Annotated in this window: 100 protein-coding genes, 1 tRNA gene, 1 other RNA gene and 1 pseudogene (1 of these 103 running past the window's edge); 40 read left to right on the plus strand and 63 right to left on the minus strand. The window is 62.1% G+C overall.

Annotated elements, in window-relative coordinates:
- Positions 1–248 (minus strand): GatB/YqeY domain-containing protein (locus AC1DWA_RS09420; protein ID WP_477916624.1); only part of this gene is annotated, 248 nt, incomplete at its 3' end.
- Positions 249–380: 132 nt separating this feature from the next.
- On the opposite strand from AC1DWA_RS09420, the gene AC1DWA_RS09425 reads away from it, so the two are divergent.
- The 4 genes from AC1DWA_RS09425 to AC1DWA_RS09440 all read left to right on the plus strand — a co-directional run bounded on the left by AC1DWA_RS09425 (position 381) and on the right by AC1DWA_RS09440 (position 2,305).
- On the plus strand, positions 381–1,349 hold the full coding sequence (locus AC1DWA_RS09425) for a metallophosphoesterase (protein WP_003943461.1): 969 nt from the start codon (positions 381–383) through the stop codon (positions 1,347–1,349).
- 54 nt (positions 1,350–1,403) lie between these two features.
- Positions 1,404–1,477, plus strand: a tRNA-Pro gene (locus tag AC1DWA_RS09430).
- Positions 1,478–1,551: 74 nt separating this feature from the next.
- Positions 1,552–1,875, plus strand: a complete 324-nt coding sequence (locus AC1DWA_RS09435; RefSeq protein WP_069147148.1) for a hypothetical protein — start codon at positions 1,552–1,554, stop codon at positions 1,873–1,875.
- A 76-nt stretch (positions 1,876–1,951) separates the two neighbouring features.
- Complete coding sequence (locus AC1DWA_RS09440) at positions 1,952–2,305, plus strand: VOC family protein (RefSeq protein WP_477846644.1); 354 nt, start codon at positions 1,952–1,954, stop codon at positions 2,303–2,305.
- A 1-nt stretch (position 2,306) separates the two neighbouring features.
- Here AC1DWA_RS09440 and AC1DWA_RS09445 read toward each other — a convergent pair whose 3' ends face one another.
- On the minus strand, positions 2,307–3,863 hold the full coding sequence (locus tag AC1DWA_RS09445) for an acyl-CoA synthetase (protein ID WP_195791602.1): 1,557 nt from the start codon (positions 3,861–3,863) through the stop codon (positions 2,307–2,309).
- A gap of 189 nt (positions 3,864–4,052) precedes the next feature.
- Here AC1DWA_RS09445 and AC1DWA_RS09450 point away from each other — a divergent pair, with 189 nt between their 5' ends.
- Positions 4,053–5,084, plus strand: a complete 1,032-nt coding sequence (locus tag AC1DWA_RS09450) for an ABC transporter substrate-binding protein (protein ID WP_019746600.1) — start codon at positions 4,053–4,055, stop codon at positions 5,082–5,084.
- A 55-nt stretch (positions 5,085–5,139) separates the two neighbouring features.
- On the opposite strand, the gene AC1DWA_RS09455 is transcribed toward AC1DWA_RS09450, so the two are convergent.
- Positions 5,140–5,616, minus strand: a complete 477-nt coding sequence (locus tag AC1DWA_RS09455; protein WP_020968249.1) for a MarR family winged helix-turn-helix transcriptional regulator — start codon at positions 5,614–5,616, stop codon at positions 5,140–5,142.
- Positions 5,617–5,735: 119 nt separating this feature from the next.
- Here AC1DWA_RS09455 and AC1DWA_RS09460 point away from each other — a divergent pair, with 119 nt between their 5' ends.
- Together AC1DWA_RS09460 and AC1DWA_RS09465 are read left to right on the plus strand one after the other, a co-directional pair.
- Positions 5,736–7,349, plus strand: a complete 1,614-nt coding sequence (locus AC1DWA_RS09460) for a DHA2 family efflux MFS transporter permease subunit (protein WP_477846645.1) — start codon at positions 5,736–5,738, stop codon at positions 7,347–7,349.
- 92 nt (positions 7,350–7,441) lie between these two features.
- A complete protein-coding gene (locus AC1DWA_RS09465; RefSeq protein ID WP_477846646.1) occupies positions 7,442–8,110 on the plus strand; it encodes a DUF6891 domain-containing protein in 669 nt (222 codons plus the stop codon).
- A gap of 5 nt (positions 8,111–8,115) precedes the next feature.
- Here the strand turns inward: AC1DWA_RS09465 and AC1DWA_RS09470 are convergent, their stop codons facing one another.
- The 3 genes from AC1DWA_RS09470 to AC1DWA_RS09480 form a co-directional block, all read right to left on the minus strand.
- Positions 8,116–9,882 (minus strand): cholesterol oxidase substrate-binding domain-containing protein, encoded by a 1,767-nt coding sequence (locus tag AC1DWA_RS09470; protein ID WP_477846647.1) that lies wholly within the window; start codon positions 9,880–9,882, stop codon positions 8,116–8,118.
- A gap of 96 nt (positions 9,883–9,978) precedes the next feature.
- Complete coding sequence (locus tag AC1DWA_RS09475) at positions 9,979–10,782, minus strand: metal-dependent hydrolase (RefSeq protein ID WP_007732353.1); 804 nt, start codon at positions 10,780–10,782, stop codon at positions 9,979–9,981.
- A gap of 220 nt (positions 10,783–11,002) precedes the next feature.
- A complete protein-coding gene (locus AC1DWA_RS09480; protein WP_019746594.1) occupies positions 11,003–11,467 on the minus strand; it encodes a hypothetical protein in 465 nt (154 codons plus the stop codon).
- 167 nt (positions 11,468–11,634) lie between these two features.
- On the opposite strand from AC1DWA_RS09480, the gene AC1DWA_RS09485 reads away from it, so the two are divergent.
- Together AC1DWA_RS09485 and AC1DWA_RS09490 are read left to right on the plus strand one after the other, a co-directional pair.
- A complete protein-coding gene (locus AC1DWA_RS09485) occupies positions 11,635–12,339 on the plus strand; it encodes a response regulator transcription factor (protein ID WP_003943475.1) in 705 nt (234 codons plus the stop codon).
- Positions 12,336–13,715 carry a sensor histidine kinase gene (locus AC1DWA_RS09490; protein WP_020968245.1) on the plus strand — a complete coding sequence of 460 codons (1,380 nt, stop codon included), beginning with the start codon at positions 12,336–12,338 and terminating at the stop codon, positions 13,713–13,715. Before AC1DWA_RS09485 ends, AC1DWA_RS09490 begins: the two co-directional genes overlap by 4 nt.
- Here AC1DWA_RS09490 and AC1DWA_RS09495 read toward each other — a convergent pair.
- From AC1DWA_RS09495 to AC1DWA_RS09525, 7 genes are all read right to left on the minus strand, one after another.
- Complete coding sequence (locus AC1DWA_RS09495) at positions 13,612–14,601, minus strand: LLM class F420-dependent oxidoreductase (protein WP_020723628.1); 990 nt, start codon at positions 14,599–14,601, stop codon at positions 13,612–13,614. The two genes, AC1DWA_RS09490 and AC1DWA_RS09495, sit on opposite strands and share 104 nt — an antisense overlap.
- A 6-nt stretch (positions 14,602–14,607) precedes the next feature.
- A complete protein-coding gene (locus AC1DWA_RS09500) occupies positions 14,608–15,294 on the minus strand; it encodes an HAD family hydrolase (protein ID WP_020905950.1) in 687 nt (228 codons plus the stop codon).
- Between the two features lie 269 nt (positions 15,295–15,563).
- Entirely contained in the window at positions 15,564–17,015 is a 1,452-nt protein-coding gene (locus AC1DWA_RS09505) for a catalase (protein WP_019746589.1), read from the minus strand.
- A gap of 31 nt (positions 17,016–17,046) precedes the next feature.
- Positions 17,047–17,601: a Fur family transcriptional regulator gene (locus AC1DWA_RS09510; RefSeq protein ID WP_019746588.1), complete on the minus strand. Its 555-nt coding sequence runs from the start codon at positions 17,599–17,601 to the stop codon at positions 17,047–17,049.
- A gap of 112 nt (positions 17,602–17,713) precedes the next feature.
- Entirely contained in the window at positions 17,714–18,442 is a 729-nt protein-coding gene (locus tag AC1DWA_RS09515; protein ID WP_029254317.1) for a helix-turn-helix domain-containing protein, read from the minus strand.
- Positions 18,411–20,030 (minus strand): AMP-binding protein, encoded by a 1,620-nt coding sequence (locus tag AC1DWA_RS09520; protein ID WP_020905947.1) that lies wholly within the window; start codon positions 20,028–20,030, stop codon positions 18,411–18,413. The genes AC1DWA_RS09515 and AC1DWA_RS09520 overlap by 32 nt, the downstream gene beginning before the upstream one ends.
- Positions 20,024–21,994, minus strand: a complete 1,971-nt coding sequence (locus tag AC1DWA_RS09525) for an alpha-ketoacid dehydrogenase subunit alpha/beta (protein ID WP_029254315.1) — start codon at positions 21,992–21,994, stop codon at positions 20,024–20,026. Before AC1DWA_RS09525 ends, AC1DWA_RS09520 begins: the two co-directional genes overlap by 7 nt.
- A gap of 279 nt (positions 21,995–22,273) precedes the next feature.
- On the opposite strand from AC1DWA_RS09525, the gene AC1DWA_RS09530 reads away from it, so the two are divergent.
- The 7 genes from AC1DWA_RS09530 (at position 22,274) to AC1DWA_RS09560 (ending at position 29,192) form a co-directional block, all read left to right on the plus strand.
- A complete protein-coding gene (locus AC1DWA_RS09530; RefSeq protein ID WP_020905944.1) occupies positions 22,274–23,191 on the plus strand; it encodes an alpha/beta hydrolase in 918 nt (305 codons plus the stop codon).
- Between the two features lie 73 nt (positions 23,192–23,264).
- Complete coding sequence (locus AC1DWA_RS09535) at positions 23,265–24,563, plus strand: sugar ABC transporter substrate-binding protein (RefSeq protein WP_127159959.1); 1,299 nt, start codon at positions 23,265–23,267, stop codon at positions 24,561–24,563.
- A gap of 17 nt (positions 24,564–24,580) precedes the next feature.
- Complete coding sequence (locus AC1DWA_RS09540) at positions 24,581–26,110, plus strand: sugar ABC transporter ATP-binding protein (protein ID WP_024488271.1); 1,530 nt, start codon at positions 24,581–24,583, stop codon at positions 26,108–26,110.
- 8 nt (positions 26,111–26,118) lie between these two features.
- Positions 26,119–27,132 carry an ABC transporter permease gene (locus AC1DWA_RS09545; protein WP_169801348.1) on the plus strand — a complete coding sequence of 338 codons (1,014 nt, stop codon included), beginning with the start codon at positions 26,119–26,121 and terminating at the stop codon, positions 27,130–27,132.
- Positions 27,129–27,980 carry a mycofactocin-coupled SDR family oxidoreductase gene (locus AC1DWA_RS09550; protein WP_020905940.1) on the plus strand — a complete coding sequence of 284 codons (852 nt, stop codon included), beginning with the start codon at positions 27,129–27,131 and terminating at the stop codon, positions 27,978–27,980. Before AC1DWA_RS09545 ends, AC1DWA_RS09550 begins: the two co-directional genes overlap by 4 nt.
- Positions 27,981–28,029: 49 nt before the next feature.
- On the plus strand, positions 28,030–28,863 hold the full coding sequence (locus tag AC1DWA_RS09555) for a mycofactocin-coupled SDR family oxidoreductase (protein ID WP_020905939.1): 834 nt from the start codon (positions 28,030–28,032) through the stop codon (positions 28,861–28,863).
- 26 nt (positions 28,864–28,889) lie between these two features.
- Positions 28,890–29,192 (plus strand): hypothetical protein, encoded by a 303-nt coding sequence (locus AC1DWA_RS09560; RefSeq protein WP_042950475.1) that lies wholly within the window; start codon positions 28,890–28,892, stop codon positions 29,190–29,192.
- Positions 29,193–29,456: 264 nt separating this feature from the next.
- On the opposite strand, the gene AC1DWA_RS09565 is transcribed toward AC1DWA_RS09560, so the two are convergent.
- Genes AC1DWA_RS09565 through AC1DWA_RS09580 form a run of 4 tightly spaced genes read right to left on the minus strand, consistent with a single transcriptional unit; the run spans position 29,457 to position 33,805 of the window.
- Positions 29,457–30,104, minus strand: coding sequence for an acetoacetate decarboxylase family protein (locus tag AC1DWA_RS09565; RefSeq protein WP_042950474.1), 648 nt, complete (start codon positions 30,102–30,104; stop codon positions 29,457–29,459).
- A complete protein-coding gene (locus tag AC1DWA_RS09570; protein ID WP_477846648.1) occupies positions 30,088–31,803 on the minus strand; it encodes a GMC oxidoreductase in 1,716 nt (571 codons plus the stop codon). The genes AC1DWA_RS09565 and AC1DWA_RS09570 overlap by 17 nt, the downstream gene beginning before the upstream one ends.
- Positions 31,800–33,284 carry a flavin-containing monooxygenase gene (locus AC1DWA_RS09575; RefSeq protein WP_020905936.1) on the minus strand — a complete coding sequence of 495 codons (1,485 nt, stop codon included), beginning with the start codon at positions 33,282–33,284 and terminating at the stop codon, positions 31,800–31,802. The genes AC1DWA_RS09570 and AC1DWA_RS09575 overlap by 4 nt, the downstream gene beginning before the upstream one ends.
- On the minus strand, positions 33,281–33,805 hold the full coding sequence (locus tag AC1DWA_RS09580) for a TetR/AcrR family transcriptional regulator (protein ID WP_020968240.1): 525 nt from the start codon (positions 33,803–33,805) through the stop codon (positions 33,281–33,283). The genes AC1DWA_RS09575 and AC1DWA_RS09580 overlap by 4 nt, the downstream gene beginning before the upstream one ends.
- Before the next feature lie 183 nt (positions 33,806–33,988).
- Between AC1DWA_RS09580 and AC1DWA_RS09585 the strand changes: the two genes are divergently transcribed.
- The 5 genes from AC1DWA_RS09585 (at position 33,989) to AC1DWA_RS09605 (ending at position 37,772) form a co-directional block, all read left to right on the plus strand.
- Positions 33,989–34,693, plus strand: a complete 705-nt coding sequence (locus AC1DWA_RS09585) for a response regulator transcription factor (protein WP_019746583.1) — start codon at positions 33,989–33,991, stop codon at positions 34,691–34,693.
- A 190-nt stretch (positions 34,694–34,883) separates the two neighbouring features.
- Positions 34,884–35,126 carry a LuxR C-terminal-related transcriptional regulator gene (locus AC1DWA_RS09590; RefSeq protein WP_042950493.1) on the plus strand — a complete coding sequence of 81 codons (243 nt, stop codon included), beginning with the start codon at positions 34,884–34,886 and terminating at the stop codon, positions 35,124–35,126.
- Entirely contained in the window at positions 35,069–36,325 is a 1,257-nt protein-coding gene (locus AC1DWA_RS09595; RefSeq protein WP_257209846.1) for a sensor histidine kinase, read from the plus strand. Before AC1DWA_RS09590 ends, AC1DWA_RS09595 begins: the two co-directional genes overlap by 58 nt.
- The gene (locus tag AC1DWA_RS09600; RefSeq protein WP_046377828.1) at positions 36,322–37,419 is read left to right on the plus strand and encodes a hypothetical protein; all 1,098 of its coding nucleotides are present in this window, start codon (positions 36,322–36,324) and stop codon (positions 37,417–37,419) included. Before AC1DWA_RS09595 ends, AC1DWA_RS09600 begins: the two co-directional genes overlap by 4 nt.
- 47 nt (positions 37,420–37,466) lie before the next feature.
- Positions 37,467–37,772, plus strand: coding sequence for a hypothetical protein (locus tag AC1DWA_RS09605; RefSeq protein ID WP_019746579.1), 306 nt, complete (start codon positions 37,467–37,469; stop codon positions 37,770–37,772).
- A 6-nt stretch (positions 37,773–37,778) separates the two neighbouring features.
- Here the strand turns inward: AC1DWA_RS09605 and AC1DWA_RS09610 are convergent, their stop codons facing one another.
- The 4 genes from AC1DWA_RS09610 to AC1DWA_RS09625 are packed head-to-tail and all read right to left on the minus strand — an operon-like array spanning position 37,779 to position 42,605.
- Positions 37,779–38,690 (minus strand): hydroxymethylglutaryl-CoA lyase, encoded by a 912-nt coding sequence (locus AC1DWA_RS09610; protein ID WP_019746578.1) that lies wholly within the window; start codon positions 38,688–38,690, stop codon positions 37,779–37,781.
- A gap of 1 nt (position 38,691) precedes the next feature.
- Positions 38,692–39,906: a CaiB/BaiF CoA transferase family protein gene (locus tag AC1DWA_RS09615; protein WP_477846649.1), complete on the minus strand. Its 1,215-nt coding sequence runs from the start codon at positions 39,904–39,906 to the stop codon at positions 38,692–38,694.
- Between the two features lie 36 nt (positions 39,907–39,942).
- Complete coding sequence (locus AC1DWA_RS09620; protein ID WP_020905930.1) at positions 39,943–41,709, minus strand: multicopper oxidase family protein; 1,767 nt, start codon at positions 41,707–41,709, stop codon at positions 39,943–39,945.
- 56 nt (positions 41,710–41,765) lie between these two features.
- Positions 41,766–42,605, minus strand: coding sequence for an alpha/beta fold hydrolase (locus tag AC1DWA_RS09625; protein ID WP_046377827.1), 840 nt, complete (start codon positions 42,603–42,605; stop codon positions 41,766–41,768).
- Positions 42,606–42,670: 65 nt separating this feature from the next.
- Between AC1DWA_RS09625 and AC1DWA_RS09630 the strand changes: the two genes are divergently transcribed.
- The gene (locus AC1DWA_RS09630) at positions 42,671–43,447 is read left to right on the plus strand and encodes a TetR/AcrR family transcriptional regulator (protein ID WP_355335713.1); all 777 of its coding nucleotides are present in this window, start codon (positions 42,671–42,673) and stop codon (positions 43,445–43,447) included.
- A 49-nt stretch (positions 43,448–43,496) separates the two neighbouring features.
- Positions 43,497–44,801: an HNH endonuclease signature motif containing protein gene (locus AC1DWA_RS09635; RefSeq protein ID WP_477846650.1), complete on the plus strand. Its 1,305-nt coding sequence runs from the start codon at positions 43,497–43,499 to the stop codon at positions 44,799–44,801.
- A gap of 84 nt (positions 44,802–44,885) precedes the next feature.
- Here the strand turns inward: AC1DWA_RS09635 and AC1DWA_RS09640 are convergent, their stop codons facing one another.
- Both AC1DWA_RS09640 and AC1DWA_RS09645 read right to left on the minus strand, forming a co-directional pair.
- The gene (locus tag AC1DWA_RS09640; RefSeq protein ID WP_019746572.1) at positions 44,886–45,818 is read right to left on the minus strand and encodes an oxygenase MpaB family protein; all 933 of its coding nucleotides are present in this window, start codon (positions 45,816–45,818) and stop codon (positions 44,886–44,888) included.
- Position 45,819: 1 nt separating this feature from the next.
- Positions 45,820–47,601, minus strand: a complete 1,782-nt coding sequence (locus AC1DWA_RS09645) for an acyl-CoA dehydrogenase family protein (RefSeq protein WP_029254305.1) — start codon at positions 47,599–47,601, stop codon at positions 45,820–45,822.
- Positions 47,602–47,760: 159 nt separating this feature from the next.
- Here AC1DWA_RS09645 and AC1DWA_RS09650 point away from each other — a divergent pair, with 159 nt between their 5' ends.
- Together AC1DWA_RS09650 and AC1DWA_RS09655 are read left to right on the plus strand one after the other, a co-directional pair.
- Positions 47,761–48,402 carry a TetR/AcrR family transcriptional regulator gene (locus tag AC1DWA_RS09650; RefSeq protein ID WP_020905924.1) on the plus strand — a complete coding sequence of 214 codons (642 nt, stop codon included), beginning with the start codon at positions 47,761–47,763 and terminating at the stop codon, positions 48,400–48,402.
- 43 nt (positions 48,403–48,445) lie between these two features.
- Positions 48,446–48,787: an Imm51 family immunity protein gene (locus AC1DWA_RS09655; protein ID WP_021332919.1), complete on the plus strand. Its 342-nt coding sequence runs from the start codon at positions 48,446–48,448 to the stop codon at positions 48,785–48,787.
- 62 nt (positions 48,788–48,849) lie between these two features.
- On the opposite strand, the gene AC1DWA_RS09660 is transcribed toward AC1DWA_RS09655, so the two are convergent.
- The 4 genes from AC1DWA_RS09660 to AC1DWA_RS09675 are packed head-to-tail and all read right to left on the minus strand — an operon-like array spanning position 48,850 to position 52,524.
- Positions 48,850–49,884, minus strand: coding sequence for an aspartate-semialdehyde dehydrogenase (locus tag AC1DWA_RS09660; RefSeq protein WP_019746568.1), 1,035 nt, complete (start codon positions 49,882–49,884; stop codon positions 48,850–48,852).
- Between the two features lie 6 nt (positions 49,885–49,890).
- Positions 49,891–51,156 (minus strand): aspartate kinase, encoded by a 1,266-nt coding sequence (locus tag AC1DWA_RS09665; RefSeq protein ID WP_019746567.1) that lies wholly within the window; start codon positions 51,154–51,156, stop codon positions 49,891–49,893.
- Positions 51,157–51,205: 49 nt separating this feature from the next.
- Entirely contained in the window at positions 51,206–52,159 is a 954-nt protein-coding gene (locus AC1DWA_RS09670; RefSeq protein ID WP_477846651.1) for a hypothetical protein, read from the minus strand.
- Positions 52,159–52,524: a DUF8021 domain-containing protein gene (locus AC1DWA_RS09675; RefSeq protein WP_003943492.1), complete on the minus strand. Its 366-nt coding sequence runs from the start codon at positions 52,522–52,524 to the stop codon at positions 52,159–52,161. The genes AC1DWA_RS09670 and AC1DWA_RS09675 overlap by 1 nt, the downstream gene beginning before the upstream one ends.
- 270 nt (positions 52,525–52,794) lie before the next feature.
- Here AC1DWA_RS09675 and leuA point away from each other — a divergent pair, with 270 nt between their 5' ends.
- Together leuA and AC1DWA_RS09685 are read left to right on the plus strand one after the other, a co-directional pair.
- A complete protein-coding gene (leuA, locus tag AC1DWA_RS09680) occupies positions 52,795–54,603 on the plus strand; it encodes a 2-isopropylmalate synthase (RefSeq protein WP_019746565.1) in 1,809 nt (602 codons plus the stop codon).
- 248 nt (positions 54,604–54,851) lie between these two features.
- A complete protein-coding gene (locus AC1DWA_RS09685) occupies positions 54,852–55,229 on the plus strand; it encodes a PLDc N-terminal domain-containing protein (RefSeq protein WP_020968226.1) in 378 nt (125 codons plus the stop codon).
- A gap of 113 nt (positions 55,230–55,342) precedes the next feature.
- Here the strand turns inward: AC1DWA_RS09685 and AC1DWA_RS09690 are convergent, their stop codons facing one another.
- Positions 55,343–56,236 carry a LysR family transcriptional regulator gene (locus AC1DWA_RS09690; RefSeq protein WP_069147130.1) on the minus strand — a complete coding sequence of 298 codons (894 nt, stop codon included), beginning with the start codon at positions 56,234–56,236 and terminating at the stop codon, positions 55,343–55,345.
- Between the two features lie 90 nt (positions 56,237–56,326).
- Here AC1DWA_RS09690 and AC1DWA_RS09695 point away from each other — a divergent pair, with 90 nt between their 5' ends.
- Genes AC1DWA_RS09695 through AC1DWA_RS09710 form a run of 4 tightly spaced genes read left to right on the plus strand, consistent with a single transcriptional unit; the run spans position 56,327 to position 61,029 of the window.
- On the plus strand, positions 56,327–57,268 hold the full coding sequence (locus tag AC1DWA_RS09695; RefSeq protein WP_058038234.1) for an EamA family transporter: 942 nt from the start codon (positions 56,327–56,329) through the stop codon (positions 57,266–57,268).
- Positions 57,269–57,293: 25 nt separating this feature from the next.
- Complete coding sequence (locus AC1DWA_RS09700) at positions 57,294–58,547, plus strand: MurT ligase domain-containing protein (protein WP_283310271.1); 1,254 nt, start codon at positions 57,294–57,296, stop codon at positions 58,545–58,547.
- On the plus strand, positions 58,540–59,253 hold the full coding sequence (locus AC1DWA_RS09705) for a type 1 glutamine amidotransferase (RefSeq protein WP_019746560.1): 714 nt from the start codon (positions 58,540–58,542) through the stop codon (positions 59,251–59,253). Before AC1DWA_RS09700 ends, AC1DWA_RS09705 begins: the two co-directional genes overlap by 8 nt.
- Positions 59,254–59,310: 57 nt before the next feature.
- A complete protein-coding gene (locus AC1DWA_RS09710) occupies positions 59,311–61,029 on the plus strand; it encodes a vWA domain-containing protein (RefSeq protein ID WP_477846652.1) in 1,719 nt (572 codons plus the stop codon).
- A gap of 4 nt (positions 61,030–61,033) precedes the next feature.
- On the opposite strand, the gene AC1DWA_RS09715 is transcribed toward AC1DWA_RS09710, so the two are convergent.
- The 11 genes from AC1DWA_RS09715 to AC1DWA_RS09765 form a co-directional block, all read right to left on the minus strand.
- A complete protein-coding gene (locus AC1DWA_RS09715; protein WP_020905917.1) occupies positions 61,034–62,197 on the minus strand; it encodes a low temperature requirement protein A in 1,164 nt (387 codons plus the stop codon).
- A 66-nt stretch (positions 62,198–62,263) separates the two neighbouring features.
- A complete protein-coding gene (locus AC1DWA_RS09720; protein WP_477916627.1) occupies positions 62,264–63,391 on the minus strand; it encodes an acyl-CoA dehydrogenase family protein in 1,128 nt (375 codons plus the stop codon).
- A 1-nt stretch (position 63,392) separates the two neighbouring features.
- Positions 63,393–64,598: an acyl-CoA dehydrogenase family protein gene (locus AC1DWA_RS09725; RefSeq protein ID WP_020905915.1), complete on the minus strand. Its 1,206-nt coding sequence runs from the start codon at positions 64,596–64,598 to the stop codon at positions 63,393–63,395.
- 17 nt (positions 64,599–64,615) lie between these two features.
- Positions 64,616–66,826, minus strand: coding sequence for an acyl-CoA dehydrogenase (locus AC1DWA_RS09730; protein ID WP_477846654.1), 2,211 nt, complete (start codon positions 66,824–66,826; stop codon positions 64,616–64,618).
- A 27-nt stretch (positions 66,827–66,853) separates the two neighbouring features.
- Complete coding sequence (locus AC1DWA_RS09735; RefSeq protein ID WP_020905913.1) at positions 66,854–67,984, minus strand: steroid 3-ketoacyl-CoA thiolase; 1,131 nt, start codon at positions 67,982–67,984, stop codon at positions 66,854–66,856.
- A complete protein-coding gene (locus AC1DWA_RS09740; RefSeq protein ID WP_133728605.1) occupies positions 67,981–68,817 on the minus strand; it encodes an SDR family NAD(P)-dependent oxidoreductase in 837 nt (278 codons plus the stop codon). The genes AC1DWA_RS09735 and AC1DWA_RS09740 overlap by 4 nt, the downstream gene beginning before the upstream one ends.
- Position 68,818: 1 nt before the next feature.
- Positions 68,819–70,027, minus strand: coding sequence for a DegT/DnrJ/EryC1/StrS family aminotransferase (locus tag AC1DWA_RS09745; protein WP_019746553.1), 1,209 nt, complete (start codon positions 70,025–70,027; stop codon positions 68,819–68,821).
- Positions 70,028–70,059: 32 nt separating this feature from the next.
- Positions 70,060–71,241, minus strand: a complete 1,182-nt coding sequence (locus AC1DWA_RS09750; protein WP_020905910.1) for a lipid-transfer protein — start codon at positions 71,239–71,241, stop codon at positions 70,060–70,062.
- Positions 71,238–71,651 (minus strand): hotdog family protein, encoded by a 414-nt coding sequence (locus AC1DWA_RS09755; RefSeq protein ID WP_020968218.1) that lies wholly within the window; start codon positions 71,649–71,651, stop codon positions 71,238–71,240. Before AC1DWA_RS09755 ends, AC1DWA_RS09750 begins: the two co-directional genes overlap by 4 nt.
- Entirely contained in the window at positions 71,648–72,076 is a 429-nt protein-coding gene (locus AC1DWA_RS09760) for a Zn-ribbon domain-containing OB-fold protein (protein WP_020905908.1), read from the minus strand. Before AC1DWA_RS09760 ends, AC1DWA_RS09755 begins: the two co-directional genes overlap by 4 nt.
- Complete coding sequence (locus AC1DWA_RS09765; RefSeq protein WP_041814552.1) at positions 72,073–72,651, minus strand: FAS1-like dehydratase domain-containing protein; 579 nt, start codon at positions 72,649–72,651, stop codon at positions 72,073–72,075. The genes AC1DWA_RS09760 and AC1DWA_RS09765 overlap by 4 nt, the downstream gene beginning before the upstream one ends.
- A gap of 65 nt (positions 72,652–72,716) precedes the next feature.
- On the opposite strand from AC1DWA_RS09765, the gene AC1DWA_RS09770 reads away from it, so the two are divergent.
- Entirely contained in the window at positions 72,717–73,430 is a 714-nt protein-coding gene (locus AC1DWA_RS09770; RefSeq protein ID WP_020968216.1) for a TetR/AcrR family transcriptional regulator, read from the plus strand.
- Here AC1DWA_RS09770 and AC1DWA_RS09775 read toward each other — a convergent pair.
- From AC1DWA_RS09775 to AC1DWA_RS09790, 4 genes are all read right to left on the minus strand, one after another.
- Positions 73,417–74,889 carry an MFS transporter gene (locus AC1DWA_RS09775; RefSeq protein WP_069147121.1) on the minus strand — a complete coding sequence of 491 codons (1,473 nt, stop codon included), beginning with the start codon at positions 74,887–74,889 and terminating at the stop codon, positions 73,417–73,419. The two genes, AC1DWA_RS09770 and AC1DWA_RS09775, sit on opposite strands and share 14 nt — an antisense overlap.
- 86 nt (positions 74,890–74,975) lie before the next feature.
- On the minus strand, positions 74,976–75,545 hold the full coding sequence (locus AC1DWA_RS09780; protein WP_007731538.1) for a TetR/AcrR family transcriptional regulator: 570 nt from the start codon (positions 75,543–75,545) through the stop codon (positions 74,976–74,978).
- Positions 75,545–76,165 (minus strand): recombination mediator RecR, encoded by a 621-nt coding sequence (gene recR, locus AC1DWA_RS09785; protein ID WP_003943917.1) that lies wholly within the window; start codon positions 76,163–76,165, stop codon positions 75,545–75,547. The genes AC1DWA_RS09780 and recR overlap by 1 nt, the downstream gene beginning before the upstream one ends.
- Positions 76,166–76,177: 12 nt before the next feature.
- Positions 76,178–76,516 (minus strand): YbaB/EbfC family nucleoid-associated protein, encoded by a 339-nt coding sequence (locus AC1DWA_RS09790; RefSeq protein ID WP_003943929.1) that lies wholly within the window; start codon positions 76,514–76,516, stop codon positions 76,178–76,180.
- Positions 76,517–76,625: 109 nt separating this feature from the next.
- Here AC1DWA_RS09790 and AC1DWA_RS09795 point away from each other — a divergent pair, with 109 nt between their 5' ends.
- The 3 genes from AC1DWA_RS09795 to AC1DWA_RS09805 all read left to right on the plus strand — a co-directional run bounded on the left by AC1DWA_RS09795 (position 76,626) and on the right by AC1DWA_RS09805 (position 79,318).
- Complete coding sequence (locus tag AC1DWA_RS09795; protein ID WP_477846656.1) at positions 76,626–77,426, plus strand: Rv3717 family N-acetylmuramoyl-L-alanine amidase; 801 nt, start codon at positions 76,626–76,628, stop codon at positions 77,424–77,426.
- An 84-nt stretch (positions 77,427–77,510) separates the two neighbouring features.
- Positions 77,511–77,807: a hypothetical protein gene (locus tag AC1DWA_RS09800; RefSeq protein WP_020905903.1), complete on the plus strand. Its 297-nt coding sequence runs from the start codon at positions 77,511–77,513 to the stop codon at positions 77,805–77,807.
- Entirely contained in the window at positions 77,807–79,318 is a 1,512-nt protein-coding gene (locus AC1DWA_RS09805) for an alpha/beta hydrolase (RefSeq protein WP_477846657.1), read from the plus strand. Before AC1DWA_RS09800 ends, AC1DWA_RS09805 begins: the two co-directional genes overlap by 1 nt.
- Before the next feature lie 54 nt (positions 79,319–79,372).
- On the opposite strand, the gene AC1DWA_RS09810 is transcribed toward AC1DWA_RS09805, so the two are convergent.
- The gene (locus tag AC1DWA_RS09810; RefSeq protein ID WP_019746544.1) at positions 79,373–79,807 is read right to left on the minus strand and encodes an SRPBCC family protein; all 435 of its coding nucleotides are present in this window, start codon (positions 79,805–79,807) and stop codon (positions 79,373–79,375) included.
- 338 nt (positions 79,808–80,145) lie between these two features.
- Between AC1DWA_RS09810 and AC1DWA_RS09815 the strand changes: the two genes are divergently transcribed.
- Positions 80,146–81,549 (plus strand): FAD-binding oxidoreductase, encoded by a 1,404-nt coding sequence (locus AC1DWA_RS09815; RefSeq protein ID WP_019746543.1) that lies wholly within the window; start codon positions 80,146–80,148, stop codon positions 81,547–81,549.
- Positions 81,546–82,847 carry a class I SAM-dependent methyltransferase gene (locus tag AC1DWA_RS09820; protein ID WP_003943932.1) on the plus strand — a complete coding sequence of 434 codons (1,302 nt, stop codon included), beginning with the start codon at positions 81,546–81,548 and terminating at the stop codon, positions 82,845–82,847. The genes AC1DWA_RS09815 and AC1DWA_RS09820 overlap by 4 nt, the downstream gene beginning before the upstream one ends.
- Positions 82,848–82,883: 36 nt before the next feature.
- Here AC1DWA_RS09820 and AC1DWA_RS09825 read toward each other — a convergent pair whose 3' ends face one another.
- The 7 genes from AC1DWA_RS09825 to AC1DWA_RS09855 form a co-directional block, all read right to left on the minus strand.
- Positions 82,884–83,921, minus strand: coding sequence for a hypothetical protein (locus tag AC1DWA_RS09825; protein ID WP_477846658.1), 1,038 nt, complete (start codon positions 83,919–83,921; stop codon positions 82,884–82,886).
- Between the two features lie 140 nt (positions 83,922–84,061).
- On the minus strand, positions 84,062–86,203 hold the full coding sequence (locus AC1DWA_RS09830) for a 3-hydroxyacyl-CoA dehydrogenase NAD-binding domain-containing protein (RefSeq protein WP_003943799.1): 2,142 nt from the start codon (positions 86,201–86,203) through the stop codon (positions 84,062–84,064).
- 45 nt (positions 86,204–86,248) lie between these two features.
- A complete protein-coding gene (locus AC1DWA_RS09835) occupies positions 86,249–87,463 on the minus strand; it encodes an acetyl-CoA C-acetyltransferase (protein ID WP_003943886.1) in 1,215 nt (404 codons plus the stop codon).
- Positions 87,464–87,685: 222 nt separating this feature from the next.
- Positions 87,686–89,533, minus strand: coding sequence for a multicopper oxidase domain-containing protein (locus AC1DWA_RS09840; protein WP_477846659.1), 1,848 nt, complete (start codon positions 89,531–89,533; stop codon positions 87,686–87,688).
- Positions 89,534–89,621: 88 nt separating this feature from the next.
- Positions 89,622–91,208, minus strand: a complete 1,587-nt coding sequence (locus AC1DWA_RS09845; protein ID WP_021342624.1) for a hypothetical protein — start codon at positions 91,206–91,208, stop codon at positions 89,622–89,624.
- The gene (locus AC1DWA_RS09850; RefSeq protein ID WP_477846660.1) at positions 91,205–97,324 is read right to left on the minus strand and encodes an SDR family NAD(P)-dependent oxidoreductase; all 6,120 of its coding nucleotides are present in this window, start codon (positions 97,322–97,324) and stop codon (positions 91,205–91,207) included. Before AC1DWA_RS09850 ends, AC1DWA_RS09845 begins: the two co-directional genes overlap by 4 nt.
- A 677-nt stretch (positions 97,325–98,001) precedes the next feature.
- Positions 98,002–100,248 (minus strand): DNA polymerase III subunit gamma and tau, encoded by a 2,247-nt coding sequence (locus AC1DWA_RS09855; protein WP_387403952.1) that lies wholly within the window; start codon positions 100,246–100,248, stop codon positions 98,002–98,004.
- A 162-nt stretch (positions 100,249–100,410) separates the two neighbouring features.
- On the opposite strand from AC1DWA_RS09855, the gene AC1DWA_RS09860 reads away from it, so the two are divergent.
- Positions 100,411–101,724 (plus strand): ammonium transporter, encoded by a 1,314-nt coding sequence (locus AC1DWA_RS09860; RefSeq protein WP_477846661.1) that lies wholly within the window; start codon positions 100,411–100,413, stop codon positions 101,722–101,724.
- Between the two features lie 6 nt (positions 101,725–101,730).
- Here the strand turns inward: AC1DWA_RS09860 and AC1DWA_RS09865 are convergent, their stop codons facing one another.
- The 7 genes and pseudogenes from AC1DWA_RS09865 to AC1DWA_RS09895 form a co-directional block, all read right to left on the minus strand.
- Positions 101,731–102,102, minus strand: coding sequence for a carboxymuconolactone decarboxylase family protein (locus AC1DWA_RS09865; RefSeq protein WP_020905896.1), 372 nt, complete (start codon positions 102,100–102,102; stop codon positions 101,731–101,733).
- Positions 102,103–102,110: 8 nt separating this feature from the next.
- The gene (locus tag AC1DWA_RS09870) at positions 102,111–103,700 is read right to left on the minus strand and encodes a long-chain-fatty-acid--CoA ligase (protein ID WP_477846662.1); all 1,590 of its coding nucleotides are present in this window, start codon (positions 103,698–103,700) and stop codon (positions 102,111–102,113) included.
- A complete protein-coding gene (locus AC1DWA_RS09875) occupies positions 103,693–104,316 on the minus strand; it encodes an RBBP9/YdeN family alpha/beta hydrolase (protein WP_477846663.1) in 624 nt (207 codons plus the stop codon). Before AC1DWA_RS09875 ends, AC1DWA_RS09870 begins: the two co-directional genes overlap by 8 nt.
- On the minus strand, positions 104,316–105,677 hold the full coding sequence (locus AC1DWA_RS09880) for an MFS transporter (protein WP_021332896.1): 1,362 nt from the start codon (positions 105,675–105,677) through the stop codon (positions 104,316–104,318). Before AC1DWA_RS09880 ends, AC1DWA_RS09875 begins: the two co-directional genes overlap by 1 nt.
- Before the next feature lie 69 nt (positions 105,678–105,746).
- Positions 105,747–106,712 (minus strand): annotated as a pseudogene (locus tag AC1DWA_RS09885) (beta-keto acid cleavage family enzyme); the annotation flags it as partial.
- Between the two features lie 51 nt (positions 106,713–106,763).
- Positions 106,764–107,663 carry a TauD/TfdA dioxygenase family protein gene (locus tag AC1DWA_RS09890; protein ID WP_477846664.1) on the minus strand — a complete coding sequence of 300 codons (900 nt, stop codon included), beginning with the start codon at positions 107,661–107,663 and terminating at the stop codon, positions 106,764–106,766.
- 30 nt (positions 107,664–107,693) lie between these two features.
- Positions 107,694–108,668 carry a quinone oxidoreductase family protein gene (locus AC1DWA_RS09895; RefSeq protein WP_003943928.1) on the minus strand — a complete coding sequence of 325 codons (975 nt, stop codon included), beginning with the start codon at positions 108,666–108,668 and terminating at the stop codon, positions 107,694–107,696.
- A 200-nt stretch (positions 108,669–108,868) separates the two neighbouring features.
- Between AC1DWA_RS09895 and AC1DWA_RS09900 the strand changes: the two genes are divergently transcribed.
- The gene (locus tag AC1DWA_RS09900) at positions 108,869–109,873 is read left to right on the plus strand and encodes an AraC family transcriptional regulator (protein ID WP_021342611.1); all 1,005 of its coding nucleotides are present in this window, start codon (positions 108,869–108,871) and stop codon (positions 109,871–109,873) included.
- Here AC1DWA_RS09900 and AC1DWA_RS09905 read toward each other — a convergent pair.
- Positions 109,866–110,912 carry a YeiH family protein gene (locus AC1DWA_RS09905; protein WP_020905890.1) on the minus strand — a complete coding sequence of 349 codons (1,047 nt, stop codon included), beginning with the start codon at positions 110,910–110,912 and terminating at the stop codon, positions 109,866–109,868. The genes AC1DWA_RS09900 and AC1DWA_RS09905 overlap by 8 nt on opposite strands.
- 101 nt (positions 110,913–111,013) lie before the next feature.
- On the opposite strand from AC1DWA_RS09905, the gene AC1DWA_RS09910 reads away from it, so the two are divergent.
- Entirely contained in the window at positions 111,014–111,922 is a 909-nt protein-coding gene (locus AC1DWA_RS09910; protein WP_020905889.1) for a LysR family transcriptional regulator, read from the plus strand.
- 7 nt (positions 111,923–111,929) lie between these two features.
- Here AC1DWA_RS09910 and AC1DWA_RS09915 read toward each other — a convergent pair whose 3' ends face one another.
- The 4 genes from AC1DWA_RS09915 to ffs form a co-directional block, all read right to left on the minus strand.
- The gene (locus tag AC1DWA_RS09915) at positions 111,930–112,511 is read right to left on the minus strand and encodes an HhH-GPD-type base excision DNA repair protein (RefSeq protein WP_019746526.1); all 582 of its coding nucleotides are present in this window, start codon (positions 112,509–112,511) and stop codon (positions 111,930–111,932) included.
- An 18-nt stretch (positions 112,512–112,529) separates the two neighbouring features.
- On the minus strand, positions 112,530–113,885 hold the full coding sequence (locus AC1DWA_RS09920; protein WP_020905888.1) for a glycosyltransferase 87 family protein: 1,356 nt from the start codon (positions 113,883–113,885) through the stop codon (positions 112,530–112,532).
- 98 nt (positions 113,886–113,983) lie between these two features.
- Positions 113,984–115,276, minus strand: a complete 1,293-nt coding sequence (locus tag AC1DWA_RS09925) for an aspartate aminotransferase type Ic (protein WP_477846665.1) — start codon at positions 115,274–115,276, stop codon at positions 113,984–113,986.
- Between the two features lie 41 nt (positions 115,277–115,317).
- Positions 115,318–115,343, minus strand: an RNA gene (gene ffs / locus AC1DWA_RS09930) — signal recognition particle sRNA small type; it runs 74 nt beyond the window's last position.

Below are 115,343 nucleotides of genomic sequence, written 5' to 3' on the forward strand. Positions count from 1 at the left end.
GCAAGCTCACCGCGGCCGTTCTCGGTGTAGATCTCGGCCGATTCGCCGCGCTTCTTCGATTCCTTTGCAAGGACTTTGATGATTTCTTCGTCGGTGAGGACTCGTGCTTCCTTACCGGCCACCTCTTCGGTCTGGATGGCTGCCATGAGCATCCGAAGGGTGGCTGTACGTAGCGGATCCTTCGCCTTCATGGATGCAACCATGTCGGTTCGGAGGGTGGCTTTGAGCGATGGTGTCGTGTCGGACATGGTGGAAACGTTACGCGCTCGGCGTTTCGAGCGTGCCGATAGTTACCTCCGCCCGGACACAATTCTCTGTGGAATAGCTGCAAATGGCGGCGAGAGCGACGCAGAAGAACGCCACACCCGTATCCTTGAGAGGTGTCTTCCCAGTTCCGCACCAATCTGACCCGCACCGCACTTGGTGCCGCGGGCGCCGCTGCACTAGGGATCGGGTACGCATCCGGCATCGAACGCAATGCATTTGCACTGCGTGAGGTGACGATGCCAGTCCTGGCGCCCGGTTCGTCGTCGCTGCGGGTCCTCCATCTCAGCGACCTGCACATGATGCCGAACCAACGGTTGAAACAGAATTGGTTGCGTGAGCTCGAAGGCCTCGACCCCGACCTCGTGGTCAACACCGGCGACAACTTGTCGCATCAGCGCAGCGTCCCGGCAGTGGTCCAGGCGCTCGGTGATCTGTTGGCTCGGCCGGGTCTGTTCGTCTTCGGCAGCAACGACTACTTCGCTCCGAAACCGAAGAACCCACTGAGCTACATCTTCAACAAGGACAAGCGCATCACCGGGGATCCCCTCCCCTGGGGCGATCTGCGGGCCGCGTTCACCGAGCGTGGATGGCTGGACATGACCCACGTGCGCCGCGAGCTCGAAGTGGCCGGTATTCGCATCGCAGCCGCCGGCGTCGACGATCCGCACCTGAAGCGTGATCGCTACGACACCGTCGCCGGAACACCCAATCCCGTCGCCCAGCTCAAGCTTGGTCTGACGCACTCGCCCGAACCTCGAGTTCTCGATCGGTTCGCCGACGACGGTTACGATCTTGTGCTCGCCGGCCACACGCACGGTGGTCAGCTGTGCCTTCCGTTCTACGGCGCGTTGGTCACCAACTGCCAGATCGATCGATCCCGGGTCAAGGGGCCGTCGAAGTGGGGCGCGCACACCCAGCTGCACGTCTCCGCGGGCATCGGCACTTCGCCGTGGGCTCCGGCACGCTTCTGCTGCCGCCCCGAGGCAACTCTGTTGACTCTGGTTCCGGCCACCAGGCGCGAACCGGAGCACGTCTCAGCACACAGTTCCGCAGAGTCTCCAGCGTCGGTTCTACGCAACTGACCTGCGGATTTAATGTCAGTCGACTCGGTAATGTAAGCTAACCGAGGTTCGACACGGGGTGTGGCGCAGCTTGGTAGCGCGCTTCGTTCGGGACGAAGAGGTCGTGGGTTCAAATCCCGCCACCCCGACAGTGAAGAACAGTAATCGAGGCCCTTCCGCTCACGCGGGAGGGCCTCGATTGCGTTGACGATAAGGTGAAGCCGTGGCATCCCAACCAGACTTTGCGCACAACGACATGGCGAGCCGTAGCCGACGCGAGAAAGCCGTCGGCCTGGCCAAGTTCGCCTGGGATCGCGATATCAGTAGCGCAGAGTTGCTCGACATGCCCGATGATCGGCTGCGCAAACTCGCACGTGCGGCCGGCGCCAATCCGCCGAGCACGCGGGAGACCTGGACCATCGCGGCCGGACTGCTCGACGAGAAAGCTGTGTGGGCAGCCGCTAACCCTGACCGTCCCGAAGCTCGGCGTGAGCATCCGGACGAGAAGATCATGTGGGTGAAGAAGCCGATCGAGCCCTGGCTGTGACAGCCGAATTGAGCGCAGCTGTGACAGCCGAATTCAGCACAGTTGTGACAGCCGAATTCAGCGGAGCTGTGAAGCGGTGATCGGGCAGGTTGATGAGGTGGTCGTCGACTGCTCGTCTCCTATCGCACTGGCGAAATTCTGGGCCGGAATCCTCGGCGGACAACCAGTGGAGCGAAACACCGCGTGGGCGTTTGTCGACCCTCCAGGATGGACCCGCCTCGCGTTCCAGCGCGTACCGGAATCCAAGCTGACGAAGAATCGTCTACACATCGACGTCAGCGTGGATGACGTCGTCGCTGCAACCGAGGCCGCCGAGCGCCTCGGCGCAACTCGGGTCGGTACTGTCCAGCAGGACCCGGCCGGTACCTTTCAGGTGCTGCTGGATCCAGGGGGAAACGAGTGGTGCGTCGTCCGAAGTATCGGAAGGTGATTCACACTCCCGCTACGGTTTCGCGAGCCCAACGGTAGTCGGCCTTCCCACTGGGTGAGCGGAGGATGCTGGGTACCAGCACGATCGACCGGGGGATCTTGTACCCAGCCACGTGGGTGCGGCAGTGCTCCGACAATGATTCCGTCGCAACATCTTCGAACCCCGGCCGAACCTGCACGACAGCGGCGACCTTCTCACCGAATCGTGCGTCGGGCGCGCCCGCTACCAAAGCGTCGAAAACTGCCGGGTGAGTTTTGAGCGCCTGCTCCACTTCTTCGGGGTAGACCTTCTCGCCGCCGGAGTTGATGCACATCGAACCGCGCCCGAGCAGCACGATGGTTCCGTCGGCTTCCATCGTGCCCATGTCCCCGAGTACCGCCAGACGCACCCCGTCGACGACAGGAAAAGTTGCAGCAGTCTTGGCGGGGTCGTCGAAGTAGGCCACGGGGACATGGCCGGCCCTGGCGATGAAACCGGTTGTGCCCGAGCCTGGTTCGATGCGACGAAATTCGTCGTCGACAAGAATCATGTTGGGGTTGGATCGAATTCGCTTTGAACCGTCCTCACCGAATTCGACGACGCCGTCGTTGCCGGATTCCGAAGCACCGAAGGCATCCTTGATCACCAGTCCCGGTAATCGGGTTGTCAGTTCTGCCTTCAGGTTCGGGGAGAACAATGCGCCACCCGACCCGATCAGTTTGAGAGTCGAAAGGTCGTAGCGGCCTTCGCTTGCGGCGATGGCGTCGGCGATCGGCCGAGCAATCGCGTCTCCGACGACGGTGATTCCGGTGATCTTCTCGGCCTCGACCAGTCGCAGCACTTCCGTCGGATCGAAGCTGCGAGTCAGCACTCGGGGCGCTCCCATGAGGAAAGCCGTGAGCAGTGAATAGATCGCGGCTCCATGCATGAGCGGCGGGATGAGTAGCAGCACAGTCGGATTGGTGTTCGCCACGGCCGCATCCACAACCTCTTCGAGACTCCGACGCGGCGGCCCGCTGAGGTTCGCTCCGGACAGCGCGGCGAAGAAGAAGTCCTCGTGCCGCCACACCACGCCCTTGGGCATTCCGGTCGTGCCGCCGGTGTAGATGATGAAATGGTCGTCGTTGCTTCGCGGGCCGAAGTCGCGAGTATCAGTCTGCGCGGCAAGGGCGTTCTCATAGTCGTCGCCGACGATCAGCACGTGGGAGATCTCCGGACACTGCGGAACCACGGCCAATGCCGTCGGCGCGAATTCCTCTTCGACGAGTAATGCCACCATTTGAGAGTTGGTGTAGATGTACAGGAGTTCTGCATCGGTGTAGCGGAAGTTGACGTTGATCGGCACTGCTCTGATCTTCAAGCAAGCCAGGAGCGCTTCGACGTACTCGACGCAGTTACGCATGTGAATACCGACGTGCTGCCCCGGCTCGACGCCGACGGACTGCAGATGATGTGCGAGTCGGTTCGATCGCAGTTCGAGTTCGGCGTAGTTCAACCGCGCGTCTTCCAGAATCAAGGGAACCCGATCGGGGATCGCATCGGCAACGGCCTCGAACAGATCGGCAATGTTCAGGGTCATCGAAATCCTCACTACACGCGTCTTCGCTTACCAGTACAGGTCTTTCGCGAAGCTAACACGTTGGTCGCACCCTGTAGTCCGAATTGCGTAGCGGTCCCGCTGAGCGAGACCTGACGCGCTGCTCACCTGGCATCAACGGTGCGGATACCTCTCTGACCAAGCCCGATAGCCGGAAGGTAGGGTAGCCTAATGCATTCACGCACCACTCTCCGGAGCCGCACGTCGGTCCGGGTCGCCATGGTTGCCCTGGCGACTGTTTTTGCCGCTACGGCCTGCGGTTCTTCCGACGCCGGCGGCAACGCAAACGGCAACACCGATGTCGCAACCGGCGGCAAGCTGTTCAGCACCGCCGACACGGAAACCGCGAAGCTCGGCAGCGATGCTGCGCCCGGCGAGTTCCCACGCACCATCACCCATGCTCTGGGCGAGACCACCCTCGAGGCCAAGCCGACCCGTGTCGTCGTCCTCGACAGCGGCGAACTCGACGAGGTCCTCTCGCTCGGGATCACCCCGGTCGGCATCGCCAGCCCGGAAAGTGCCGCCGGTCAGCCGTCGTACCTGGCTGACAAATTGGTCGGCGTCCCCGATGTCGGCACGACCAACAACCTCAACCTCGAGGCGATCACCGCACTGCAGCCCGATCTGATCCTCGGCAGCAAGCTGCGCCAGGACAAGCTTTACCCGCAGCTCTCGGCAATCGCGCCGACGGTCTTCAGCATCCGCCCCGGCTTCCCGTGGAAGGAGAACTTCCTCCTTGCCGGTGACGCACTCGGCGAGGAGACCAAGGCCGAGCAGGTTCTCAACGACTACCAGACGCACGCGGATCAGGTCCGTGAGTCGATCGACGGTTCGCCGACGATCTCGCTGGTTCGCTTCATGTCCGGGAAGCTGCGCCTGTACGGCAACCTGTCGTTCATCGGCGTCATCTTGAAGGATGTCGGCCTGCCACGCCCGGCGATCCAGGACATCAACGAGTTGGCCGTCGAGGTCAGCCCGGAAACGATCACCGAGGCAGAGGGTGACCGAATCTTCTACTCCAGCTACGGAAATCCCGCAGACACCGGTCAGACCACCGTTGTCGCCGGTCCGCTGTGGGCAAGCATGGACGCAGTCAAGGAAGGCCGCGCCACCGAGGTGAGTGACGAGACCTGGTTCCTGGGCCTCGGCCCGACAGGCGCAGGCCTGGTTCTCGACGACCTGCAGGCCAAGCTCGGCAAGTAGCCGTCACCGACACAAAAAAGCCGCCCGACTCTCCGGAGTCGGGCGGCTTTTTTGTTCAGCGGTTGTCCTGCTCGAGGTGTTCGTTCATCGTCGAGTGCAGGTCGACGAGAAATTCCTCGAATCGACTGAGCAGTTCGGGCGGGTATTTCTCCATCATGGCGTCGAGTCGCACGGCAAGTGGGCCGAAGAACTCGTCCGCGAGGTCCTGCACATGCGCACTGCTGTGCAGCGTGACCACGCGACGGTCTGCATTCTCACGGGTCCGGACGATATGTCCCGCCTTCTCCAGGCGGTTGAGCAACGCGGTGGTTGCGCCCGACGTCAGCGAGATCCGCTCTCCGAGGCGGGCGGGCGAGAGCGGCGTCCCCTTCTCCTCGGCAGCTGTGATTTCCATCAAGGCAGTCGCGTCGGTGGAATGCAGGCCGAGCCACGACGCGAATCGATGACTGAATTCGGTGAACGTCCCACCGTACGCGCGGAATTCGTCCATCAGCCGCTCCCGCTCCACGGAGATGTCGCGCGGTGCTTCCACCCCGTGATCCCACCTTTCCTGTGCCAGACGGCGGCCGGTCGAGCCCAGCGCGCACGTTGACAACTTACCGCCTCAAATATACCTTCACTGTGAAGTTACTTCACAATGGAGGTTTATTCGTGAACATCTCACCCACCACTCGCAAGTGGTTGGGCCTGATCGCCATCGCACTCGGCGTGGCACTGATCGTCGTCGACACCACTATCGTCAACGTCATAGTTCCCTCGATCATCGAAGATCTCGGGATCAACTCCGTTCAGGCTCAATGGATCCAAGAGTCCTACGCAATCGTGTTCGCGGCGCTCCTGCTACTGGTCGGCAGAGTTGCGGACCTGGTCGGCGCCCGTCGCATCTTCATCACCGGTGTCGTCGTGTTCGGCGCAACGAGCCTGCTGGCCGGACTGGCACCGAACGGCGGCCTGCTCATCCTGGCGCGATTCCTGCAGGGCGCCGGCGCGGCCATGATCCTGCCCACCTCACTGTCGCTTCTGAACGCGATGTTCACCGGCAAAGCCCGCGGCCAGGCCTTCGCAGTCTGGGGTTCCACCATCGGTGCTGCTTCCGCCCTTGGCCCACTACTCGGCGGCTGGCTTGCCGAACATGCCTCATGGCGTTGGGCATTCGGCATCAATATTCCGCTTGCTGCGCTCATTCTGATCGGCGCGGTGCTGTTCATCGCGCCCTCACCCCGCACCGCTGGGCGCATCGACACCACCGGAGCGGCACTGTCCATCGCCGGCCTGGGCCTGCTCGCCTTCGGCCTCGTCGAGGGACGTACGTATGGGTGGCTGACGACGAAGGAACCCTTCGATCTGTTCGGCCTGTCGTGGTCCAGCGGACCGTCGCCGGTTCTGGTGGCGTTGGTTCTCGCCGTTCTGTCGCTCGGTGCGTTCGCCTACCGTCAAACCATGCTCACCCGCAGCGACGATCCGTCGCGGGCGCTGATGGACGTACGGCTGTTCTCCATCTCGTCGTTCCGCAACGGCAACATCGCGACGCTGATCATCGGGCTCGGTGAGTTCGGAATCGTTGCGGTGCTTCCCCTCTGGCTTCAGTTCACGCTCGGGTACAGCGCACTCCAGGCAGGGCTCGCGCTGGTTCCCATTGCCATCGGCAGCTTTGTCGCCAGTGGTGCGAGCTTCGGAATGGCGTCGAAGGTCTCGCCGTTGGGCTTGGTCCGTATCGGTTTGGCCCTCGAAGCGCTCGGTCTCGCCGGTCTCGGATTCATCGCTGCAACAGACAGCCCCTGGTGGACTATCGCCGCAGTGCTCTTCTTCTACGGCATCGGTGTCGGTTTTGCGACTGCGCAGGTGACCAACGTCGTGCTCGAGGAGATTCCCGAGCAGAGCGCCGGTCAAGGCTCCGGCATTCAGAGTGCGTTCCGCCAACTCGGATCCGCACTGGGCATCGCTGTCCTCACCACGGTCTTCTTCAGCACTCTCAATTCCACGCTGAACAACGACCTCACCGAGTCCGGTGTCGACCAAGCTCAGGCTGATCAGTTGACGCGTGCTGTCACCGACAGCGCGGGCGCCGCCATCGACTCGCTGGCCGGGTCACCGAGCACCGCTTTCGTCGCAGACGCTGCACAGTCTGCAATGACTCACGGGATCACACTCGGCGGATACCTTGCGGCCGGATTTGTCGTGGTCGGCCTGATCGCCACCGCGCTCATCCCGAACAAGCCTGCCCCGTCGACCGAGGAGGAAACAAAGGCAGCAGCCGACGCCTGACGGCCGGATCGGTGCAGTACGGTGCCGGTATGCGATTGCCCTGGTCACGGTCAGCACCGTCACGGTCAGCACGGTCACGTCAGCCTGCAACGGTGCTCAGCGCGGCCGACATCGTGGCCGTCCGTGAGCAAGCACGCGAATTGGTAGTCCCCGGGTTCGCGACGTTCGATGAAATCTGCGAAGCCGCCCGAGACTGTGTCGAGGGCGGTTTCGAGAACGATGAACTCGGCAGACAGATCGACGCAGTAGTGCGTGAGGTCTGGGACCGAAGGCTCGGGGAGCAGACCCAGTGGGCGGGTCCCGGCGACTTCGAGCGCGTATCCGCCGCCTTCGCAGAACTCGAGCGCAACGGCATCGTGGCCCGCATGAACTTCACCTGCTGCGTGCAGTGCGGCACTACCGAAATCGACGACGAACGCACGCCGTCCGAACCGGACGAGAACGGGTATCCCTTTGCTCAGTGGGCGTACACGTTCTTCCACATGCAAGATGCGGAGCGTCTCGGCGACGAGCCGTCCGATCTCTACTTGTCCTACAGTGCGTTTCGTCCGGCCCACGATCTCGATCCCGCGCTGGTCTCCGCCGCGTTCGGCGGCGACGAAACCGCCAAGGCACAGATGATCGCGCACACCGATCAGACCGTCGGGCGCCAGGTAGCCGACGCACTCCGAGCCCAGGGACTGAGCGTCGACTGGAACGGTGACAACAATCAGCGCATCCGCATCTCCGACGTGCGCTGGCGCAAACCACAACCGCAGTAAGAGATTCAGCTGGGTGGCAAGACGCGGTCGATGAACGTATTGCTGAAGACGCGGTGCGGGTCGTGTTCGTCCAGCGTGGCGAGAGCGAAGTCCCAGTTCCCGTCGCCACCGGCACGAAAGGTGGCAGGCACTGTGCTGGTGAGGAATTCGTCGTCCTGGTACGCAGCTTGATCGGTGAATGCCCATCCCTTGGACCACTCCGGACGGAAAGTCGCGTAATCGCCGGAGTAGTTCGCGACCATCCACCGTTCCATCTCGCGAAGGAACGCGGGCAATCCCGCGGTGCCGGGAATCGAGACCACGTTCATCCAGATCGCCGTATCCCAGTCCTGACGATCCGCCCGGGGCCGCACCGCTGACAGATCCGGCACGCCGGCGCTGTCGACAAGGACTTCGCCACTGTCATCGACACCACAGAGACGCACTTCGAACGGCATGTTGACGGGATACTGCCCCAGCGACGCGTAGTGCGTCATTCGCTCGTTCAACCAACTCGTCATCTCGTGGACGACTCGGCCGATGTTGGACCGCTTGGTGATCACCGCGCCGCCGCCCGCTACTACGCGCAACGTCGTGTGCCGCAGGTAGAACAGAACATCTTTTGACCAGCCCCACAGATCGTCGGTGTCGGTCAGCGCCAATCCTGCTGCTACAGCTCCGAACTGAGAGGCGCCGAACAGCGGTGTCGCAGCTTGAAGGCCCTGCGCCACCATCCCCAACGGGGTGGTGACTTCTTCGGGAATCGCGTCGGAGAAGAAGTAGTTGTACGGCCCGCTCACCTCTCGGGACTCCGGCGGTTTGACCGGGGTCGGCGTCCAGACCTTGAGCCACGGTGTTTGCGTGAACGGGAACCAGATCGCCTCCACCCGTCCGGATTTCTCGACAAAACTCTCGTAGGTACGCCCTGGCGAACCGGGAGCAGCAAAGAGTTCTTGCCACGGAATGTCGGTGAAACTCTGGCACCGCAGCCGATAATTCTCCCCGGCTTGCAGCGTCACGGAGGTGACGAAGGTTCGGCCCAGGTGAGTCAGGAAAGCCGTGATCTCGTCATCTGATCGGTGAAAAGTCTTCAGCGCGTAGCGATTGCTGCCTTCGTCCCACGCCACCACCGTGATCTCGGTGATCAGGTTGCTCAGCGAACCATACGACTGGCCAGGGGTAAACGTCTCCCCCACCGCCGGATACGTTGCCCCGTGAGCGCCGATCGCCAGTGCCCCGGCGATGGACAGCTCACCGATCGCCGGAGAGTTGGCCCACCCGAGCCCCTCGCGCTCGAGCGCTGTCAGAATCGCTTCGATACTGGCGCCGGCGCCCGCCGTGACTGTTGCGGGCGTGCCGTGCTGCACCACAACCGAATTCAAGTTCGCCATCGTATCGACCAGCAGAACTCGATCCGAAGGCGCGCCGGGCACCACCGTCAACGGACTCCACCCGTGCATCGTTCCCTTCGCACGCACTGTGTACCCGTTGTCGAACGCCCAGTTGGCGAGGGTGACGACGTCGTCGCTGTGACGCGCCGTCGCCGTCCACACACTCTCGAGCATGATTTCTCGCGACCAGTTCGCGTATGCCTGCTGTGACAACGGAATGTCCGACGGAAATCCGGGCGGTGGCGCGATGGTCGATGCCGAGCCCCAGGGAACAGCTCCCGCCGGTGCCCAGGAAATACCCGCGAGAGCAGCTGCGCCGACACTCGCTGCGAGAAATCCGCGCCGGCTCACACCGTCTTCTCTCGAGCTGTGCTCCGCCTTGCGCTCTGCTTGATGCACCACTGCTCACTCCGTCAGCCGACTCGGTTCATGTCAGGGACGAACGTAGAACAAATATGATTACGATGCCAGTGGTTCCGTAATAAAAGATTTAGATGCTCACTGCACCATCGGAGCGAAGACGGCGTAGATCGCTTCCGGGGCGCCGTCGAAAGCACTGATGATCAACCAGGCAGTCAGGACCGTCAGCGCCGGCCCGATCAGAATCTTCTCGAGGTTCCCACCTGCGCGGATGGACAGAAATGACGGCAGCCGTTGTTCCCACCACCGCTTGCCGCCGAGCGGAATCAGGGGCGCGAGAAACGGCACCCCTTCCTTGGTGATCGCATCGCCGAGACAGTGTGTGGCGCAGCCCAGTGCCACTGCAACACCTAGCCCGGTGGATCCGGCCTCACTCGGATACCACTGCCAGGTGAGGGCCGAGAGCACCAACGCAACGGCGGAGACGGCGAGCCACCCCTTCTCCTTGGCCAATTCACCCGCCAATCCTCGGATCGCCAGCCCGAGGCAGAAGAACAGCGTGATGATGATGGCGGGCTTCCCGAACTGAACAACCAGCGCCGAGACCCCGGCCCCAAGACCGGCGGCAAACAGCGCGGTGTGCGTGAGCGTCCGATGCCCACCACGACGCTTGCCGTCCTTCTTGCCTTTGGTGATGCGGTAGAAGGTCACCGAAATTGCGTCGATACCTTTGGCCAGCGCTTTGCTGAGCGGACCGAATGATCGGGAAACCGTCGACTGACCGGTATCGAGGTCGGGAAGCAAGGCGGCTCCCGCGCACACACCGGCAAAGGTCAAGGTTTCAGCGGTGGATGTGGGCCCTCCCCAATCGAGAGGCAACAACTCTGCAACCACCAACCCCACAGCAGCACCGGACATCGCGTGGGTGGGGCCCATGACCATGAAACACAACACCTTTCGAAACGCGCCCCGCATCAGGCCGTACCGCACCCTCTGCAAGACACCACGCACATGACGCCGTCGGCGACGGCCCCGGCATGCTCGCCGAGACCGCCCCGAACGTAGCAAGTGCTACCGACAGGGTTGACCAACCTCCGGACCCGGTTGAGTACGGCCGTACCGTTCCAGGTCAAAGCGGTTCATGCGGAGCTTTTTTCGCTCGTCAGCCCGCAGCAACCGCGCATGACAGGGCAACGCCTTCCTCCAGCGGAGCGACGCCTGCCATGTTGAGCACCTCTGCCGGAACACCCTCGATCGCCGGAGCCCATTCGACGGTCGGCAACGCCGGCACCCCTTCACGCGCAATGAATGTCGCGGCGTCGCCAGGGACTTCGATCGTGATTGCGGCTGTACCCGCCTCCTCGGCGCGCACAACCTTGCCCTCGTCGATGAGCTTCTGCAGTTCCTCGTCGGAAATCGGCGTCGCGGCACCACACGCTACTTCCGGAGCCACACCCGCCTCTGACGGAGCGGTCGCGATCGATCGCACCGCCACCGGCGACCCGTCGGAAATCGGGTTGGAAGCCCAGGCGATTCCCGGCGCCACGGCCATACCGAGGACCGCCACCGACGCCACCACCACACCGGTCCGGCTGGCCCGCTTGCCGTTCACTTTCAATCGCGTCATCGTTGTTCTCCTTGATCGAACGTTCTCGAATTCTCGGCGCGGTCGCATCCGAGAAACCCGAGGTTATGAAGCCAACACTGCAGATCTGTTGTCGGTTTCTTAGGAGTTGATGAGAATGCGGCGGCCCTCGCTCCGAGCGAGGCCCCAGGTCGCAATCCGATGGCACCATGGCTGGAGTGAGTACACGCGAGCGCATCCTGATCGTTGACGACGACGCGAAGGTTCTGAATTCGCTCGAACGTGGACTCCGATTGTCGGGCTTCGACACGGCAACTGCCGTCGACGGACGATCGGCCTTGTCATCGGTGAACAAGCAATGCCCGGCCGCACTCGTTCTCGACGTCAACATGCCCGGCCTCGACGGCGTCGGAGTGGTAACCGCCCTGCGCGCGATCGGCAACGAGGTTCCGATCTGCGTACTCAGCGCCCGAAGTTCCGTGGGTGACCGCATCGCGGGGCTGGAGGCGGGCGCCGACGACTACCTCACCAAGCCCTTCGAATTGGCCGAGCTCGTCGCCAGACTGCGCGCATTGCTACGACGCACGACGCGAGCCACTCCGTCGGTCGACCATCCGATCACGGTGGGACCGCTGACGGTCGATCTCCGTGGCCATCGAGCACACATCGACGGTAGGCGAATCGAACTCACCAAAAGAGAATTCGACCTGTTGTCGGTACTCGCCGAGCATGCCGGTGTCGTACTCAGTCGCGCACAACTCCTGCGACTCGTCTGGGGTTACGACTTCGCGGCCGACACCAATGTCGTCGACGTCTTCGTCACCTACCTACGCAAGAAACTCGAAGTCGACGGGGCGCCCCGCGTGATCCACACGGTGCGCGGAGTGGGCTTCGTCCTGAGGGCCGAACGATGAAGCGGCCGCTGTCACTTCAGACCCGGGTAGCCATCGCGTCGGGCCTGGCCGCCGGAATCGTGATTGCCGCGATCGGAATTGCGTTCGCGGTCTTCCTGCGCGTCAACGGATCCGAACAACTCGAACGCACTCTCGATTCCGTCACCCTGGGCGTCGCAGCGAGTGCGCCGAGCCCCCTGTTCATCGAAACACCAACTGCAACCACAGAACCATTCGTGGTCAGCCCTGGATTCAACGCCACGACCGTCAGCGCCTTGGCTACCACCGATGTTCGCAGTCGGGATGTTCTCGTGCCTGGCGACAGCGGCGCCGCACTGGCCGTCAGCATCCCTGAAGACCCACTGACCCAGGCAATCCGTGAGCAGCAGTTCCAGGTGGCCGCTGCTGCAGTGGTCGCCATCCTTGCCGCGGCCGGGCTCGGCTGGTTCCTCGCAGGCCGCGCCGTCCGGCCTCTACAGCAATTGACCGAGACCACCAGTTCGATCGGCAACAACCTCGACGTCGAAGGACTCTCGCGCCGGGCACCGTCGGTGCGCGGAACGCGCGAAGCCGAAGAACTGTCGGAGGCAATCCACAGCATGCTCAGTCGCATCGAAACCGATAGAAGCCGCACCGAAGAGGCGTTGGAGTCGGCGCGCGATTTCGCTCGCGTCTCCGCCCACGAACTACGCACACCTCTCACGTCGATGCGTACCGATCTCGAAGTTCTCGCAACACTGGATCTCACGGAAAGCCAACGCCGCGAACTGTCCAGCGAGTTGTTGGAGGCGCAGCGCCAGATCGAGCGCACCCTGACCGATCTCGAGACGCTCGCCCTGGGTGAAGTGGCCGATCCGGAGGATTGTGCCGACGTCGATCTCGTGGAGGTTGCCGATCGCGCCGTCGCTGACGCCGGCCGTTTGCACCCTCAGGTCGACGTTCGTTTGAAAGCACCGGAAGAACTTTCGGTTCAGGCCTTTCCCGCGGGCATCCGTCTGGTGTTGACCAACGCCGTCACCAACTCCGTTCGGCACGGCAATGCCGACGAAGTCGAGATCACCGTCCGATCAGGGGCTGCCACCGGTTCGGCGACGGTATACGTCGACGACAACGGCACCGTGATCGCGCCGTCGGAACGCGAAGCGATGTTCGAACGATTTGTTCGTGGTACCGGCGCCGGCGACGCCGGAAGCGGTTTGGGGTTGGCCCTCGTCGCGCAGCAGGCGCGGCTGCACGGCGGTAGCGCGCGACTCGACGCGAGCCCCCTCGGCGGAACTCGATTGATTTTCTCGATCAACCCAATTCGACATGCAGAGCCTCGAGCAGTGGCTTGGCTGCCTCGTCGAAGAATCGGTCTTGGGTATCTCCACCGATCTGTACCAGCGCCACATCGGTGAACCCAGCATCGGTGTACGCCTTGACTGCCTCCACGATGACATCGAGATCAGGACCACACGGAATACTTTCCGCCACATCCTCTTTGCGCACGAACTGAGTCGCACCTGCGAAACTCGCCGGTGTGGGTAGTTCGGAGTTCACAGACCACCCCCCACCGAACCACCGGAACTGCTGATGAGCGCGAGCGATGGCCGTGTCGCGATCAGGATCCCACGAGATCGGAATCTGACCGATGGTCCGGCCTGCTGGCGCCAACCCGTACGCCCGGCCGTGAACGTGCTTCCACTGGTGCACCAGATCCGAATCCGGTTGCACGGCAATCAGGTCATCGGCCATCGGACCGAAACGCTCGACGGACTTGTCGCCGGACATGGCCAGCGCCAGGGGAACCGGGTTCTCCGGGAGATCCCAGATCCGCGCGGACTGAACGTCGAAGTACTCCCCCTTCCAGCTCACCAGATCCCCGGCAAGCAGTGCACGAATGATGCTCACTGCCTCCTGCAGCATGTCGTGCCGGGTGTCGACGGACGGCCACCCCTCGCCGACCACATGCTCGTTAAGGCTCTCGCCACTTCCCAATCCCAGTGTGAAGCGCCCGTCCGCGAGGATCTGGATCGTCGCGGCTTTCTGCGCGACCACGGCAGGGTGGTACCTGACGGTCGGACAAGTCACATACGTCATCAACCCGACTCGCTCGGTGGCATGGGCAACTGCTCCCAGCACCGACCAGGCGTAAGGCGCATGCCCCTGCTCGGTCAGCCACGGCGAGTAATGATCACTCATCACTTCGAAGTCGAAGCCGACTTCTTCGGCCCGAACTGCATGGCGGACCAGTTCTTTCGGGCCGGCCTGTTCGGTCATCAAGGTATAGCCGAATCGTGCCATCACTGATCAACTCCCGGTATCTAGGCCTGAAACGAGTTCGGAAATCACACTGCCGTCGAGGTGGTCGAGAAGGTCGCGGGCGTCGTCGTACACCGTCGCCGCACCCGCGCCTTCGAGTTCGTCGGTCGACATGCCGCCGCTGCGCACTCCCACAGCCACAACGCCCGCCGATGTCGCCGCCTTCATGTCCCAGACGGCGTCTCCGACCATGACCGCATCGCCCGCGTCGACACCTGCCTTCGCGAGCGCGATTTCGATCAGGTGCGGATCAGGCTTGGCCTCGTCGACGGATTCCGAAGAGGTCGCGGCGTAGATCATTTCGTCGATGTCGAGCGTCTGGCGCAACAACTCCAGTTCGTCGTCGGGCGCCGAGGTAGCGAGCACGACGTGCAGTCCGAGCGAGTGAACTCGGCGGATCAATTCGCGCGCTCCCGGCAGTACTCGGAGACGGTCAGCCGACTGCCGGTAGTACTTGGTGTGAAGTTCCTTGGCCCGTGGCCCGCACCCGTCGATGTCTTCGCCGAGCAACGTCTCCAGTAGTTGGTCGCCGTCCATACCGATGCTGCGGTGCACCCGCCACGCGTCAACCGGGCGACCTACCTCGAAGAAGGCTCGCGACCACGCTTCTACATGCAGATAGTTGGAATCGACGAGCGTTCCGTCGATGTCGAAGAGAACTGCACCTGTTGCCATGGGAATTGACTGCCCAACACCTCGGTTCGCGAAACTTGTGCCCCGAGCATTCTCCGCTCGAGAAGCGGATCATGGAGAGTGCGGACAGCAGAAGTGCACGTCGAACAGGGGTGTCGTCATGGAGTCAGTGGTTGTGTTCCTTCTCRCATGCTTCGTCTACTGGTTCGCACTGCTGTAGTTGGGCAGACAAAAACGGACCGCTGCCGGGAAGTGATTTCCCTTGCAGCGGTCCGCATTCGGTAAACCTAGGCGATGCTCATGTCAGCGGGTCACTGACCTGCGCGTACACCTTCTTCGACGCGCTTGCCCAAATCTGCGTCGACGTTCTTCCAGTACTCGAAGACACGCAGTAGAACTTCTTCGCTGACGCCCGCAAGGGCGTGGCCGACGATGTTGCTCACCAGGCGCTCACGAGCTGCGTCGTCGAGAACTTCACGGACCAGCGTTCCGGCCTGCGTGAAGTCGCCGTCCTCGGCGTGCTCGATGTATCCGGCGCGCACTGCCTTGCCGTCGAACGACCACAGGCCTTCGTCACCGGCAACAGACGGATCGGCGTGAGGTCCGCCGTACGAGTTGGGTGCGTACACCGGCGTCGACGGGGAATTGAAGCTGTAACGCATGGCGCCCTCCTTGGAGTAGGAGTTCACCTCGTTCTTCGGCGCGTTGACCGGCAGGTCGGCGTAGTTGGTGCCGATGCGGTAACGATGTGCGTCGGCGTAGGAGAAGACGCGGCCCAGAAGCATCTTGTCCGGGCTGAATCCGATGCCGGGCACCACGTTCGACGGCTCGAAGGATGCCTGCTCGATCTGCGCGAAGAAGTTCTCCGGGTTACGGTTCAGCGTCCACTTGCCGACCTCGATCAGCGGGTAGTCCTTCTGGGACCAGACCTTGGTGAGGTCGAACGGGTTGAAGCGGTAGCCTTCGGCCTCGTCGACCGGCATGATCTGAACCTTGAGGGTCCAGCTCGGGAAATTACCGGCCTCGATGGCGTTGTACAGATCCGCGCGGTGGTAGTCGGGATCGCTACCGGCGAGGCTGTCTGCTTCTGCCTGTGTCAGGAACTCGATGCCCTGATCGGTCTTGAAGTGGTACTTCACCCAGAAGCGTTCACCCGCAGCGTTGACCCACTGGTAGGTGTGCGATCCGAAGCCGTCCATGTTGCGCCAGGTCTTCGGGATACCGCGGTCACCCATCAACCAGGTCACCTGGTGAGCCGTTTCGGGACGCAGAGTCCAGAAGTCCCACTGCATGTCGTGGTCACGAAGACCGGAGCCTGGCAGTCGCTTCTGCGAACGGATGAAGTCGGGGAACTTGATGGCGTCCTTGATGAAGAACACCGGGGTGTTGTTGCCGACGAGGTCGTAGTTTCCCTCTTCGGTGTAGAACTTCATCGCGAAACCGCGCGGATCGCGCCAGGTGTCCGGGCTGCCCTGCTCACCGGCGACGGTGGAGAAGCGGACGAGCGACTCGGTCTTCTTACCCGGCTGCAGGAACGCGGCCTTCGTGTACTTGCTGACGTCGTGTGTGATGACGAGTTCACCGAAAGCGCCGCCGCCCTTGGCGTGGACGATGCGCTCCGGGACACGCTCGCGGTTGAACTGCGCGAGCTTCTCGATCAGGTAGTGGTCGTGAAGGAGCACCGGCCCCTGAATACCCGCGGTCAGCGATTCGTCATCACTTGCGACCGCGATACCGAAATTGTTGGTGGTGGGCTTGGTCATGGCGAAGCCTCCTAGCGTTGTGGGCTGGGCGTCAGAGGAGCGGGGCTGCATCCGAGCCGAACGCATGGGCTGCATGCGAAGGGGCTGGCTCGGAGGTTCTGGACGCATCAATTCGATTCTGCGAGACCGTGTCCGACGCGGTGTCGGATTCGGCAGAATTCTTCAGGCAATCTTCGCAACGGCCCCAGAACACGACCTCGGCTTCGTCGATTTCGAAGCCGTGATTATCGGAAGGTTCGAGGCAGGGAGCTTGGCCGACAACACAATCGACGTCGACGACCTTGCCGCAGCCGCGACAGACGAGGTGATGGTGGTTGTCACCAGTTCTCGTCTCGAACCGTGCGGGTGAACCCGCCGGCTCGATGCGTCGCAGCAATCCTGCGTTCACGCATGCCTTGAGCACGTCGTAAACGGCCTGTGTGGATACCGATCCGAGCTGCTGCCGCACGAGTGCTGCAACAGAATCGGCGTCTGAATGCGGTTGGGCTGTAACCGCATCCAGCACGGCGAGGCGCGGAGCAGTGATCCTCAACCCGACGGCGCGAAGTTGCGCTCGGGGGTCGAAGTCATGCTCTCCGTCTCGCATGTTTCCCAGTATGCCGCTTTTCTGGAATTAGTCAAGAAAAGGATTGCCTAAGTTGAATCGAGACCGGCGTCACACCCGGTGACATCACATCCAATACGTCGCACGCAGCGACTCACCCCAGGACGAACCAGATCGCCTTGACCGTCTGATCTGTCTCGTTGCGCAATCGGTGAGGAACATTCCCGACCAGGTGGATCGCTTCGCCCGACTTGAGCAGCCGACGCATTCCGTCGATGTCGATAGTCAGAGTCCCTTCCAGCACGTACCCGTAGTCGTCACCCGAGTGGGTCTGCGGTGCGTCGCCCGGCGCAGAGTCGGCGCCGGGCTCGTACTCCGTGAGGAGGAACTGGACGTGATGGTTCTCAGGAGTATTCGCCAACCGTTGCCAGCGGACACCCGATCGGAATGTGAGGCAGTCGGAAATGCGCGGCTCGTGGGTCTTCGATTCGGACTCGGATTCACGTTCCGGATCGACGCTGTTGCCGAGCAATACGTCCAACGACAGGTTGAGTTCGGTCGCGATCGCAAAAAGCGTGTTGACCGCCGCCTGACTCTGTCCCAGTTCGAACTGGGACAGGAACGACGGTGATACGCCGAGTCGCCTCGCCAGTTCGCGAACCGGGATTCCCTGTCGCGTGCGTTCGGCACGAACCGTCTTACCTACCGACGTCCCCAAACCGTTGTCCTCCGCCTTCTGTTTGCGCGCCGCCGCCTTGGTCGGCGCCGTCTTCTTCTGGGCCGTCGTCTTTTGGGGAGTCGTCTTGCGCGGTTGCGATTTCTTCGATGCAGCCGCTGTCGACTCAGCCGCCTTACGAGGTGGCTTTGCGCCGGTTGCCGTCATGTCCGAACTCGCTTCCGTAGGTCTCGGGGACCGCCTGTGCGGAGCCCAAGCCTAACGCTCGACGCAGGAGAAACTTCTGAACCTTCCCACTCTCCGTCCGAGGAAGCGACGCAACGGTCTCGACTCTCTCCGGAGCCTTCTGAACAGCAAATCCTTCGGACAGCAGGAAGATCCGCAGGTCTCGAACGCTTGGTGGTTCACCGTGCGGAACGACAAAGGCGCACGCGCGCTCCCCCAGTTCCTCGTCCGGATACCCGACCACTGCCACCTCTGCCACATTCGGATGAGCCTCGAGGACCCACTCGATGTCGGCAGCACTGAATTTCTCCCCTCCCCGGTTGATGATGTCCTTGATCCGCGAAGTGATCCGGATCTGACCTGGCCCGTCCACGGTGGCAACGTCGCCAGTCCGGAAATAGCCGTCCTCGGTAAATGATTCCGCGTTGATCGAGCTGTCGACGTAGCCGACGAACAGTTCCGGACCACGCACCAACAGCTCGTCGTCTTCGCCGAGCCGGAACTCGTTTCCGCCGATCACAGCTCCTTCGTCCTCGGCCTGCAGACCGATGTCACCGAAAGGATCACCCATCACGAGGGTCGGAAGTTCCGTCGATCCGTAGGTACGAACAACCGCTGTCCCCATCACGCGGTGGGCTCGACGTACCAGCTCGGGCGGAATCCCGGCCCCACCACACACGAATCGAGTCAGATGGGATCGTCGATATCCGTCCTCCTCGTAGGCGTCGGCAAGACCGCGGAGAAACGGTGTCGCGCTCACGGTGAACGTGCATTGTTCGCGCTCGATCAACGCAACTGCCTCCGCGGGATTCCAGCGTTGCATCAGAACCGTCGAGCAGGCTGCCGCTGCGGGAAGAACGACCGCATACGACATTCCGGTGATGTGGGGCAACGGCGAAGGCATGAAGATTCGGTCCTGCGAATCCACGCCGCAATGCGCGATCATGCTCGAACTCTCGGCCATCAGGGTCCGATGAGTGTGCAGAACGCCTTTCGGAGCCGAAGTGGTTCCCGACGTGTAGAGAACGAGGGCGACGTCGTCGGGATCCGCGCGGTGGTCGGGCCGGTTCGCCTCCATCCCGAAGTCCAGAAAGTCGTCGAACGTGGTGCGCCGCAACCCACCTTCGCCTCGAGCCTCCACCAGAAGAACCTCTCGGCCCAGATCACGGAGCACAGTCCCGAGTTGCTCGACGTGACGATATCCGCGGTATTCCTGCGGGGCGACGATCACCGACGGCTCAGCTTGCTCGATGATGAAGGACAGCTCGTGTGCGCGGTAAATCGGGACCACCGGCAGGAGAATGCCGCCGGCAAGCCACGTGCCCCAGGCCGCAACCACGGATTCCCACCAGTTCGGCAGCTGAACGAGTACCACTTCTCCAGGCTCGAATCCCGATTTATGCAGTGCGCCTGCAAAGCTCGTTGCAGCGTCCACCAATTCCTGGTAAGTCCACCGCACACTCTCGTCGACAAGGGCCAGTGCTTCGGGATCTCGACGCAGTGCGTCGAGAAGCATCTCGGGCAGCACCCCGCCACCGGTCATTGCCCGCGGACGGGTAGCGCTCAGCACGACATCACCCGCCGAACGGCTGCAACGATGTCGTCAGGTCCGACTTCCCACTCACGTTCGAGCACCGGCGCATAGGGCGCGGGCGCGTACCGTGCTCCCACCCGCACCACCGGCGCGTCCAGAGAATAGAAACCGGAATCCACCGCCATGGCTGCGATCTCGGCTCCGACACCGAAGTCCACCACCGCTTCCTGGGCGACGACCATCCTGTTGGTCCGACCGAAGGATTCGAGAATCGTCTCCCGATCGAGCGGAGCAATCGTTCGTAGATCGATGACCTCCGCATCGATCCCTTCCTCTGTCAACGTCTGCGCCGCAACCAAAGCGTGCATTGCCATACGCGACCACGAGACGATGGTGACGTCCGAACCTGGTCTCGTCACCGCTGCCTTTCCGATCGGAACCCGAAAATCCTTGCTCGGCAACGAACTTTTCTTCTCGTACAGCAGTCGATGCTCGATGAACATGACCGGGTTGTCGTCCTCGATCGCTGCCCGCAACAACCCGTATGCATCCGCGCCCGAACTCGGCATGAGCACAGTCAGTCCCGGTATGTGCGCCAACAGCGCCTCGAGACTCTGCGAATGCTGCCCACCCGACGATCTGCCGGAACCGAACTGCGTCCGCACCACCAACGGCAGACTCACTGCGCCGCCCGTCATGAACCGAAGTTTTGCCGCCTGATTCATCAACTGATCCAGGCACACCCCGAGGAAGTCGAGGTACATCAGTTCCACGACGGGCCTACGGCCCGCCATCGCGGAGCCGACGGCAAGACCCATGATTGCCGATTCGGAGATCGGCGTATCGAGCACTCGACCCGGATACTCCGCGGCCAATCCCCTGGTCAGACCGAAAACATTTCCGCCGGCAACGTCGATGCCAGCAAGAAACACATCCGGATCGGCTGCCAGAGAGTCGTCGAGCGCCGCTTTGATGATCTTGGACTGGGACACCGCCGCACCACCCGCGTCGACACTCACGTCGAGGTGGCCCGGCGGATAGACACGTCGCGGTGAATAGATGTACTCCATCACGCTCGACGCCTCCGGTTGCGGCGACGCCCGCGCGAAACGCTCCGCCTCGTCGACCACCGCCCTCACCCGCTTATCCACCAGATCGAGGACATCGTCCCCGATGCCTCGCTCCCGGAGTCGGCCCCGCGTCACCGTCAGTGGATCGGCCGCGAGAATGTCTCGGGTCATCTCGTCCTTGTCGCGGTACACCTGCGGATCGCCCTCGTAGTGCCCGTGCACCCGCAGGGTCGTGACCTCGACGAACACCGGACCACTGCCGCCTCGCACCTGCGCGTACACCGGCCGAATACCGTCGGCGACTGCCTCGACGTCGTTGCCTGCCAGCGTGATCGATTCCATTCCGTATCCCGCTGCGCGCGCAGAGATCGGAACCGGATGCTGATCCACCGTCGAGGAGAACTCCGAGAATCCGTTGTTCTCGCACAGGAAAATGATCGGAAGTTTCCACAGCGCAGCCAAGTTCATCGCCTCGTGGAACGCGCCGGTCGCGATCGCCCCGTCACCGAAGAACGCCACCACCAGATCGCCCTCACCGCGATCCTTGGCAGCGAAGGCAGCACCGACGGCGATCGGCAACCCCGCGCCCACGATCCCGTTCGCGCCGAAGATCCCCAGGCGGGGATCGGCGACGTGCATCGAACCACCCCGGCCGTTGTTGGCCCCGGTAACCTTGCCCATCAACTCGGCCATCATCCGATCGGGCTCGAGGCCTTTGGCGAGAACGTGGCCGTGCCCGCGGTGCGTCGAGGTGATGACGTCACTGACCCGCGCATGAGTGAGAGCCCCCACCGCGCATGCCTCTTGACCTATCGAGGTGTGAACGAATCCGGGAATGATGTCGCCCTTGTAGAGCGCCGAGATGCGCTCCTCCATCACACGGATCAACAACATCTTTTCGTAGGCACACAGAACTTCTTCGCCGTTCACGAGCCGGAACACCTCCAATAATGCTGCGCTCGTTACGAATACATGCGCAGTGGGTGAGCAGGACTATACCGACGGATTTTCCTTGCTGTCCAGTGACACTTGACAAAGGCTGTGAGGTGACTCACGATTACGGGGTACTTCGGATCCGCGACGATCCGCTCGGGGCAGTTGACACGAGCGAACCGCGTCGATGCCGTAATACGCACGGCGACAAGACCGTCCGTTTTCTTTCGCACCTACTTCCATTCAGCTTTCACTCGTTACATGAGGAGTCGCGCAATGCGCCGTGAAGATGTCGAATTCTCCAGCGACGGAGTCACCGTCCGCGGTTGGCTGTACCGACCCGACACCGACGAAGACGTACCGGCCGTCGTACTGGCAGGCGGTTGGTGCTACGTCCGTGAGTTGGTCATGCCCTATTACGCCGAGGCCTTCGTAACGGCCGGTATGGCTGCGCTGGTCTTCGACTACCGCAACCTGGGCGTGTCGGACGGTGAACCCCGTCAACACCTGGACCCGAAGCAACAGATTCGTGATTATCAGAACGCGCTCAGCTTTCTCGAGCGCACTCCCGGCATCGACAACGACCGTCTCGGAGCCTGGGGCATCTCCTACTCCGGCGGCCACGTAATGATTCTCGCCGCGACCGATCCTCGGGTGAAGGCCATCGTGTCTCAGATTCCGGTGATCGACGGGTTCCGCAACATGCGTCGGATCCACGGGACCATGGGTTATCGAAAGCTGTGGGACGCGATCCTCGAAGATCGCCGACTCCGCTTCGACGATCCGGATCAGCGACTGCACATCGCTCACGCCAGTGAGAATCCCGAGGAAGAACTGTCTTCCTGGCCGTTCCCCGAGACGAAGACGACCTTCGCAGCTCTTCAAGCCACCGAAGCTCCTCTCTACCAAAACAGTTCGACTATGGAATCCGTCGATCTCCTGCTCGACTACGACGTCAACTATTTCGTGCCCAGGATCCTCGACACACCGTCGATGATGATCGTCGCCGAAGGTGACGACCTCACGTTGTGGGACTTGGAGATCGAGAGTTACAACAGCATCCCGACTCCGAAGAAAGAACTTGTCGTCCTGCCGCACACGTCGCACATGACGCTCTACAGCGACCAGTCCAAGCTCGCAGTGGCGGCCGAACACGCTTCCCGTTGGTTCACAACGCATCTGCTGGCGAAGTAGCGAAATCTCCCGTTTTCCCACATCTCGAGAAGACCTCTCGAGAACCTACTCTTGCGAGACCAAGGATGTGATCATGCCTTCGATCGAATCGAAGATCGTGGACGTCGCGCGGAACGCGACGTTCTCTCATCCACTGACCCGACGTTCCTTCTTCGCCGCAATGGGCGCAGCAGGCATCGCCCTCGGCGCAGTGGCCTGCGGAGCAGGCGGCAGTTCCACCAGTACCGCTGCCGGCGGTGGCGCCGGCGCGGGCAAAGTCCAGGAAAAGACCCTCTGCCAGGTGACAACACTCTCCAACGACTACTTCGTTGCCTTCTCGGACGGCGGCAAGCAGGCGATGGACGCGTTGGGCGTCAGCATGTCCTCGGTGGAGGATCAGGGCAACGTCAACACCGCACTGGGACAGGTAGGCAACGTCCGCGCTTCGGGCGGCAAGTCGATCTTCGGCACTCCCGCCACCGAAGCTCAGGCGGCAGCCGTCACGAAAGCCTGTCAGGCGGCCGGGATTCTGTATGCCAGCTCGTACACGGCACCCGCCTGGTACACACCGGCCGACGCGGACAAGTGGGTCCGTTTCATCACGCCGCCCTCCACCAAGATCGCCGTCGCAACCGCCAAGGCTCTTTTCGACAAGGTCGGCGGCAGCGGAACCATCATTCATGTTCCGGGACAGAAGGGTTCGTCCTCCGACGATCAACGGACAGCTGGCCTGAACGCCGCGGCCAAGGACTACCCGGGAATCAAGATCGTCACCGCCTCGCCCGGCAACTGGACTTCCGAAGACGCGAGAAAGGCATTCACGAACATCCTGCCTTCGGTGCCGGACTTCGTCGGAGTCTTCGCGCAGAACGACAGTCAAGCCGCCGGAGTCATTGCGGCACTGGACGCCGCGAAGATCACGGGCAAGATCGTGGTCGGATTCGACGGTAACAAGCAGAACGTCGAATACATCGCGCAGGGAAAGCAATACCTGACCAGTGCAACGGTCGGCGGACTCACGGCAGGAATTCTCGGTGTCACCATCTTCGATCAGCTCAACGGCGTCGACCTGTCTCTGCCGGAGCGCTTCCTTTCGCAGGGAGCACTCCTGGTGACTCCGGAGATCGCCGACGACGTACTGAAAACTGTGTACGCGCCCACACTTCCGTTCGACTGGGCAAAAATGAGCAAGGCCCTGCATCCTGACGACTGGGACCCGCAGACCGTACTCAACCCGATCGACCCGCGGGAGTACTACGCCGGTGTATCGCAGGACCAGTACACGCTGAACAGCGCCTGGAACTCTGCAGACATCACCGGAGTACGCACCGAGTACGCCTCCGCGTTCCGCTCGGGCCCGTTGCTGCAGTACAAAGATCAACTCGTGGCCTGAGAATGAGTCATACGAAGGTGAGCGACACAGCAACCATCAGCTTGCGCGGGGTCTGCAAGAGCTACGGCCCCGTTCACGCCCTCCAGGACGTTTCACTCGACGTCAGCAGAGGTGATGTTCTCGGCTTGATCGGCGAGAACGGTGCCGGAAAGTCAACGCTGATCGGTGTTTTGACGGGAACGGTACGTCCCGATGCCGGCAGCCTCGACGTAAACGGAACTCACGTCGAACTCGGCGACTCGCGCACTCTCCGCGAACTCGGAATCTCCGTGGTGGTCCAGGAGCAGTCGTTGGTCGATGCACTGCGCGTGTACGAGAACATTTATCTCGGACGTGAGGGCGAGATAGGTGGTTGGGGCCCCGGCCGGCGTCGGAGAATGCGCGACGCCGCCCAATCCCTCCTCGACACACTCGGCATCGAGGGGTTGCGCGCCGATGCCGTCGTCGCCGAATTGACGTACCCACAAAGGCAACTGGTCGAGATTGCGCGCGCCTTCTCGCGGATCACCGACGCCACCGAAGCTCCGGTGATCCTGCTCGACGAGCCGACCAGCGCGTTGACCGAGACCGAGGTGGAAATTCTCTTCGCGTTGATCGAAGGGTGGCGCGATCGGGTGTCGTTCATCTTCGTGTCCCACATCCTGCAGGACGTCTTGCGGATCAGCACACGGCTCCTCGTACTGCGCGACGGGAGGTCCATCGAAACCCTCTCCGCCGACGGCGTCACTGCGGAGCGACTGCACGAGTTGATGGTGGGTAGCGAGCGTAGCGCCGACTACTACCGAGAAGGAGAACAGACCGGAGCGTTGTCTCCGAAGCCTTTGATCGAACTCCGAGATGCAAGCAGCGCAGGCGAGTTCGAGTCGGTCGATCTGGTTGTCCGACCGGGCGAGGTAGTCGGATTGGCCGGAGTCATCGGTTCGGGGAAAGCATCGGTGGCTGCAGCAGTCGCGGGTGCGGAGTCGTTGTCGACGGGTTCGATTCACGTCGACGGTACTGCGCACGAGCACTGGTCGGTTCCCGCCGCCGTGGCAGCCGGAGTCCTGTACGTCCCACCGGAGCGTGCCCAGGACTCCCTGTTCCGCAGCGCGTCCATCAGAAACAACATCTCGATCGGCTTCCTCGATCTCCTCCGCCACCCGTGGACGCGGCTACTGCGTTTACGGACCGAAAGGGAGCGGACGACGCAGTTGGCCCGCGCGCTGCAGGTCAAAGCCCCGTCGTTGTCGACGCCTATCGGGGAACTCAGTGGCGGAAACCAACAGAAGGCGATCTTCGCTCGGTGGCAAGGTCGCGAATGCAAAGTGCTGGTCCTCAGCGATCCGACGCGTGGAATCGACGTCGGAACGCGAGAGGAGATCTACGGTTTGGTCCGATCGATGGCTGCGTCAGGGGTCGGTGTGCTGCTGTGCGCCGAATCCCTCGAAGAAGTGATCGGAATGTCCGACCGAATCGTGGTCATGAAGGACGGGGTCATCAGCGCAGAGTTGGCGGCCCCTGCAGAGCGCAAGCCCGCCGAAGTCGACGTGATCAAGCACATGATGTGAGGAATGCAGTGACCCAGACACTCTCGAAGCAATCGCCGGCCAGCGATGCCGCAGCGCCGTCAGGCGCGCGCGGTCTGCTGAGTCGACTCGATCAGCACCGCAACATAGTTGTTCCGACGGTTGCGGTGCTGATACTGATCATCTATTTCCAGTGGCGCACGGAAAGTTTCATCACTGCGACGTCCGCGCAGAACATTCTCAACCAGATGGCTTTCCTGACCGTGCTTGCGCTCGCCGGCACGTTTGTCATCCTGATCGGCGGTATCGATCTGTCGGTCGCGGCGACGGCCACTCTCGCCGGAATTCTGATCGCCACATGGATCGACAAATTCGGTGGCCCGTTGGCGATAGTCATGGTGATCGTCGCGGGGGCGGTTGTCGGACTGGTCAACGGGTTGATCACGACAATGCTCAAGGTGCCGTCGTTCCTCGTGACGCTGGGAATGATGTCCGTACTCGACGGCATTTCCAATACCGTCTCCAAAGGCGGTCCTGTTTCCTACAATTCGAATCTTCTCCAGAGCCTGGTGAACGAGTCGATGATTCCCAACGTCCCCAACGGGGCACTGATCGCAATCCTGCTGACCATCGGCGCGACGGTCCTTGCCTTCGGTACGTCATTCGGTCGCCACATGTACGCGGTCGGTGGCAACGAGCGCGCCGCAGCCCTCGTCGGTGTCCGCGTACGACGGACCAAACTTGCTGTCTTCGCCGTAGCCGGAGCCGTCGCTGCGATCGCCGGAATCATCTTCACCGGCCAGGCCAGCACCGGAGTCCCGATGGGCGCAGGTCCCAGCCTGCTCAATTCCATCGCGGCCGTGGTTGTCGGCGGCACCGCGCTGTCCGGTGGCGTCGGTGGCCCACATCGCACGATCCTCGGTGCACTCGTGATCGTGTTGCTGAGCGCCGGAATGGACCTGACGTCCGTCGACCCCTACACACAACTCGTCATCAAGGGCATCGTGGTGATTGCCGCAGTTGCACTGACCATCGACCGACGCCGATACGGAGTGATCAAGTGACCACCACAGCACGCACCACCGGAAGGGTTTCGGGCAAGGTCGCGTTCGTCACCGGCGCAGCACGCGGCCAGGGCCGGGCACATGCGATCCGCTTGGCCGAGGAAGGCGCAGACATCATCGCGCTCGACATCTGCTCCGACATCGGAGGTGTTCCGTACTCGCTGGCAAGCGAAGCCGACCTCGCCGAGACCGTCCGGTCGGTCGAGGCCGTCGGCGGGCGAATTCTGGCCGAGGTGGCCGATGTTCGCGACTTCACCGCGGTCAAGGGTGTCCTGGACCGCGGGGTCGTCCAGTTCGGTCATGTCGACATCGTCTGCGCCAACGTCGGTATCAACATCCCCTCACCTACACACGAACTCACCGAAAGCCAATGGGGCACTGTCGTCGACATCGATCTCAGCGGCACGTGGCGAACCGCCAAAGCCGCGATCCCCTACCTCATCGAACAAGGGGGCGGGGGCGCAATCATCCTGACCAGTTCGGCGGCGGGGCTCAAGGGATACGGCAACATCGCGCACTACACAGCCGCGAAACACGGCGTCAACGGATTGATGAAAACTCTCGCGCAGGAACTGGCTCCCCACCGAATCCGCGTGAATACCGTGAACCCCACCCAGGTCGACACTCCGATGATCATGAACGACGCCATGTACAGGTTGTTCTGTCCCGACATCGACGAACCGACTCGTGAGGACTTCGCCCCGCTGTCGCAAGCGATGAATGCGCTACCTATCCCGTGGGTCGAATCCGTCGACGTCAGCAATGCCGTGCTTTTCCTCGCGTCCGACGAAGCCAGGTACATCACCGGCGTCGCACTGCCCGTCGACGCAGGCGTACTCGTCAAATAGCTCTCCGATCACCCACGTACACAACAATTTCAGCAACAGGAGGATCCCCATGACCGGACGATTCGAAGGCAAGGTCGCATTCATCACGGGTGCTGCTCGCGGGCAAGGGCGTAATCACGCATTGCGGCTGGCGCAGGAGGGCGCGAACATCATCGCTCTCGACTCCGTCAAGGACAACGACACCGTGCCGTACCCCTTGGCCACGGAGGACGACGTCCAGGAAACAATCCGCCTCGTCGAAGAAGCAGGCGGCAAGATCATCTTCTCGCACGCCGACGTGCGCAACTTCGACTCGGTCAAGCTGGCCCTCGAAGCCGGGCTCGATCGCTTCGGCCACGTCGACATCGTCATCGCAAACGCGGGCATCCTCTCCTTCGGGAACGCGCACGAATTGGACGAGGAGAAGTGGGGCGAAATGATCGACGTCAACCTCAGCGGCGTGTGGCGCACCGTCAAGGCCGCGATCCCCCACATGATCGAACAGGGCACCGGCGGCGCGATCGTCCTCACCGCCTCCGTTGCCGGTCTGCGCGCGTACACGGGTGTCGGACACTATGTTTCGGCCAAGCACGGCGTCGTGGGATTGATGAAGACCCTCGCCCAGGAACTCGCTCCGCATCGCATTCGCGTCAATACCGTGAACCCGACGCAGGTCGACACCGAGATGGTGCAGAACCAGGCGATGTACAACCAATTCGTTCCCGGCACCGACAATCCGGGTCGCGACGACTTCGCCAAGGCCTCCGGCGACATGATCCTCTACCCGATCCCGTGGGTAGAAAACGACGACGTCACCAACGCCGTCAAATTCCTCGCCTCCGACGAAGCGCGTTACATCACCGGCGTCGCGCTGCCCGTGGACGGCGGCGTCCTGGTCATGTGAGTGCCCGACCAGTTCAGGGGACTCTCGTGAACCGAGTGACGAAGATGCCACCTCAGCTCTGTGGAGCGACGAGCGTCGCAAACACCCACGAATGCCAGGTTCGACGCGCCAAACGCTCGCGAAATCGTGGATCGTACGCGGACGACCTCGTCGACTTCGCAATCCTGTGGCGACCGTGGAACGGTGCCACTGCCGAGGACATCTTCGTCACTTTCGGTCTGTCGCCGCGGACGTATTACAACCGATTGCGATCAGCTCTGAGTGGGCCGGCGGGATCGGATCTGTGTGTGGGACTGAAAAAGGAACTCGCCCATCTCGGCCCTGCCTGAACTCGTCGGCCCTGCTGGAATTCGCTGCACACCCTGTCGGAAACTACTTGGCGATCCCCGGGAACAAATCCGGGGAGACCACCGTTGAACACCCTGTCGGCGTCCGAACAAGCCCCGGGCCCCACCCCTTTTGTCGCTGCGAGCGACCACCCGCCGAGAGGCGCCTGTGGGACGTCGACACCTAACTTTTTACACAACACGAGCAAGGCCGCCCAATCACCGACTGGGCGGCCTTGCTCGTTCTTTCGCAGGTCAACCCCCCCGCTATCGGTGCTTGGCTGCTCCCGTAGTCATTTTTCCGCCCAGAATCACGACGCCGTGATGAGTGCCCGATGCCAACCAGTTCGGCAGTGTCGGCCCCTCTGCCTCGACGCTCACGCGCGCATATCGGAACGACCCCGTCAGTCTGGCCGACGCGATCGCCAGACCTCCACCGGATTCCGGCTGCGCAAATCCCAACGCCCCGGCAATCGGCAGACGCGGCCCGAGCATCCGCGTGTCCGAACGCACCCGCCATCCGTCGCCGGTTGCAGTGAATTTCTGCTGCACGTCTCCGTCGAACTCGGCCAGGACCTTGGGTAGTTGCCAGTGGAACCGTCCGCCGTGCACCGACGGTTCCGAATCCACCGCGATGAAAGGGACCGCCATCCGCGGCATCGGCCCGATCCGTTTCCCTGGCGCATGCAAGACCGGACTGGCGAGGATCTCGCGATACGGGCCGACCGGCGAATCGAGGTAGTCCACCATCATGGCCACCGTCACCGGAATCGTTCGATCGTCGGGCCCGAGTTCCCGCGCCGCCGGCGTACTGCGGTGCCACCACAGTGTTGCGCGAACGGAAGCAGGCCACGGCGGCGGATCGCTCACCGGCCAGTCGACGCGGTCACTTGTCGATTCAGGCACGCTCCACATCGGACACCTTCTCAGCTCGAACGGTCAGGGGAAGCCGCAAAGCACCTGGTGCATGCGTCGGCACCACCGGGTTGGACGGCAACGTCGGATCGATACGTACGTATGGTTCGCCGGTCTTCGGGCGGGCGTCTGCGGCACCTTTGTTCGGCCACATCGCGCACGCTCGTTCCGCCTGCGCAGTGATGGTCAGGGAAGGATTCACGCCGAGATTCGCGCTCACCACCGAACCGTCCATGACGTGCAGGCCGGCATGTCCGTAAGCACGGAGATACGGATCCACGACGCCACTCGCCGCGCTGTCACCGATTGCGCAGCCACCCAGAAAGTGCGCCGTCATCGGGATATTCACGATCTCGGCGATGGAACCGCCCGGGTCGCCGTCGATCTTCTCGGCGACCTTGCGAATAGCTGTATGGCCCTGCGGAATCCAATGGGGAGGTGGATCACCCGGTCCCGGCCTACTGGTGAGGGAACGCCCGAATCGTTTGGTGTTCTTGGAAAGCTCGAGGGAGTTGTCGTCGGTCTGCATCACCAGCGCGATGACGGTTCGCTCGGACCAGTTCCGTACCGACAAGGACCGGAAGAACGCACCTGGGTGCCGTGCCGCGACCGCCAGAGTCTTCAGCACCCGGGGAGTTCGCCCGCCGCCGTCACTCAGGACGGTCTGCAGAAGTCCTATTGCATTGCTGCCCTTGCCGTATCGCACCGGCTCGATGTGCGTGTGATCATCCGGGTGAAAGGACGATGTGATCGCTACGCCCTGCGTGAAGTTCCGTCGACGCGACTTCGACGTTGCGGCCAGTACGGCTTCGGAATTGGTACGTACAACGGTGCCCAGAGTGTCCGACAGGTCAGGCAGTGCACCGGATTCCTTCATCCCGAGCAGCAGTCTCGCCGTTCCATAGGTTCCGGCGGCTACCACCACCTGATCGGCGGTGAACCGAACTTCTCGCCGGCGGACGCCGTCCGTTCGCCTCGCGAGCAGGTGATAACCACCGCTTGCGCTCGGCCGAAGTTCGGTGACGGTCGTGAGCGGATGAACCCTGGCGCCCGCTTGCTCGGCGAGATGGAGGTAGTTCTTGACCAGCGTGTTCTTCGCCCCGACTCGGCACCCGGTCATGCATCCCCCGCATTCGGTGCAGCCGGTGCGTTCGGGCCCTTTTCCGCCGAAGAACGGGTCCGGCACGGAAACTCCTGCCTCCCCGAAGAAAACACCGACGGGGGTGGACGTGAAGGTCTCCCCCACGCCCATCTCTTCGGCTACGTCTTTCATCACCGCATCGGCCGGAGTGAAGGACGGATTGGTGCGAACACCCAACATCCGTTTGGCCTGGTCGTAGTACGGCGCCAGTTCGTCGTGCCAGTCCGTGATGTGCGCCCACTGACGGTCTTCGAAGAACCGCTTGGGTGGCTGATACAACGTGTTGGCGTAGTTCAACGATCCGCCCCCGACGCCGGCTCCCGCCATCACGAGTACGTCCGGAAGAAGGTGGATACGCTGAACCCCATAACATCCGATCCACGGCGCCCACAGGTACTTTCGCATCCGCCAACTGGTTTCGGGCAACTCGTCGTCGGCAAACCGTCGACCGGCTTCGAGCACCCCGACACGGTAGCCCTTCTCCGTCAGGCGAAGAGCGGCGACACTGCCACCGAATCCCGATCCGATTACCACCACGTCGTAGTGCGTCGTGGTCATGCCTGGACGCTTTCGATCTTGCGAGCGGAGTAGTTCTCACGATCGAAATGCTCCAGCAGCGAACGGAATTTGAATGTGAACGTCGGCCACTGCACCGAGTTGCGCCCCTCCGGATCGATGTACCAACTCGAGCATCCGCCCTTGTTCCACACCGTGTGCTGCAACTCGTGCTGAATTCCCTTGTTGTAGTGCACCTGTACCGACTCGTTGACATCAAGAGCGTCCAGTCGCTCACGTTTCATGGTGTTCAACGCGTCGTTGACGTACTCGGCCTGGGACTCGAGCATGTACACGATCGAACTGTGTCCGAGGTTGGTGTTCGGACCGTACATGAGGAACAGATTCGGGAACCCGCTGACCGCAGTGCCCTTGTAGGCATTGGGGCTACCGTTCCAATGCGCGGCCAGCGTTTCGCCACGTTTTCCGGTGATCAGATGCGCCACAGGCGGTTCCGTCGGCGTGAACCCCGTGGCGAAGATGATGGTGTCGACCTTGTGCTCGACTCCGTGCCCGTCGACCACCCCGCCCTCGGTGACCGAGACGAGCCCGCTGTCGACCAGGCTCACGTCCGCGCGGTCGAGGGTGCGCAACCAGTCGTTGGACAGAAGCATGCGCTTGCAACCGATCGTGAAATCGGGAGTCAGTTTCCGGCGCAACTCCGGATCTTTCACCTGTCTGCGCAGATGGAGGCGCGCGGCCGCCTCGAAGGCCGGCAGGACCCACGTCGCATGTGACATCGCGGCACCGAGCAACTCGCGAAAACCGTAAACCGCTCCGCGAACAACTTTCTGCGTAGCGGGAATCCGCGAATAGACGGCCTTCTGCGCCGCAGGCAGGGTGCGATCCATTCGCGGAATCACCCAGGCCGGAGTTCTCTGGAACACGGTGACATGGGCAGCAGGGTCGGCAATTTCGGGAACGAACTGGACTGCCGACGCTCCCGTTCCGATCACTGCCACGCGCTCACCACGCAGGTCGTGTTCGTGGTTCCACGTCGCCGAATGGAAAGTGGTACCGGAGAACTGGTCGAGACCGGGAAAGTCGGGAATCTTTGGAGTCGACAACGCCCCGGTCGCAGCGACCAGCGTCTTGGCCGTCAATGCCCCTCGGGATGTCCGAACACGCCACAGTGCCGCATCCTCGTCCCACACAGCAGCTTCGAGTTCGCAGTTCAGGACTACGCGATCCACGATGCCGGTGTCTGCCGCCACCTTCTTCAGATAGTCGTAGATCTCGGGCTGACGAGCGAAGGTATGACTCCAATCGGCGCTCGGCGCAAAAGAATACGAGTACAGCGCCGTCGGCACGTCACAGGCGCACCCTGGGTAGGTGTTGTCGCGCCAAGTGCCGCCGATGTCAGCTCCGCGCTCGATCAACACGACGTCCGCCGCGCGATTGTCGCGAAGCATTCTGGCTGCCAAGCCCATACCGGCGAATCCGGCACCGACGATCAGCGTTTCGACATGTTCGGGAAGCTTCACTTCTTCTCCACTCGGGATTGCCAGGCCGGCAACAGTCGCGCTCTGAGCGCGTCGTCGGCTTCGGGTGTACGGAAAAGGGCTGAGACTGCAAGACCGCGGACGAGTTCGATGGTGAGTTCGACCGACTCGGAATCGAATCGATCGCCGAACAACTCGGCGCTACCGAACTCGAGTGCCTCACTGACCTTGCGTTCGAGGGGCACCGTCGCCGCATGCAGAACAGGATCGGTTCGCGCCGCGACCCACAATTCGAGCGCAGCGTAGAACAGCGGCCCGGAGAACGCGTCCGCCAGGACCTCGAGACCTCGGCCGCGATCCACTTCAGCGGTGAGGATTTCTTCCAGTCGCTTGTCGACCAGATACTCGACGGCGGCAACGACCAGCGATTCCTTGGTCGGAAAATGATGCAGTTGCGTACCTCGCGAGACGCCTGCGCGACGGGCGATCTCCTGGGTGCTGGTCCGGGCGTAGCCCAGTTCGACAAGCGATTCGACAGCGGCGTCGAGCAGGCGCCCACGCATCGCGGCAGTTCGTTCGGCCTGCGTACGGCTTACTTTCGCATCGGAAGTGGTCTCGGTCACAAGACAACTGTAGAGCCGAAACGTAAAACAGTCCAGGCTGACTTCAAATCTTGATACGTAACATACCGATCAGTCAGCTCTGCCTGATAACGTCCTCGCATCGAGCGGAGGGAAACAATCGCTATGCCAGAGCAAACTGCATTTCCACACCGCCGTGTCGGACTGGTGGAAGACCACGAGTCGGTGGCTATCGGCTTGTCCGTGATGCTGAAGGACGAGCCAGATATCGAGTTGGTGTGCATCGCGACCACTGTGTCCGAGATGCTCGCTCAGAACGTCAGCTTGGATCTGGCAATTCTCGACCTCCGACTGGCCGACGGTTCATCGCCCAAGAGCAACGTCGAGGAACTGCGGGCCGCGGGGCTCGAGACATTGATCTTCACCGGGGCGGAAAACCCGTTCCTCGTTCGCTCGGCTGCCCGTGCCGGTGTACTGGGCGTCGTGCGCAAGTCCGAACCGACTGCCGTCGTGATTGATGCAATACGCGCCGCCGCGTCGGGAAGGCAGGTGGTGACGACGGAGTGGGCTGCCGCAATCGACGGGGATCCAGGTCTCGACGAGGTGGGTCTGAGCCCTCGACAACTCGAGGTCCTCGAACTTTACGCATCCGGAGAGAAGGCAGATCGCGTTGCGCGACTCACCGGTTTGGCGCCGCAGACGGTCAACGATTACCTCCAACGCATCAGGCAGAAATATGCGGCTGCCGGACGGCCGGCCCCCACAAAGACAGATCTGTACAAACGCGCGGTCGAGGACGGGGTGTTACCGATTCCGGAACGCAGGAATCTCGGTAGAAATCTGACCTTGACTAACAATGACCTTCAGTAATGAAAAAGTTCGGTAACGATTGATTTCGCTGAGGCTGCCCCTGGAAATATGGGCAGAGGAATTGATGTCTGGGAAAAATGGCCAACTTCGACTTACATTCACCTGGTAAGAAGACGGCGCTGTCGGGGAGTCTGTCATTCCGCTAGACGAAAGAAAGACGAAACTCATGACCGTCACTGTGGAAAACTGCATGACACAAGACCCTGTCGGACCGCACCTTTCGGAGCGCGAAGTCGAGGTTCTCAGGGAATGGCTACTGAGTGATTCGAAATCACGCGTCGCTCAAAACCTCTACATAAGCGTGGGAACGGTGGGAACCCACCTGTCCCGGATTCGCGAGAAGTATGCCGACGTTGGAAGGAACGCACCGACGAAATGCGAACTACTCGTGCGAGCGATACAAGATCAGATAGTGACGATCGACGAACTCTGATCGACAAAGTTGCTTTCGACAAAACAGCCACTGCTTCTGACGAAATTCTCAGGCTCTTCGGCCGTTTCATCGGCGCAGGCTATGTCTGCTATCTGATATTGCTCGCCCCTGCCATTGCCGAAGCCACTGCGATGTCCGCGTCTTGGTGGACCCCGCTGGCAGTGGTCGCAACTTTCGGTAGTGGACTGGTATTGGGAGCATCGACGTTTCACGCAGACACCCGGTGGGTGAAACGAGCCGCGAGTGCAAATGCGCTCCTCTACGTCGTGGTCATCCTCCTGTGGTGGCCGGCCTGGAATGGTGAGCACGTCACGGATTTCACCTTGTGGATTTCCAATTTCCCCGGCGTCGCCAGCCTTGCGGCAGCTGCGGCTTGGCGACCGGCCGCTGCCGTCGTGCACCTTTTCGTGGCGGCAACACTCGCACAGTTGACCAATCACATAATCCGGACGAGTCCCACGACGCACCTGCTTGTTCCCGACCTCGCCTTCGCCTGGACATTTTGCGCGGTATTCGTCGCAGCGGCCGTCATGGCCTTGCGTACCGGTCGAGTGCTGGATGCAACTATCGCCACCACTCATGCCGCTGCGGCAGGCGCCGCCGCGGCCGAGGCCAAGTCCGTCGAACGCGAGAGATTCGACGCACTCATCCACGACACCGTGATGTCCACCCTGCTCGCTGCTTCGAGAAACGATGCCGATCCCTCGGTCATCGCTCAGGCACGAAGGACTGTCGAGAGGCTTGACGAACTCCGCTCCGGAACCGATCACGAGACGAGTTTCGACTTCGACGGAATCCTCGCTCAGTTGCGTTCAGCCGCTTCGGAAGTGGACGAAAACATCACGTTCGAGACCGCCCTGTCAGTCGGGTCCGATCCGAGCGGATACGCGCCCGACTCGATTCGTGCGATGGCCGGTGCGATGGCCGAGGCGCTGCGCAACAGCGTCAAGCACGCCGGAAGCAGTGCACGGCGTTCGGTCACGGTCACGGCAACCACCACCCACCTCGAAGTAGTCGTCGCGGACGACGGCGTCGGCTTCGATCCGAGCTCCGTCGAGACGCATCGCCTCGGAATCACTGTCAGCATCCGCGGCAGAATGCGCCAACTCGACGGCGGATCGGCAACCATTCGATCGTCACCCGGCCGCGGCACTTCGGTGACTCTGACCCTGAGCTTGCCCGCAGCGGTGATGAGATGACCAGACCGGACGGACGAGATGTCCGCGATCTCCTCGGCATGCACAGCCGTGCTGCTCGATTCATGGCTGCATGCTTCGCGCTCACCTGCGTGATCTCGGTCGCGTACACCTCCTCCGACGTCCGCGCAGTCTGGCCGATGGTCTTGGCAATTATCGTGTGCTCGACTGCGGCTTTCACACTCGTTCTGAGCCGAGGCGACCCGATGCCGCTGGGGCAGAGCGTTCTGGTGTCTCTGACTGGCGCCGTCACGAGTGGCCTTGTGTTGTCAGTGGTTCCAGTGCCCGTCAACGACATGACTCAATTGTGGATGTTCGGGATGTCTACGGCCGTTTTCACCTTCATGTGCGTTCGTGGGCGTACAGCACTCGCGTGGCTCGGGCTTGGGCTCATGGTGTTGGTGACCGCCATCTGGTCCTCCACTACCGGCCAGGGGGCCATGTACGGAGTGTCGTTGACGGTCATCAACGCGGGCCCTGTTCTGATGTCGACCTTCTTCGCGTACACCATCCGTCCTCAAGCCAGGGTTATCTACGAACTTCGGGAGCAGTCCACCCAACGAATTGCCTCCGCATCCGCTAGCGCTGCGATTCTCGAGGAACGCGACGCGCAACTCGACAGGCTCGATCTACTTGCGCGCCCACTCCTCGAACGGGTCGCTTCCGGGATTCCGCTGACAACCGCCGAGCGGCAAGAATGCGAACTCCTCGAGGCGCAACTCCGAGATTCGCTGAGGGCGCCTGGCTTACAACAGACAGATGTCATCGATGCTGTGCATGCCACTCGAAACCGCGGCGTCGAGGTAGTCCTGCTCGACGACCACGGAATGGATGGCGCTGACCCCGCCGTGCGCGACCGAATCCACGCGAGCATCGTCCGGGAACTCACCGCGATCACGCGAGGCAAAGTGACCATTCGGATCCTTCCACCTCGGCGCACCGCTATGGCCACGATGCTGGTCGACACTGAAGACGTTCGACGAATCGAGTTCGATCACAACGGAATGCAGCTGTTACGGCAGGAAGATCAGAGGGAACTCGGCGCCTCGTCCATGTCCGTCGATCCGACTACAGACAGCGCCGTCTATCCCGAATAGCTTTCGAGGAGAGTGAGATTCACCGCGTCGATCACCAGGAGAAATGAATGATCTTCGAACTGCGTCCAGCACATGTTGCACGCGCCCTTGCCGCACTGTGTGCCCTTCCGATTCTGTGGACCTTCGCAGTCGAGGGAATCACCACGACAACGGAATACGACTACAGCACGGGCGAAGTATCCTCATCGAGCGACCTGGGCTCTCAGATCGGAAGCGTAGCGATCTGGATCGTCCTCGCGATCGCATGTGCCGCCGGTGCATGGTATCTGGAGAAACAGCGCATCGGTTGGCCGCCGGCGGCACACGAGCAGCTGGTCAAACTGCAGCTGGCATCACCCAACCGAGAAGAGTAAAGGTCCCTATCGCTTCCGATCGCCGGCGCGGAGAAGATTACTGGGAACCGTATGGCCCACTATCTCCTCTGCAACGGCAGCGGCACGAATGCTCGCATCCAGGTCGATACCTGTCGCAATGCCCATGTCTTCGAGCATGTAGACCAGTTCCTCAGTCGCGATATTGCCACTGGCACCAGGAGCAAACGGGCAACCGCCCAGGCCACCGGTGGACGCATCCAGGTTTCGAACTCCGTGCTGCACAGCCGCCAACGCACTGGCAAGACCAGCGCCACGCGTGTTGTGGAAGTGCACACCCAAGCCGAAGTCACCCACTCTTTCGCCGACAGCGTCGATCAACCGTCCGACGCGTCCCGGTGTGGCAGTGCCGATGGTATCCGCGATCGAGAACTGATCAGCGCCGAACTCTTTGGCCTGCTCCGCAATCCGCAGAACACGGTCCGGATCGGTTGGACCGTCGAACGGACAGTCCCAGGCCGTGGCCACGATGACCTCCACCCGTCCACCAGCCTCGTGGACGATCCGGACGACCTCTCCGATACGTTCGGTCGCTTGCTCCGTCGTCGACCGAGTATTGGCCTCGCTGTGGCTATTCGATGCCGACACCACATATTCGACGGTTTTCATTCCTGCAGCAACGGCCCGTTTCGCTCCACCGATTCCGGCGACCAATGCCGAGAACTCGATGCCTGGCCACTGGTGCAACTCTGCGGCCAACAACTCCGCGTCGGCCAGTGCCGGCACCGCACGCGGTGACACGAACGACGTCGCCTCGATGCGCGAAACACCTGTCGCAGCCAGAGCTTCGACAAGACGAAGTTTCTCCGCCAGCGAGACCGGGTCTTCGATCTGCAACCCATCCCGTGGCCCGACTTCACGAATGCTGACCGCGGGAACACCTGCTTCAGGTACCGACACGTCAGATCACGCCCTTCTTCTTCAGTTCTGTCCGCTCGTCGCCCGAGAGTCCGAGGAGCCCACCCCAGACCGAAGCGTTGTCGTACCCCGGCGACGCTGCTCCCGCGTTGCGAACGGATCCGGGTGTCTCACTGAATGTAGGCACGACGCCCAGGCCGAGGACGTTTTCCCCGATCCGCTCGTCGTAGTGGTCGACGAGCATCCCCCGTTCGATCAGCTGCGGATCCTTGACCACATCTTCAACCGTATTGATCGGCCCGGCAACAACTCCCACTTCGGTGAGGCGTTCCACGAGACTGGTGGGATCTTGGAGCGCAACCCAGGCGCTGATCAATTCGTCGAGCTCGTCCTGATGTTTGCCACGCGCAACATGATTGGAGAATCGGTCGTCTTGCGCTAGTTCCGGTCGACCCATGATGGTGCACAGACGCACGAAGAGCGTGTCCTGATTGGCCGCGATCACCACCCAGTTTCCTTCAGAGGTCTGGTAGATGTTGGACGGTGCGATACCCTCCAACCTCGTTCCCGAGGGCTGCCGGATGATCCCGCCCCGATCGTAGTCCGGGATCGTGGATTCCTGCACCGCCAGACAGGATTCCGTGAGGGCAACGTCGACCACCTGACCACGGCCGGTCCGCTCTCGCGAGAGCAACGCCGCCAGCACTCCCTGAACGGCGAACATCCCACCGAGAGAATCTCCGAGTGAAAGGGCAATACGCGGGGGTGCCTGCCCTGGATAACCGTTCAGATGCCGAAATCCGCTGACTGCTTCGGCAACCGAGGCGTAGCCGGCGCTCTTGGCTTGCGGTCCGCTCTGCCCGTAGCCGGATACCCTGGCCAACACCAACTTCGGATTGCGCGCGCTCAGCACGTCGAATCCCAGACCCCACTTCTCGAGGGTGCCCGGCCGGAAGTTCTCGACCACCACGTCGGCATGTTCGATCAGATTCAGAAACAGGTCGCGGCCCGCGTCGACGCGAAGGTCCAACGTCACACACCGCTTGTTGCGGGCGTGAACCGTCCAGAAGAATCGATGACCGTCCTGCTCTGCCTGACCCCAGGTACGAAGCGGGTCTGGACGGTCCGGTGATTCGATCTTGATCACGTCGGCTCCCATGTCGCCGAGCAATTTCCCGGCGAAGGGCCCGGCGATCAAGGTTCCGAGTTCAATCACCCGATATCCGTCCAGGGGCCCGGTGGGCGCACCTTCCGACACAGCTGCCTCCTCTGGGAACTTTTCTCCCTTTGAAGGCTACGTCACCACCCGGTATCGCAACATCATGTCGTGGTCTTCGTGATCGAGCATGTGGCAGTGCCAGACGTACCCCTGCAAGTCCCCCATGCCAGCTTCTCCGTGCGCCGAGTGATCTGCCATGGAACCTCTCGCGAAAGTTGCATCCGGATCGAAGCCCAACTCGTCGGCCGTCGGAAAGCGCACGATCACGCGGGTGATCGAGTTGGCATCCACGATGACCGTGTCCTTCTCCCCCGTTTCCCACACTTCGGGAGGCCGCAGCGAAGAGGTCACGAATTCCTCCGCCGACGGCGTCCACCGGACCCCCAAGTCAGGCACCGGATACCGCTGCATCAGTGCTGCAGTGTCGAGGCTCTGGCGTCCCACAACGCGGAACGCCACCAGGTGCAGATGAATCGGATGTGGTTCCGTGGTGATGTTGATCAGATTCCATTGCTCGACGGCCCCCTGACGTGGCAGTTCGATATCCGAATCGGTGAACCTCAAATTGTTGAGCGACATAGTGATCGACGGGTAATCCGACGGACGCGACAGCTGCATGATCGTGAGATTTCGCACCACATCCGGGGACGCCGGTTCGGCGGCAACGGAATTCAGCTGCTGCGGGATCGAGCCGGTGAATCCCTTTGCGCTGCCCACGTCGAACCGACAGAACACCGGCATCACCTGCGTGCCGCGTTGAGCCACCGCAAGGGGTACCGGTTCGTCGTTGCGCAATTCCACCGTTGTGCCCGGCTCGAGCATACTGAAGTCGACCAGCAGATCAGCGCGTTCACCCGGACTCAACCGGACGTGATCCGTCGGCGCCGGAGCGGCCAGTAAACCGCCTTCGGACCCGATCACCCAGAACCGCATACGATTTGCGAAATGCAGATTCCACACCGAATAGGTTGCGGCGTTGAGCAGTCGCAATCGATACAGGCCGCGGGCAACCTCCACTTTCGGCCACACGACGCCGTTCACCACGCCAACGTCACCGGGGGTCGCCGGATCCCATGAACCTTGCGGAGTGAGCCACGTGGAACGGACACTCTGCTGACCGTCGGAAGTGAATACCTTGTCCTGCAGAATCATCGGGAGTTCGAACTCACCGGTCGGCAGGCCGAGAGAATTCCCGGCGGCGCCCGTGTCAACGTCGTCACGGAGAAAATACATCCCGACCAATCCGGCGTAGACGTTGAGGCGCGTCATTCCCATGGCGTGATCGTGGTACCAGAGATTGCCGGCGGCACGACCATTCGTGTATTCGTGGACCAAACCTTCGCCCGGACGCTGGATCAACTCCGGATGTCCGTCGAACTGTGGTGCAGTAACTCCTCCGTGCAGGTGAAGCGAGGTGGGGACCTGTGTGCGGTCGAGGTCGCTGACGCCGTGCAGACCCGGATCGACATCCGCGGCAAGCGGATACGCAGAAATGTCATTGGCATATCGGACTGTGACGAGCTGATCGACGTGAGCTTCGATGGTGGGGCCCAGATAATCCATTCCGCCGTAACCCAGCGACGGCGACGACGGTAGGTCCGGATGGAAACGGTGCATCGACGAAGCCGCGCGAAGCTCCAGGTTGCCACCCGAAATGCCCGGCAGAACAGGAAGGGTCTCCCGAAACGGTTCCAGCCGGGGTGACGGAAGTTGGAATGGGCGTAGCGGATCGATGTCAGGGGGTCGAGCTGTCGCTGATCCAGCGGACAATGCACTCAGGCCGGCCAGCAAGCCAAGCCCTTGAACAAACGATCGTCGACGGATCTTGTGTGACTCGTCCACTCACGGCCCCCTCACGCTGACGGCATCCGGAGCGGGTTACCCGTGTGCTCGCACGGTCAAACACCGACCACCTTCTCCAACCAAGGTTTGAGAATGGGCAGAACATGAGCCGGTTGCATTGCCTGCGTGTGATCCAGACCGTCTAGTACCTCGATATCCCACCCTGCCGACCGAGCGGCGTCGAGGTCGAGATCGGCCGGCGCGACCCGTACCCCACCCCATCGGTCACCGTATTCGATGACGTCTTGCGAACCGACGAAACACATTCGCGGACAAAGGATGCGCCCTTGTATTGTTCGATCGTCGAATTCACCAAGTGCGCGGTACAGCGTCACGAACTGCCGGGTCTGCGCTCCGGTCAACGCAATGTCTATGGAGTTCCAATCGAACTCGTCTGATGATGCCGTGGGTTGTGATGTGCGCTGGGGCGGTTCACTCGTCATGCGGTGTGTAGCTTCGGTAACCTGGAGCATCGCCTTGTACGGCCCATCCACCGGCGGGAAACCACCCATGACCAGTGCGGTCAGACGATCGGTGCGCAGCGCCAACTGCAATCCGCGCAGAGCCAGCCAGGAGTATCCGTAGTAGGCGAACTGGTCGATCCCAGCCGAATTCGCCACAGCCAGAATGTCGGACGTGATGTTGTCGGGAGTGAGCGTGTCCGGAGCGGGCGACGCCATCCGGTGCCCTTCGTAGTCGAAGGCAACCACAGTGAAGTTCGACGCCAACCCTTCCATGAACGTTCGACCGAGCGAGGGGTCAACGCCCCAGGCGCGCAGTTCGTCAGCCTTGATGCCGGCAGCCGAAATCGGATTCACGGGCATCAGCACGGCGGGGCCATGTCCGAGAACCTCGACATCGATAGTTGTCCCGTCGTGAAGTCTTGCCTCAACCATGCCCACTCCCAAATCTTTACACTGTAAAGCAATTAAGAATAGCGCGACTCCACGAAAGCGACAAGATGAACAAACAGGCAGGCCGACGCGATATCGCACGCACGATTTCACTTCTGTGGCGTCAACCCGAGACGCCTTCCGGCCGCCGAGGACCGAAGCCCGCGCTGTCCACGGACTCAGTCGTTGACGCCGCGATCGAAGTCGCCGACGCCAACCCCACGACACCGTTGTCGATGCGCATGATCGGCGACCACCTCGGCCGCACTGCGATGTCTCTGTACACCTACATACCGGGAAAGGACGAACTACTGGACCTGATGTACGACCGGGTGCATGCCGAGCTACCGCCGATCGCAGACACCGGCGACTGGCGCATGGCACTGTCCGACTGGGCCGCCGCACTCTTCGCCCTACATACACGCCATCCGTGGACATTGGATGTCTCGTTGGCGCGCCCCGTCCTGGGTCCGCACGAGCAGGCAGGACTCGAATCACTCCTGTCCATTCTCTACTCCACGGGTCTCGATGCTCCGACCATCCGCAGATCGGTGAGCATGCTTTTCCATTTCATCCGGGGGTCCGCGCGGACCTTAGCTGAGATCCGGAGCGCCTCGACCATCGGAGATTCCGAATCTCATTGGTGGGCAGAGTCTTCTGCTGCACTGGCCGATGCTGCACCGGATTTCGCGGACGACTTCCCCCACACGGTGCAGTTGGGTCGGGAGGCACCACCGATACCGGGCGGCGACTTCTATCTCGAACGAGAAACCGAAGAGTCATTTACTCAGGGCCTACAGATCCTCCTTGACGGGATCGAATCGAGGATTCGAAAACACTCTTGACTCGAACGCATGTTCGAGTATTCTTGTGTGTAGGGGATCGGGGGATTCAATGAGTGTTCTGTTGTCGGATGTGGTGTCGGGTTCTGCGGTGGGGTTGCGCGGACGCCTGTGGCGGTTGCCTGCTTCTGAGTTGCGTGCTGCTGCGGTGTCGGCGAGCGCGGAGATTCTTCGTCTCGAGGCTGTTCGGGTGGCGGTGGTCGACGAACTCTCAATGCGCCCGGATGATCAGGTGATTGCCAGCCGCGGAGTGGGGTCCTGGTTGGCGGCGAACACGATGCTGCAGATCCGGGACGGGAAGAAGATCGCCGCCCTCGGTGCGGCGCTGCGGCCGTTTCCCGCGGTGGCTGCTCGGTTCGATGTCGGGGACTGCTCGTTCGAGCATGCCGTGTTGATCGTGGCGTTCTGCGAATCACCACCGAAGGGGATGCCGGAGGAAGCGCTACCGAAGTGCATCGATTTGTTGTTGGCTGCTGCGTCGGGCGTGGAGTCGACGACCACGAAAGTCCGGAGTGTTATCGCGACCTTGGAGCGAATCTTCGAATCCGATGAGATTCCACCCGCCGAAGACATCGACCGCAACGAGTTGCGGATCGCATCGACACTGAACGGTCGAGTGGTGGTGCGCGGTGATTTCGATGCTCTCACCGGTGAAATGCTGCTATCGGCCCTGTCGAATCTGACGATGCCCACCCCGGCACCCGATGGAACCCCGGATTCCCGGTCGGCGGCGAAGCGGACCGCGGACGGGTTCACCGAACTGATCCGCCGCTATCTGGAATGCGCCAAAACCGGCACCGATGGTGGTCAGCGGCCGCACGTGAACGTGCACATCAACGCACGTGATCTCGCGGAGCATCGGGACTGCGCCGCCGCACCCGCTGCTTCTGGTGACGGAGTGGCTGTGTCGGATCTTGATGTCGGACATATGCCGTGGCTCGGACCACTGTCCGTCTCGCAGACAAGGCTTCTCGGGTGTGATTGTTTCCTGTCCACGGTGCTGCTCGACGGTCACGGCGCGCCGTTGGATGCGAAACCCGGGAAACGGTTGGTGTCCGCCGAGCAGCGAGTGGCGCTGATCGCGAGAGACAAAGGCTGCGCTTTCCCGGGCTGCACGTGTGTGCCCGCGTGGACCGACGCGCACCACATCCGGCACTGGGCCAACGGTGGCCCCACGGTGATGAACAACCTTGTCCTGCTGTGCCGTTCAGATCATCGGTTGATGCACCGCAAAGCCGGGTTCGTCGGGAAGTGGGTGATCCGCATCGGCGTCGACAACAAACCGTGGTTCATCCCACCACCCTCGATCGACCCGCAGCAGCACCCGCGGCCGGCGAACACCACATTCAAAACCTGAGGTAGTACTCCTCAGGCACAACAGAACACGTGCCAGCACCGCATCGAGCAGATCTCGATGCGGTGCCGAAAGCCGTGAATTCCGTCAGACCGCCTGCGGAACTTTGGTGGCGCGTGGGAATCGCTCCCGAATCTCCGCCGGGGTGACAACTCTCGGGTCGAGGGGTTGCTCGTCACGCAGGTGGCGCTCCAACACCTTGCCAGTCATCGGCGCGATGACCTTCAGAGCAGTGGTCATGTTCTTCGGTGAACTGCCGACCCGGACCGCAGTTCGCACCGCGGGCGCAATTGCCCTGTCCAACAAAGCGGGTTGATCGAAGCCGCCCATGGTTCGCATCCAGCCCGGCAATGTTGCAATAGTGGCCGGCGCGACCAATCGGCTGAACGCCGCGAACTTCGTCTTCCCCTGCGCCCTTGGCGTTCTCAACAAGTAGTGCATCGCCCGGTTGGCACGCTCGGAGGTACACAATCTGGGCCTGACTTCAGCGAAGTACTCCCGTACCTCGTCTCGCGAGCGCGGAACGTCGGACGCTTTGCATGTCTGCAGTTCGGCAGCGATCACGCATTCTTCCCAGTACCGCTGCTCTTCGACGGCGGAGAGTGGGCCCGGCCCGTACATCTCGTAGCACTTGAGCACCGAATGCCAACCGGTCACGTGGATCCACAGTTGTGACGCCGGATTGTTTGCACTGTAACGAGTTCCGGTGATCGGTTCGATACCCGTGGCCTGAGCGTGAACCGTCATGAGATGGTCGGACAACGCCAGTGCCGTCCGCCCGTCGGCAGTGGCGACGGTCAGGAAGTACGCCAAGGTTCGGTCGAGTCGCCCGGCGGGATCGCTGTAGATCCCGCTCATATCTGCCACCGCGGCAGCAAGGAAGGGGTCGAAGTGCTCGAGCACCACTGACCGCTGGAAACCGATCAATGCTGTCGGAGCCGCCCAGATCTTCCAACTGGGTGATCCTGGGCCGAAGAAGCCGTAATCCTCACGCGGTCGATTCATCGTCAGTTCAGACATTTCATTCCTCCCCGTTCGTTGACCCTGCACAGTTCATTTCGTAGGCACCAGACAAGGCGACTACTTGCTGCCAGACGTACTCGAATCGCTCGGCCGCGAACGCGGGGCGCCGAATAGATGCGAGAGCCAACCGCTGCTGATCTTCACTGGCGCTGGGTTTTCCGTACAACTCCACCGCTGCAGCACTGAAGTCGCGGACCAGGACGTCGAAGATCTGATCCAGCACCCCATCGCTCCGCTGCCCCTCGTCCAATCCCAAGATCTCGGCTTGTTCGAGGATCAACTGACCGTAGACGACGAGGGTGAAGAGTTCGGTGATCGCCAGGCCGAAGTCCAAGTCGACCTGCTGCGCCGCATCCGGTGCAGCTTCGGCAAGGAGGGTCACGAGAGCTTCGGCCTGCTCCACGAACAGTGCGACGTTGGGAACATCCGCAAACTTCGCGTACACCGCTCGCCAGTCGTCGAATCGAACCTTGGACAACCCCCGTGCCGGGCCCTGACGGAACAGGAACTCGTCGTCGGCTGCGTCGTTACGCGTCGGAACCGCCGGAAATGACTCGGGGGCAAAGAGGTACGCCGGCATGAACTTGGCGATCAGGGCGAGATTGACGGCGACGGTCCCCTCGAGCTTGGGCAGCCCGTCGACATCCATCTTGGCCACCGCGAGGTAGCTGTCCTTCTCGAAGCCCTTTGCCGCAGCGATGTCGGAGAGCAGTCCGATCACCTTCTGTGCCTCGGTTGTCACCTTCATCTTGGTGACGGGATTGAACAAGAGGTAGCGGCGGTCCTCGGGCGATGCGGTGCGGAAGTAGTCCACCGCACGATCCGAGAAGAGCCTCATCGCCAGCAGGCGCGCGTACGCGTCGACGAATTCACGTCGTACGTGTGGGAACGCCGTGACGGGATTGCCGAACAGGATTCGATTGTGCGCGTGGGTAATCGTCTCGTACAAGGCATGAGTCGACATACCGATTCCGCCGAAACACAGGTTGAATTTTCCGATGTTCACGGTGTTGAGCGCGGCACTGAATGCTGCCTCGCCGGTATGCAGGATATCCTCTGCCACAACGGGATATTCGGCGAGTGAGAACTCCGCTACGTACATCTGGGCCGGAACGATGTTCTTCACCACGGTGAATGCCGGATGGTCCGAGTCGGCGTAGAAGAAGACGTACTGATCGGCGCCCTCCACTCCGTCGACACGACCGAAGACAGAGACCGTGTTGGCGCAGTTGCCATTTCCGATGTAGTACTTCGAACCGCTGGCCAGGTACCCGCCGCTGCCGTTCGACGTCAAGACCATGTCGGTGGAGTAGACGTCGGCGCCGTGCTCTTTCTCGGACAATCCGAATGCCGCAACGCCTCCGGAAGCCAAAGCGGAAGCTGCTCGCGCCCTTGCAGTCTCGTTGTCGCTCTGCCACACCGGCCCGAGGCCGAGAATGGTCACCTGCCACGGGTACCAGTAGTTGAGTCCGTAGAAGCCGAGGATCTCGGACAGCGCGGCGATACGGCTGGTATCCCAGCGCTTGTCGGAGTCACCGCCGCTGTCGCGGGCGGGGGTCAGGAAAGTCGCGAACAGGCCTTCCTTTGCCGCGAAGTCGAGGAAGTCGGAGTAAAAGGTCTTGTCGTGATAGTCGGCCAGAAGTCGATTCTTTCCACGCGCCTCGAACCAGTCGACGGTCGCGCCCAGCAGTCTCCGCGTGGTCGCGTCGAATTCCGGCCGATCGTAAGTGGAGGGATGGAGCAACAGATCATTCGGCACCAAAGAGGTCGACGCTGTCATCGCGGTTGTTCTCCTAGAGATCTCGGCAGAGGCGCCTCACTGACCGCCTCTTCGAATACAACGCCACCGTAACAATTGATGACGACGAATACAACGGTTGCGTATGATTCACGAAGAATTGGCAGGCAGATTAGGGTGGGAGCGGAGGTGAGGCACACGATGACCAGGTCACAAGCTGACGCAACGGATACACCGCGACGCAAATACGCCCCTCGCATGGCGCCCGAGCAACGACGCGAACAGCTGCTCGACGCAGCATTCGAGGTCACCGGCCGCGTAGGCCTGCACAACCTCAGCATGGAATCCGTCGCTGCCGAAGCCGGCGTCGGCAAGCCCGTCCTCTACACGATTTTCGATACCAGGACCGATCTCGTCGCTGCACTCCTGCGCCGCGAGCACGAGCGAGCCATCGCTCAGGTGCTCGAAACCATGCCGACGGATCTGAGCGAACTCGGCCCAGCGGCGTCATACACCGGAACCGTTGGCGCCTTCGTCGACGCCGTACTGGAGAACCCGACGCGCTGGCGCCTGATTCTGACGTCTGTCGAGAACGCCCCCAGCGAGTATCACGGCTTGCTGAAGCTCTCTCGCGGAGCTGTCTTCGCCCGCGCCGAAGAACTGGCGCGTGCCGGGATTGCCCTCGAACCGAAGCTCGAAGGCCTTGATCCGGTTCTCCTCGCACACACCATGATGTCGTTTGCCGAAATGCTCGGACGACTGGCCGTCAGCGACCCCGAAACCTATACCCGAGAAAGACTTTCCAGTTTTGCCGTTGCGCTCGCTCAGTCGGTCGGGCGTTAGCAGACCACTGAAACCTGTCGGTCGGATCTGCTTCAATACACGCATGACATCACCATCGATCGAACCGCTACAGCTTTTCGAAACGTCTCCGGGCAACTGGTCACTGATGCTCACCGACCAGCATTTCGGCAAGGTAGCAGCGGTATTCGAGCAGGTAGAGGGTTTCGAAGGCTCCGGCTACGACTGGGCGTCGGTCGCCCACGCAGTGGTAGGCCGCGATGCACCGCATCTGGAGGGCCGCTTCGGCACCGATCCCGAAGCGGGCATGTTTGTCGCGTACGGCAGCGACAACGAAGCTCTTGGTGAACTCGGAGTGCTTCTCGCCAAAGCGTATTCGGATGCCGAGTACCTCGGCGGCCTGGTCGCCATTTCCGAACTCGACTAGAGCTCCTGCTGAAACGACACCGGCCCCACACCTAGGTGCGGGGCCGGTACCGAAGGAAAGATCTAGCCGACCAACAGCTCGGCAATCTGAATCGTGTTGAGAGCGGCACCCTTACGGAGGTTGTCACCCGAAACGAAGAGCGCGAGTCCGCGTCCCTCCGGGACACCCGGATCCTGACGGATACGACCGACCAGCGACGCGTTGCCGCCGGCAGCGGCCAGCGGCGTCGGAACCTCGACCAACTCCACTCCGGGAGCGTCGGCGAGGATTTCCTTCGCACGAGCGACCGAGAGCGGGTTCGCGAACTCTGCGTTGATCGCGAGCGAGTGTCCGGTCACGACGGGAACGCGCACGCAGGTGCCCGAAACCAGCAGATCAGGAAGTCCGAGGATCTTGCGGCTCTCGTTACGGAGCTTCTGATCCTCGTCGGTCTCGCCGCTTCCGTCGTCGACCAGCGAACCTGCCAGCGGCAGGACGTTGAACGCGATGGGGGCGACGTAGTTGTTCGGAGCCGGGAAGTCGACGGCGCTGCCGTCGTGAACCAGCTTCTCGGCGTCACCGACAACGGCGCGCACCTGGCCGAGGAGTTCCTCGACGCCGGCGATGCCGCTACCGGACACAGCCTGGTAGCTGGAAACGATCAGACGCTGCAGACCGGCTTCGTCGTGCAGAACCTTGAGCACCGGCATCGCTGCCATGGTGGTGCAGTTGGGGTTCGCGATGATGCCCTTGACCAGGTTCTTCGTGTCCTGCGGGTTGACCTCGCTGACCACGAGGGGAACCTCGGGATCCTTGCGCCATGCGGAAGAGTTGTCGACAACCGTCGCACCGGCCGCGGCAAAGCGCGGAGCCTGCGCACGAGACAGCGTCGCACCGGCGGAGAAGAGGGCGATGTCGATGCCCTTCAGATCCTCGTCGGACGTTGCTTCGGCATCCTCGACAACGATCTCTTCGCCGCGGAACGTCAGCTTCTTACCGGCGGAGCGTGCCGATGCAAAGAACCGCACCTTGTCCGCGGGGAAGTTACGTTCTTCGAGCAGAGTGCGCATGACGATGCCGACCTGACCGGTCGCACCGACAACAGCGATTGTTGTCATCAGAAATTACCGTCCTGTTCCTGCGTGTACTACAGCTTCTTCGTCGCCGCCGAGACCGAAAGCGGCGTGGATAACGCGCACGGCGTCGTCGAGTTCGGTGTCCTTGACCAGCACGGAGATGCGGATCTCGGAGGTCGAGATGAGATCGATGTTGATGTCGGCCTTGGCCAGTGCCTCACAGAACGTGGCCGTGACGCCCGGGTGGCTCCGCATTCCGGCACCGACCAGGGAAACCTTGCCGATGTGGTCGTCGAACAAGATCTGTGTGAAGCCGATGTCTTCCTGACGCTTGGTCAGGATCTCGACGGCGCGGGGGCCGTCGGCGGTCGGCAGCGTGAAGGTGATGTCCGTCTTGTTGGTCTCCACCTTGGAGATGTTCTGCAGCACCATGTCGATGTTGATCTCGGCATCGGAGACAGCGCGGAACACCTTGGCAGCATGTCCCGGTGTGTCCGGCAATCCGACAACGGTGATCTTGGCTTCGCCGCGATCGTGCGCGACTCCGGTGATCAGGGCCTCTTCCACAGGAATGTCCTCCATCGATCCGGACACGATTGTTCCGGGCTTGGTGGTGTATGACGAACGGACGTGCACAGGCACGTTGTAACGACGGGCGTACTCGACACACCGGAGCATGAGCACCTTGGCACCACACGCTGCGAGTTCGAGCATTTCCTCGAAGGAAACCGTCTCGAGGCGGTGAGCGTCAGGGACGATGCGCGGATCGGCGGAGAAGACGCCGTCGACGTCGGTGTAGATCTCGCAGACGTCAGCGTTGAGTGCAGCTGCCAACGCCACGGCGGTGGTGTCGGAGCCACCGCGTCCGAGCGTCGTGATGTCCTTGCTGTCCTGGCTGACGCCTTGGAATCCGGCGACCAGAACGATCGAGCCTTCGTCGAGGGCGGTGCGAACACGGCCCGGCGTGACGTCGATGATCTTGGCGTTTCCGTGGCTGCCGGTCGTGATGACTCCGGCTTGTGAGCCCGAGAACGAACGAGCTTCGGCGCCGAGGGAGTGAATTGCCATCGCTACCAAGGAGTTGGAGATGCGCTCACCCGAGGTCAGCAGCATGTCCATTTCACGGGCCGGCGGGGAAGGGCACACCTGCTGAGCCAGGTCGAGCAGCTCATCGGTGGTATCGCCCATCGCTGACACCACGACGACGACATCATTGCCGGCCTTCTTGGTCTCGACGATCCGTTCAGCGACTCGTCGGATGCGCTCGGCGGTTGCCACCGAGGATCCGCCGTACTTCTGGACGACGAGAGCCACGCGTTTCTACCTCCAGGTCGAAATTGTTTACAGATACCAGAGGTCGAGCTTACCGAGGTGGTCCTGGGACTTCCCGATGCGTACTGCTGTTCGCCTCAGATCCGCGCGGGATCAGTTGCGAGATCCGCGCTCGCATCAACGTCGCAGAACGCGAACCACCGGCAACGTAACCGACCACCGCGACGGCAACTCCGCAGGCGAGAAGCACGCGGATACTGCTGACCAGGGAAACTGCCAGCGCGTCGTACACCGCCACAGCCGCCTCGGACGACGGTATGTCTGAATTCTGTAAATAGACCCGGCGCACGACGGCCAGCGCCACCAGCAGGGCGATCATCGCCACCGCCGTCGCCAGCCCGACCAGGGACAGCGCGCGCATTCGCCCCGGTGCAACTGCGACGACCGCAATCGCGCAGGCCACCGACGCCCACGGCAACCAGGCTGCTGCTCGGTCGAGAGTGTTCGAGAAATCCTGGGCCCGCACCAACTCGTCGGATTGCAGGATCTCGAACTGCGGATCGAGCGCCGGGAGGCGATCGATCACGGTGAATCCGCGATCGCGCAGGTTCGTCCTCAGTTCCGTCATGACCGGTTCGAGGGAGACGGTGACCGTTCCGCTTTCGTCGGCCCGAACTATGCCGTCGGCGGCTCGGCCGGTCACCATCGCGGCAAGTTGCGCGTGCGCTCGACGGTTGGCCGCGGTCCAGAGCGTCGCAAACTGGTCGCTCGAGACCAACGACTGAGCGGCCTCACGAACAAGTCTCTCGGCCTGTCTCGTCACCACCTGCGGAAACTCGTCCAACCGCTGCGTCAATTCCTCGGTCAGCCGATCAACGACCGCCGATTGGACAGCGGGGTCGGCAGCCAGCGGGGCAACGGACTCGACATAGCTGTCGGTGTCGTTCACCTGGGTGTGGACGAACAGCGCGAGCACCGAGCCGGCAAAACCGAGACCAGCGAGAACGATCAGTAGTGAACAGACGATCCAGCGGATCGAGCGCATCACGTGTGCTTGGCGCGCGCCGGTCGAATCTTCGCGGTGATGTGGTGAATGCGGTGATCGTCAGCGGGTATCCGGAAGGTCTCGGTAACCCGAACGGTCATCAGGTTGCGCCCGAACAACCCGGCGTCAAGGAGGTAGTCAGCCGTCAGGTCGTCCCCGTCGACCGTCCACTCCACCTCACGAATGTCGCGGATCACGCGATACTGAGGACCTCCGGAAAGGCTGCGCCGCAGATGATTCCCCGAAAATCCGGTCTTCAACCCGACCTCGTGACGTACCGCGTCCGGAGCCAGCGGTACGGAACTGCCATCGTGACTACGGAGCGCGTCGAGGTACGTGCTCGCCACGGCGATTCGGGGATCCATGGACGACAGTCCACCATTTTCGAGGCCGAAACGGCAGCACAATTCGGCGACAAATTGGACATGAGGGCGAACCCCACCGATTTCTCGCGAAATCCAGGAGTAGAGTGCTGTGCATGCAGCGCGCACTCCTTCTTGGTTGCCGCGACGGGGTCTGATCCAGACTGGCCTCCCGCCGCGGGGTTTTTGTGCGCCGGTCGACCAAGCCTTCCGGACTCATGGTCTTGACCAACAGGTCATCAGGCCAGGTCCACAATCCTGGAGATCACACCAATGTCCCCCGCTGACGCATTCACCACCGGCACTCGCACCATTACCCCGCCCACGAAGCCGGCACCTTCCGACCAGCCTGCGTGGAACACGCAGAAGAACTCGTCGATGCCGACGTTCCGCTACCGCCCGTTCGCCGAAGAGGTCGAGACGGTCACGCTGCCCGACCGCACCTGGCCGGACAAGATCATCGACCGAGCACCCCAGTGGTGTGCCGTTGACCTGCGCGACGGCAACCAGGCGCTGATCGATCCGATGAGCCCGGCGCGCAAGCGTCGCATGTTCGATCTCCTGGTCCGTATGGGCTACAAGGAGATCGAGGTCGGATTCCCGTCCGCGAGCCAGACCGACTTCGACTTCGTTCGCGAGATCATCGAGGACGGCGCGATCCCGTCCGATGTCACCATCCAGGTGCTGACGCAGTCGCGTCCTGAACTGATCAAGCGCACATTCGAGGCGTGCGAAGGTGCCGAGAACGCGATCGTGCACTTCTACAACTCCACCTCGATCCTGCAGCGCCGCGTCGTGTTCCGCGCCGACAAGGACACGATCAAGAAGATCGCCACCGACGCCGCCGAACTGGTCCTGGCCGAGTCGAAGAAGTACCCGGACACCAACTGGCGCTGGGAATACTCGCCCGAGTCCTACACCGGCACCGAGCTCGAGTACGCCAAGGAAGTATGTGACGCCGTCACCGAAACCCTGGGTGCGACGCCTGCCAACCCGGTCATCCTGAACCTGCCCGCCACCGTCGAGATGGCGACACCCAACGTGTACGCCGACTCCATCGAGTGGATGCACCGCAACCTGGCCCGCCGCGATTCGGTCATCCTGTCGCTGCACCCCCACAACGACCGCGGCACCGGCGTCGCTGCAGCCGAGCTGGGCTACCAGGCCGGCGCAGACCGCATCGAAGGCTGCCTGTTCGGTAACGGTGAGCGCACCGGCAACGTCTGCCTGGTCACCCTCGCGCTGAACATGTTCACGCGCGGCGTCGACCCGCAGATCGATTTCTCGAACATCGACGAGATCCGTCGCACGGTCGAGTACTGCAACCAACTGCCCGTCCACGAGCGTCATCCGTACGGCGGCGACCTGGTCTACACCGCGTTCTCCGGCAGCCACCAGGACGCGATCAACAAGGGCCTCGACGCCATGAAGGTCGACGCCGACAACCAGGACTCGGACGTCGACGACATTCTCTGGCAGGTCCCCTACCTGCCGATCGACCCCAAGGACGTCGGCCGCAGCTACGAGGCCGTCATCCGCGTGAATTCGCAGTCCGGCAAGGGCGGCGTCGCGTACATCATGAAGGCCGATCACGGTCTGGTGCTGCCGCGTCGTCTGCAGGTCGAGTTCTCGCAGTCGGTCCAGAAGATCACCGACGGCGAAGGCGGCGAGGTCTCGCCGAAGGAAATGTGGGACGTCTTCCACGAGGAGTACCTCGCCCCCGTCACCCCGCTCGAGCGCATGAAGCAGAAGGTCACCGCCTCCGAGGAGGACGGCGGCACCGACGCCATCACCGCCATCGTCAAGGTGAACGGCAAGGAGCAGGAGATCTCGGGAACCGGTAACGGCCCGCTCGCTGCCTTCGTCGACGCGCTGGGAAGCATCAACTTCGACGTTCGTGTCCTCGACTACTCCGAGCACGCAATGTCCGCCGGCGACGACGCCCAAGCGGCGGCCTACGTCGAGTGCGCCGTGACGGGCCCGGACGGTCAGAGCACCGTCGTCTGGGGTGTGGGTATCGCCACGTCAATCACGACGGCGTCGCTGCGCGCCGTGGTTTCGGCAGTGAACCGCGCGAGCTGACACTCACGCAATACGAACCCGGCTCTTCAACAAACCCTGGTCTCACCCGATTTTCGGGTGAGACCAGGGTTGTTTTCACGGCACAGAAGTTCTTCGGTCCGTGTTTTCGGTTCGGCATGACATAGGTCCCGAAAGAGTCGCTTAGCGAAGTTAACAAACAGGATTCACCCATCGAGGATGATGCAGCCGACCCCGGCACGTGAGATAGTCACCTCAGACAAATCCGACTTGTGAAATGGGGCTCGACAATGGATTCCTTTTGGGACTTCCTCTGGCTGATCATCATCAGCTTCGCGTTCATCGCGTACCTGATCCTGCTCTTCTCGATCATCACCGACCTATTCCGCGATCACAAGACTTCCGGCTGGGTAAAGGCAATCTGGATCGTCTTCCTGTTCTTCATTCCGCTGCTCACCTCGCTCGTCTATCTGATCGTCCGAAGCGACGGAATGGCCCAGCGCTCCATGGAGGCTGCTCAGCAGGTCAAGAATGCACAGGACAGCTACATCCGTGAGGTTGCCGGAAAGTCCCCGGCCGAGTCCATCGCAGATGCAAAGGCGCTTCTCGACGCCGGCACCATCAGCGAAGAAGAATTCGCAGCGCTCAAGGCCAAGGCCCTCGCCTGATTCAGGCCCTCACTAATCAGTGAGGATTGCACTACCGAAACGGGAGCGACACTAATCGTGTCGCTCCCGTTTCGTATTCATTCACCATCCGCCGTTCATGCACCGACAGCCGTTCATTCACCGACAGCTCGCGCGACGTCGCGAAAAGCGTCGAGAACCACTCCGATAGCCGGGCTGCGGTCGATGTGTAATCGAGTTGCCAATTCATAAACGCGAGCAGCGCGCACGCCTGCCACCGGTTTCCTCGACACTCCAGGATGTGTGATCGCGTAACGCGGCATCAAAGCCACACCGTGGCCCGCCGCCACCAACTCTTCGATAACTCGGAAATCGTTTATCCGATGAGCGACTCGAGGTTGGACCCCGGTGACGGATGCAACGGACAACAGAACGTCGTCGACCGGAAACCCGCCGCGCACGCTGATCCAGTTCTCGTCGGCCAATTGTTCCAACCGGACCGAATCCTGCTCGGCGAGTGGATGATCAGGCCGCAGCACCAGATCGATCGGTTCACGCATCAGCGGTTGCACGCTGACCCGGGGAAACGAGGTCTCGGCGCCGCGTTCGTCACGGTGAGTGAGGATCACGTCGTGATCGGCCAACAGTCCAGGGACGGCCGACGCCGGTTTGTCGACGTCGTGTGCGTCGATGTCCACGTCCGAGTTCTTCAGCGCCGTCAGAACGCCGGGCAGCAGGAGAGCTGCTCCGGAGGGAAAGAACGCGACTCGCACCTTGCCGCGCGGCGAGCCTCGGTACGACGCCATCTCGTCCGCTGCCCGGTCGAGCGCCGCCACCACGTCGTCGGCGCGGAGCACCAGCGCTCGACCAGCGTCGGTGAGGCGCAGCGTGCGCCCGTCCGGTTCGAGGAGCGAGACCCCCGCCTCTCGGCCGAGGATCTTGAGTTGTTGCGAGACGGCGGACGGTGTCATCGAGAGAGCGAGAGCAGTAGCGCCGACGGTTCTTCGGTCGGCGAGCTCACGGAGGATCCGCAAGCGCGTGGCATCCATACGGTGACGAATATCCATGTAGCAAAACTACATGGATAGTGCATCTATATTCGCTTGTTCTGATGCTTCGTACGGCTCACGATTAACGTCATGACTCCCCGCGACCGTCTCCTCGGCCTGACCGTGATCGTCTTGTGGGGTCTGAACTTCCTGGCCATTCGCGTCGGCCTGGATCATTTCCCGCCGTTCTTCTTCGCGGCGCTGCGGTTCCTGATCATCGCGATTCCGGTGGTCATCTTCGTGCCGCGTCCGCAGGTACCGCTCCGTTGGTTGCTGCTCTACGGATTCGGTTTCGGATTCGGCCAGTTCGTCTTCCTCTTCTGGGCGATGCATTCGGGGATGCCGACGGGTCTCGCATCACTGGTCCTGCAGTCGTCCGCGCCGTTCACCGTCCTACTCGGCGCGTTCCTGCTCCGCGAGAAGCTCAGCGTCTGGCAGGTCTCCGGGATCGCCGTCGCCGTAGCCGGTATGTCGTTGATCGGCTGGGACCGTTCACACCACGCGGCACTGCTGCCCGTGATCCTCACGCTCCTCGGCGGTCTGTCCTGGGCGTTCGGCAATCTCGGCAGCCGCTTGGCCGCGGCGAACACCGTCGGCGAGCCCGCACCGATGCGCTTGATGCTGTGGATGTGCGTCATCCCGCCGTTGCCGATGCTCGCCCTGTCAGCGGTGGTCGAAGGCCCGACCGTCGGATGGCACGCGCTCGGCACCGCGTTCAGCGCCGACGCCTGGCCGTCACTGGTCGGGCTGGCCTACATCATTCTGCTCGGCACCATCGCCGGATCCGGGCTCTGGACGATGCTCATGGGCCGCTATCCCGCCGGCATGGTGGCGCCGCTCTCCTTGCTGGTACCGGTAGTGGGAATCGGCGCGTCCTGGCTGTTCCTGCACGAGGATCCGAGCCCGTTGTCCCTGGTCGGGGCAGTCATCGTGATCGCCGGAGCGAGTGCCGCACAGATGAGGCGCAAGCCCGCGAACACTGTTTTCTCGGACACACCTGCAGCCTCACCACCGGCGCGACTCGGCGTCTGACGATGCCCTGTGCCAAACTCGGGCCGTGGGAACTGGACTATCGATCACAGTGCGCGGAAAGCTCGCCATGCGAGCTGCCGCAGCAGCATCTTGGGCATCGCAGAAGGCCGGTCGCGGCAAGGGTTCGATGATCGGCGGGTTGATCGCCCTCAAGATCGACCCGACGCTCATGACTCAGCTCGGACGCGGCAAGCGCACCGTCGTGGTCACGGGCACCAACGGCAAGTCGACGACCACGCGTATGACCGCCGCAGCGCTCGCGACACTCGGTGACGTCGCCACGCAGGCCGACGGCGCCAACATGGATGCCGGGATCGTGGCCGCTCTGGCCGCGCGTACGGACGCAACGCTGGCAGCACTCGAGGTCGACGAACTGCACGTCCCCCACGTAGCCGACGCCGTGAACCCGGAAGTGATCGTGCTGCTCAATCTCAGCCGCGATCAGCTCGACCGGGTCGGCGAGATCAACATGATCGAGCGGAAGCTCCGCGCGTGCGTCAATGCGCATCCGAACGCGGTGATCGTCGCCAACTGCGATGACGTACTGGTCACCTCCGTGGCATACGACGCCGCCAACGTCGTGTGGGTTGCTGCCGGCGGCGGCTGGGCCGGCGATTCCGTCAGCTGCCCGCGCACCGGTGAACCCATCGTGTGGGAGGGAAAGCACTGGCGCAGTACCGGTTCCGACTTCGCGCGGCCCGAGCCGACCTGGTGGCTCGACGACGACAATCTCTACGGCCCCGACGGCCTGAAGATTCCGATGACGTTGACTCTCCCCGGAAAAGCCAACCGCGGTAACGCCGCTCAGGCCGTAGCTGCTGCGGCTGCTTTGGGCGCAGATCCGGTCGGGGCAGTTGCCGCCGCGTCGACGGTCCAGGAAGTCGCCGGCCGCTACAGCACCGTCGAGGTCGGACCGCACTCCGTCCACATGCTGCTCGCGAAGAATCCCGCCGGTTGGCAGGAAGCGCTGTCGATGATCGATCCCACGGTGGACGGACTCGTGATCGCGGTGAACGGTCAGGTGCCGGACGGCGAGGACCTCTCCTGGCTGTGGGACGTGAAGTTCGAACACTTCGAAGGCGTCAAGGTAGTGGCCGCCGGCGAACGCGGAACCGATCTCGCCGTTCGCCTCACGTACGCAGGCGTCGAGCACACCCTCGATCCGGATCCGTTGCGCGCCATCGCTTCCTGCCCTCCCGGACGCGTGGAGGTACTGGCGAACTACACAGCCTTCCGTGACCTCAACACCGCCATCGCGAAGGAGTCTCGCAATGTCTGACTCGACAATTCGCATCGGACTGGTTCTCCCCGACGTCATGGGCACCTACGGCGACGGCGGCAATGCCCTGATCCTGCGTCAGCGTCTGCGGATGCGCGGGTACGACGCCGAAATCGTGGACATCACCTTGAGCGATCCGGTCCCCGACTCGCTCGACGTGTACACATTGGGTGGCGCCGAGGATTCCGCTCAGCGACTCGCAACGCGCCATCTCGCGAAATACCCTGGCCTGCAACGCGCCGCCGAGCGCGGCGCACCGGTTCTGGCGATCTGCGCTGCCATTCAGGTGCTCGGCAACTGGTACGAAACCTCCAGCGGCGAACGCGTCGACGGTGTCTCGATGCTCGACGTCACGACCTCTCCGCAGGAGAAGCGTTCCATCGGCGAGGTCATCACGAAGCCCTTGATCGACGGGCTCACAGCACCTCTCTCAGGTTTCGAGAATCACCGCGGCGGAACAACTCTGGGTAGCTCAGCCTCTGGATTCGCACGTGTCACCCATGGTGTCGGAAACGGCGTCGGTGACGGATTCGAAGGCGTCGTGCAGGGTTCGGTGATCGGGACGTACATGCACGGACCCGCCTTGGCCCGGAATCCGGAACTCGCGGACCTCCTGCTCATGCGGGCCTTGGGCGTCAACGAGCTCGAACCCCTGCATCTGCCCGAGGTCGACAAGCTCCGCAAGGAGCGGCTCGCGATTCGCTGAGCCTGTCGTCCGTTCGGACGACTGTTGGTGGGCGGCGGCACCTCGTAGCCTCATTCCATGCGTCTTCGTGTGGCGATCTGTATTGCGGCGACTGCGATCATTGCCGTCGGGTGTTCGACGCAGGGCAGTGGCGGGCCCAAAGAAGCAGGTGGGACCCAGGAAGTAGGCGGGCCCCAGCAGGCAAGTGTCACTGCTGATCCGGTTTCAGAGGCGAGCGCAACGGCGCCTAGCATCATCGTCCTGGACGCCTCGGGGTCGATGAAGCAGGACGACGCTCCCGGTCCTCGAATCGATGCCGCCAAGAACGCGATTCACACTCTTGTCAGTGGTCTTCCAGACGACACAGCGCTCGGTCTGATCGCGTACGGCACCGCCACAGGTAGCAGCGACGCCGAGAAGGACGCGGGTTGCCGCGACATCAAGACCGTCGTGCCACTCGGACCGCTCGATCGAAATGCATTCGCAGCGGGAATCGACGGGTTGTCCGCGTCGGGATACACGCCGATCATGGCTGCGCTTCAACAAGCCGCCGCCGCACTCCCGACCGATGGCGAGCGCACGATCATCCTCGTCTCCGATGGAGAGGACACCTGCTCAACCGAACCTCCATGTGAGTCCACGGAAGCGATACCTCACGATCCTGACCTGACTATCCACACAATCGGATTCAAGCTCGACGCCGCTGCGTCCGGCCAGTTGAAGTGCATCGCCGACGCGACCGGGGGCATGGCGATCGACGCCGCCAACGCAGCGCAACTCACCGCACGGCTGGCGGTTGCCTCGAATCCCGAATCCGCACGGGAGCGACTCTCCACCAGCGGCTTCCGTGACCTTCGGATCGGCATGACGGTGGAGGACGCACGGAAAGCGGCCGGCGATCTGGTGTCGGTATCGAAGACCGGAACGGTGGTGGTCGAATGGCAAGACTGCGAATTGACCTTTACCGATGGCGTTCTCGTCGAAATTGCACCCCGGACCGGTGCTGTCACACTGGACGGACTGGCCGTCGGCCAGAAGATGCAGCGCGCCGCCGAACTGTACGGTCCCTTCACTGCCACAACCAATTCCGACGGCGAATCGGTTGCAGTCTTTCCGGCCGACTCCGAAGCAGGAACCGGGTATCGCATCACCTTCACACCCGAAGGCAAGAAAGCGGATGAGGGAACTATCACCCGCATAGTCCTCTGCCGGTGCTTGCCCGCGACTGCGGGATCATCGGCGGGCGGTACACCCACCGAGATCGTGAATCTTGTTGCCGTCGACGGTTCCGGCAAACCCAAATCCGGTTGGAGTGTCAAGACACCGGCCATGAAGATCAGCGAGTGCTACGGAGCATCTCAGTCGGCCGTCACGCCGGGAGTCATCACCTGCGGAAGCACCGCAGACGGGGCGGACGCGTGTTGGGTCGGCCCGGAGCCCGATTCGATTCTCTGCCTGCAATTTCCCTGGGGAACAGAACTGATCACCGCTCGAGGCGTGGACGGCGTCGAGGCCTATCCGCCGCCCGCCGGCCCGACTCCCTTCGGGCTCGAACTCGAGAACGGCCTTCTCTGCCGCGTCCGGCACGGCGGTTCGTGGCCCTCTGCCGAATCCGACCCCCGTCTGGCGGGCGCCTACTCCTGCCGAGGGCAAGGGACGGATACACCCATCGTATGGGCCGAAAGCACCTATCCGATCGATCGTTCCGAAGATCGGTGGACCGTGCTGGTCGGACCGTCGAAGGGACCGCTGGAGACCGTCGCCGTCACCAAGGCGATATTCCTTGCCGCCGAATGAGCGCTCAGACGGTTTCGGATTTCCCCTCGGTCAGAACCAGTTCCACGGCCAACAGCGCGGCGCAGGCCAGTCCCGCAACCAGTTCGGGCACCGCGGTGTAGGTACCACCGAGCACGACGACGATCGCGACCGAGAACGGCATGAGGGTGCGTACCGAGGAGTCATGTAGTCGAATGTGGATGAACCACAGCGCTGCAAGGATGACCGCGACCGGAACGGTGACGGCAGCACCCGTCACCAACGCGCTGCCGTCACCGTGATGAGTCCAGAAGTCGACGCGCGAAGCCAACCCCGCACCGATGGCGGCAGCGGCGGCGAAGATGAAGTAGTGACCGAACCCCCAGACGAAGGGTGAGACGTTGTCACCGCCGATCACTTCGCCTGCATTGCGTTGGAAGTAGAGCCACCACAGGCTGAAGACAATCAGAATGCCGCCGATCACGACGTAGGTGACCTGCGCTGCCGGATGCTCACCGTCGACCGCGTCCTGAATCGCGATGGTGGTCGAAAGGATCGTCTCGCCCAGAACGATGATGAAGAACAACGAGTACCGCTCCGCGATGTGATGCGGGTGCCACGGCGTCATGCCCGGCTTCTCCGACCAGATCGGTACCGCGAATTCGCACAGAACCAACACCAGGAACGTCGGGACGTAAATGGCGGACGGAACGAAGTAGAAACCGATCCAACCGATCTGGACCAACACGATTCCGAGAGCGTATCGACGAGCCGTGAGCGCATGTTCGGGGTCGTTCCGCGACACCCTGAGCCATTGGATGACCAGGGCTATTCGCATGATGACGTAGCCGACGATGATGAGCAGGGCGTCGTCGTTGAAGAAGCGGACGATGCCGGCTGCAAGGACCAGCGATCCGAGGATCTGGAAGATGGTCAGCAGCCGGGCGATTCCGTCGTCGTTGTCGTACGCCGAGGTGAACCACGTGAAGTTCAGCCACGTCCACCAGATCGCGAAGAACGCCATCGCGAAGTGCCCGACGCCCGAAGCCGCGTGCCCTTCGCTGATCGCGTGGTGCAGACCGGTGGCCGCTTGAGCGACCGCCACGACGAAGCAGAGGTCGGTGAGCAGCTCGAGCGGCGTCGCCACCCGATGCGGCTCGTGCGGATCCCGCGGAACCAACGGCCGGATGAACGAACTGGTGCGATTCACGAAGGGCAGAGTAGCGCGATGATTGCCGACGCGCTGCCCGTGACTGCAACCTGTCGTCTCAGATATTCACGCCGACGCCCCGATCTGGGCTCGGATTTCCAACTGATCGGCGAGTTCGGCGCCTATCGCCCCCACGCTCCCCAAGGTGAAGGCGATCTGCCGTCCCCACAGGAAATAGCGGTGAATCGGATAGTCGACATCCGCTCCGATTCCGCCGTGCAGGTGCTGGGTCGCGTGCACCACACGCAGGCCGCCGCGCGACGCCCACCATTTGGCGACCAGCGCCGCTGCTTCCGCTTCACTCTCGACTCCGCTGTCCATCAGCCAGGCAGCGCGGTGCGTGGTCAACCTTGTGCTCTCGGTGTCGAGGTACGCGTCGGCGGCCCGGACGGCAACTGCCTGGTTGGTCGAGAGTGGACGACCGAATTGCACTCGCTCGGAGGTGTATTTCGCCGTCATCCCCAGCGCTTCCTCGCAGACGCCGGTAGCCAGGGCCGCAAGAGCCACCCGTGCACGCCGCAACGTCCAGTCTCGAACCACCGCGCCGTCTGCGGGAAGTGCGTCAGCTGCAGTAACCGCAACCCCGTCGAACTGCACAGAACTGTTGCTCTCGCGGTTCGTCACCGCAAGCGGTGTACGCACCAGCGCGTCCCGGTCCGTGGGCACGATCATGACGCTGACACTGCCGTCCGGCATCGTCACCGGAACGACCAGCGCGGCCGCGAACTCCGCGGCAGGCACGGAGTCGACGTGGCCTGACAGAACCCAACCGTCAGGCGCCGGCTCGGCGCGAACCGCCGTCTCGGCGTTGTAGCCGGTGTCGAATGTGCCGGTGACGATCACCGAGCCGTCGAGCAGTCCCKGAAGCCACGACGCTTTCTGCTCCGTGCTGCCGAACTCGGAAATCGGCAGCGCCGCCGTGGAAATCACCGACCAGAGCGGCACCTGGGCGACCCGGCGGCCCTGTTGTTCGAGCACCGCGGCCAGGCCGAGCATTCCGAGTCCTGCTCCCCCGACCTCTTCCGGCAGAGCGATTCCCAGAACGTCGGAGTCGGCGAGGAGCTTCCACAGTTCGGCGTCGAAACCGCTGGTGCTCTCCACTTCCCGCAGTCGGTCCACTCCGGACTTCGCCGAGAAGATCGATTCACTCAGATCCCGCACGGCGGACAAGTTGTCGTCGAATTCGAATTCCATGTCAGCTCTTTTCGTTCTGTGCAGCGGGCCGGCGACGCGCAGCAAGCGCCATGCCCAGGCATTTTGCGGCGACAATTTCACGCATCACTTCGTTGGTACCACCACCGAAGGTGTTGTTCTGGGCGCGCCGACCCAGGTTCTCGACCCGCCCTTCCAGTACCGCTCCGGGTGTACCGGGGCGCAGTAAGCCCTTGGCACCCAGCACTTCCTGCAGCATGCCGTACGCACTGACGACGGCTTCGGTACCGAAGATCTTGGCCGCGGCCGAATCCCCGCCGCCCAAGGTGTTGGCGGCGACGTCCGCCACCAGTCGCAGGTTCATCAGGTCGGCGGCGCTGAGCAGCGCGTAGACTTCCGCCAATTTCTCACGTACCCAGCCGATGTCGTAGACGTGGCCGTCACCGGCGGGTTCCGTCTTTGCCCACTCGACCACCTCGGCGAAGAGCTCGTTGGCGATGCCACCGCGTGCTGCCAGGGCAACACGTTCGTGGTTGAGCTGGTTGGTGATGAGCTTCCACCCCTGATTGAGCTCACCGACGACATTGCTGATCGGCACCCGAACATCTTCGTAATAGGTTGCCGAAGTGCTGATTCCGCCCACGGTGTGAATTTCGGTGACCGAGAACCCCGGCGAATTGGTCGGTACCAAGACCACGGAAATGCCCTGATGCGTCGGCGCGTCAGGATCGGTGCGAACGGCAAGCCAGACCCAGTCGGCAAACACACCCGCACTGGTGAAGATCTTGTTGCCGTTGATGACAAGCTCGTCGCCCTCGATGCGGGCGCGTGTTTCGAGTGCCGCGAGATCGGTGCCCGCATTGGGTTCGGTGTAGCCGATGGCAAAGATCAATTCACCCGCCAGGATCGGACGCAGGAAGAAGTCCTTCTGAGCTTGCGTCCCGTGCTTGATCAGAGCGGGTCCGACGGTGTTCAGCGTGACCAGTGACAGCGGCGCATTCGCGCGAATCACCTCATCGTAGAACACATACAGAGCTTCGGGGTTCTCACCCCGACCGCCGAATTCCTCCGGCCACCCCAAGCCCAGCCAACCGTCTTTACCCATCCGGCGCAGGATGCGATCGAAGACGGGGCCGCCTTCGGTCTGATCCACGAGAGCACGGCGGTCTTCGTCGTTGATGATCTCTGCGAAGTATGCGCGCAATTCCTTGCGCAGAGTCTTCGACTCCTCCGACAAATCCAAGTACATGGTGAAGCTCCTAAGATCTACGAACGCGGCAGGCCGAGTACGCGCTGCGCGATGACGTTGAGTTGGATTTCGACGGTTCCGCCGCCGAACAGAATCGAGGGAAGTCCGATGTGGTCTATCGCGTAATTCGCCGACGGGTCGACAACTGCGGCGCGCGGTCCGAGCAGTCGCAACAGGTCCCGCGAGCCCTCGCGCTGCGCCAGGGCGTTGTACACCTTCGACACGCTGATCTCGGCGCCCGGTTCCTGACCCGCCAGTCGCGCCGACACTCCGCGCAGATTCATCGCGGACAGTGCCAACTCACGAGAGATACTGCGGCCGAGGCCTTCCACTGCATCTTCGCGGGGGCAGTCGTGGCTCGCGTCGGCAATCACCTGACGGAACAACCGACTCGAACCGTGGTGCAGCGTGCTGCCCATGCTCAAGCGTTCGTTGGACAGCGTTGTCGCAGCCAGTTTCCACCCTTGCCCAGGTTCGGCCACCAGGCAGTCGTCCGGGACGAAGACCTCGTCGAGGAATACCTCGTTGAATTCCGACTTGCCGGTGGCTTGCTTCAGCGGACGTACGTCGACGCCCTTCGAGGTCATGTCGACCAGGAAGTACGACAGCCCACGATGTTTCGGAGCGTCCGCGTCGGAACGCGCCAGGCATACTCCCCAATCTGCCTCGTGCGCACCCGAGTTCCACACTTTCTGACCTGACAGGACCCAGCCACCGTCGACCTTGCGCGCTTTCGTGCTCAGACCGGCCAGGTCTGATCCCGCGCCCGGCTCACTGAACAGCTGGCACCAGATGATGTCGGCGCGCAGCGAAGGCTCGACGAACCTGTCCTGCTGCTCGGCGTCGCCGTGTTCGAGAATCGTGGGCAGCACCCATTCCCCGATCACCGTGGACGGTTGAGCCCAACCTCGCATCGCGAATTCATGTGCGATGACGGCCTGTTCCCTCGGCCCCGCTCCGAGCCCGTACGGCGCCCGATAGTGCGGGGCAACCAGTTTGGCGTCGGCAAATCGGGCGCGTCGAGCGCGCCCCTTGGCCGGCGCCCAACTCGCGCTGGTGGTTCCGTCGTCAGGCAGCAGCGCAACCTCGTCCAGAACCCTCCGAACCTGCTCTCGTAACTCCGGCAGCATTTCCGGGTCGACAAAGGAGAAATCCCGTTCCGAATCGGCGGACCGGTCTCCCAATGTGTGTGCCCACTTCACCTCGGAACCCGCCACTGCCGCGATACTGATCGCCCGGCGCCAGTACAGATGCGCGTCATGCTCCCAAGTGAATCCGATTCCGCCGAGCAAAGTTACACATTCGAGGGCGTTCTCGATGCCGACGGGCAAAGCGGCCAACGCAGCTTGAGCCGAGACAAGTTTCTGCTGATCCTCGTCGTGCTCTTCGGATCGAGCGGCGTCCCACGCTGCGGCACAGGCAATCTCGGAGCGAACCAACATCATGGCCGCCTTGTGCTGAACTGCCTGGAAGCTTCCGACCGGACGGCCGAACTGCTGCCGGGACTTCACATAGTCGACTGCGGTCCGTAGCGCCCACCCGGCGATACCGCTCGCCTCCGCAGCCAACACCGTGTTGACGATCAGTTCGGTTCGGTGCGCCTGGAGGCCGTCGACGATCAGCCCAGCCTCGACCTGGTGATCGGTCAACGTCAGTGTTCCGATCGACCGTGTCAGATCCACCCCGTCTTCGATCACCACCGCAGCGGAAGTCGACGGTTCGAGCCGGAACCACAACTCGCAGTCTTCGCTGTTCGCCCGGACGAGAACGACATCAGCTCCGGGCAGACCTAGAGCTGGGTCGGCAGAACCGCTCACTGTCCACCCAGCGTCGCTGCGAGCCGCGCGCAATCTCGTTCCGGTGCAGACTGCTCCGGTTGCACCGGCGGCCAATTCGGTCAGCATTGTTTCCGCAGCCGGGCCCGCAGCTGTTGCGAGAATGCCGCTCGCGATGACCGTCGGAACGTACGGTCCCGGATAGAGCGCATCACCCAATTGCTCGACTACCACTGCAAGTTCGGCAAGACCCGCCCCGTCACCGCCGTACTGCTCCGGCAGGTGCACTGCGTGCAGGCCCTGACGGACCAACCCATCCCACGAGTCCGGCCGATCACCGGCGGCGTACCTCTTGACGTTGCTCCGCGTATCGGCGATTCCACCGAAGCGGTTCGCGAATGCGGCTACCGCTTCCGCCAGGTCACGGTGATCTTCGAGCAGGGGTAGTGCCATGGCAGGTTCCTCAATCTTCGGTTCTTGTCAGATGCGTTCGAGAATCAGGCAGGTGGTTGCGGCGGACGCGCAGATCGCGATCAGTGCGATGGACTTGTTCCGGCGTTCCAGTTCGTCGATGACATTGGCCAACAGTCTGATTCCGGTTGCACCGGCCGGGTGGCCCAGTGCGATTGCACCACCGTTGACGTTCAGCAATTCGGGATCGACGCCGTGAACCTGCGCGAACGACATCGGTACCGAAGCAAATGCCTCGTTGACCTCGAACAGATCGATGTCGTCGATTGTCAGCCCGGTGCGTCCGAGCACGATGTTTGCCGCGTCGACGGGACCGTCGAGCATGAACTCGGTGTCACCGCCGATGACGCACTGCGCCAGTATCTTTGCGCTCGGCCGCACGCCGAGGGCCTTGGCTCGATCCTCTGACATCAGCAGAGCTGCACTCGCACCGTCCGAGACCTGCGAAGACGTTCCAGCGGTGTGCAATCCGCCCTTTCGAACGGTGCGCAGCTTCGCGAGCCCTTCGAGACTCGATTCGCGCAGACCCTGATCCCGATGAACCGGAACGTCAGAGCCCGGAGCGACCACATCGATGATGTGCGAGTCGAATCGGCCTGCCTCCCACGCCGCCGCCGCCCGCTGCTGCGAGCGCAGCCCGAAGGCGTCGAGATCCTCGCGGCTGAAACCGCGCTTGACAGCAATCCGATCGGCCGCGGTGTACTGGTCGACGGTATCGAGTGACCACGACTCCGGACGCGGCGTTCCCAGACCGGTACCCACCTTGTACGTCAACGGAGCGCGGGACATCAACTCGACACCGCACGCCACACCCACGTCGACTGCACCGATGGCAATCTGCCCGGCGATCAACTGCACCGATTGCTGCGCTGTGCCGCACTGCGCGTCGATCGTGGTGCAACCCGCTTTCAACGGAAGGCCCGCATGCATCCAGGACGTACGCACGATGTTTCCGAACTGCTCACCGAGAGGCGTCACACAGCCGCCGATGACCTGGTCGACCGCGTCAGGATCCACGCCCACCCGATCCAGCACGCCTCTCTGCGCATAACCCAACAGCTCCGCCGCGTGGACTCCGGACAGCCAACCCTCACGCTTGCCGAACGGCGTTCGTGCTGCGTCCACGATGACGGGCTTCATGCCAACTCCTCGGTTCGTAGTGCCGTTCCGTCCAGACCGCGTACGGTCAGGGACCACTCGTCGATCAGGTCCAAGCTGACGCTCGAGCGCGCGGTGAACTCGGTGTCGCAATCACACAGCGCTGTGACCGCTTCCACCATTTCTTCCATAGATTCGACCTGATCCGGCCGGATAGTCTCACCGACCAGGACTCTGGCGCCCTCACTGAGCACCGCTGCCCGCGGTTGAACCGTGTTGACGCGAACCCCCTGGCCGTAAAGTTCCACGCCCATGCCGTTGCTCATCCTGTTGAGCGCTGCTTTGGACGCGCCGTACACGGTCATGGCAGTTCCCGGTTCGACCCACGTGAACGGCGGGCCATGCCACGGTTTGACGGTGCCGCTGGACACGTTCACGATCCAGCCGTATCCGTTTGCCACCATCCCCGGCACCACGGCTTGCATCAGATCGAGCGGTGCATGGACATTTGCCTCGAACATCAAACGTCGCCGCCGCAGTGGGTAATCCGACAGCGGCTGATAGATCGCCGCTGCCGCGTTGTTCACCAGGATGTCGATCGTCCCGCCAAGCTTCTCGATCGCCAGCGGCACCACCGTGTCGCGCTGCTGCTCGTCCGTCAGATCTGCGACAACTATCTCGACTTTGGTTCCGTACTTGGCAATTCGAGCCGCAGTCTCTTCGAGACTGCCCGGCAGGGTTGCATGCGTGCCGAGCGTCCGAGCCACGAGGGCGACGTCGGCACCCTCGGCTGCCAGTCGCTCTGCGACGCCCGCACCGATTCCGCGACTGGAACCGGTGACAAGCGCTCGGCGGCCGTCAAAGCGCCTCGTCATGCTATTTGAACTTCGAGGCGAAGCGATTGATGCTCTCCGCGATCCGGGCAACTTCGTCTTCACGCAGGCCGTGACTCATGCCGAGTGTCATTCCTCGGGCGAAAACCGCGTCGGCTTCCGGCAATCCTTCGGCCGGCTGACGGAACTCGATGTTGTTCATCATCGGGTGACGAGTGACGTTGCCGCTCCACACAGTTCGTGTGTCGATACCGTCGGCCTCGATGGCTTCCTGCAGGTCGCTGCGCGTGAAGGGGGCGTTCTCGTTGATCATCACCGGGTAACACAGCCACGCCGTGTCGAGACCGTCGAGTTCTACCGGCGTCGTGAAGAATTCAGGATGGGCGCCGTATGCCGCCGTGAAGGCCGCAAACGTTGCCTTACGCGTCTTGTAGTTCTCTTCCAGCTTGTCGAGCTGCACGACTCCGTAAGCTGCGCCGAGTTCGGAGGGCTCGAAGTTCCATGACATGAGCTCGAAGATGAAGTCGTTGTCGTAGTCGACGCCGTCGAGTTCTTCACGGAAGACTCGGCCGGACTTGGTACTACCGAACAGATTCGGCTCACTGCGACGGCCCCAGCGGCGAAGCAGGAGCGCCTTGTCGCGGCTGGCTTCGTCGTCGACGCACACCATTCCGCCGGTTCCCGCGCACGTGATGATGTGTGCCATCGAGAAACTGGTGACGACGATGTCCGCCCGGGAGCCGGTGGGAGTGCCGCGGAGCGTGGCACCGATCGCGTCACACGAATCCTCGATCACCTTGAGTCCGTGACGATCTGCGATGTCACGAATGACGTCCCAGTCCGGGCAGTTGCCGGCGAGGTTCGGCATGAGGATGGCACCGGTTTTTTCGGTGACCATTGCCTCGATCTTGGTGACGTCGACGTTGAACGTGTTGGGTTCCACGTCCACGAACACCGGCACCAGACCGGCACGCACGATCGGTGCGATGTCGGTGGAGAACGTCAACGGCGACGTGATGATCTCGCTTCCCGCAGGCAGTCCGAGCAGCTCGACTGCCAAGTACAAACCCGAGGATCCCGAGTTGCACATGACGCCGAACCTCTTGCCTGCCAAGGCCGCGATACGTTCTTCCATCTCGAAGACGTTCTTGCCGATGCGCAATCCTTGATGCCCGCTGCGCAAGACGTCGACAACCGCCTGTATTTCTTCCTCGCCGTGTGTAGCCCTGGCGTAGGTGATCCGCTCACTCATCTGGTTCCTGCTTTCTCGAATTGGCGGCAAATTCAGCGATCTGCCGAGAGGACGAGCGCACTGTGCGGGACGGGAGAGCCGCCGGTCACGAGCACGTTGTCCAGAGTTTTGGTGGGTTGATTGGTGGAAGTGCCGCGGATCAGGCGTACACCTTCGGCAATACCGTTGACGCCGTGGATGTATCCCTCACCGAGTTGACCGCCGTGGGTGTTGATCGGCAGGCGACCGTCCAGCTCGAGATTGCCGTCGGCGATGAAGTCTTTTGCCTCGCCTCGACCGCAGAATCCGTACTCCTCGAGTTGAAGCAGAACCATCGGGGTGAAGGCGTCGTAGAGAATTGCGGCGTCGATGTCGTCCGGGCCGATACCGGCCTGGTCCCACAGTTGGCGCGCCACGAGTTCGACTTCCGGCATGCTGTCGATGTCTTCGCGGTAGTAGCTGCTCATCGAAATCTGTTGTGGACCTACACCTTGCGCAGCACCGCTGATGATCGCTGGTTTGTGCGGCAGGTCGCGGGCGCGCTCCGCGCTGACGATGACCAGCGCCTGTCCGCCGTCACTTTCCTGACAGCAGTCGAGCAGGCGGATGGGGTCGGCGATCATGCGCGAGTTCTGATGATCCTCGATGGTGATCGGGCGTTCGTAGAACCAGGCCTTCGGGTTGTTCGCGGCATGCTTGCGTGAGAGAACCGAGATCTGACCGAAGTCGGCGCTGGTTGCCCCGTACTTGTGCATGTAGAGCTTGGCGAGGAAGGCTTCCTGCTGCGCCGGCGTCAGAAGCCCGTACGGGTTGATCCAGTTCCGATACTCCTGGTCCGTCGACGCGTTGTACGCAAAGGGTGGTGGCCCGGCGCCGAATCGGTGACCTGATCTTTCGTTGAAGGCACGGTAGACGACCACGACGTCGGCGACACCACTGGCGACGGCAAGCGCGGCTTGTTGAACCGGTGCGCAGGCACCGCCGCCGCCGTGTGGAATACGACTGAAGAACGTCAGTTCCGGGATCCCGAGAGCGCGTGCGACCGCAATCTCGGGATTGTTCTCCATGGTGAACAGTGCAAATCCGTTCACCTCTTCTGCCTCGATGTGAGCATCGTCGAGCGCGGCGATCACGGATTCGCACGCCAACTGCCATTCACTGCGGCCGGAGTTCTTGGAGAACTCGGTGGCGCCGATCCCGGCGATGGCGGCTTGCCTCGAAAATCCTCGTGTCATGCGATTACCCTTTCCGCCGGTTCGAGAGTCACGTCGGCTGTCACGTGCGTTCCGCGAGCGTTCTTGCCGAGAACCGTCACGGTGAGCGTCCGGCCGTCGGTGTCGATCACTTTGCCGGTGAACGTCATGGTGTCTCCGGGAAAGTTCGGAACACCAAGCCGTAGTGATGTTTTGACGATTCGCGATCCCGGGCCTGACCAGTCGGTGATGTAGCGGTCGATGAGCCCGTTGGTGGTGTTGATGCTCATGAAGATGTCGGGAGTTCCGCGATCCTGCGCCTTGCCCGGATCGTGATGCACGTCCTCGAAATCCTGAGAAGCGATCGCCGTGGCGACGATGAGCGTTCGGTCCAACGGCAGTTCGAGGCTGGGAAGGGTCGAACCTACCTCGTAATCAGAAAGATTCGTCATTGCACCGATCCCCGTCGCCTCAGTTGCGGCAGCATCTCACCGTGAGCGTGCTCGGAGAACGCCACTTCGAGTTCCATACCGAATTCGAGTTCCTCGTGATCGATGCCCGCGATGTCGGCAACCAGACGCGTGCCTTCTTCGAGATCGACGAGTCCGACGGCGAGCGGGTACTCGAAGGCAGGATCCTTCGGGTGATGAATGACCGTGAAGCTGTGCAACGTGCATCGCCGCGTGGATTCGACTGTGTCCCAACTGAACGAGCGGCATTCCGGGCAGGCGGGCGCTGGCGGGTGGCGCAGAGTCTTGCAATCCGCACACCGTTGGATCTCGAGGCGACCCTCTTTGGCCGCGGAGAAGAAGAAATCGTTGTCGTCGGTGACGGTGAGTCTCGGCACCGCGGTGTGGCGGGAGCCAGTCTCGCTCATGCGATTACCTCCTGGGCTTCGGGCTTGGTATCTGTCTGGGCATCTGGTTTGAATCTGAGCAGTCGAAAGCGCTCTTCGACCAGCGTCTTTCCGTCCTGGTCCACGTACTTCTTGAACAGAGTGATGAAGCACCCGTGACCGAGAGCCGTCTGTTTGAACGGTGAGATCGCTTCGATGGTGAAATATGCGGTGACGTGGTCTCCGGGACTCAACTCCGCGAAATACTCCTGCTCGACGTTGGTCGCGACTACGGACGTGTAGCCGGCCTCGTCCAACAGCCCGAGTAGTCGTGAATAGGCGAAATCCTCGGAGGCTCCGTCGGCGCGAAGTTGTTGGACCTGCCGATAGCGGCGGTAGCCCGCCATCACCCAGGTCGAGATCATCGCGGGTGGGCAGACGACGTCTCGACGACCGGTGCTGCGAGCAGCTTCGGCGTCGACGTAGATCGAGTTGCGGTCGTCGTGTGCCTCGACCCAGTTGCGGATCATCGCCTCGTTGACGGCGTAGCGGGCGACGCGGGGTGGTTCGGCCTCTGCGCCGATGAAATTCGGAAACTGCGTCTGCAGGCTCTGCACTGAAATCCTCCGTGAACGAAAGTTGAGCAAGCGCTTGATTTTGAAGCTAGCATAGGAATCCGGAAGTGGAAACACGCGATCTCACCGACGAATTGGTTCGAGCCGGAGCCATCAGGCAGGATTGCGCTACGTTCGACGCCGGCAGCCCGGCACCCGCGAAACCCTGCCCTGAGCAGGACCGACAACCAGTGGAGATTTCAGTGGCATCACCAGATCGTCGGGAGAAGATCCTGGAGAGCTCAGCCGAGCTGTTCGCCAGGAAAGGTGTCGCCACCACGACCGTTCGCGAGATCGGCGACGCCGCTGGTGTGTTCTCGGGCAGCCTCTACCACTACTTCAAGTCGAAGAATGCGATAGTCGCCGAGCTCATGCGCGGCTTCATCACCGACATTCAACTCCGCTTCGATCAGGTGGAGAAGACGGCGAACGACCCCGAGGACGTCCTACGCGGCCTGATCCGCGAGACCCTGGTCGTCATCGAACTGCACCCGCACCCGACGGCGATCTACCAGAACGATCGGGCGTATCTACGCGACAACGATCTCCTGCAATCCGTCGACGGACCTTCCCGCCAAGTCCGCGAGCACTGGATGAAAGCGATCGCCGAAGGCGTCGATCAGGGAATCTTCCGCAAAGACGTGGCCCCGGAGATTTTCTATCGATCGGTACGAGACACCCTGTGGTCGACCACGCATTGGCCGGACCGCCAGAAATACACCACCGAAGAGTTCGCGGATCTGATGATCACACTCTTCCTCTCGGGATTCAGGGTCGCCTGACGAGATCCGGCAGGTCCAGATGTTTCGGGGTTCGCCCCTGCGGCAACAGGATCGACACCGCGAATACGACCACCGCGCAGCCCGCGCACACCAGGTAGGCGACGGAGAACCCGGTCCACGACGTGGAATGTTCCGAACCGCTGATCACGAACGCGGCGAGGATCGTTGCCACCGTCGCGCTGCAGATCGTGCTTCCGGACGTCCGCAGAAGTGAGTTCACCCCGTTGGCTGCAGCCAGTCGCTGTCGAGGCACGGCAACCAGAATCAGCAGCGAGAGCGTGCTGTAGACGATGGCGGTCCCGACTGCTGTGATACCCAGTGCTGCAACCACTCCCCACAGTGGCTTACCGGCAACTGCGTGAATCCCGTACCCGCCGGCGAGGAACACGGCACCGGTCAACATCGCGGTCCGTGAACCGAAGCGGTCGGTGATCCGCACCGCAACCGGTGAGAACAGCACCATCGCGATACTCGCCGGAATCTGGCAGAGCGCCGCCGCGATGATCGACAGGCCGTACCCGGCGCCCGGCCCCTTCATCCCCTGGAGGAGTTGTGTAGTGATCAGTGTGTTCCCGAAAAATGCGAACCCGACCAGCAGAGCCGCCAGATGCGGGATCAACACCGCACGTTTCACGAGAGCGCGGACGTCGACCAGCGGATTGACGTTGCGCCGCTGTTGAATTACCCAGAGCGTGAACAGCACCGCCGACGCGGCCAGCATGGAGATCACCGCTCCGCTGGTCCATCCCCAACTCGACCCCTGAGTGATCGGCACGAGCAGAGCGATCATCGCGGCGCTCAGACCGACAGCCCCGACGCCGTCGAATCTTCCCGACGGATTCGGCTCGGACTCTCGAATGAACAGCACCGCAGCAAGAGTCACGGACAGCCCGATGGCGGTGGTTACCCAGAACAGGACGTGCCAGTTCGAGTACTGCGCGATCATCGCAGAAAACGGTATGCCCAAAGCGGTTCCGACGCCGAGCGTCGAACTCATCATGGCCACTGCGCCATTGACCTTGTTGCGTGGCAATTCGTCACGCAGCATGGAGATTCCGATGGGGATGACCGCCGACCCGGCTCCCTGCAACGCTCTCGCGAAGATGAGGACAGCGATGTCCGACGACAGCGCACACAACATCGAGCCGAGAGTCATCATCGAGAAGGCAACCAGAAGCATCTTCTTCTTGCCGAACATGTCGGCAAGCCGGCCGAAAATGGGAGTGACGACGGCGCCGACCAGCAGCGTTACGGTCACCAGCCAGGACACGGCCGTGCGTCCAGCGCCTGTGAAGTGCGGCAACTCCGGCAGCAGTGGAACGATGACCGTCTGCAGAACAGCCTGGAACACGGCGGCGGCGACAACGATGGGGAAGAGGAAGCGGGAGCGCGGCTGCGCAAGACTCGCGTCGGGGGTGGTGGCTGCAGGCGTGCCCGGCGGACGGTCGAGCGTCGTCACCCCACACCGCCTGTTCCCACTAGGTAAATATCCGTTCACCTACATTAGGTGAACGGATATTTACCAAGCAAGAATTGTGATGCCGCTCACCCGTCGAGCAGCTTTTGGACAAGTGGTGCGTACAGCGCAACCACTTCGTCCTGGGTGCCGGTGGCATGGCCGGCCATCATCCGTCGGCGCATGATCGCCACTCCGACCACCATCGACATCGCCAGTTCCGCGCGCAATCTCGCGTCGGGGCCGGACAGGCGAGCGGCGAGGGTGTCGATCATCTGCGTCGAATAGTTCTCGCGCAGCTTGCGGTTGCTCTCTTCACTGACGCCGCTCATGAACAACAAGCTCATGGACAGCGGCTTGTACGACTCCAACGGCTTGGTGAACAGCGAGACCATGCGCTCGCCGAGCGAGTCGTTCGGGGCGTCGAAGACCGTGACCGCCGCTGCCCGGAAGTCGACCAACTCGTCGTACAACTGCTCTTTGGAACCGAAGTACTTGATGATCAGCGGAGCGCTGACGCCTGCGTCTTCGGCGATGTCCTTGAGCGTGATTTCGCGGTACGGCCGAGTCGCGAATGCTTTCCCGGCCGACGCGATGATCTGCGCACGCGTCTGCTCGGACGTACGACGCACCTGCTGACCTTGCTCCGTGCCGCTCATCAAGCGTTCCGCGACAATTCACGACGGCCGGACAATGCCCGACCCAGCGTCAACTCGTCTGCGAATTCGAGATCGCCACCCATCGGAAGACCCGAAGCCAACCGAGACACCGTCAGCCCCGGAATGTCTCGCATCATGCGAACGAGATAGGTAGCTGTCGCCTCACCCTCCGTGTTGGGGTCGGTGGCGATGATGACCTCGGACACGTCGACGCCGTCCTCCTGATTTGCGATGCGAGCCAACAACTCCCGGATGCGCAACTGGTCCGGCCCGATCCCCGAGAGCGGATTGAGCGCACCGCCGAGCACGTGATAGCGACCCTTGAACTCACGGGTTCGCTCGACAGCCTGGACGTCCTTCGGTTCCTCCACGACGCAGATCACCGTGCGATCGCGACGTGCGTCGGCGCAGATGCGGCACTTCTCCTGATCGGACACAGTTCCGCACACCGTGCAGAACTGAACGCCGTCACGGATGCGCTGCAATGCATTTTTCAAACGGTCGATCTCGGGAGGCTCCACGGAGAGCAGGTGAAAAGCGATGCGTTGAGCGCTCTTCGGCCCGACTCCGGGAAGCTTCCCGAGTTCGTCGATCAGATCCTGAACCGGACCTTCGTACACGCGTTCTCGTTTCTAGAAGCCGGGGAGACCGGGAAGGCCTCCGCCGAGTCCGCCGGCCAACGGGCCGAGCTTCTCAGCAGCGACTTCCTGTGCTTTGCGCGAAGCGTCCTCGATCGCGCCGATCACCAGATCCTGCAGCGTCTCGACGTCTTCGGGGTCGACGACCTTGGGGTCGATCTGCAAACCGACAACCTCGCCGGTGCCCTTGACCGTGGCGACAACCAGTCCGCCACCGGCCTGACCGGTCACTTCGGCCTGAGCCATTTCCTGCTGCGCCGCCATCAATTGCTGCTGCATCTGCTGAGCCTGAGCCAACAGAGCAGACATGTCGGGTGCTCCACCTGGTTGCACGAGCGGTCCTTTCTACAGAGTTATCCCCACCAGCGTAGTCGGTGCGCGCTACCGTGAGCGGGTGCGCCGGAACCAGTCAGACACCGTAAAACCGTCAGGTAGGTCAAACATGGCATCACGTGTGTTCCGCTCCACTGCCCTGATCGCCGTGGTCGGGGCTGGGCTTCTGAGCGCTGCGTGCACGATTCCGACCGAGACTGCCGAGGCCACGACTTCGGTCGAGGTGTCTCCGCTCAGCACTGTCGCCGCTGACGTCACCGCTGCGCTCACCGGCAAGGTCGTCTTCCTCGACCCCGGGCACAGCGGGGCGAACGACGACAGCATCAACACCCAGGTCCCCACGGGCCGCGGCGGCACCAAGAACTGCCAGACCACCGGCACCAACACCGATGCCGGGTTCCCCGAGCACACCTTCAACTGGGAAGTCGCGAGCCTGGTCAAGAGCGAGCTCGAAAGCCAAGGCGCAACTGTCGTCCTGAGTCGACCCGATGACGTCAGCGTCGGATCATGCGTCGACGCACGTGCCGAAGCTGCCAATTCCTCCGGCGCCGACGTAGTGGTGAGCATTCACGCGGACGGCGCAGCAGCGGGGGCCGAGGGCTTCCACGTCTGCTACTCCGCGCCCCCGCTGAACACGGTGCAGGCCGGCCCGTCCGTCGCCTTTGCCGAAACCATGCGCGACTCACTCGTCACCGCCGGGCTCACCCCGTCGACCTACATCGGTGACGGCGGGTTGGCGCCACGCGCCGATCTGACGGGTCTCAATCTTTCGCAGCGGCCGTCGATTCTGGTCGAACTCGGCAACATGCGAAATGCCGACGAGGCAGCGCGCATGACGAGCCCGGACGGTCAGCAGGAGTACGCAACCGCCGTCACCAGCGGAGTCACCGCCTTCCTGACAACCCCCTGACCTCGCTACTGTGGAGAAATCCCGATTGTCCACAGGAAACTCGGCACCGTCCCGCTAGCCAGCTCACCTGGATACGGTTCTGCCATGGGGCCGATACTTCAGGTAGATTTCGCTGCTCTGCAGCAACTTTCAGCTGATCTGTCTCGAATTGCGGATCAGATCTCGGGGATCGATTCCGCCGGCCCGATTTTCGAAGCCGCGGCGGCCCTGAACTCGTCCGCTGTCGCGGCTGTGTCGACTGGGAATGCCGGCGTCATCGCCGACGCGTACCGGTACCTGGCTACGCAATTGGGACTCATGGCGTCGGGAACCGCTGCCGCAGCACGTCTGTACGACGCTGCCGAGGGCGAAGTGGTGTCCGAACTGCGCGGAGCCTACTGATGCAGCCCACCGTCGCTCAGCTTCGAACGTGGTCACCGGAGAAATTGCGCACGAGCACTTCGGAACTGATCGACATCGACCGGCAGATCGAAGCTCTCGGCAATGACGCCGGACGCAGCATCGACGCCGTCCGCGAATTCTGGCAGGGACAAGCGTCGAGCGCGGCGGCAGTGCAGTGGTCTGGCATCTCGCTTTCCTCGTCGCGGCTGTCGATTGCGGTTCGCGTAGTTGCGGATCTGTATGGCGGGGCGGCCAATACGATCGGGGCGGCGCGAAAATCAGTTCTGGACCTGGTCGAGGAGGCGACTCTCGAACACGGCTTGACGGTGTCAGACAGTGGAGCTGTATCGGCGCCTGAGACGAAGCAGCCGTGGAATCTGGCCGACGTCATGCAAGATTCCGAAAACGCCACGGCAGCAGAGATTTTTCAGCAGAGGATCTCCACTGCATTGACGGCACTCGACGATGAAGACAACCGGGCCGCGACTGCTCTGGGTGAGGCATTCCGGGAGATCGGATCACTCCTTGGCAATCAGACTGATCGCCTCAACCGCACTGTCGTCGACATCATCGATGGGAGGTCGACACTCCCCGGGACACCAACGGAGTTACACCGACTGTGGGAATCGCTCACTCCCAACGAGAAAGACGCGTTGGCGAGGTGGGATCCGTCCATCGGTAGCCGCGACGGCCTTCCCGCTCTCGACCGGGACTACTACAACCGGCGGTACCTCTCTGCGCTCGAGCAGTTGCCGGATCGAACGGTAGCTGCCGGATACACGGCCGTGCGCGGCGAACTGCGACCGGACACGTTCCTTCTCTCGGTCACGGATGGGCACGCCGTAGTGGCAGTCGGTAATCCCGATGCCGCCGACAACGTCGCAACACTGGTTCCCGGAACCGGCTCCGGGCTGTCGGACGTCGGCGGAGATCTGCAACGAACCAAGGCCATGTACGACGCGGCGGTCGCGGCGGCGCCAACGGAAGCCACATCAGTGATCCTGTGGTCCGGATACGACGCTCCCCCAGGCATTCCCGATGCAGCCTCGGATCGGTACGCCAACTCCGCGGCGCCGAGGCTGGACAGCTTCCAGGACGGGTTACGAACCTCGCATGACGGTCAGCCGTCGCACAACGTGGTGATCGGTCATTCCTACGGCAGCACCGTCGTCGGTGCTGCGACTACCCGTGGCGCTTCTCTCGATGTCGACGAACTGGTTTTTGTCGCAAGTCCGGGCGTCGATGTCGAGCGCGTGAACGAACTGAGCCTGGACGGCGTCGACTCGGACGAGGTGGCGCGCCATGTTCATTCGACGACGGCCTTCTGGGATCCGGTCCAATTGATCCCCAAGATCCTCGGAGTCCACGGGTTCGACCCGTCGGATCCGGAATTCGGCGCGCAGATATTCGCCGGATCACCCGGGCAGCCTGGGTTCGGAGTTCACAGCGACTACTGGGAAAGCAGAAACCCCGCACTCACCGAATTGGGGCGGATCATTACCGGCCCATGAAAGAAGGCGCCGTACCGGTGAAGGTACGACGCCATCTCGGTGATGCAGGATCAGTTAGACGAGTTCGCGCTTGAGGTTGTCCAGGACCTGGGCCTGGATGCGCTGCAGACCCTTCGGGGCGAACGTGCGCTCGAAGAATCCGCCGATACCGGTGGCACCCTGCCACTGGGTGAGCGTCGTCACCGTCGTTCCGGTGCCGTTGGGGGCAACGGTCCAGGTGGTGACGAGACTGGAGTTCGCGTCCTTCTCGGTGATGACGTTGCCGTCGACCGTAACGGTGGCCTTGACGTTGCGCGAGCGCTTTTCCGTCGCCTTCAGCGTCCACTGCGCGACGGTGCCGTCACCCTGGCCGCCTTCGACGACCTTGTAGTCGAGGTACTGCTCGGACAGGATCCGCGGGCGAACCGTCTCGTAGTCCGCGAGCGCCGCGAGCACCTTGTCGGGTGCTGCTGTGACGACTATCGAACTCATTGCATTGACCTGACCCATATGCCCTACGTCTCCTTGCTCGACCAACGCGGCTCGATACCGCGAATGACTACCCGAATCCGCACCTCGAACTGCGCAGATATTCCTTTCCATACTGCCTGCTGCGCCCGGGTATCTCGACCATCTACCCATTCCGTGTGAGCTGGTTCACCACTCGGAGCATTTACCGAGTTCGATTGCAACAACTCGATCAAATTCGGGCATTAATACCCCTCCGGATAGCTTGCACACGCAACTACCGATAGCGTCAGGGTGTGACTCTCTCGTTCAATGGGGTAGTTCAGAAGTTAGATCGAATCCGGACAAAGCAAGGCCCGGGTTCCGATGCTGCGCGTGAAATGGGGTTCGAGCAGCACAGAGAAGGCGTCGAACGCCTACTCGCGTCATACCGCGCCATTCCCGCCGATGCTTCTGTACGCCTGGCAAAGAAGACATCCAATCTGTTCCGCGCTCGCGCCAAGACGTCGGCCCCCGGCCTCGACGTCAGCGGTCTGGCAGGTGTCATCGCCGTCGATGCGCAGGCGCACACAGCCGACGTCGCCGGCATGTGCACCTACGAAGACCTCGTCGACGCGACGCTGCCCTACGGTCTGGCGCCACTGGTCGTACCTCAACTAAAGACCATCACCCTGGGCGGTGCGGTGACGGGCCTGGGCATCGAGTCCACCTCGTTCCGCAACGGCCTGCCACACGAGTCGGTGCTCGAAATCGACGTACTGACCGGGAGCGGCGAGATCATCACCGCAACGCCGGACGGCGAACACGCCGAACTGTTCTTCGGTTTCCCCAATTCCTACGGCACACTTGGCTATTCGACGCGATTGAAGATCGCACTCGAACCCGTCAAGAAGTACGTCGCCCTGCGACACGTGCGTTTCGATTCGTTGAAGAAGCTCGAAGAAACGATGGATCGCATCGTCACCGAGCGCGAGTACGACGGGATCGCCGTCGACTATCTCGACGGGGTGGTCTTCACCGATTCCGAGAGCTACCTCACACTCGGCGTACAAACCGACGAGGAAGGCCCGGTCAGCGATTACACCGACCAGGACATCTTCTACCGGTCGATCCAGCATCCGTCACTCACACAGCCCAAGACGGATCGCTTGACCATTCGGGACTACCTGTGGCGCTGGGACACCGACTGGTTCTGGTGCTCACGGGCTTTCGGTGCACAGAACCCGAAGATTCGACGCTTCTGGCCCAAGCAGTACCTGCGCAGCAGCTTCTACTGGAAGCTGATCGCCCTCGACCACAAGTACGACATCGGAGATCGCCTCGAAAAGCGCAAGGGCAAGCCCCCGCGCGAACGCGTCGTCCAGGACGTCGAGGTACCCATCGAACGAACCGCGGACTTCGTCTCTTGGTTCCTCGAGGAAATTCCGATCGAACCACTGTGGTTGTGCCCGTTGCGTCTTCGTGAGCCCAGCCCGGCCGCTGCCTCAGCTTCTCGGCCGTGGCCCCTCTACCCCCTCGAACCCAAGCGCACCTACGTCAACATCGGCTTCTGGTCTTCGGTGCCGATCGTTCCCGGCGAGCGCGAGGGGGCAGCAAATCGACTGATCGAAGAAAAGGTCAGCGATTTCGACGGACACAAATCGCTCTACTCCGACTCCTACTACTCGAAGGAAGACTTCGAGGAGCTGTACTACGGCGGCGACCGGTACATCGGACTCAAGGAACGCTACGACCCGAAATCCCGTTTATTGGATCTATTCTCTAAGGCGGTGCAACGTAAATGACCACGTTCAAAGACTCCAAAAGCCAGGACAAGCTCTCTATTGCCGAGATTCTCGAGACGCTTTCCGACGGCATGCTGCCGCTTCGATTCACCGCGTACGACGGCAGCACCGCCGGCCCCGAAGATGCCGACTACGGACTGCACCTCAAGTCGACTCGCGGAACCACTTATCTCGCAACGGCGCCCGGCGATCTCGGCATGGCCCGCGCGTACGTCTCCGGCGATCTCGAAGCCGAGGGTGTTCACCCCGGTGATCCGTACGAGATCCTGCGCATCATGGGTGACGAACTCCACCTCAAGCGCCCGTCGGCACTGACACTCGCCAGCATCACCCGTTCACTGGGCTGGGATCTGTTGCGGCCCATCGCCCCGCCGCCCCAGGAACACCTTCCTCGCTGGCGTCGCGTCGCAGAAGGACTGCGTCACTCCAAGACTCGTGACGCCGAAGTCATCCATCACCATTACGACGTCTCCAACACCTTCTACGAGTACGTCCTCGGCCCGTCCATGACGTACACCTGTGCCGCCTACGACAATGCGGAACAGACGCTCGAAGAAGCCCAGGAGAACAAGTACCGCCTGGTGTTCGAGAAGCTCGGACTCCAGAAGGGTGATCGACTTCTCGACATCGGTTGCGGCTGGGGCTCGATGGTTCGCTACGCGGCCCGACGCGGCGTCAAGGTGATCGGCGTGACTCTCTCACGCGAGCAAGCGGATTGGGCACAGAAGGCCATCGAGGACGAGGGCCTCGCCGATCTCGCCCAGGTCCGTTTCTCCGACTACCGCGACGTGGCCGAAACCGGATTCGACGCAGTGTCCTCCATCGGCCTGACCGAACACATCGGCGTCGGAAACTACCCGGCGTACTTCGAGTTCCTCAAGGGCAAGCTGCGTGAAGGTGGGCGTCTGCTCAACCACTGCATCACCCGTCCGGACAACCGAAGCAGTGCCAAGGCAGGCGGATTCATCGACCGGTACGTCTTCCCCGACGGGGAGCTCACCGGTTCGGGTCGCATCATCTCCGAGATCCAGAACGTCGGTCTCGAGGTGCGCCACGAGGAGAACCTGCGCGAGCACTACGCACTGACGCTCGCCGGATGGTGCCAGAACCTCGTCGACAACTGGGACGCCTGCGTCGCCGAGGTCGGCGAGGGAACCGCACGCGTCTGGGGCCTGTACATGGCCGGCTCACGACTCGGGTTCGAGCGCAACGTCGTTCAGCTGCACCAGGTTCTGGCCGTCAAGCTCGGCCCCAAGGGTGAGGCGCATGTGCCGCTTCGCCCGTGGTGGAAGGCCTAGGGGCAAAGCCCCTGTGCGCCTTTTTGGTAGTCGGCACTACCAAAAAGGCGCACAGGTGCCGCAGGCACCCGACTGCGTCCTCACCCAGCCTCCGCGCCGCAAGACCGTCTCCACTTCATGTGCAACCTGGCACGGAGTCTTCATCACCTCGTCGAATCCGTAGACCAACCGCGGACGACCTGCCAGTTCTGCCGCATTGTCACGGCGGCGATCACGAAATGCCACTTCTGCCATGGAATGCGCCCACCGACCGTCGAGACGCACGATCAGCGGCACACCCACTTCGCTGTAATCGCAGTCCTCGTACAGCGTGCGGCCGTCGACGCGGACCGGTGACTGGCGTCCGGCCGACGGCAACCCGTGCGCCTGCTCCACGTCGACCGCATAGTGGTATTCGAGCGTTGACTGCACCCCGTCTGCCAGGAGTCGTACCGCATCGGAAAGCGCACCCTTGAATCGATGTGGTGTTCGTTCGTCAATCCGACGGCGCACATCGTTCAACGGAATTCGCGCATTTGTCACTGTGGTGATGAGTGAAACGTAGGCGCTTCGCGCTGTGGATTCGGCGGTCGCAAGATCAATCGCGGTATCAGCCCGCGACGTTCGAGGTATGACTGACGGCACGCCGATGTATCGGTGAGCTCGGGATCGGTGGACGACGACCCCGGGGTGAACCACGCCGCCCACTCTGACAAGTGCACCCGACGTTCGCGCTGGAACTCGGCGGATTGTCGCGGACTGACAGCGAGCGGACTTGCCGTAGGGCACCGTGACATGGACTGGCTTGTCTGCGTCGATGCGACGCATTCCCCATTCCTCAGCTGCAGTGTCGTGGCTCAGAATCGCTTGCGGGCCACCGTAGAGCCAAGCGGCGTTCAGGATCATTTCTCTGGTGAGCGGGCCAGCGGTCACTGCATATACACCTTGTAGAACACGCTGCCATTCGCCGCGGTCCAGAAAGTTCCGCAGTATCCCTCGGTTGTATCCGAATGACGAGAGTTGCTGTTGCCGTACCAGACCGGATTGCGCATCGAGAATCCGGAGAAACTCGCTTCCACCATGAGACGTAGTCATGGCACCAAGCGTCAGGCCGAACTCCGACAGGACTGACGTGAAATTTGCTGTCGGAGTTCGTCTGTGGATAACTCACAAGCTGGGGATAAACCCCTGTGCGCCTTTTTGGTAGCCGTAACTACCAAAAAGGCGCACGGGGGCTATGCCCCTAGCGAAGCCGGCGGGGTGAACCGCGGGCCGTACTGCGCAGCGAGTTCCTTTGCGCGAGCAACGAAGCCGGCCGTGCCGCCCTCGTATCCGACGATGAACTGGTGAACGCCACCGGTCCAGGCCGGGAATCCGATGCCCATGATGGAGCCGATGTTGGCGTCCGCCGTGGTGATCAGGACGTTCTCGTCGAAGCACTTCTGCGTCTCGATCGCCTCGATGAACAGCATGCGGTCGATGAGGTCCTGGATCGGAGCATCGGAGGTTCCGGAGTTGAAGTTCTCGCGGAGTCCGGACCACAGGCCGGTGCGCTTGCCCTCGGCGTAATCGTAGAAGCCGGCTCCACCGAGCTTGCCCTTACGATCGAACTTCTCGACGAGGGTGTTGATGACCTCGCCGGCCGGATCTGCCGGCAGTTCCTTGCCCTCGGCCTTGGCGGCGTCGGCAGATTCCTTGCGGATCTTCTGCATGAGGGTGAGGTTGAGCTCATCCGAAAGCTGAAGCGGCGCAGCCGGGTAACCGGCCTGCATACCGGCCTGCTCGATGGTGGCAGGCTCGACGCCCTCGGCGAGCATGCCGATGGCCTCGTTGATGAAGGTTCCGATGACACGCGAGGTGAAGAAGCCACGCGAGTCGTTGACCACGATCGGCGTCTTGCGGATCGCCTGGACGTAGTCGAACACGCGAGCCAGAGTCTCGTCGGAGGTCTTCTCACCGCGGATGATCTCCACCAGCGGCATCTTGTCGACGGGCGAGAAGAAGTGGATGCCGATGAAGTCTTCCTGACGCTTCACGCCGGTGGCGAGACCCGTGATGGGCAGCGTCGAGGTGTTCGAGCCCAGCAGCGCCTTGGGATCGACGATGTCCTCGATCTCCTGGAACACCTTGTGCTTGAGTTCCTGACTCTCGAAGACCGCTTCGATGACGAAGTCGACGCCGGCGAAATCTGCCGGGTCAGCCGTCGGGGTGATCTTGGCGAGGAGTGCGTCGGACTTCTCCTGCGTGGTCTTGCCGCGCGAGAGTGCCTTGGCCTCAATGCCTTCGGCGTACGCCTTGCCCTTGTTGGCAGCCTCGATGCTGACGTCCTTGAGGACGACGTCGAAGCCGGCCTTCGCGGAGACGTACGCGATGCCCGCGCCCATCATGCCCGCGCCGAGGACGCCGACCTTCTTGATGGTGGACTTCTCGATGCCTGCCGGACGTGAACCGCCGCCGTTGATCGACTGCAGGTCGAAGAAGAACGCCTGAATCATGTTCTTCGCGACGCGGCCGGTCACCAGCGAGGTGAAGTAGCGAGCCTCGATGAGGAGCGCGTTGTCGATGTCGACCTGCGAGCCTTCGACGGCTGCGGCCATGATGGCGCGCGGAGCCGGCATCGGAGCACCCTTGAGCTGCTTACGCAGGTTCGCGGGGAACGCCGGAAGGTTGGCAGCGAATGCCGGGGTGGACGGGGTTCCGCCAGGGATCTTGTAGCCCTTGACATCCCACGGCTGAACGCCGCCTTCGGGGTTGGCCTTGATCCATGCCTTCGCAGCCGGAACCAGTTCTTCTACCGAGCCGACGACCTCGTCGATGAGGCCGACTTCCTTGGCCTGAACGGGTCCACGCTGCTGCCCCTGGAGCAGGACGCCCATGAGCGCGTTCTGCAGACCGAGCATCCGCACGGTGCGCACGACGCCGCCGCCGCCGGGCAGCAGGCCGAGGGTGACCTCGGGCAGGCCGATCTTGACGCCCTTGACGTCTGCCGCGATGCGGTGGTGGGTCGCGAGAGCGATCTCGAGGCCGCCGCCGAGGGCCGCGCCGTTGATGGCGGCGACTACCGGCTTGCCGAGAGTTTCGAGGCGACGCAGGTCTGCCTTGATCTCGACGCTGTGGTTGTAGATCTCCTCGGCCTGCTCGGGGCCGACCTTGATCATGTTCTTGAGGTCGCCACCGGCGAAGAAGGTCTTCTTGCCTGAGGTGATGACGGCACCGGTGATGGAGTCCTTCTCGGCGACCAGACGGTCGACGGTGGCCTTCATCGACGCGATGTACGCGTCGTTCATGGTGTTTGCGCCCTGGTTGGGATCGTTGATGGTGAGCACGACGATGCCGTCGGCGTCCTGGTCCCAGTTGATGATGTTCTGATCAGTCACTTTGCTTGACTCCTGGTAAGCCTCGTTGGAAGGACGGACGCCGCGTCAGACGCGCTCGATGATGGTGGCAACGCCCATACCGCCGCCGATGCACAGGGTGATGAGGGCGCGCTTGCCGCCACGACGCTCGAGCTCGTCGACCATCGTTCCGGTGATCATCGCGCCGGTTGCACCGAGCGGGTGACCCATGGCGATCGCGCCACCGTTGACGTTGAGCTTCTCGTCCGGGATGTTCAGGTCCTTCTGGAACTTCAGGACGACGGAAGCGAATGCCTCGTTGATCTCGAAGAGGTCGATGTCGTCGACCGTCAGGCCGGCAGCTGCCAGAACCTTCTTCGACGCCGGCGTCGGGCCGGTGAGCATGATGGTGGAGTCGGCGCCGCTGGTGGCGGTGGCGACGACGCGAGCGCGCGGCGTCAGACCCATGTCCTTGCCGGCCTGCTCGCTACCGACGAGCACGAGTGCAGCGCCGTCGACGATTCCCGAGCTGTTGCCGCCGTGGTGAACGTGGTTGATCTTCTCGACCCAGTGGTACTTCTGCAGCGATACGGCGTCGAATCCGCCGATTTCACCGATCACACCGAACGCGGAAGCCAGGCCGGCAAGGTTCTCGGCCGTGGTGCCCGGACGCATGTGCTCGTCGTTGTCGAGGATGGTGATGCCGTTGATGTCCTTGACCGGCACTACCGACTTGGCGAAGTATCCGCCGGTCCACGCCTTGGCGGCGAGGTCCTGCGAGCGCACGGCGTATGCATCGACGTCGTCACGCGAGAAGCCCTCGATGGTGGCGATGAGGTCTGCGCCGACGCCCTGCGGCACGAAGTAGTTGTCGTAGTTGGTGGCGGGGTCGAGCGCCCACGGTCCACCGTCGGATCCCATCGGAACGCGGGACATCGACTCGACGCCACCGGCGATCACCAGTTCGTCCCAGCCGGACCGAACCTTCTGAGCTGCCATGTTCACGGCTTCGAGACCGGAAGCGCAGAAACGGTTGAGCTGAACGCCGCCGACGGTGTCCGGCAGTCCCGCATCGTTGACTGCAACGCGGGCGATGTCCATTCCCTGATCGCCAACGGGGGTGACGACGCCCAGGATGAGGTCGGAAATCCGATCCTCGTCGAGGTCGGGAAAGCGCACGCGCAGTTCCTGGATCAGACCCGTGACCAGCGAGATCGGCTTGACCGAGTGCAACGACCCGGTCTTCTTGCCGCGGCCTCGCGGGGTACGGATGGCTTCATAAATGAATGCCTCTGTGGTCACTGTGAGGTGTTCCTTCCGTGTAATTCGTCGAACCGGTCTGCAGATCGTCCGCGCCGCCTTCGGTGGTGGCGCATGGCCGAGGTACAGACCTCAGCCCTTTCACTGTAGAACGTGTTCCAAATTCATGGGAAGGACCGAAGCGATCCTGCTAGGTGACCGAGGTGATCCGACGCGCGAACGCCTGCCCGCTTCGGTTCATTTCGAGAGCGCCCCCGGAAGCACTCACGGCACGATGCGATACGGCAACATCATGTCGTGATCTTCGTGATCGAGTAGATGGCAATGCCACACGTATCCCTGGAGCCGACCGGTGTTACTCGCGTCGTGGTTGCTCATGCCGTGATGCCCGTTTCCCTGATGCGCCTGATCACCGCCCGTCATCCCACCGCCCGTCATCACAGCGCTCGGAAGACGATCGAACATCGCGTCGGGATCGAAACCCAGCTCATCCTCGGTGGGGAATCGCACGATGATCCGGGTGACAGTGCCGCCGTCCACCCTGACGGTGTCCTTCATCCCCGCTTCCCACGGCGCCGGCGCGATCATCGGCCCCGCCTCGAACCCGTCGGGCGACGGAGTCCACTTGTTGCCGATCACCGGCTGCGGATGGCGGATCAAGTACTCCAGCGTCCGCATCGGTGTCCTGCCGAGAATCCGGAAATTCACCAGGTGCAGGTGTATCGGATGCGGGTCCGGCGTGGTGTTGACGATGTTCCACTGCTCGACGGTGCCTTGCCGCGGCCTCTCGACGTCCGTGGTGCTGAACGTCAGGTTGTTCAGCGTCATCTGAGCCGGTGGATTCCGCAGTTCCAGTTGCTGGCTCACTGTCACCGTGCGAATTACCGTCGGCTGCTCCAACGGGGCGAGAACGTCACGTTGTCGGCGCCCACCGCGCAGTTGCGACGGAACACCACCGGTGAATCCGCGCCTGGAGTCGCCGCGGAACCGGCAGAACAGCGGCATAGTCACTTCACCGATGACAGCAGCGGGCAGCGGGGGCGCCTCGTCGTTGCGGAGCTCCACCGTCGAACCCTCCGACAGTCCGGTGAAATCGACGAGGAGGTCGTACCGCTCCCCCGGTGCGCAGCGGAAGGCATTGACCGCGACGGGTGCGTCGAGCATTCCGGCGTCGTTGCCGATGACCCAGAACGTCATCATGTTCGAGAAGTGAAGATTCCACACACTTGCCGACGACGCATTGACGATGCGGAAGCGGTAAAGGCCCCGAGCCACAGACAGTTCCGGCCACACCTTGCCGTTGACCAAGCCAACGTCGCCCACCGCGCCGCCTTCCCACGATCCTTCCGGGATCAAGATGGTGGATCGGCCGTTCTGGGCGCCTGTCGGCGTGAAGATCTTCTCCTGCAGGATCAACGGGATCTCGAATTCCTCGGCCGGCAACCCCAACGGATTTCCCAGTTTGCCGGTGTCGAATTCATCCCTGATCAGATAGTTGCCGATCAGACCGGCGTAGACGTTGAGCCGGGTGATGCCCATCGCGTGATCGTGATACCAGAGGTGGGCGGCTTCCTGACCGTGCGAAAAGTGATGCATCGCAGCCTGTCCCGGCATCACCAGCAGTTCCGGGTGGCCGTCGCTCTCAGGTGAAGTGACTCCACCGTGCAAGTGCAACGACGTCGGCGGTTTCGCACGAAAGTCGGCCTGCATTCCGTGCAGCGTCATATCCATGTCCGCTGACAACGGATGTCCGGTCAGATCGTTCTCGAACGTCAACATGATCGGCTCGCCGGAATGCGCCTCGACGGTCGGGCCCAGATAACCGCCACCGATCTCTCCGCTGCGGTACGACAGTGCCGGGGACGATGGAAAATCCCGATGAAAGGCATGTTGCCCCACTTGCGCTGTCAGCGTGATCTCGTTTCCGGAAAGCGTCGACAACGAGGGTAGTTCGTCACAAAACGGCTCGAACTCCGGCGAATGAAAAATCAACGGCGACTCGATGTCCGCGCTCCCGGTTGGAACAGCACTTGCCTTTGCACCCAATGCAACCGCCACCGTGCCGACTGCCGACCCCTTCAGAACCGACCTTCTCGAAACCCCGATACCCATACATACCCCTCCCCATCGAAACGGGTTGCGTTCTCCGGCAAGGAAAACGCAACCCGTCTCTCCACTTCGATCTCGGAAAATCCCCCGTCTACTTTCCGTCGATCGCCTCCAGCACCGAATCGATCAGTGACTGCGGAAGTTTCGACGGCGGAGAGATTTCCAGTTCTCCCGGAGCGCCCGGCATCGTCCAGACAGTTCTGTGCCGAGCGATCGCGAGCTTCTCCCGTGATCCGTCCTGATTGACCTTGAAGTACTCGAACTCGAGGTCGATCCCCCTCTCGTAGAGGGCAGTCAAGGACATCGTGACCAGGACGTCGTCGAACGGCATGACCTCGCGCAGATGCTCAACTCTGGTGTGCACACAACGCAGTTCCCCGAGAGCGCCTCTGGCCGCCATGGCCTCACGCTGAGAACGGGCGAGGAACTTGTCCCGAACCCTCGACTGCCAGATGTAATAGTTACCGAAGTAGATGTTGCCCACGACGTTTCCGTCCTGCATCGTCGTCGAGAACACCTCGGATTCGAGCAGGTACGGATTGCGCGGCACCATCGGAGCCGAGCGGATCAAGGAACCACGATCGACGTCCTTCGGTTGTGTGGGGACAGCGACGTTCTTCGCCCCCGTCGGAATCGTCATCGGCTCGATGAAATCGTGGAAGTACTGCGGCATCGGCCGTGCCGCCACCACACCGTGGGAGAGGATTTCCACCCACGTCGTCTGCATCGCACTCCACCCGATGTGAGTGCGCGTCTCGCCGTCGACCCGGCACCATTCGACATGCAGATTGGTGGTTGCCCGATCCGGACCGGTGAGCTCGGTGATCCAGATCGTCCCCTCGACAATGTCGTCGGTGTACAGGTTCGCATCGATGAACACCTCGGAGTTGTTGGTCACCATGCCCCAACGGCCCGTCGCCATGTCCTCCACGATCTGCTTCGAGATCGGTCCGGTTCCCCTCTCTCGCAAAGCGCCCAACCACAGCGCGAAGCTCGCGAACCCCACTGATCCACCGACGTTGCACGCGTCCCGGAACCCGACGGGGAACCGGATCGACACCGCCGGATAGCCGCTCCGGGCCACCACATGCACGTCGGAGCCGTAGGCCATCGGATCGAACTGCGCGAGAGACTTCGCCGACAACGGGCCGGAGTCGAACTGTGGTGCCGGGCCCTGCGCCGGTTCTTCCGCATCCGCCTCGTCCGAAACACGCTCTTCGGCATCCGCCTCATCGGTCACAAAAGCGAGAATCCGCTCCTCGTTGTCCGTCAACAGAGCCGGAAAAGTCAGAACCACCACGCTTCCCTCGACGCCGCCGCGGAAGGTCACTGCGTCGTCCTCCCTGGCGCCCATCGCCAGAGAAACCGACATCTGCCCTGTGGCCTTTCGGATCGCCTCGGCCGCCGCCCACAGCCTGGTTCCCGCACGATCGAGTGATTCGCCGCCTGCGATCAACTCGTCGAGCAGCGGAATCCGCGCCGAACCCAGAAGCGCCTTCCACTGCACGACGGTTCGGGAGCGAATCGGTTCGATGTCACACCCCTGAGGCCAGTCGCCGGCCGAACTGAGTGACTTGCTGCCGTCGTGCGAGAGCGAGACATCCACAGAGGGCGGAATATCACCGACAACGACGGGCTTTCCGGTTTCCTGCCATTCGATGGCAAAGGCATTACTCATTTGATCACCACATCCTCATCGAGATGAATGTTCACGGCCGCCTCGGCGATCGGTTTCTCCTGCTCGTGGCGTTCCGACTTGGTCAACTCGTGAATCCCCGGGGTGTGCGCGACCACAACCCGCGGGCTCTTCACTCCCAACGCCCGGCTGTGTTGCGCGAGCTTGTCGAGAATGATCTGTGCGTCGCGCGCAGTCGGATCCGCGATTTCCTCAGCCGTAGGACGGCTTTCGTCGTGGGAGAGAATCTGGGAGCGATATCCCTCGAGCTGCATCACCACTCGTCCGTCCTTCACCACCGCCACGTCGGCTTGCATGTGGGTCTCTGTCTGCACCTTGTCGTAGGCGTACGCGGTGAACGAACGAGCCTCGAATCGTCCGTCGTACATGTCGATTCGCGCAATGTTGACCGGAAGGCAGATCTCCCGCGGAACCATGATCTGGCCCGATTGGAGCAGGGAATCGAGGAAATACGGATCACCGAGGAGGTGCTGCTTACGGTCGGCTCGCGAAATAGCACTGAAGAGAATGTGCTCGGAATCGAGGCTCGAGATCTCTTCGAGTCGGCGGAAATCGCCCTCCTGGAACAGCAACCACGAGTAGAGGTCGTCCAACGGATCGATGTCGAGCACCGGTCGCGGCAACTCCTTCTCGAACTCCGGCAGTGATTCGTCCAGCCCGAAGATGAAGTCGGCCGAGAAATGGGGCCGCCCGTACCCGGTCCGTTCGGTGCCGATCGTGACATGCACCCGCGTTCCTGCGGCATCACGATCCTGCTCCACGACGCTTGCCTTGATCTCGACTCTGGTGCCCTCGACCGTGTCGACGACGATCGGTCGATCCAGTTTGATGTCGTCGATGCGGACGCGACCCAGGGTCACGCGTCCCGTGACATACGCCGCCGCCTGCGACATCGCCTCGAGTCCGAACACCGTCGGAAGCAGCGCCGATCCCTTCCAGACATGATCGAGGACAAAGGGATCCGCCGAGGTGGACAACGTCGTCCGGGTCACCAGTTCTACTTGAGGCTCGAATGTCACCACTTGGTCGATGTAGCGCGACACCGCCGGCAGAGCCGGTGCTGCAGGCGCCCAGGTGTCGAGACCGCCGAGTCGACTGGTCACGACGATACGACTCGCCTCGGGTCCGCTGTCGACCAGGCGAAGGAAATGATCCACTCCCGCAGCCGTCGAAATCGGCATGACACCCATCTTCGCGAGGTGGTTGACACTGCCCATGCGGGCGCCCATTCCGGTCTCTCCCCACACGCTGTACGCGAGCGAGAACGTCCGAGTCTTCGGGTGCCCGGCGGCATACCGCACCACCATTTCGTCGAGAAGCTCGTTTCCGTATGCATACCAGCTGTTTCCGGGCATACCTGTGAATCCGATGATGGAAGAGAAGCCCACGAACAGCTTCAAGTCACGATCAGCGAGCGCTTCGACGAAGTTGGCTGCGCCCAGGACCTTAGGTGCAACCTCCTTGAAAGCCGCAGCGCTGTCGACTCTCTCGAACCGCCGCGGAACATTTGCCCCCGCACCGTGGACAAACCCGGTGATCGGCCCCACCTCGACCTCGATCTGGGCGACGACGCCGGCCACCGCCGCGGCATCCGTGACGTTGCAGCGATAGTAGTGAGCGCTCAAACCGGCAGACGTGAAGTCCGCAAGAGTGGAGGCGATTTCGTCGCCCGCTTGTCGCTGAGAGCTTCCGATCAGCACCAGTTCGGCGCCGGTCTTTCGACCGAGGGCCAGAGCACATTGGGCCATGATGCCTTTCGCGCCACCGGTCACGACCACGACATCCGAACTTCCCAATCCGCTTTCGCGGACGGTGTAGTCGTTGGAGGCGAGAACCCGCGGTTGCAGTGCCGTGCGTCCCATCTCGGCGTCGTAAGTCGCGAACACATAGGGTGCAACCGAATCCAACTCGGAGACGACAGTGGCTGCTACCTCCGCGTCCGCAGTCGAGCCGTCGAATCCTATGACGCGCACATCCAGTTCGGGACGCTCGTGATGCACCGAAGCGGTGAAAGCCGCCACACTCGGCACCGGCGCTGGATTGCTCAACTCGACATCGGTGAACTGAACCACTGCCAATGTGGTTCGCGCGCCTCCACTTTGCTGCGCCGGAACTATCTTGTACATGTGTTCGATCCCACGGCGCAAGCCGCTTTCGGTGACGGAATCATCGGTCACGCGCGGCATTACGGCAACCACGTGGTGTGCATTCGCAGTAGTGCTGTCGGAGAATGTGCGAATGTCGACCTGAGCGCCACGACCTCGAAGTTCGGATTCCAACCTTCCGACCAAACCGGCGTCGTCACCGATGACGACAAACGTCGTGTCCGTGAGGTCTCGGACTCCGTGCAACGCTGTCTCGCTCCGAACCTTTTCCAGGGTGTAATCGCGAACCCAGGTGAAGCTGTCGGCTGATATACCCTTTGCCTTCGCCGGCAGCGCCCGCGCAGCCGGCTGCTGCTGCCCCGACTTCTCCTTCGCGGACCGATCGAGCACTTCGATCAGTTCACCCAGGCTGACGTTGACGAGTTCGGCCGGATCCAGGTCACCCTGAACACCCAATCGTGTTGCCACCGTCGCGATTGCATCGGCGGCCTTGATCGAGTCCATGTTCAGGTCGTCCAGAAGGTGGAGATCGACGTCGAGAGACTCCACCGGAAATCCGGTGTCCTCCGCGATTACCTCGAGCAGTATTCGCGACACGTCCGACTGCGCCGAACTCGCTGCTGGAACGGCAGAACCGGGATGCGGTGATGCCGCAAGGATCAGCGATGCTGCTTCTCCGATGGTGGCGTTGGCCAACTCGGCAGGGTCGAGGTCGACAACCTCGAACTGATGTGCAACCTTCGAAATAGCCTCTGCCGCACTGATCGAGTCGAGATTCAGATCATCGAGCAGACGCAGATCCGTCGTGATCGACTCGGCGGGGAATCCCGTCGTATCGGCGAGGATCCTGATCAGCTCACTTTCCACGGACCCAGCGCCCGCGACAGCCGGCTCTTCGACTACCGGAGCCGAAACCGGCGAAGGAGCTTTCGCTGCTACAGATTCGTGGCCGTTGGTGACTGCCCGCGAAGTCGGAGCAGATGGAACAGATGGAGAAGATGGAGAAGTCGCTCCACTGCCTACATCCGCGCGAATGACGTCGACGAGGAAGGTCCCGCGTCGGCTCAGGTAATCGGCCAGCGCCGCAGCCGGATCCCCGCCGGACGTACCAAGTGCGAGCGGTTCGGGAGCAGAGGTAACCGTCAGCTTCGCCTCGGCCAGGTTCTCGATGAATACCTTCTGATCGGCAGGAACGAATTCGCGCACGAACCGGCCGTCGAAAAGTTCGTTCCAGCGGACCTGAGCGCCGTGTACGTACATCGCGGCCAGTGCGACGTTGAAGTCCTCGTCGCGTCCGGACTTGGACGCAACGGGGAAGCAGCGCACGCCGTCGGTCCCATTGATCGCCTTGGTGAGCCCGGTCAGCACACGGCCGGGTCCGACCTCGACGAGCAGGTCCACTTCCTGCGAGATCCCACTTACCGTCTTGACCCAGTCAACCGGTGAGACAACCTGTTTGGTGACCAATTCGCGAAGTGCCAGTGGCGTCTGTACGCGTTCCCCTTCGACACAGGAATACACGGGGCAAGTCAACGAATCGACTTGCTCCTCAACGGGCGCAGTGGACTTCAGCTCCCGTTCGGCCTCGTTCATCATCTCGGAGTGGAAAGCATTCGACACGGCAAGCGCCTGAGCCGACACTCCGCGCGTCTTCGCGATGGCAACCACATCGTCGACCGCGTCTTTGGTACCCGAAACCACACTCTGCGTGGGCGTATTCAGATTCGCGACGGTCGCGTAACCCTTTGCCTCCGCGATGATCGCCTCAGCCGTCGATCGGTCGCAGGTCAGGCTCGCCATTGCGCCGTTTCCACCACCACTGACAGCCATGGCCGCGCCCTTCGCCGCAGCCAAGGTGATCAGCGTCTTCTGGTCGTAAGCTCCGGCCGCGTAGAGCGCAGTCAACTCCCCGAGACTGTGGCCGGCGACAGCACTGGGTGTGACACCCAATCGGCGGAGGTACTCGAACCAGAGCAGCGACGCCAAGGCGACGGCGGGCTGGGTGAACTGTGTCTGGGCGAGGTCCCGCTTCCACTTCGCCAATTCCGCAGCGTCAGCGCTCTTGACCGGGTTCCGCAGAATCCGCGGCGTGATCGCCTCCGCTCCAACTCCCTCCAACCAGCCGTCCGCCTTGGTCGCCAGTTCGCGCGCCCACTCGAAGCGCTCGATCAGCACGCGAGCCATCTCGAGTTGTTGGGATCCCTGTCCAGGGAACAGGAATCCGATGTCGTGGCGGACGCTGTTCGAAATCGAGATCTCGTTGCTCACCACCTTGACCTGGCCGGAAGCTGGAGCGGAGTTCTCGCAGATCACGGCAAGCTGACGCATGCGTTCGGCCAACTGCGCGGGACGTCCGGCCACCACTGCGGCACGGAAGGGCGCGGTCGGCGAGATCACTCGCGAGAGTTTCGCCGAAAAGTCCAGCAGCTCCGCAACACTCAACGGAACCGCCAGATCTGCAACATCCCGCGCTCGGGTCGCCAAGTCCACCGCGGAATCTGCAGAGAGTACAAATACCTCGGTGTCCTGATACGACGCCATCATCGTGCGGACGTCTTGCGAGGGTGTCAGCTTGCTGGACGGTGCATCAGCCGATTCGATCGCGACGTGGCAGTTGATACCGCCGAAACCCATGGCTTGCGCACCGGCACGCATCTTCTCCGACGGATCTCTGATCTCGCCGTTGACAAGCGGAAAGAGTGCCGGTGCTTCGGTTCCGAACGCCGGGTTCGGGTCGGTGCAACCGGCGAGCGGCGGAAGGATTCGTTGATTGACGGCCATGGTCGCCTTGATCAGCGCAAGGATGCCCGACGCCGCCTTCGTGTGCCCGATCAGCGACTTCAGTGAGGTCATGCCGATGCTACGAGCCTCGACTGGTCCGTCCGTCTGCGCGGCCTGCTGGACGCCGGCCAATTCGACAGGGTCCCCGACGGGAGTACCAGTTCCGTGTCCTTCGACAAAGGCAACCTCGCTGGCCGCGAATCCCGCTCCCGAGTATGCGCGACGGATCATTTCGGCCTGAGTTTCGTCGCGGGGCTTGGTAATTCCACCCTTGCCATCGGTAGAGATGCCCCAGCCGCGAATCGTCGCGTACACGTAGTCGCCGTCCGCCCTGGCGTCCTCGAGTCGTTTCAAGGCCACGAATCCGCAACCTTCACCCGGGATGAATCCGCTTCGGCTTGCGTCGTACACGTTCATGTCGCCGCGTGTCAGTGCACCCAAACGGGCGAATCCCACCAGTTCCAAAGGATCCAGGCTGACGTCGACTCCACCTGCCAATACGAAGTCGGCCGCGCCGGACGCCAGCTTTTCGGCTGCAGTCGCCACCGCGAGCATTCCGGACGCGCACGCACCGTCCACGACGTACCCGCCGCCGTTGAAGTCGAGGTAATTGCAGATACGGCCGGCGATCGTATTCGACAACATGCCGGCCAGAGTGTCTTCACTCGGCTCCACCAACGGGCCTTTGTAGACCTCTTCCATCGTCTCGGCGAGAGCATCGGCGACGGAACTGTCCAACTGGCGCGCTTCGGCTGCCACAGCGAGTGCGCGCTTGACGTAAGGCCAACGCAAACGCATCGACCACATCCGGGATTCTTCACCGGTGAGGGAGTTGCCGACGATTGCCGCGCTGCGTCCAGTTGGCACCGATCCTCGGCTGTAGCCCGCGTCCGTCAAAGCCCCGAGTGCTGTTTCCAGCGCCAACCAGTGTGTGAGATCTGTCGACTTGAAGGTTCGCTCCGGTATCCGGCGACCGACCCAGTCGAATTCGAAACCGTCCATGAACGCGCCGCGGTCGGCGTATGTCTTGTCGACGTCGTCAGGGCTCGCGCTCCAGTAGTCGTCGAGCGACATCCGCGACTCGGGAAACTTTCGGAATTGCATCCGTCGCGCGAGGACGTTCTCCCAAAATCCTTGCAGATCATGGGCACCGGGAGACCACATGCTCATCCCGACTATCGCGATCGCGGGATTAGTTGAATCTTCAGTCATCTTACACTTCCTATTTTCGCGCGCATCCACGGGAGACTCAATCGACCGAAGACTAACCACGCGTTCAGCCGTGTGTAAAACGCAGATTCACCTCAAGGCATAAACAAATAACAAAGGTCGTTCAGCTCCGTGAACATGTATCAGCAATTTGACAGCAATCGAGAGTTAGCTGTAACTCGGAGTTACTTATTTGCTTCGTCGCCGGTCAAGCAGTGGTTTGAACATCCGTACCGGACACGGGTTTCACGGCCACCGTTTTCTCGAGATCGGCAAATGCTCAGTTGAGTGCGCACCGAAATGCCGCAATGCCGAATATGTGGCCAATTCGCCGAATGTCCCAAATTGGTCGATCACCGCAAAACAAACATCCGACAACTATCAATCTGAACATTCGTGACACACCGAGAATTAGCAACAGCACGCGAATGTCGATCAGACAACGAGAAATTCCAGATATTCTTCGGCGACCATCGTCCGAATCGATGTTTCGTTACACCGGAATTGAGCGAACGAATGTGCCAGCAAACCGGCCACACACAATTCAGCTTTGCCGGGCCGAGTCGGTGCCCTTTCGACACGTGCGCACACAAAAGGAACGGCACTTATAACAATTCGATCACACAGTGGTGCCGCGGCATTCCGACAGCCGTTTCACGCGCACGGACCGAGTCGGCAACTCAGCTTTCGAGGCGGCGTGCCCCGAGGACGTCCTTGAGGAGTTCCTTTGCAACGTCCTCGGGATCACGTCTGGCAGTCGGATCAGCGGGCTCAGCCGCCTCCGCGAACATCTCGTCCTCGTCCTCCGGCGTTGCAGGCGGAGGAGTTGCCTCGTAGTCGACCTCAGGAGCAGGGGCCGGTCCAGGGTCTTCCGGATAGTCGGGGGCCTCAGGCGGCGGAATGTCGTCCGAATCTCCGCGCTGGGGCTGCGGGGCCTTGGGCTGCTGCGCTGCACGCTCCTGACTGGGGCGCGAGAAGCGGGGCGCAGCGGCCGGGCGGCTCGCAGCTTCTGTCGCCTTGGGTGCGCTCGATGCTGCCGGCGCTGTGGGCGCACCTTCTTGGTACTCGACTTGCCAAGTGCCACCGAACATCTCGGCAAGGACCTCGCAGATGACCGCCGCGTTGTGCGGTTGCGTCACACGAGCACCCAGGACCGGCGAGCCGTGAGCGATGACCACAACATGTCCACGCACGTCGTGAACCGTCGCAGCGGACAGCATGGCCGGAAGAACCTTGTTTCGTTCACCGACCTTGTTGCGCAAGGTGTTCCACGATTCACGGAGGGTCTCGACTGTGGGGCCCGCCGAGACCGGCGCAGCTTCTGCAGCCGCCGGCTCCTCGTACTCGGGCTCGGGCTCGTAGTCGGGTTCCGGCTCGGCAAGCCCGATCAGCTCTTCCGCTTCGACCGGAGCAGGAGCCGGTGGTTCAACCACAGGAGCTTCAACTATTGGAGCTTCGGCAACCGGAGCTTCAACCACTGGTGCTTCAACCACCGGAGCTTCAACCACTGGAGCTTCCGCAACCGGCGATTCCACGATCTCGACGGTGGGAGGCTCGACCACGGGAGCTGCCGCTGCCGGAGGTTCGACGACAGGAGCCTCGACGACCGGCGGCGCCGCCGGAGCCGGGGCGGCTGTTTCCGGCCGTGCCTCAGGCTCGGCCTTGCGTTGGGAGGGCCGTTGGAACTTGGAAGCAATCTCCGGTTCGAGCGGCGGCACAGTCGGTGCCGGCGTTGCTGCCGCGCGAGGGGCAGCGGCAGCCGCGACTCCGGCAGCCGGAATACCTTGTTCCAGGCGCTCGAGCCGCTGCAACACAGCCGACTCGGTGTCGGAGGCCGAAGGAAGCAGCATTCTCGCGCACATCACTTCGAGCAGCAGCCGCGGCGCCGTCGCCCCACGCATTTCACTGAGACCAGCGTGGACGGTTTCGGCGAAACGGGTGAGCGTGGCCGGGCCGACTCGCTGAATCTGTTCACGCATCGTGACCAGCTCGGCCTCCGGCGCATCGACCAACCCTCGTTCGCTGGCATCGGAGACTGCCTGCATCAAAATGAGATCGCGTAGACGTTCGAGGAGATCGAGCGCGAATCGGCGTGGATCGTGACCGGCGTCCATCACCCGATCGACAGTGCCGAACAAGGCGGCTCCGTCACTGGCAGACAGGGCGTCTACTGCTTCGTCGATGAGCGCGACGTCGGTGACTCCGAGAAGAGAGAGCGCCCGCGGATACGTGACACCTTCTTCGCCGGCTCCCGCGAGCAACTGATCGAGGACACTCAACGAGTCGCGAGGCGAACCACCGCCAGCCTTGATGACCAGGGGATAAACAGCAGGCTCGACCGGTACGCCTTCCTGGGCGCAGATCTTTTCCAAGAGTCCGCGCATGGTCGACGGCGCCAACAGGCGGAACGGGTAGTGGTGTGTACGCGAACGGATGGTCGGGAGAACCTTTTCCGGTTCCGTCGTCGCAAAGATGAAGATGAGGTGCTCCGGCGGCTCTTCGACGATCTTGAGCAGCGCGTTGAAGCCCGCCGCCGTCACCATGTGTGCCTCGTCGATGATGAAGACGCGGTAGCGAGAAGCGGCGGGGGCGTGGAACGCCTTGTCTCGGAGTTCTCGGGTGTCGTCGACGCCACCGTGACTTGCGGCGTCGAGTTCCGTCACGTCCAGGTTGCCTGTGCCGCCCGGGCCAAGCGAAACGCACGAGTCGCATACATCGCACGGCGTCGACGTCGGTCCCTGCTCACAGTTCAGCGAACGCGCCAGGATTCGCGCCGACGACGTCTTTCCACAGCCACGCGGGCCGGAAAACAGATAGGCATGGTTGATGCGTCCGGTGTCGAGGGCCGTGCTGAGCGGTGCGGTGACATGCTCCTGCCCCACCACCTCGGCGAAGGACGCGGGTCGATACTTCCGGTACAGGGCCACGCGCAAAGACTACCGGCGACCCACGACAGGTGATCCGGTGCGGGTGCAACGCCGACTTCTCCCGAAACATGTTCGCAACACAATCGCAGTGCGGAGGAAACCGCACGCACCCATCGTGGGTTCCGTGCACGCGGGCTGGTCCGCATGCGTGAGGAGAAAACTGTGCCCGCCACCATCGATGCCGGAGCAACTGCCTGGTTGCTCGTCAGTACTGCACTCGTACTTCTGATGACGCCAGGACTCGCGCTCTTCTACGGCGGCATGGTCCGCTCGACCGGCGTACTCAACATGATCATGATGAGCTTCGTCTCCATCGCACTCGTCACGGTCGCGTGGTTGTTCGTGGGCTACAGCCTCGTGTTCGGCGACGATCACGGTGGCATCATCGGCGGACTCGAACACATCGGCATGGCGGGCATCGACCCGTCGACCGTGCACGGGAATGTCCCGGAAGTGTTGTTCGCAACCTTCCAATTGACGTTCGCAATCCTTACTGCAGCACTCATCAGTGGTGCGATCGCCGACCGCGCGAAGTTCTCCGCCTGGATGATCTTCGTCCCCATCTGGTCCTTGCTCGTCTATGTCCCCGTCGCTCACTGGGTGTGGAATCCGCAGGGATGGCTCGCCCAGATGGGCGCACTCGACTACGCCGGTGGCCTCGTGGTCGAAATCGTGTCCGGAGCGTCAGGCCTGGCATTGGCACTGGTCCTCGGCCAGCGGATGGGTTTCAAGGCCGAGTCGATGCGTCCGCACAATCTGCCGTTCGTCCTGCTCGGCGTCGGTCTGCTCTGGTTCGGTTGGTTCGGATTCAACGCCGGGTCGGCCCTTGCGGCTGACGGTATGGCCTCGCAGATCTTCCTCAACACACTCGTCGCCGGCTGTACCGGACTACTCGGCTGGCTGTTCGTCGAGCAGAACCGTGACGGACACCCCACGACGTTCGGCGCAGCTTCGGGCGTCGTCGCCGGTCTGGTCGCGATCACCCCGTCGTGCGGAACGGTGAACATGTTCGGTGCCCTCGCCATCGGTCTGATCGCGGGCATCGTCTGCTCGTACGCCGTGGGATGGAAGCACAAGCTCGGCTACGACGACTCCCTCGACGTCGTCGGCGTACACCTCGTCGGCGGAATCGTCGGCTCGTTGCTGATCGGACTCCTCGCGACGGCCGTGATGACGGGCGGTCCGGAAGGTTTGTTCTTCGGCGGTGGATTCGCGCAGCTGGGCAAGCAGTTCGTCGGTGTCGTCGTGGTCGCGCTCTATGCCTTCGGTGTGACCTACGGTCTCGGAAAGCTCATCGACAAGACCTTCGGCTTCCGTATCTCGCGTGAAGACGAGGCCCGCGGAATCGACGTTGCCCTGCACGCGGAGTCCGCCTACGAGCACGGAGTCCTCGGCCACGGTCCGATCGGCGGACAGAACCCGAGCCCGTTCCTCCAGCGTCAGCGTGAGGAACGGGAGAACCGCGAGCGGGACTGACCGCCGTCACCGGTTTGCGATTTCCTCCATCAGGATCGGAACGCCGACATTGCAGGAGTGAATCCCGACGACGGTGGTCAGTTTCAGCACCTCGAGAATCTCCTTCGGGGTCACTCCCATGTCGAGCGCAGCGCGAATATGGCGTCGTACGCCGGGTGCGTACATGTGTGTGCTCGCCGCATCGACGGCTATGCACAGCAACTGGATCACCTGAGGTGACAGCACCCCACTGTTCCAGGGCTGCATTGCTGTCTTCATGTACAGCTCGGTCCACTCGGGATCCAGCTCCGAAAGTCCGTCCCACAAAGGATTCCAGCCACCCGAATCCTTCATGGCCTGGGTCACGGGAAAAGCTTCACTTGCTCGAACGTCAGTCATCGATCTCCTCAGACAATCGAAAATGCTTGATTCAGTTCACGTTTGAGAATCTTTCCGGTTGCCGTCATCGGCAGCGACGGCACGAACTCGATGCGGCGCGGATATTTGTAGGCGGCCATCTGTTCCCGCGACCATTCCACGAGATCCGATTCGGAGATCTCTTCACTCGGCTCTCGGATCACGTAGGCGACAACTTCTTCGCCGAGGCTCGTGTCCGGCACCCCGACGACAGCGACGAGTGAGACGGCTGGGTGGGTGAGCAGAACCTCTTCGATTTCGCGTGGGTAGACGTTGAATCCGCCCCGCACGATCATGTCCTTCGCGCGGTCGACGATGTAGTAATTTCCGTCGGTATCGACCCGTGCCAGATCCCCGGTGCGAAACCATCCGTCGCACATTACTTCCGCCGTCGCCTCGGGTCGGTTGAAATAGCCCTTCATGACGTTGTGCCCGCGAATCGCCAACTCTCCCACTTCATCGGGGCCGGTGATCGTACGCCAAGAGTCATCGACAAGCCGCGCTTCGACGCCCCAGATCGGCACGCCGATCGAACCGGGCCGGGGGTCGCTCTCCGGGTCACTGAACAAGGCCAACGGAGAGGTCTCGGACAACCCGTACCCTTCGAGGATCTGAACACCGAAGCGTTCCCTGAACTGTGTCAAGATTTCGACGGGAAGCGCTGCACCACCGGAGATCGCGCACCGCATGTTCTGTGCAACGGTCTCGACATCCACCCCGGATTTCACTACCTCCTCCAGCACGCCGAGCAGTCCCCAATACATGGTCGGGACGCCCGCGAAGACCGAGATCTTTTCGCGTCCCATGATCTCGAGTGCCGCGGTCGCATCGAAGCGCGGCATCAACACCAAGGTGGCACCGACGCAGATTCCCGCATTCATGGTCACTGTCTGGCCGAACGAGTGGAACAACGGCAAAGTCAGGAGATAACGCTCATGCATGGACGGAGCGCTCTCGAACAACCGGTTGGTCGACAGTGCATTCAAGACCATGTTGCAGTGAGTGAGTTCGGCGCCCTTGGGCTTTCCGGTCGTGCCGCTGGTGTAGAGAATGACCGCGGTGTCCGTCGGTTCACGAACAACCGCGGCTGCAGGCGTTTCCGTGCCGGACACGGATGCCAGTGCTTCGCCTAGAGTCTCGACTCCGAGGATCGACGACGGTGCACCCGGCTCGGCGCTGATCACGATCAGGGCCGAACAGGTCTCGCTCTGCTCGAACCCGGCGATGGCGTACTCGGCGATCGGTAATTCGGGACTTCCCTCGAAACAGAAGTACAGCTTCGCTTCCGAATCAGCCAGGTGATAGGCAATTTCGCGCCCCTTGAGCAGGATGTTCAGAGGAACGACGACGCCACCGGCCTTGAGAATGCCGTAGTAGACGATCGGGAACTCGAGAACGTTCGGGCAGGACAACGCCACCTTGTCACCTGGCTCGACACCCCGCGAGACGAGCAGATGGGCGATGCGATTCGCGTACGCGTCGAACTGCGCATACGTCAGCCTCGCTTCCCCGAGAACCAGCGCATCCCGTTCCGGGTACCGCCGGGCCGAGTCTTCCAGCAGAGCAGCAAGATCAAGCATGACTGTGTTCCTCCTGCGCATCGGAATCCGTGGCATGAGACGAGGCAGCGCGCGACACCGACTCGAGCAGTTCCCACACCAATGATTCCGCCCGCGGCCAATACCCGTATCCGGACGCCGGATTGAGATGTCCGACCTCACCCAGATCCAGCAACCGACTCCCCCATCCTTCAGCCAAACCCACAACTCGGCGATACCCGGCGAGCGGATCGTTCCGACTCGCCGCGACCGTGCTCGGAAACGGCAGACGCTGACGCGGTATCGGTAGCCACCCGTTCCGATCGAGCTCCTCGAGAGACGGATAGGACTCGGGTAGAGGAAGTTCGAGATCCGCCGGCGTGACCAGAAGTGCGCCGGCAACATCTCGATGATGCACCCTCGCCCAGTGGGCAACTGTCATGACTCCGGCGCTGTGCGCGACCAGGACCACCGGGCTGGAAACACTTGTCAACACCTCGTCCAATACCGCAACCCTGGCATCGCGACTGAGCTTGTCGGTCTCGAGGGGAGGAACCGTCAGAACGTTGTCGAGCCTGCGCGCGAGGTGAGTCTGCCAATGATCCTCGACATGATCGCGCAGACCGGGAACTATTACTACCGTGGGTGATTCATCCATCAGGAACTCCGAACTTCTGCTACTTCAGTGGCGCCGGGGATCTCGGGCCGATTCTGCAACGTCGCCAACCGCCTCATCCCGGCGGGATAGGCACGCTTGCCGGCTACCAACGCGAGGGCCGCGACGACATAGACGAAGGGCGAAAGCTGTAGAGCGCCGAGAAGACCCAGGTGATCGGCGAGGATGCCGACCACGAAGGGACCGAGCGCCAGTCCCAGAAGGTTGTTGGCAACGGTGAGCGTTCCCATGGCCGACGCTCGAATCGAGTGATGGGTAAGGTTCGCGACCATAGCTGCCGTCGGCCCCGACGAACCGGCGGAGAAGAATGCACCGATACCGAGCAATACGAGTTGCGCTGTCCCCGTATCCAACCGGAGCCCGATACTCAGCGTCACCAACGAGATGGCGCAGTAGACGATTGCGGTGGTCCATTTCCGCGCCGAATCGTCGCGGCTGAATCTATCTGTGATGAACCCGCACACCACCATCCCACTTCCGACCAAGAGGACGAACACGGAAGCCGTGACGCCGGCCTTGTCCGGGGCCAAATCGTAGTAGCGATTGAAGAAGCTCGGCAACCACGCCAGAAGTACAGCGGCGGTGAACATCTGGAGACCACCACCGATGTAGGCGAACAACACGGCGGGATTGGTGAACAGCGAGGACACCGGCGCACGAAAACCGTCGTGTCTCACCGCTTCCCCGGCGGCATCCGGCGCGGCCTCGACGGCGTAAGCGGTGAGCTTCTTCTCGGTGACGAGGGCACGGAACAGCGCAACCAGAATCAGACCGAAGATCGCCATGGCGGCAAAAGACCACCGCCAACTGAACTGGACTGCGATGAACCCACCGATTGCCACACCGATGACCGAACCGAACGATCCACCGGCCATGAAGGCACCGGCAAGAGCTGCGTGCACGCGGGGCGCAAACACACTGAGGACCACGGCGATACCCACGCTGCCGTACGCCGCTTCACCGACACCTACCAAGAATCGGGCGCCCAACATCTGTTCGTAGGTCTGAGCGATTGCGCACAGCAACGTCGCGACACTCCACAACACCGCCATCAAGATCAAGCTCTTGACGCGGCCCCAGCGGTCCGCGAGCAGCGACAACGGGAACGTCAACAGCCCGACCATCAATGCCACCACGCTGCTCAGGGAGGCGAGGTGCGAATCGGAGAGATCCCAGTCCGCTTTCAGGATCGGGAAGACTGCACTGAGCACCTGCCTCGACATGTAGTCCGAGAGCAGAAGACCGAAAGCCAGGGCGAAAACGATCCACGGGTATAACTTTCGTCGTCCGCCGATTCCGAGCGCGGTGTCCACACGTGGCGTGGCGGGAGCTTGCAGTCCCATGACTCTCCTAGAAGTACTCGAGGTAGACGGGGGGATTCGGGGGTACGAACCGTCGCGGTTCGTACCCCCGGAACTGTTGATCCGGTAGATGTCCCGAGCTTCCTTCGCGGTAGCCACCTCGCGGCCCAATTCGCCTGCAATGCGCACCAACTGCTCGATCTGCTGCACCGACGTCATCTTCTCGCCCTTGCGGCCCCAGATGGTGTCCTCGTTGCCGCAACGAGCGTGCAAGCCCATCGCGATGGCCATCGTGTTCACCGGCAGGACGCTACGCATCAGCGTTTCCAGCGTCAGGCACGCACCATCGGGAACACGCTGGACGAAGTTCATCATGTTGTACGGGTTGGGGCCGTCGAAACCGCCGCCGATTGCGACCCACGTGAGGTTGACCGGACCCGTGTAGATGCCGCGTCGGATCAACCGCTCCACCGTTTCGAGCTGCGGAATACTGGACAACTGGAAATGCGGCTGGATTCCGGCGGCCTGCAACCGGCGCAGGTGCTCTGCCACCCACTCCGGACCGGCGGGCACGGTCATTTCCCGATACGTATCGGCCAATTCCGGACGTTGCATCGACGTACCCGCGATGTCGTCGTCGGTCATCAGTTCCATGATGTTCATCTGGCTGGTGTTGATCGCGATCGTCACCTGATCGGGAGCCGGCTCCAATTCCGCCAGCATGTGACGCACGTCGTCGGACAACCACTTCGCATCGGCGCCTTCGCCCTCCGGGGCAAACGAAATCGAGCCGCCGACCTGCAGAATCATCTCGGGAACGGCCTCACGCAAGCGGCCGAGAAGCTCGTTGAACTTCGACAGTCGCTTCGAGCCCTTGCCGTCGAGTTCACGCACGTGGATGTGGAGAACGGTGGCACCGGCGTTGAAGCAGTCGACGGCTTGCTGGACGTGCTCGTCCATCGACAGCGGGAGGTCTTCTGCAAAATCGTCCGGCTCCCACTCCGGTCCGTAGGGAGCAACGGTGATGACAAGCTTGTCCTGGGTTTCGGGGAACAGTGAATCGTCGTGGAAATGCATAGTGTGACTCCGATCGAGTGAATGAATTATCTTCGGGGCTGGGAAGAGAGATCAGAACGGTGCGTCGCCGATGATTCCGGCGCGCTCCATCTTTCGAACCGCGGGCCAGTAGTCCTGCACCGCGTAATGCTGTGTCGACCGGTTGTCCCAGATCGCGACGCTGTTCTCGGTCCAGCGCCACCGAACCTGATACTCGGGAATCTGGGCCTGGCTGGCCAGGTAAGTGAGCAGGTTTCCGGCACCGGGGGCGTAATCGATTCCGTAGCGGACGTTCTCGGGCGTGTGATAGTTCACGAGGTGTGTGGCGAACGAATTGACGAAAAGAATCTTCTCGCTGGTCTCCGGATGTGTTCGTACCACGGGATGTTCGGCGTCGGGAAAGCGTTCCTTCAGCTGGTGCCGCTGATCGATCGGCATCCGAGCGCCGAAGGTCGACTCGATACTGTGCCTGGCACGCAGGTCCTTGATCTGCTCCTTGACCCGCGCCGGCAGATTCTCGTAGGCGAGTGCCATGTTCACCCAAATCGTGTCGCCGCCGACCGGAGGTGTTTCCACACAACGCAATACACATCCCATGGGCGGGTTCACGCGCCAGGTGGCGTCGCAGTGATACGCATTCTCGAAATGCTCCGGCGGGCTGTCCAGGTCTTTGTAGATGCGGACCAGGCCCGGGTGGTCGGGGTCGCTGCCCAGGGCCGGATGATCCTCGAGTTCACCGAATCGTTGGGCAAGTTCTACGTGCTCGGCTCTGGAGAAGTTCTGGTCGCGAAAGAACAGAACCTTGTGTTCGAGCAGCAATGCCTTGATCTGGGCAAAGAGTGCAGCATCTCGTGCGACCTCGCCGAGATCCACCCCGGACAACTCTGCCCCGATCGAACAGGTCAATTTCTCGACGTGGATCGTGCTGGTCGACGAGGGAAGGTTTTCTGTCAACGTTGCGGTGTTGGTCATGACAATTCCTCTGGGAAGTGCTGTTTCGGTTCAGACGGAGAAGACGGAGGAACCGATACTGCGACCGGACTCCATGTCGTGGTGCGCACGCACCGCATCTTCGAGGGGGTATCGCTGGTTGATCTCGATCTTGATTCGCCCGGATTCGACGTGTGAGAACAGTTCGCCCGCCAATTCGGCACGTTCCTCGGGATCCGCGATGTAATCGGCAAGTGCCGGACGTGTGAGGAAGAGAGATCCCTTGACTGCCAACTGCATTGCCTGAATCGGCGGAGTCGGCCCGGACGCCGTTCCGAAGCACACCAGCAGCCCGCGCCTGGCAAGGCAATCGAGCGAGATGTCGAACGTGGATTGCCCGATACTGTCGTAGACAACCGGCACGCCGACGCCCCCGGTGATCTCCTTGACACGCGCTACGACGTCCTCGCGGGTGTAGATGACGACTTCATCGCACCCGTGAGCTCGGGCAACGCTCGCCTTCTCGTCGCTCGACACCGTTCCGATCACTTTGATTCCCAACAGTTTTGCCCACTGGGTGAAGATCAGTCCAACCCCGCCCGCCGCAGCATGCAGCAACACGGTGTCTCCCGCTTTCAACGGGTAGATGCGACGCAGAAGGTAGGCGGCAGTCAGTCCTCGCATGGTCATGGCGGCCGCGGTGTCGAAGGCGATGCCGTCGGGTAGCGCGATCAGGTCGGACGACGCCATGATCCGCTCGGTGGCGTACGCACCCAGCGGACTGCCGGTGTAGGTCACACGGTCCCCCACTGCAAAATCGACTACTCCCTCGCCGATCTCTTCGACCACACCGGCGCCCTCAACGCCCATCCCGGCAGGCAATTGCGCAGGATAGAGGCCACTTCGAAAGTAGGTGTCGGCGAAGTTCAACCCCACCGCTTCATGACGAACCCGAACCTCTCCGGCACCGGGTCGTCCTACCTCGATCTCTTCCCAACGCATGACGGACGGTGTGCCGATCTCATGGAACCGAATGGCGTTTGCCATCAATGCTCTCCAATTCTGTGGGCGGGCTCGACTCGATTACGGTCGAGCTGTATTCGTACGCAACAACTTCCAGAAGTCGGTGCTCGACTTCGCGGTCGTGCCGAACTGATGTGAACAAAACTATGTGAGATCCGGCTCACATGCTTAACTTGACGAGACACACAACACAACATTTCGGGACATCGAGTAAAGGGGGCCCTATGAAGCCACTCGCCCGCTACGCGTCACTGAACCGATACGTCGACCTGTGCCGAACAGTGGACGTGGACGCTGTGGCCCTCATGAGAAGTGTCGGCCTGAGCCCGGCAAGCCTGGCGAACCCCGACCAATGGGTACCGGCCGCCTCCATCGCATCGCTCCTGGAGCGATCGGCAGCGGAGTCCGGACACGAAGACTTCGGGCTTCTACTCGCCGGCCTGCGTCGACTGTCCAATCTCGGTCCCCTCAGCTTGGTCATCAGGGAAGAACCAGACGTCAGGAGCGCACTCGACGTATTGATGCGATACGAGCACACGTACAACGAGTCATTACGCATTCGACTGAACGAGGTCAACGGACTCGCCACCCTGCGAATCTCGCTCGAGGTCGGCGAACCGGTCGACACCAGACAGAGCGTCGAACTCGCAGTCGGCGCGACGCTGCAGATCCTGCGAAGTTTCCTGGGTTCTCGATGGCATCCGGTCAGCGTGGGATTCACGCACAATGCCCCGAAAGATACGAGCACGCATCGACGAATCCTCGGCGACACCGTGGAATTCGATCACGAATTCACCGGAATCGTTTTCTTCGCCGCCGACCTGGATGCGGCAAACCAACTCTCCGACGAGTTGCTCCGGCCGTACGCTCGCCAGTTCCTCGACTCACTTCCCGCATCGGAAACCTCCGACACCCTCAGCCGAACCAAGGAATTGATCGAAGTTCTGCTTCCGACCGGCCGCTGCTCTGTCGAGCAGGTGGCACGAAGCCTCGGGTTCGACCGGCGGACACTGCACCGTCATCTCGCCGAATCCGGAGATACGTTCACGGCCGTTCTCAATTCGGTCCGAAGCACCCTCGCGGAACGATTTGTCGCCAACCCTCGCTATTCATTGACCGAAGTGGCGGTGCACCTGGGGTTTTCGACGCAGGGTAGTTTCTCGCGCTGGTTTCGCACTCAGTTCTCGACGAGCCCGAGCGCATGGCGGACTCAACGCTCGATCAGCTGACCAGCACGACTCCGACGTAGGCGATCGTCGCCACCCACACGGTGGAAATCGCGGCCAGAACGAATGGTCGTGCGCCCACTCCACGAATGACGCTCAGCCGCACCCCCAGCCCGAGAGCGAACATCGCAGCAGCCAACAGCGCCGTCTGCACGGTCTTCGCCAATCCGAGAAGCTCATTCGGCAACATTCCGGTGGAGCGCAAACCCATGCAGCCGATGAATGCCACGACGAACAACGGAATCAGCGGGGGCCGCTTGGTGGCGGTGTTGTCGACCATCGTGCGTTGCCGAATGCTCAGAAACGCCATGACCGGCGCCAACATCAATACGCGCGCAAGTTTCACCACGGTCGCGACACCCAACGCGGTGGCGCCGAGAGCGCTGCCGGCAGCCACTACTTGTGCCACTTCGTGGATCGACCCACCGGCCCACATGCCCGCCTCGATCTCGTTCATACCGAAAGCATCGGCCAGCAAGGGGATCGTCGGAATCATCAGAGTTCCGAAGATCACCACCAGCGCAACAGCGGTCAGCAACTCTTCCTCTCGCGCATTCACCACACCGTCCGCAGCAGCCACAGCGGCAGCGCCACAGATCGAGAAGCCGCAGGCAATCAGAATCCTCTGCGACCAACTCAATCCCAGAAGTTTTCCGGCATACATGGTCCCGGCGATACCGAGGAACACTATCGCCACCACAACGGCGATCACTCCCCAACCCAAACCGACGATGTCGGAGAACATCAATTGCAGCCCGAGCAGAGCGATACCCACCCGAAGTAGCCGTTTCGCCGAGAATGCCAGGCCAGGTTGGAATTTCGCCGGCAAAGAGACGGTATTCGCCAACACCGCACCCGCCACGATCGCAATCAGCAACGGACTCACGGCGGAGGTGAACTGACCGGCTATCAGCGCGACCGTGGCACCCAAGGCGCACAACGCAACTCCGGGCACCAATGCAGCGACACTCGACCACCGTCGTACTTCTGACGAAGGGGCGACTGCGGGTTTCTCGGCCACGGACTTCACATCACGGTTCACTCATCCAGCGTCCTTGAGCCACCATCGCTCCGGTAGGGCGATTTCTACCATCACGACATATCAGATCGATATGGAATAGATGCTGGGTATAGCCTGTCTGCATGACCAGAAGGTGGCCCGACCTCACCACACTCGAGCTACTCGTCGGCATCGATGATCACGGAAGCCTCAGTGCTGCAAGCCGTCTGGCTCACATCGCACAACCGAATGCCAGCCGCGCCGTCAAAGCCCTCGAGCGGCAGCTCGGGATGCCACTCATACACCGAAGGTCGACGGGTGCGACTTTGACTCCGCAGGGGACCGTCATCGTCCACTGGGCGCGCCGCGTCCTCGCCAACTCGAGGCAGCTTCTCGACGTCGCCGAAGGGATGCGGACCGAACGATCCGCGGAATTGACCGTGTGTGCCAGCATGACCGTCGCCGAACATCTGATCCCGGCCTGGCTCGGCGTCTTTCGATCACTGCATCCTGGTGTCACCGTCCACCTTCAGGTCTACAACTCGACACGCGTACTCGAAGCCGTCGAAGTAGGAATGTGTGACCTCGGATTCGTCGAGTCACCGACCGTTCCGAAGAGCCTGCCCAGCGTCACCGTCGCGCGTGACTCGCTGGTCGTGGTCGTTCACCCGGATCATCCATGGGCGCGTCGACGAAAGCCGCTGACCGTCGCCGAACTGGCAGCGACACCGCTGCTGGTGCGTGAGCCCGGATCGGGAACCAGAACGACTCTCGACCTGGCGTTACACGAATACGAGCGCGGTGCACCGTTGTTGGAACTGGGTAGTTCGGCCGCGATTCGAACCAGCGTGCTCGGTGGCGTCGGCCCGGCGGTACTGAGCACGCTGGCCGTCGAGGACCAGGTGAAGCAGGGAGAACTTCGGGTCGTAGCCGTCGAAGGCTTGGAACTCGACCGATCCCTGCGTGCAGTGTGGCGCCCGCCGCGTCAGCTCGAGGGCCCCGCAGGCGACCTGATGAAAGTAGTGCGTGCGAGCGGGTCCCGGAAATCCTGAAAGTGGCTTACTTCTTGTCGGCCTTCGCTGCGGCCTTTGCGGCCTTCTTGAACTCGCGGACCTCGAGCAAAGACTGTTCGTCGACCACGTCTGCAATCGAGCGCCTCGAGCCCTCGAGCCCGTAGTCGCCGGCCGCTTGGCGCCAACCTTTCGGCTCGACGCCGATCTGTTTTCCGAGCAACGCCAGGAAGATCCGGGCTTTCTGATCCCCGTAACCGGGTAGGGCTTTGAGCCGCTTCAGCACTTCCTTGCCGTCGGGATTTCCCGAAGTCCAGATCGCCGCGGTGTCGCCGTCGTAGTTCTCGACGATGAACTGGCACATGAGCTGGATACGCTCGCCCATCGACTTGGGGAATCGGTGCACAGCCGGAGGCTCGGCACAGATGGCGATGAACTCGTCGGTGTCCATGTCGGCGATACGCCTGACGTCGATACCGCTGAGCCGATCCGCCAGCTTCTTCGGACCTAGGAAGGCCGTTTCCATCGGAACCTGTTGATCGAGAAGCATTCCGATCAACAACGCCAACGGGTCCTCGGCCAGGAGGGCATCAGCTTCGGGGTCACCGACAAGGTTCAGTTGAAGTGCCATGAGTCCGATACTGCCACGTCAGGCGGCAGTTGTGACCGGCGCCGACGCATCCGGCGCCGGAATCTTCCACTTCTTCCAGCCGAACAGAACCAACGTCGAGACCGCGGCAAGCGTGAAGACCCAGAGGTAGACGCCGACGGTCGGAATCCGCAGATACTCGGGCGGCACGAACATGAACAGGCCCATTCCGACAAAGCGATCCGTACCCGGAATGACCGACGGGTCCCACCAAGTGTGAGACCAGTTCAAGACTGGGAGCAGGAAAACGAACGGCGCCACCCACGCCCAGCGCTTCTTCGACACCATCGCGTAGTGCGCGGCGAGGACGACCAGCGGGACGAACCACACCCAGTGATGACCCCACGAGAACGGCGAGACAGTGGTCGCAGTCAACCCCGTCATGGTGAGGCCGAGCAATTTCTGGCCGTGCCGGTGAGCAATCCACGCGGCACCGAGTCCGAGGCATACTGCCAGCGCACTGAAGACGAGGACCAGGATCCGCGACGGCGTCGGAGTGTGAGTGATCTGAGCAATCAGACCGGACACGGACTGGTTGCTCGGAGCATCCGTCGGTCCGACGCGTTCGCTGTCGACAAGAGTGCCGGTCCAGTACTTGTACGCATCGTTGTAGATCACGACGAAACCAATCGCGACGGTCGCCGCGAACGTCACGACGGCCGTCACCAACGCACGCCATTGACGAGTGATGAAGAGGTACGCCCAGAAGAAGGCCGGGGTGAGCTTCACGCCGGCGGCGATGCCTGCCCCGATTCCTCGGAGCCGACTCTTCTCGTCCCGACCGAGGTCCCACACGATCAAGAGCAGCAGGAAGATGTTGATCTGCCCGAGCCAGAGCGTCGTACGTATCGGTTCCATGAACAGAAAGATCGTGGTGGCCAACGCACTGACGGCGTACGCCTTCACGTCGAGCCGATAACCGAGGTACTTCCAGCACAACACGATCACTGCGAACAACGCAGCGATGTTCAAACCCGTCCACACGACAATCGCCTGTTTGAACGAGAGCACCGCCCACACCGTGAACAGCAAAGCCGCAAATGGGGTGTACGTGAACATCATCCCTTCCAGGACTGGCCCGTCGTACAACGGAAGGCCCTGAACCACAACGCTGCCGCCGTGGCGGTACACGTCGAGATCGAGGAAATTTTCGAAGATCCCCCAGTACCGCGTATTCATCGGCACGGCGAAAAGAACCATCAGCACGGACGCGACTGCCAGAACACCGAGTACAGAGAATCCGAGAACACCGACACGGAGACTGCGTCGCGGTATGTCAGCTTCGATAACCGACTCTGATTTCGCGGTGTGCGCCTCGAAAGAAGGCCCATCCGAAGCGTTGATCGCGCCCGTCACTACAACCTCCGGGATTTACACCCTATGTCGGGAATTGATGCTCCGAACGGTACAAGACGAGACCGAAAAGTACCGACCGGGCACGCCGCTTAGAGAACTCAGATCTCGGAGAGACGCGATTCGGTGGCTGCGAGCAGGACACACGTCGCCACGCCGTCCATGGCAACTTCGAGTTCAGCCGTGGACGGGAAGCTCGGGGCCAACCGGATGTTCCGGTCGTCCGGATCCGTGCTGTACGGGAAAGCCGATCCGGCAGCGGTGAGCGCGATACCCGCGTTCTTCGCCAGTTCGATGACCCGCTTGGCCGTGCCGTCGACCACGTCGAGGCTGATGAAGTATCCGCCCTTCGGCTCGGTCCAGGACGCGACCTTCGAAGCACCGAGACGATCCTCGAGGATCCGCAGTACGAGCTCGAACTTGGGTGCGAGGAACGCGCGATGCTTCTCCATGTGCGCACGAACGCCGTCGGCATTGCCGAAGAAACGCAGGTGGCGAAGCTGATTGACCTTGTCAGGTCCGATGCTCTTCTTACCCAGGAACTTCTGGTACCAGGCAAGGTTTTCCGCCGAGCTACCGAAGAAGCTCACACCAGCGCCGGCGAAAGTGATCTTGGACGTCGACGCGAACACGAGCGGACGGTTGGGGTGTCCGGCCTCCGCTGCCATCGAGAGAATGTCGTAGGAAGGTGCGGTCTCGCCGACAAGTGGATGCACGGCATATGCGTTGTCCCAGTACAGGCGGAAGTCCGGCGCGGCCGTCGGCATCGACGCGAGCGTCCGGACAATTTCTTCGGAGTACACGGCGCCGGTGGGGTTCGCGTAAACCGGAACCGCCCACATGCCCTTGATCTGCGGATCTGACGCAACAAGTTCGGCGATCTTGACGACATCCGGGCCGTCGTGGTTCATCGGCACCGCAATCATCTCGATGCCGAGGGACTCGGTGATCGCGAAGTGGCGGTCGTAGCCCGGTGCGGGGCAGAGAAACTTGATCTTCTCTTCCTGTGCCCACGGCCGGGCCGAATCCGGAGTGCCGTGCAGCAGTGAGAACACGAAGTTGTCGTGCATGATCTCGAGGCTCGCGTTGTTGCCGGCGAGAAGGTTCGCAACGGGGATACCCAGCAGCTCACCGAAGATGGCGCGCAGTTCCGGCAGACCGGTGAGTCCGCCGTAGTTGCGGCAGTCGGTGCCGCTGCCGTCACGGAAGTCACCGTCGCCGGGCAGCGTCAGCAGCTCTGCGGAAAGGTCGAGTTGTTCCGGGGAAGGCTTACCGCGGGTCAGATCGAGTGCGAGCTTCTGCGCCTGGAGCTGCGTGTACTTCGCGCTCTGGCTCTCATGCTCGGAGGTGAGTTCTTCATGGCTCATCAACCCGATCTGGGTTTGGATAGGCATCCGGAGCGGCCTTTCACCGACGAGGCGGGGTCGGGTATGTGAAAAAATAGAGGACCCCGCGCACCCG

The sequence above is a fragment of the Rhodococcus sp. P4_F3_2 genome, assembly GCF_056401335.1.

What these genes read in the sequence shown, in the direction of transcription:
- AC1DWA_RS09570 (WP_477846648.1), bottom strand. Translation starts at nt 31,803, where the DNA reads ATGACCACGACGCACTACGACGTGGTGGTAATCGGATCGGGATTCGGT.
- AC1DWA_RS09685 (WP_020968226.1), top strand. Translation starts at nt 54,852, where the DNA reads ATGGATTCCTTTTGGGACTTCCTCTGGCTGATCATCATCAGCTTCGCG.
- AC1DWA_RS09555 (WP_020905939.1), top strand. Translation starts at nt 28,030, where the DNA reads ATGACCGGACGATTCGAAGGCAAGGTCGCATTCATCACGGGTGCTGCT.
- AC1DWA_RS09450 (WP_019746600.1), top strand. Translation starts at nt 4,053, where the DNA reads ATGCATTCACGCACCACTCTCCGGAGCCGCACGTCGGTCCGGGTCGCC.
- AC1DWA_RS09825 (WP_477846658.1), bottom strand. Translation starts at nt 83,921, where the DNA reads ATGACTACGTCTCATGGTGGAAGCGAGTTTCTCCGGATTCTCGATGCG.
- leuA (WP_019746565.1), top strand. Translation starts at nt 52,795, where the DNA reads ATGTCCCCCGCTGACGCATTCACCACCGGCACTCGCACCATTACCCCG.
- AC1DWA_RS09625 (WP_046377827.1), bottom strand. Translation starts at nt 42,605, where the DNA reads ATGGTTGAGGCAAGACTTCACGACGGGACAACTATCGATGTCGAGGTT.
- AC1DWA_RS09820 (WP_003943932.1), top strand. Translation starts at nt 81,546, where the DNA reads ATGACCACGTTCAAAGACTCCAAAAGCCAGGACAAGCTCTCTATTGCC.
- AC1DWA_RS09915 (WP_019746526.1), bottom strand. Translation starts at nt 112,511, where the DNA reads ATGGCACTTCAACTGAACCTTGTCGGTGACCCCGAAGCTGATGCCCTC.
- AC1DWA_RS09805 (WP_477846657.1), top strand. Translation starts at nt 77,807, where the DNA reads ATGCAGCCCACCGTCGCTCAGCTTCGAACGTGGTCACCGGAGAAATTG.
- AC1DWA_RS09850 (WP_477846660.1), bottom strand. Translation starts at nt 97,324, where the DNA reads ATGACTGAAGATTCAACTAATCCCGCGATCGCGATAGTCGGGATGAGC.
- AC1DWA_RS09750 (WP_020905910.1), bottom strand. Translation starts at nt 71,241, where the DNA reads ATGACACGAGGATTTTCGAGGCAAGCCGCCATCGCCGGGATCGGCGCC.
- AC1DWA_RS09495 (WP_020723628.1), bottom strand. Translation starts at nt 14,601, where the DNA reads ATGGCACGATTCGGCTATACCTTGATGACCGAACAGGCCGGCCCGAAA.
- AC1DWA_RS09505 (WP_019746589.1), bottom strand. Translation starts at nt 17,015, where the DNA reads ATGACCAAGCCCACCACCAACAATTTCGGTATCGCGGTCGCAAGTGAT.
- AC1DWA_RS09630 (WP_355335713.1), top strand. Translation starts at nt 42,671, where the DNA reads ATGAACAAACAGGCAGGCCGACGCGATATCGCACGCACGATTTCACTT.
- AC1DWA_RS09795 (WP_477846656.1), top strand. Translation starts at nt 76,626, where the DNA reads ATGGCATCACGTGTGTTCCGCTCCACTGCCCTGATCGCCGTGGTCGGG.
- AC1DWA_RS09535 (WP_127159959.1), top strand. Translation starts at nt 23,265, where the DNA reads ATGCCTTCGATCGAATCGAAGATCGTGGACGTCGCGCGGAACGCGACG.
- AC1DWA_RS09910 (WP_020905889.1), top strand. Translation starts at nt 111,014, where the DNA reads ATGACCAGAAGGTGGCCCGACCTCACCACACTCGAGCTACTCGTCGGC.
- AC1DWA_RS09725 (WP_020905915.1), bottom strand. Translation starts at nt 64,598, where the DNA reads ATGTACTTGGATTTGTCGGAGGAGTCGAAGACTCTGCGCAAGGAATTG.
- AC1DWA_RS09500 (WP_020905950.1), bottom strand. Translation starts at nt 15,294, where the DNA reads ATGGCAACAGGTGCAGTTCTCTTCGACATCGACGGAACGCTCGTCGAT.
- AC1DWA_RS09670 (WP_477846651.1), bottom strand. Translation starts at nt 52,159, where the DNA reads ATGCGCTCGATCCGCTGGATCGTCTGTTCACTACTGATCGTTCTCGCT.
- AC1DWA_RS09875 (WP_477846663.1), bottom strand. Translation starts at nt 104,316, where the DNA reads ATGGATGAATCACCCACGGTAGTAATAGTTCCCGGTCTGCGCGATCAT.
- AC1DWA_RS09595 (WP_257209846.1), top strand. Translation starts at nt 35,069, where the DNA reads ATGCGAACTACTCGTGCGAGCGATACAAGATCAGATAGTGACGATCGA.
- AC1DWA_RS09800 (WP_020905903.1), top strand. Translation starts at nt 77,511, where the DNA reads ATGGGGCCGATACTTCAGGTAGATTTCGCTGCTCTGCAGCAACTTTCA.
- AC1DWA_RS09900 (WP_021342611.1), top strand. Translation starts at nt 108,869, where the DNA reads ATGAAGCCACTCGCCCGCTACGCGTCACTGAACCGATACGTCGACCTG.
- AC1DWA_RS09815 (WP_019746543.1), top strand. Translation starts at nt 80,146, where the DNA reads ATGGGGTTCGAGCAGCACAGAGAAGGCGTCGAACGCCTACTCGCGTCA.
- AC1DWA_RS09870 (WP_477846662.1), bottom strand. Translation starts at nt 103,700, where the DNA reads ATGCTTGATCTTGCTGCTCTGCTGGAAGACTCGGCCCGGCGGTACCCG.
- AC1DWA_RS09585 (WP_019746583.1), top strand. Translation starts at nt 33,989, where the DNA reads ATGCCAGAGCAAACTGCATTTCCACACCGCCGTGTCGGACTGGTGGAA.
- AC1DWA_RS09675 (WP_003943492.1), bottom strand. Translation starts at nt 52,524, where the DNA reads ATGGATCCCCGAATCGCCGTGGCGAGCACGTACCTCGACGCGCTCCGT.
- AC1DWA_RS09925 (WP_477846665.1), bottom strand. Translation starts at nt 115,276, where the DNA reads ATGCCTATCCAAACCCAGATCGGGTTGATGAGCCATGAAGAACTCACC.
- AC1DWA_RS09650 (WP_020905924.1), top strand. Translation starts at nt 47,761, where the DNA reads ATGACCAGGTCACAAGCTGACGCAACGGATACACCGCGACGCAAATAC.
- AC1DWA_RS09880 (WP_021332896.1), bottom strand. Translation starts at nt 105,677, where the DNA reads ATGGGACTGCAAGCTCCCGCCACGCCACGTGTGGACACCGCGCTCGGA.
- AC1DWA_RS09655 (WP_021332919.1), top strand. Translation starts at nt 48,446, where the DNA reads ATGACATCACCATCGATCGAACCGCTACAGCTTTTCGAAACGTCTCCG.
- AC1DWA_RS09760 (WP_020905908.1), bottom strand. Translation starts at nt 72,076, where the DNA reads ATGAGCGAGACTGGCTCCCGCCACACCGCGGTGCCGAGACTCACCGTC.
- AC1DWA_RS09480 (WP_019746594.1), bottom strand. Translation starts at nt 11,467, where the DNA reads ATGACGCGATTGAAAGTGAACGGCAAGCGGGCCAGCCGGACCGGTGTG.
- AC1DWA_RS09690 (WP_069147130.1), bottom strand. Translation starts at nt 56,236, where the DNA reads ATGGATGCCACGCGCTTGCGGATCCTCCGTGAGCTCGCCGACCGAAGA.
- AC1DWA_RS09740 (WP_133728605.1), bottom strand. Translation starts at nt 68,817, where the DNA reads ATGACGAGGCGCTTTGACGGCCGCCGAGCGCTTGTCACCGGTTCCAGT.
- AC1DWA_RS09635 (WP_477846650.1), top strand. Translation starts at nt 43,497, where the DNA reads ATGAGTGTTCTGTTGTCGGATGTGGTGTCGGGTTCTGCGGTGGGGTTG.
- AC1DWA_RS09640 (WP_019746572.1), bottom strand. Translation starts at nt 45,818, where the DNA reads ATGTCTGAACTGACGATGAATCGACCGCGTGAGGATTACGGCTTCTTC.
- AC1DWA_RS09695 (WP_058038234.1), top strand. Translation starts at nt 56,327, where the DNA reads ATGACTCCCCGCGACCGTCTCCTCGGCCTGACCGTGATCGTCTTGTGG.
- AC1DWA_RS09730 (WP_477846654.1), bottom strand. Translation starts at nt 66,826, where the DNA reads ATGGCACTACCCCTGCTCGAAGATCACCGTGACCTGGCGGAAGCGGTA.
- AC1DWA_RS09590 (WP_042950493.1), top strand. Translation starts at nt 34,884, where the DNA reads ATGACACAAGACCCTGTCGGACCGCACCTTTCGGAGCGCGAAGTCGAG.
- AC1DWA_RS09660 (WP_019746568.1), bottom strand. Translation starts at nt 49,884, where the DNA reads ATGACAACAATCGCTGTTGTCGGTGCGACCGGTCAGGTCGGCATCGTC.
- AC1DWA_RS09840 (WP_477846659.1), bottom strand. Translation starts at nt 89,533, where the DNA reads ATGGGTATCGGGGTTTCGAGAAGGTCGGTTCTGAAGGGGTCGGCAGTC.
- AC1DWA_RS09530 (WP_020905944.1), top strand. Translation starts at nt 22,274, where the DNA reads ATGCGCCGTGAAGATGTCGAATTCTCCAGCGACGGAGTCACCGTCCGC.
- AC1DWA_RS09745 (WP_019746553.1), bottom strand. Translation starts at nt 70,027, where the DNA reads ATGAGTGAGCGGATCACCTACGCCAGGGCTACACACGGCGAGGAAGAA.
- AC1DWA_RS09475 (WP_007732353.1), bottom strand. Translation starts at nt 10,782, where the DNA reads ATGGTCATGGGCCCCACCCACGCGATGTCCGGTGCTGCTGTGGGGTTG.
- AC1DWA_RS09845 (WP_021342624.1), bottom strand. Translation starts at nt 91,208, where the DNA reads ATGAGTAATGCCTTTGCCATCGAATGGCAGGAAACCGGAAAGCCCGTC.
- AC1DWA_RS09705 (WP_019746560.1), top strand. Translation starts at nt 58,540, where the DNA reads ATGTCTGACTCGACAATTCGCATCGGACTGGTTCTCCCCGACGTCATG.
- AC1DWA_RS09510 (WP_019746588.1), bottom strand. Translation starts at nt 17,601, where the DNA reads ATGCGAGACGGAGAGCATGACTTCGACCCCCGAGCGCAACTTCGCGCC.
- AC1DWA_RS09565 (WP_042950474.1), bottom strand. Translation starts at nt 30,104, where the DNA reads ATGTGGAGCGTGCCTGAATCGACAAGTGACCGCGTCGACTGGCCGGTG.
- AC1DWA_RS09810 (WP_019746544.1), bottom strand. Translation starts at nt 79,807, where the DNA reads ATGGGTCAGGTCAATGCAATGAGTTCGATAGTCGTCACAGCAGCACCC.
- AC1DWA_RS09895 (WP_003943928.1), bottom strand. Translation starts at nt 108,668, where the DNA reads ATGGCAAACGCCATTCGGTTCCATGAGATCGGCACACCGTCCGTCATG.
- AC1DWA_RS09580 (WP_020968240.1), bottom strand. Translation starts at nt 33,805, where the DNA reads ATGCGTGGGCGCCTGCTCGACGCCGCTGTCGAATCGCTTGTCGAACTG.
- AC1DWA_RS09710 (WP_477846652.1), top strand. Translation starts at nt 59,311, where the DNA reads ATGCGTCTTCGTGTGGCGATCTGTATTGCGGCGACTGCGATCATTGCC.
- AC1DWA_RS09890 (WP_477846664.1), bottom strand. Translation starts at nt 107,663, where the DNA reads ATGACCAACACCGCAACGTTGACAGAAAACCTTCCCTCGTCGACCAGC.
- AC1DWA_RS09485 (WP_003943475.1), top strand. Translation starts at nt 11,635, where the DNA reads ATGGCTGGAGTGAGTACACGCGAGCGCATCCTGATCGTTGACGACGAC.
- AC1DWA_RS09755 (WP_020968218.1), bottom strand. Translation starts at nt 71,651, where the DNA reads ATGACGAATCTTTCTGATTACGAGGTAGGTTCGACCCTTCCCAGCCTC.
- AC1DWA_RS09780 (WP_007731538.1), bottom strand. Translation starts at nt 75,545, where the DNA reads ATGAGCGGCACGGAGCAAGGTCAGCAGGTGCGTCGTACGTCCGAGCAG.
- AC1DWA_RS09600 (WP_046377828.1), top strand. Translation starts at nt 36,322, where the DNA reads ATGACCAGACCGGACGGACGAGATGTCCGCGATCTCCTCGGCATGCAC.
- AC1DWA_RS09445 (WP_195791602.1), bottom strand. Translation starts at nt 3,863, where the DNA reads ATGACCCTGAACATTGCCGATCTGTTCGAGGCCGTTGCCGATGCGATC.
- AC1DWA_RS09490 (WP_020968245.1), top strand. Translation starts at nt 12,336, where the DNA reads ATGAAGCGGCCGCTGTCACTTCAGACCCGGGTAGCCATCGCGTCGGGC.
- AC1DWA_RS09515 (WP_029254317.1), bottom strand. Translation starts at nt 18,442, where the DNA reads ATGACGGCAACCGGCGCAAAGCCACCTCGTAAGGCGGCTGAGTCGACA.
- AC1DWA_RS09645 (WP_029254305.1), bottom strand. Translation starts at nt 47,601, where the DNA reads ATGACAGCGTCGACCTCTTTGGTGCCGAATGATCTGTTGCTCCATCCC.
- AC1DWA_RS09605 (WP_019746579.1), top strand. Translation starts at nt 37,467, where the DNA reads ATGATCTTCGAACTGCGTCCAGCACATGTTGCACGCGCCCTTGCCGCA.
- AC1DWA_RS09735 (WP_020905913.1), bottom strand. Translation starts at nt 67,984, where the DNA reads ATGAAGCCCGTCATCGTGGACGCAGCACGAACGCCGTTCGGCAAGCGT.
- AC1DWA_RS09865 (WP_020905896.1), bottom strand. Translation starts at nt 102,102, where the DNA reads ATGACTGACGTTCGAGCAAGTGAAGCTTTTCCCGTGACCCAGGCCATG.